The following is a 114553-nucleotide window of genomic DNA, read 5'->3' on the forward strand; positions in this document are numbered from 1 at the left end:
GGTGCACCCCCAGGGACTTGAACCCTGAACCCACTGATTAAGAGTCAGTTGCTCTGCCGATTGAGCTAGAGGTGCATTGATTCGGGGCCGTTTTTCAACAACCGAACCGAGCGTCAACGTTATCAGGTCGATCGCCGCTGCGCCAATCGAGCCCGGCACGGCGTGTTCACCCTCGCCCGATAGCCTGATCGACGTGACCGAACCCGTCGATTCCACCACTCCCGATCTCGCCGCCGACCTCGCGCTCGCGCTCGAACTCGCCGACCTCGCCGACGCCGTCGCGATCGCGAAGTTCCGCGCCGTCGACCTCGACGTGTCGACGAAGCCCGACCGCACGTTCGTGACCGAGGCCGACCTCGCGGTCGAGCGCATCATCCGCGAGCGGCTCGCCGAGGCGCGTCCGTCCGACGGCATCCTCGGCGAGGAGTTCGGCACCTCGGGCGACACGACCCGTCAGTGGATCATCGACCCGATCGACGGCACCTCGAACTTCATGCGCGGCGTACCCGTGTGGGGCGCGCTCATCTCGCTCGCGATCGACGGCGTGCCGGTCGTCGGCGTCGCCTCCTGCCCCGCCATGGGTCGGCGGTGGTGGGCGTCGCGCGGCGCGGGCGCCTTCACGACGGATGCCCCGGGGCAGGCACCTCGCCGCATCGCCGTGTCGGCCGTGTCCGACCTCGCCGACGCCTCGCTCAGCTTCCAGAGCATCGCCCAGTGGCGCGACGCGGGCTACCTCGACCGCCTGCTCGCCCTCGCCGAGCGGGTGTGGCGCGATCGCGCCTACGGCGACCTGTGGTCGTACATGCTGCTCGCCGAGGGGCTCATCGACGTGACCGGCGAGTTCGACGTCAAGCCCTACGACCTCGCGGCGCTCGTACCGATCGTCGAGGAGGCCGGTGGCCGGTTCACGTCGATCGCGGGTGAGCCGGGGCCGTGGCACGGCTCGGCGCTCGCGACGAACGGTGCGCTCCACGACGTCGTGCTCGACGCGCTGCGCGAGCAGGCGTGACGCCGATGGAGTTCGTCGTCTTCACCGAACCCCAGCAGGGCGCGAGCTACGACGAGCAGCTCGCCCAGGCGCGCGCCGCCGAACGTCTCGGCTTCGACGGCTGGTTCCGCTCCGACCACTTCCTGCGCATGGGCGCCGGCGACCCGCTGCCCGGCCCGACCGACGCCTGGGTGACGCTCGCGGGCCTCGCCCGCGAGACCGAGCGCATCCGGCTCGGCACGCTCGTCTCCTCGGCGACGTTCCGGCACCCGTCGCTCCTCGCGATCCAAGTCGCGCAGGTCGATGCGATGTCGGGCGGCCGGGTCGAGCTCGGACTCGGCACCGGCTGGTTCGCTGAGGAGCACACGGCCTACGGCATTCCGTTCCCGCCCAAGCGCTTCGACCTCTTCGAGGAGCAGCTCGAGGTGATCGCCGGGCTCTGGTCGACGCCGGTCGGTTCGACCTTCGACTACACGGGCGAGCACTATGCGCTCGCGGGCGCGCCCGCCCTGCCGAAGCCGGTGCAGGCGCGGATGCCGGTCGTCATCGGCGGCGCCGGAGCCCGGCGCACGCCCGAGCTCGCGGCCCGCTTCGCGACCGAGTTCAACCTCGGCTTCCGCTCGGAGGACGACATCGCCGCCGCCTTCGAACGCGTGCGCCGCGCCTGCGAGGACGTCGGCCGCGACCCCGCGTCGATGCGCACCTCCGTGGCGCTGCCCACCGTCGTCGCCGAGAACGACGCCGACTACCTGCGCCGGCTCGCCGCGATCGACGAGGACCCCGACGAGTTCGCGGAGGTCAACATCGCCGGCACCCCGGCCGCGGCGATCGAGAAGATCGGGCGCCTGCGCGAGCTCGGCGCCGACCGCGTCTACCTCCAGCTCGTCGACGTGCGCGACCTCGACCACCTCGAGCTCATCGGCACCGAGGTGCTTCCGGCCCTCCGCTGACGACGGATGCCTCGTGACCGGCACCGGCCACGAGGCATCCGTTCGCTCACCGGCGTGCCGGACGAGCAGGTCGGCGGCTCCAGGCGACGCCGATGAGGCACAGCGCGCCGCCGATCATGCCGACGACGGTCGGGAGCTCGCCGAGCAGCAGCCAGCCGAGCAGCACGACGATCGCGGGCACCGCGAGCGTCGCCGAGGCGGTGACGCCCGCCGGGCTGCGCTTGAGCACGTAGGCCCAGAGCAGGAACGCGACGGCCGACGGGAAGACGCCGAGGTACACCATCGCCCAGACGGCCGGGGCCGGCGCGGAGCCGACCTCGGCGACCGTCTGGGGCAGGAACGGCAGGAGGGCCGCGGCCCCGATCGCACAGCCCACCCAGGTCGCGCTCAATGCGTCGGTATCGCGCAGCGCCACCTTCTGCACGAGCACGCCGAGCGCGTAGAGCAGTGCGGCGAGGAGCCCGAGCACGATGCCGAGCGCATCGGCGTGATTGCCGACGCCGCCGGTCGCGATGAGCACGACGCCCGCGAAGGCGACGAGCATGCCCACGACGAGCGACCGCGGGAAGCCCTCCTTGAGGAACACGCCGGCCGCGACCGCGACGATGAGTGGTGCGATGTTGACGAGCATCGCCGCCGTGCCGGCGTCGAGATGGCGCTCGGCGAGGTTCAGCACGAGCGTGTAGCCCGCGAACCAGAGCACGCCGTAGAGCGCCACGAGTCCGAGCGAACGGCCGCGCGGCAGTGGCGGCCGACGGATCAGCGCGACCGCGACGAGTGCGACGGTGCCGACGAGCTGCCGGCCGAGCGCGAGCGGCCCGGGTGAGATCGCGTCGCCGACGAAGCGGATCGCGATGAACGCCGACGCCCAGAGGACGAGTACGACGAGCATCGCCGTGAGCACCTTCCATCGAGGGGCGGCGGTCGGAGTCTGGTCGGTCGTGACGGACGGGCTGAGGCTCGGAGCGGCGGTGGGCATGCCACCAGCCTCGGCGATCACGTCCACTGAGCACAAGCGAACGATCCTTGGCATTCGTTAAGCACGACTGTACGATCGTCTCCATGGTCGACCCGCACCGACTCCAGGTCTTCCGCACGGTCGTGCAGACGGGCTCGATCAACCGCGCCGCGACGCGGCTCGGTTACACGGCCTCGGCGGTCAGCCAGCACGTCAGCGCGCTCCAGCGCGAGACCGGGCTGACGCTCGTCGAGCGGCACGGCCGGGGCATCGTGCCGACCTCGGCCGGCGTCGCCGTCGCCGACCGCGCGGCGCGCGTGCTCGACCACCTCGCCGACTTCGACGGCGCGATCGACGACCTCCGCGCCGGTCGCAGCGGCACCCTGCGCATCGGCAGCTTCATGTCGGCGAACCGCGCCTGGATGCCACCGGTCATCGCCGACCTCGTGCGCCACCATCCCGACCTCAGACTCGAGCTCACCATGGTCGAGCGGCGCGGTCAGCATGCCGGTGACCCCGACCTCGAGCTCTACGTCGCCGAGTCGGTGCGCGGCGATCGCGACCCCGCGGTCGCCGAGGGCTCGCCCGAAGGCTACGACCTCGAAGAGCTCAAGGCCGAGGGCTACGTCGTGGTCGTGCCCACCGACCACCCGCTCGCCGCCCGCGACTCGGTGCGCCTCACCGACCTCGAGTTCGAGCCGTGGATCGACAACGACGACGAGCGCGGCCCCTGCCGCGAGATCGTCGTCGCGGCGTGCGCCGCCGTCGGGTTCGCGCCCCAGTTCCGCCTGCGGGCGCCCGACTACGCGAGCGCGTTCGACTACGTCGAGCACGGGGTCGGCATCACCGTGCTGCCCCGGCTCGGCGCGATCGACCTGCCGTCGACGGTGGTGATGCGGCCGATCGCCGACGAGGCGGCCAGACGCCGCATCATGCTGCGCGTCAAGCGATCGATGCGCACGCACCCCGCGGTGCGACGCGCGGTCGAGATGCTCCGCGAGGCGGCGCGGCAGGGCTGAGCCCGCCGCGCCCCGGCCTCACGGACGCAGGTCGGGCAGCGGGCCGCCGCGGCGTGCGTCGGCCCACAGGTCGATGCCGGCATCGCCCGCGAACCGGTCGATCTCGGCGAGCTCGTCGGGCGTGAAGTCGAGCCGGTCGACGGCGGCGACGTTCTCGTCGAGCTGGCGCACGCTCGAGGCGCCGACGACGAGACTCGTCACGCGGTCGTCGCGGAGCGCCCACGCGAGCGCGAGCTGCGCGAGCGACTGGCCGCGACCACGGGCGACGGCGTCGAGGCCCCGGATGCGCTCGAGCGTCTCGTCGGAGAGCATCGAGCGGTCGAGCGAGCCGTCGCTCGCCGCACGCGAGCCCTCGGGGATGCCGCCGAGGTACTTGCCCGTCAAGAGACCCTGGGCGAGCGCCGTGAAGCCGATGACGCCGAAGCCCTCGTCGGCGGCGACGTCGAGCAGTCCCTCGGTCTCGATCCAGCGGTTGAGCATCGAGTACGACGGCTGGTGGATCGTGAGCGGCGTGCCGCGCTCGGCGAGCAGCCGAGCCATCTCGCGACTCTGCTCGGCCGAGTACGACGAGATGCCGACGTAGAGCGCCTTGCCCTGCCGCACGATCTGGTCGAGCGCCGCCGCCGTCTCGGCGAGGGGCGTGCCGGGGTCGGGACGGTGGTGGTAGAAGATGTCGACGTAGTCGAGTCCGAGTGCGGCGAGCGAGCGGTCGAGGCTCGCCAGGAGGTACTTCCGGCTGCCGCCGACCCCGTGCGGCCCGGGCCACATGTCCCACCCGGCCTTCGTCGACACGACGATCTCGTCCCGATACGGCGCGAGGTCGGTCGCGAGGATGCGCCCGAAGTTCTCTTCGGCCGCGCCGTAGGGCGGGCCGTAGTTGTTCGCGAGATCGAAGTGGGTGATGCCCTGGTCGAACGCACGACGCACGATCGCGCGCTGCGCCTCGAGCGGACGATCGTCGCCGAAGTTCTGCCAGAGCCCGAGCGAGAGCAACGGAAGCTGCAGGCCCGATCGGCCGGTGCGGCGGTGGGGCATGCGGTCGTAGCGGGCGGCATCGGCGAGGTACGGCATGAGGCCATGCTAGCCAGCGGCGCCGACCCCGGCAGCGGCATCCGGTCGCCGGCTGTTCGTATGCCGACGCCGGCATGGGGTCCCCATCGACACGGTGGACAATCGGCTCCGAGAACTTCACCGGGGCGGCCATATTGCACACCGGTCGCGGACTGGCATTATCTTCAGTCATCGCGACGCACTCCCCCCACGCGTCCAGTCCCGACGAAGGATCCGATGATGGACGAGCACCAGCCCGAGAACTGGTACTGCCCCGAGCCCGACTGCGATTACTGCGGGGGCGCCTTCACCGACTGACGCGAACCACGAACCCCCATCACGCAGAACGCCCGGCGCTCTTTCGAGTCGCCGGGCGTTCTGCGGTTCCGCAACGTGCGACAACGGCCTCGACCGCCGGAGGCGGTGCCTCGACGGTGCTGTGTGGAGATGGGGGGAATTGAACCCCCGTCCATCGCTGAGATTCCACGTCTTCTCCGGGCGCAGCCTGTGAAAGCGTTCTACTCGGCCCCGACTCTTGCCACAGGCACCTGAGTCGACGGGCCCAGCCTGAAGAAGTCCCGCACGTCGCTCAGGCGACGACGCGCAGCAAGTTCCCTAGATGACGTCAGTGACCGGGGCGGGAACGAACCCGGACTGACGGACTATCGAGCTCGCTTAGGCAGCGAGGGCGAAGTCGGACTGCTTCTTATTGGCAGTTATTTGTTCGCAGGGAGCGTTCACGAGATAACCCTGCATCCTCGGCCCGCTTCTCGTGGGCACACAGGCGATGTCGAAACCGATCATCCCCATGTGACGTCGAACGAGTTCGACGGAGCCGTTGTCGCACGCTGTGGAGTTTCCAAGTGCCGCGCTCGCCACCTGACGGATGACGGTGCGCGGCCTTACAGTCTAGAACAGGCGCCGCCGCTCCGCCATTCCCAGCCGGGCCCACCTCATGAGCGGATGCCTCGTGGAGGACCCATGCCCACCGTCATCGCCGTTCGCGGTACCGCAGAAGAACGCACCGAGCCCGAGCTCGCCGCCGTCACGCTGACCGTCGGGGTCTCCGAGCCCGAGCGCGACACGGCGCTCGCCCGCACCGCCGACGCGCGCGAGCGGGTCATCGCCGAGGTGCGCGACCTCGAGGCGGCGGGCGCGCTCGACACGTGGGCGGCCGGCCAGATGCGCGTCTGGTCGCACCGTCCGTGGAACAACGAGGGTCGGCAGCTGCCGCTCGTGCACCAGACGAGCTCCGAGATCGAGATCGTCTTCAGCGACCTCGACCGGCTCGGCGAGTGGGCCAGCCGGGTCGCCGACACCGACGGCGTCGATCTCAACGGCATCGACTGGCGGCTGACCGAGACGACGCGCCGCCGGGTGCAGGAGCTTGCCCAGCGGGCCGCGGTCGCCGACGCGGTGGCCAAGGCCCGCGTGTACGCGGCCGCGCTCGGGCTCGGGGTGCCGACGCCCGTCGAACTGGCCGACAGCGGGTTGCTCACGGCGCAGCCGGTGCCGCCCGCGCCTCGTGGCATGAAGCTCGCGATGGCCGCGGTCGCGTACGACGGCGGCGGTGCCGGTTCGGGCACCGAGTTCGCGCCCGCAGAGCTCGTCGTCGAGGCATCCGTCGAAGCCAGGTTCCACGCCGAACCGGCGTGAGACTTTCTCCACCGTCTTCGAATATCTCTTCGAATCTCGGCTGTTTCGGGTAGACTCAGACTATGCCCGAGACCGCTGAAATACCCGCCCTGACCGGGGTTTCAGCCGCGCTCGACGGCCTTTCCGAGGCGTGGTCGGGTGCGCTCATCGCGGGCACGCCGGGCTCGGTGCACGCGGCCGGTGACGTGCGGCTGATGAGCGGTGCGGGGCTGGTCCGAGTCACCGAGGCTCTCGGTGAGCTGTTCCGCCAGGTGCAGGCACTCCAAGCCCCCGTCGCGGCCGAACTCGCAGCCCGGTCGAAGCCCGGCACCGATGAGGTCGCGCGCAAGCATGGGTTCGCCTCCGCCGAACGGTTGATCGCGTCCGCGACCGGCGGCCGCTATCAAGAAGCCGTAAAGCTCGTCTCCGTCGGGCAGGCGACCGCACCCCGGGCGGCGTTCACCGGTGAGGTGCTGCCGCCGAAGCATCCGCACCTGGCCGCCGCGGTCGCGACGGGCGCGATCTGTGTCGACGCGGCCGACGTCATCCGCCGGTTCTACGACCGCGTCGCAGCCCGGGCCGACCGGATCGAACTCGGTGATGCCGAACGGTTCCTCGTCGACCGCGCCCCGGTCGTGGGCGTCGACGGGCTGCAGCGGCTCGTGAAACTCCTCGAAGCCCGCCTCGACCCCGGCGGCGTCAAACCCCGCGAAGACGAGTTGCGTGCCGCCCGCGAGTTCCGCATCTGGGAAGACGAACACGGCATGATCCGGTTCACCGGCGCCGCCGACCCGGTCAACGGCGCCCCCATCAAACTCGCGATCGAGACCCTCGTCGGCGCCGAACTCCACCGGGCCCGCGACACGAAACGCCCACGGCCCGCCGCCGCCGCCGCCGGTGCAGCTTCCCATAGTGCCGTTGGTGCTGCCGACGACGCCGTGCTCGCCGACGAACGCACGATCGCACAGATGAACCTCGACGCCCTCGCCGACATCGCCCGCCACTCACTCGGCGCGAACGACGCACCCACGCCGTTGCAGCAGGCGACGATCGTGGTCCGGGCCGATGCCGACGCGGTCGCCACCGGGCGCGGGCACGCCACGATCGACGGCATCGACCAGCCGATCTCGATGCCGTCACTCGAAGAGATCGCGATGTCGGCCGGCATCTCGCTCTTGTACGTCGGCGACAAGCCCGAGAACCTCCGCCTCGATCGATCCCGCCGCCTGTTTACGCACGCCCAGAAACTCGTCCTCGTCGAACGCGACGGCGGCTGCGCCTGGCCCGGCTGCAACCGGCCCCCGTCGCACACCCAGGCCCACCACATCAGATGGTGGAAACGACATCACGGCACGACGAACCTCGACAACGGCATCATGCTGTGCGCGCACCACCACCATCGCATCCACAACGACGGCTGGCTCATCTTCATCGTCGACGGTTTCGTGTGGTTCCTGCCGCCCGCACACCTCGACCCCACTCGCAGGCCCCGCCCCGGCAACCGTCGACGGCTCGATATCCTGCCGCCACCACCCGACATCGCCACCCTGCTCGGCGAATACGCCCACGCAGCCTGACCGCGCGTGCGAGCGCGCCGCCGAGCCGTGAGGTTGTCCTCATGGCTCGCGCCCCTGCGCGAACGTCAGTCGGCGACAATGAGCAGCCGCTCGAGCGCGGCGAGCTCGCCGAGCTCGAGTCCGCCGGCGAGCAGGTACTCGCGCACCGAGCCGTGCGCACGTTCGACGGTGTCGAGCACGCCCTCGATCGCCTCGTGCGGGCTGCCGCTCATGAGCGTGCGCAGTTCGGGGGTATCGGGCACGCCGTACTTCGCCATGACCGCGAGCATGCCCTCGAGCCACTCGCCCGCGAGGTTCGCCTCGGTGCGCGAGTAGTCGTCGACCACCGCGTCGCGGTCGACGCCGACCGCCATGAGTGCGAGGGCGACGACGATGCCGGTGCGGTCCTTGCCGGCGGTGCAGTGCACGATGACCGAACGGTCGCCCGCGCTCGCGATCTCGCGCAGCGCCGACACGACGACCCCCGCGTGCTGGGTGACGATGCGGTCGTAGAGCGCCTCGAGCGAGATGCCGCCCATGCCCTGCGACGCGCCCGAGCCCTCGAACACCGGCAGTCGCAGCACCTCGACGTCGAGCCCGTCGAGGTCATCCGGCATCGCGAGCGCCTCGTTGTCGTCGCGCAGGTCGATCACGATGCCGACGCCCAGGTCGCGAAGCTCGGCCTTGCCGTCGTCGCCGAGGCGGAACAGCCCGTCGGAGCGGTACAGCACGCCGTCGCGGACCGTGCCGTTGCGTGCGGGCAGTCCCCCGACGTCGCGGAAGTTGTAGGTGCCGGGAACCGGGATGCGCATCGACGTCTTCATCGCGAAGAGCCTACTCCGCGCCCCTGATGCGTCCGCTCAGCGGGCGCACAGCCTCACTCGCCCAGGTGCCGTCGGCTCGCCATGGCGCGGTCGGCCTCGCGCTTGTCCTGCCGCTCGCGCAGCGCCTGGCGCTTGTCGTACTCGCGCTTGCCTCGGGCGACCGCGAGCTCGACCTTCGCCCGTCCGTCGCTGAAGTAGATCGACAGCGGGATGAGCGTGTAGCCCCCGTCTTTGATGCGGTGGCTGATCTTCACGATCTCCTGCTTGTGCAGCAGCAGCTTGCGCTTGCGCCGGGGCGCGTGGTTGTTCCACGTCCCCTCGGTGTACTCGGGGATGTGCACCGCGTCGAGCCAGATCTCGCCGCCGTCGATGAACGCGTAGCCGTCGACGAGCGACGCGCGCCCCTCGCGCAGCGACTTCACCTCGGTGCCCTGCAGCACGAGGCCCGCCTCGTAGGTGTCCTCGATGAGGTATTCGTGCCGCGCCTTGCGGTTGGTCGCGACGACCTTCTGTCCGCGTTCCCTGGGCACGGTGATCTCCTTGCGAATCGAGCTGTTGCTGACGGATGCCTCCGGCTGGCGCCGGGCGAGCCGTTCAGTCTATCCGAACTCAGACCCGCAGGTATCGCCTGATCGCGATGCCCGCCGAGACCGCGGCCAGCAGCACCCCCACCACGACGAGCAGCGGCACGACGAGCAGCGCGTCGCCGGCGTCGACGAACGTGAGCGAGAGGTTCTCGGCCAGGTAGCCCTGCACGAAGAAGTACACGATCGCGACGACCGCACCACCCGCGAGCAGTGAGCCGACGAGCCCGGCGAACACGCCCTCGAGCACGAACGGCGTCTGGATGAACCGGTTCGACGCGCCGACGAGCCGCATGATGCCGAGCTCGCGGCGGCGCGAGAACGCCGACAGCCTGATCGTCGTCGCGATGAGCAGCGCGGCCGCGACGAGCATGATCGCGGCGATCGCGATCGCCGTGTAGCTCGCCGCGTTGAGGGCGTCGAAGATCGGGTCGAGGTAGCGGCGCTGGTCGACGACCTGCTCGACGCCCGCCATGCCCGCGAGGCTCTCGACGATCACGTCGGACTGCGACGGGTCGATGAGGTTGACCCAGAACGCCTCGGGAAGCACGTCGGGCGTCACGTAGTCGGCCGACGGCGTGCCCTCGAACTGCTTCTGGAAGTTCTCGTACGCCTGCTCGTGGTCCTCGAAGTAGAACTCGTCGATGAACGGCTTGAGCGTGTCGGACTGCAGCTGCGCCTCGACGGCCGCCTTCTGCTCCTCGTTCGCCTCGCCGTCGGTGCATCCGGCCGCCGTCGACATCGACGTGCACAGGTAGACGGCGACCTGCGCGCGGTCGTACCAGAAGCCCTTCATCTGGGCGATCTGCAGCTGCATGAGCGCGGCCGTGCCGACGAAGGTCAGCGAGATGAACGTGACGAGCACGACGGAGATGACCATCGTGATGTTGCGGCGCAGGCCGTTGCCCGCCTCGCGCAGGACGAGACCGATCCTCACTTCGTCGGCCCCACTTCCTGGTCGCTGTCGCCTTCTCGTGGGCCTCCCGGGGCCCGCAGTCCCAGCCGTTCGGCGAGCGTCAGCGGGGCGGATGCCACGGTGCCGGGCTTCTCCTTCGGCACGAGCTTCTCGGGGTCGACCTCGATCGCCCCCGTCGCGGCCTTCGTGATCTCGGCCGCGGCCTCGGTGACCTCGTCGGTCGCCTCGGGCTCGACGTAGAGGGGTTCGGCGTCGCGCATGACCTCGGCGGTGACCTTGGGCGCCGCCGCGGTCGTGGCGGCCATGGTCGGGGTCGGCGGAGTCGTCGGCGCGGGCTCGGGCGCCCGGGCCTCCTCGGCCGTAGACCCCTTCGCGGCCTTCGTCGTCTTCGCGGACTTCGCCGCCTTCGCCGCGGCCGGCGGCACGGCGGCGGCGACGCGATCGGCGTCGGTCGCCACCTCCTCGGCGGGTTCACCGCCCTGCTCGGGGACGTAGTCGACGTCGCGGACCGTCTGGCCGTCGTACCCGGCGCTGCGCTCGTCGCGCACGATGTCACCGGCCGAGAGCTCGATGACGCGTCGGCGCATCTGGTCGACGATGCCGGCCTCGTGGGTGGCCATGACGACGGTCGTGCCGCCCGCGTTGATGCGCTCGAGCAGGGTCATGATGCCCGCGCTCGTGACGGGGTCGAGGTTGCCCGTCGGCTCGTCGGCGAGCAGGATCTGCGGCTTGTTGACGATCGCCCGCGCGATCGCGACGCGCTGCTGCTCGCCGCCCGAGAGCTCGTGCGGCATGCGCTTGGCCTTGCCGTCGAGCCCCACGAGCTTCAGGGTCTCGGGCACCGCCGACTGGATGAAGCCGCGCGACTTGCCGATGACCCGCAGGGTGAACGCGACGTTCTCGAAGACCGACTTGTTCGGCAGCAGCCGGAAGTCCTGGAACACGACACCGAGGTTGCGCCGGAAGTACGGCACCTTGCGCGTCGAGATCTTGCCCAGGTCTTGACCGAGCACGTGGATCTTGCCCTTCGTGGGCTTCTCCTCTTTCAGGATCAGCCGGAGGAAGCTCGACTTGCCCGAACCGGAGGCGCCGACGAGGAACACGAACTCGCCCCGCAGGATCTCGACCCCGATGTCGTTCAGGGCGGGCCTGGACTGGCCGGGGTAGGACTTGGTGACGGAGTCGAAGCGGATCATCGTGTTCGAGCCTAGGCAGCGTCGGCGGGATTCACGAGAGCGACGCGCACGCCGAGCGTCCCGGAATCCGAATCAGTCGTCGTCCTTGCGCTTGCGCCACTTGATGCCCGCGGCGATGAGGCCGTCGAGGTCGCCGTCGAAGACGACGGCGGGGTTGCCGACCTCGTAGCCGGTGCGCAGGTCTTTCACGAGCTGCTGGCCGTAGAGGAAGTACGAGCGCATCTGGTCGCCCCAGCTCGCCGTGATCGTGCCGGCGAGCTCCTTCTTCTGGGCCGCCTCCTCCTCCTTCTTCAGGAGCAGGAGTCGGGTCTGCAGCACGCGCATGGCCGCGGCGCGGTTCTGGATCTGCGACTTCTCGTTCTGCATCGAGACGACGATGCCGGTCGGGATGTGCGTGATGCGCACGGCGGAGTCGGTCGTGTTGACCGACTGGCCGCCCGGGCCCGACGAGCGGAACACGTCGACGCGGATGTCGTTCTCGGGGACGTCGACCTCGGTCGCCTCCTCCATGACCGGGATGACCTCGACTGCGGCGAAGCTCGTCTGCCGCTTGTCGGCACCGCCGAACGGGCTGATGCGCGCGAGGCGGTGGGTGCCCGCCTCGACCGAGAGCGTGCCGTACGCGTACGGAGCGTCGATCTCGAAGGTCGCCGACTTGATGCCCGCGCCCTCGGCGTACGAGGTGTCGAGCACCTTCACCGGGTAGTCGTGCCGCTCGGCCCAGCGCAGGTACATGCGCATGAGCATCTCGGCGAAGTCGGTCGCGTCGTCGCCGCCGGCGCCCGAGCGGATCGTGACGACCGCGCCGCGTTCGTCGTACTCGCCGTCGAGCAGCGTCTGCACCTCGAGGTCGCCGATCGTCTTCTGGAGGGCGGCGACCTCGCTGCGGGCCTCGGCCGCCGAGTCCTCGTCCTCCATCTCATTGGCGAGGTCGACGAGCACCTCGAGGTCGTCGAGCCGCTGCCCGACCTCGGTGATGCGCTTGAGCTCCGCCTGGCGGTGGCTGAGCGCGCTCGTCACCTTCTGGGCGTTCGCGGTGTCGTCCCACAGGTCGGGCGCGCCCGCCTGCTCGGACAACTCGGCGATCTGCGCCTCGAGCGCGTCGACGTCGATCACGGTACGGATGTCGCCGAAGGTGGCGCGGAGCGCCGAGATCTCCTGCGAGAGGTCAAGTTCCAACATGGCGCCCTCCAGCCTAGTCGGGTGCGGGGCGGATGCCTCGCGCTCGCGCCCCTGCGGCCGTTCGGAGCGACCCCGCCCGCGTGCCGCGCCGCGCCGCGGCATCCGCCCCGCTTCAGACCCAGTCGCGGCGCACGGCCTCGGCGCCGAGCTGCATGCGGGTCGTGACCCCGGCCGTCTCCATGAGCTCGGCGACGCGGCGCTGGAAGGTGCGCAGCGAGATGCCGAGCTGGGACGCGGCGCCGGCATCGGTCGCCCCGAGCAGGAGCAGGCGGATGAGGTCGCGGTCGATGTCGTCGGCGGTCGGCTCTGCGGCGATCGGCAGGAACGCGGTCGCGGTGCGCCAGTACTCCTCGAAGATCGACGTCACGAGGTCGAGCAGGCCGCTCGGGTGGATGAGCAGGGCACCCGAGCCGCGGTCGTCGCCATGCGAGCGCATCGGCACGAGCGCCATCTGGTCGTCGGCGATGAACATGCGCGTCGGCAGGGTCGGCAGCACGCGGATCTCCTCGCCGATCTGCGTCATCGCCCGCGCGGCCGCGAGCCAGCCCGGCCGCTCGAGCACGCCGCTCTCGACGATGACGCGATAGCGCACCCCGCGCTCGAGGGCTCGATCCTCTTCGAGGTTCTCGTCGTTGCCGAGCACGGCGACGTCGCCCAGCACGAACACCCGTACCTGATCGGTCGACGCGGCCTGCAGTTGCTCGACCCGCTGGCGCACGGCGTCGTCGCCGACCACGACGTCGACGACGTCGGCGACGCTGCGCTGGTCGGCCGACCGCCGGTAGAGCTCGCCGAGCTCGGCGAGCGCCTCGTGCGCTCTCGTGAGCCCGCGTTCGCGTTCGAGCAGCAGCGGCCGCAGCGCGATCGCTGGCGGGGACGCCACGAACCGGTCGCTGTTCGACGCCTGCCGGGCGAGCAGTCCCCGTGCTTCGAGCGCGGCGGCGATCGTGCGGACTCGAGGGGCCGTCATGCCGAGGGCCGAGCCGATCTCGGCGGTGGAGGCGGCGGGCTGTTGCAGCACGAACCGGTAGACGGAGGTGTGCGCCTCGTCGAGCCCGATGGCCTCGAGCACGGTGACCTCCTCGTCTCGCGGCAACGCTCCGGCCGTCGTCCCGCGACGTGGCGGATGGTGGCCATGGCGGGACTCCGCCACCACTTTATGCGAGCGGGCGGCGAAGGTGGGGATACCGATTTCCCTACACCGAGAGGCTCGCGCATGTCACGACCCCAGCCCTTCGGTCGCCGCCTGCTTCCGATCGCCGCCGCCACGAGCGGCCTCGCGATCGGCATCGCAGGTGTCGGCCTCGCATCGCTGCCGGCGGCCGCCGATCCTGCAGCCGGCGTTCCCCACGCCGCCGCGGCCGCCGGCGGCTCCAGCACCGTCACGCTGATCACCGGCGATCGCGTCACGGTGACGGACCTGTCCGACGGCACGCACACGGTCTCGGTCGACACCGCCGTCGACGGGGCCGGCGTGCAGACCTACGAGGCGGCGGGCGACCTGCACGTCGTGCCGCAGGCCGCGATGCCGTACCTCGCGTCAGGGGCGCTCGACGGCGATCTCTTCAACGTGACGAAGCTCATCGAGTTCGGCTACGACGACGCTTCGGTCGACGCGACCCCGATCATCGTCGAGCAGTCGGCCCCCACCGCGCGCACCTTCGCCGCGCCGGTGCCCGGCCTCGAGGTGCAGGCGCAGCTCGAGAGCGTCGGCGGTGCCGCCGCCACGCTCGGGCACGCCGACGCGGCGTCGGCCTGGCAGTCGCTCACCGCGGCATCCGGCCCGTCGGCCCTCACCAGGTCTGCCGCGCCGTCGCTCGCCGACGGCATCGAGGCGATCCACCTCGACGGCAAGGTGCAGGCGACGCTCGATTCGAGCGTGCCGTACATCCACGCGCCCGAGGCATGGGCCGACGGCTTCACGGGCGAAGGCGTCACCGTGGCCGTGCTCGACACGGGCTACGACGACACCCACCCCGACCTGGCGGGCCGTGTGCTGCCCGCTTCGAAGAGCTTCGTCCCCGGCGGGGACGTCGCGACCGACGTGCACGGGCACGGCACACACGTCGCGTCGACCATCGCCGGCACCGGCGCCGCGAGCGGCGGCACCCACCGCGGCGTCGCCGACGGCGCCGACCTGCTCGTCGGCAAGGTGCTCGGCGACGACGGCTACGGCCAGGACTCGTGGATCATCGAGGCCATGGAGTGGGCGGGGCAGAACGCCCCCATCGTGTCGATGAGCCTCGGCTCGAGCGAGGCCTCCGACGGCACCGACCTCATGGCCGAGTCGCTCGACACGATCGCGCAGGAGACCGGCGCGCTCTTCGTGGTCGCCGCCGGCAACGCGGGGGCTCCCGAGACGATCGGCGCCCCCGGCTCCGCCGCCGAGGCGTTCACCGTGGGCTCCGTCGTCGACCCGACGGGCGAGCTCTCGTACTTCACGAGCCAGGGCCCGCTGACCCGCTCGGGCACGATGAAGCCCGACGTGTCGGGCCCGGGCAGCGACGTCACCGCGGCGCGCTCGGCCGACAGTGGGGGCGACGGGTCGTACATCACGATGAGCGGCACGTCGATGGCGACGCCGCACATCGCGGGCGCCGCCGCCATCCTGCTCGGCGCGCACCCCGAGTACACGACCGCCCAGCTCAAGGCGGCGCTCGCGAGCACCGCCGTCGACCTCGGGCACACCCCCTACCAGGGCGGCTCGGGCCTCATCGACGTGAAGGCCGCGCTCGACGCACCGGTCATCGCCTCGGGCTCGGGCGACTTCGGCATGCTGGCGTGGGGCGAAGCACCCACGCCCGTCACGCGCACCGTCGAGTACACGAACCGCACCGGTGCCGAGGTGACGATCGCGCTGTCGGCCGGGCTGAACGACACCACCCCCGGTGACGGCGGCGGCGACCCCGGCCCGCTGTCGGCCGGCATCGCGTACGACGCGCTCACGATCGACGCCGAGTCGCTCACGATCCCGGCGGGCGAGACCCGTTCGGTGTCGATGACGGTCGACCCGGCCAAGGTGCCCGCGGGCGCACAGCTCTCGGGCGCGCTCGTCGGCTCGGTCGACGGCACGCCCGTCACGCGCACCGCCCTCGGCACCATCGCCGAGGCCGAGCGCTACGACCTCACGATCACGGCGACCGACTTCGAGGGCGAGCCGACGGCGACCTACGCCTACCTCTGGAACCCCGCGACGCAGTTCGCCGAGCCCGTGTGGGTCGACGGCGAGACGACGCTGCGCCTGCTGAAGGGCGACTACACGCTCATGACCTTCATGGAGCTGCAGCGCACGCCCGACACGCTCGCGAGCGTCATGGTCGGCGAACCGACGATCCACCTCGACGAGGACACCGCGGTCGCGCTCGACGCGCGCACCACGAAGCAGGTCACCCTCGACGTCGGCGACGACGGCCTCGACCCGGTGTTCCGTCGCATGGACATGAAGGTCGACGACTTCCTCGCGAGCGCGATGATGCCGGTCTGGACCGACGAGATGTGGGCGCAGCCGATGACCGTCGACGACGCCGACTTCGACTTCACGACCCGCTGGCGCCTGCAGAAGCCGTTCCTCGCGGTGACCGCCGGCAAGCAGCAGCTCGACGTGATCGTGCCCGGCGGGTCGGCCCTCATCGACGGCTCGATCACGGCCACGGCGGTCGACGCCGGCACCGGCACCCCCGAGGAGCTCGCCGCGGCGGGCGCGGCCGGCAAGGTCGCCGTCGTGACGCGCACCGCCGACCGGTCGGCCTCGCAGCAGGCCGCCGACGCGGTCGCCGCCGGCGTGAAGCTGCTCATCCTCGCGAACGACGCCGACGCCGAGTTCAACGCGTGGGTCGGCTCCGAGACCGACTTCTCCGACGTGTCGATCCCGGTCGCGGCCATCAGCGGCGTCGAGGGGCGCGAACTCGTCGCGCAGCTCGCGAAGAAGAAGGTCACGGTCTCCGCGGTCGGCACGCATTACTCCGACGTCGTGTACGACATCGCCGAGTACGGCGACGGCGAGATCCCGTCGGACCTCGCGTACACGCACACGAAGAAGGACCTCGCCCGCATCGACACCCGGTTCCACGGGCAGCAGGAGGGGCTCGGCGAGTTCCGGTACGACTTCGTGCCGGGCGCGAAGTACGGCAGCGGCTTCCCGATGATCGCCCAGCGCGGCATGGACCGCACCGAATGGGTCAACACCGAGGGACTGCGCTGGAACCAGTGGGTCGCCGTCATGTCGGTGATGTGGGAGATCCGCGACATCCAGCACACGTACGAGCCCGGCGAGCGCACCTCGGCCGAGTACTTCGGCGGCATCGTGCGCCCGTACGTCGCCACCGGGTTCTGGGTGCCCTACCGCGTCTCGGACTACGCGCAGGTCAACGTGCCCAGCTGGGCCGACGGCGGCAGCGCCGACCACACCGGCACGTTCGACACGTGGGTCGAGCCCTCGACCGTGAAGCAGACGACCGACGTGTACCTCGACGGCGAGCTCATCAAGCAGGCCGAGCACCAGGGTGCGAACGTCTTCGAACTGCCCGACGGCGAGCAGCAGTGGCGCGTGGTCAGCACCGCGACCCACGACGGCAGCCACCTCGCGGGCTCGACGAAGACGGTGAGCGACTGGACCTTCACGTCGGAGGGCAAGCTCGGCGACTGGACCAACCGGCTGCTGCCGATGATCCAGGCGTACTACGACCTCGACGTGAACGTCGCGAACCAGGCCGGCGACGGCCGTCGCAAGGGAACCGGCATCGCGCTCGGCCTCGAGCTCGGCCACGTCGCGGGCACGGCGCCCGCGGGCGCCATCACCGAGGCGAAGCTCGAGGCCCGCACCGCCGGCGGCGACTGGGTCGAGGTGGCGCTGAAGCCCGCGAAGACCGACGCCCCCACGGGCGCAGTCGAGGGCGACGGCGACGTCTTCGTCAAGAGCCGCGCCTGGGTGAGCGGCTACGCGACGAAGATCCCGGTGTCCGACAAGGGCGGCTGGGTCGACCTGCGGGTGACGGCGAAGGATGCCGCGGGCAACACCTTCTCGCAGGAGATCGACCGCGCGTTCGAGGCGGCGCCCGCGAAGGGCGTGCGCTGAGCTCACTCCCCCGGTGAGATGAACGAGGGGGCCGGCCGCACGGCCGGGCCCCTCCATCGCGCGGTGGGTCGGGCCGGTCGGCACCGGGCGTTTCGACCCGTGCTGCGGGTGTAGCGTCGAACCGATGATGACCGTCTCCGCCACCCCGTTCTCGTGGCGCGGCATCATCCTCCCGGCCTATCTGCCGACCCTGCTCTTCTCGCTCGGCGAGGGTGCGATCATCCCCGTCATCCCGGTCGTCGCGACCGAGCGGGGCGCCTCGCTCGCCCTCGCGGGGCTCATCGCCGCGATGCTCATGGTCGGCGAGCTCGTCGGCGACCTGCCGGCCGGGTGGGTCGTCGCACGCATCGGCGAGCGCAACGCCATGATCGGCGCCGCCCTGCTCGCGGTCACGGGCGTGCTCGTCGCGCTCGCGTCACCGACGACGATCGCACTCGGCGTCGGCGTGTTCCTGCTCGGCCTCGCGACGGCCGTCTTCGGGCTCGCACGCCATGCGTTCCTCACGAGCTACGTGCCCGAGCGGGTGCGCGCCCGCGCGCTCTCGACGCTCGCGGGCGTCTTCCGCGCGGGCTGGGCGATCGGCCCGTTCATCGCGGCGGCGATCATCGCGGTCGCGGGGTCGTCGGAGCCCGTGTTCTGGGTGCTCGTCGCGAGCTGCTTCGCGGTCGTCGTGGTGCTCGTGCTGCTGCCCGACCCCGAACAGGCGTTCGGGGCCGCGCGGCTCGCGCGCGAGGCATCCGTTCGACCGGCTTCGGGCAGCGTCCCGGGCGATGACGCCGGCCGCACCGCGGGCGAGGCGGCGGCCGCCTCGCACGGGGTGTTGCGCGCGATCGTCGTGCACCGCGAGGTGCTCGCCCGCATCGGCACGGGCATCGGCATCCTCGCGGCGCTGCGCGCCAGCCGCACGATGATCCTGCCGCTGTGGGCGGTGTCGATCGGCATGCCGCCCGAGCAGGCGGCGCTCGTGATCGGCGTCTCGGCGACGATCGACTTCGCGCTCTTCTACGTGAGCGGCCAGGTGATGGACCGGTTCGGCCGCATGTGGAGCGCCATCCCGGGGCTGCTCGGCCTCGCGGTCGGACACCTCGTGCTCGCGTTCACGCACGACGTGCCGGCTGCCGCGGCGTGGTTCACGGCGGTCGCGCTGCTGTTCGGCGTCGCGAACGGGCTGTCGAGCGGGGTGATCCTGACGCTCGGCGCCGACCTCGCGCCGAAGGCGAACCCGGCGCCGTTCCTCGCCGGCTACCGCACGATCGGCGACGCCGGTCAGGCGGTCGCGCCGCTCGTCGTGGCCGGCGTCACGTCGCTCGTGTCGATCATGGCCGCGAGCGCGACGATGGGCGTCGTGGGGTTGATCGGTGCGGGCGTGCTCTGGCGGTACATCCCGAAGTACGTGCCGCGGCGGCTGCGCTGACGCGCGCGTCGCGCCGCCGGCCGCATTCGAGCAAGCATTCCGGGGGTGCTTTTCCGCAAGTTCAGGAGCCCGGGCGGGCCGAAGTTTGCCGAAAAGCACCCCCCGGGACGCACGCGGCGGTAGCCGCGGCGACGGGTCAGCGGCCGTTGACCTTCTCGAGCGCCATGACGAGGATGACGCGGTCGGGGTGGTCGGCGGGCACCGCGGTGTCGGCGTCGCCGTAGCGCTGACCGAGGTGCACGTAGAAGGCGCCCTCGGGGTCGGGGATGACCTCGGCGAGGCGGCCGCGCACCTCGACGTACTTGTGGGCGTTCTCGGGGTCGGTCATCGCGAGCGTCATCGCCGGGTTCTGCTGCAGGTTGCGGAACTTGCCGCGCTTCGTCGTGTGGGTGAAGCGGATCGTCTGCGTGTCGGCGTCGAACTCGAACCACATCGGGTTGACCTGCACCTCGCCGTTCGGGCGCGTCGTGCCGAGGAAGGCGAACACGGGCGCGTGGAGGATGCGGGCGAAGTGGTCTGAGATCTCGATCGTCATACAGGGAGTCAATCAGTTGCCGGCGACGGGCATTCCCCGACTCGACCGCTCAGTGGAATACCGAGCGCGCGGTCGCGGTGACCTCGATGGGCACCGTCACCGGCACGAGGTCGGTCGAGATCGGCGCATGCCAGACGGCGCGCAGCGTGACGGTCGCGGTGCGCCCGTCGGCAGAGGTCGCCTCGACGAGCTCGACCTCGTCGAGCTCGTGCACGGCATCGCCGAGGTACTCGCTCGCCGCCCGTCGCACGCCGGCGGCGTCGAGCTCGACGGCGAGCACTCCCCCGTCGACGCGCACCTCGTCGAGGTTCCAGACCTCGGCGCCCGCGAGTGCCGCTCCGTCGGCCAGCGTGAAGAGGCGCTTGCGGTCGAGGTAGAGCGAGGTCGCCGACGCCACGACGAGCACGAGCGCGAGCCCGAGCGCGCAGAAGAAGATCGTGAGCAGCATCGTCGAGCCGCGCTCGTCGTTCGCGACGATCGCCCGATCACCGGACCCTTCCACCGTCGCGATCGAGTGCGGTCGCGATGACACCCGCGTCACGGCCGGTCCCCCGCGAAGCGCGATATCGTCTGCGTCGCGCTCGCATCGAGCGGAACGCTGCCCACCCGATCGAGGTCGAGCGCGTCTGGCACGAGCGGCAGCCGCACCGTCGCGCGCACCGAGACCCGGATCCTGCTGCCGGGGGCCGCGCAGTCGGCCGCTTGGCAGTCGACGTCGACGGATGCCTCACCCGCCCCGATCCCGTAGTCGGCGAGCGCGACCGCGACCGTACGTTCGACAACCGCCTCCGCGGCACCGCGGCTGCCCGCGTCGACCGCGACCCGCGCGGCCTGACGGGCGGCGCCCTCGACCGCAAGGGCACCACCCTGCACGGCCGCGAGGGCGAGCACGAGGTAGACGAGCGGCACGAGCAGCAGCATCCCGACCGTGAGGAACTCGAGCGAGGCGGAGCCTCGCTCACCGTCATGCCCGGTGACGCGATCAGCGACCGCGAACCGCGACGGCGGAGGCGGAGGCGACGAAGGGGGAGGATCAATCGATGCGCTCGACGGCCGCATGCCCCGTCACCTCCATCGCATGGTCGACGCCGAGCAGTCCGACGACCGGCAGGGTCGTGCGAACGGTGACCGCCACGGCCGGGACGCCGCCGACCGTCGTCGTCGAGGCGCGCACGTCGCCCGCGTAGTCGCTCGAGATGGCCGCAGCGATCAGTTCGCGGGTGCGCGCGACCCCGTCGGCCTCGCTCGACCCGGCGAGCGCGGCGTATCGCGCGCCCTCGGCGGCGGCGTCGAGCACCGTGTTGCGCACGTGCAGCGCGAGCGCCAGCTGCACGACGGCGAGCGCGAGCACCGTCACGAGCACGCCCACGAGCGTGAACTCGGCGACCGCCGACCCGCGCTCGTCGGCGAGGCTCGCCCGCCATCCCTCGCCCGCGCGGCCGGGTCGACGTCGCGCGGCACGCGCGCGACGCGGGGCCGTCAGATCCCCGAGACCTTCGTGATGGCGTTGTCGAACACGTCGCTGAGCGCCGGTCCTGCGAGCCCCCAGATCAGGATGACGAGCCCTGCGGTCATGAGCGTGATGAGCACCCAGCCCGGAACGTCGCCGCGATCGTCGGTGATCCGGCTGCTCAGCCGCGCCGGCAGGAGCCGCGCCGAGGCCATCAGGTCGGTGAAGGACCGCATGTGGATTCCTTTCTTCATCGGGCATCAGAAGCCCGCTTGGAGGACGAGGTAGCCGGGGAACAGCGCGAACGCGATCGTCACCGGGAGGATGAGGAAGATCAGCGGCACGAGCATGGCGATCTCCTTGCGGCCGGCGCTCTCGATGATCTCCCGCTTCGCGGCGTCGCGGGCGTCGCCCGCCTGCGCCCGCAGCACGGCCGCGAGCGGCGCTCCGCGTTCGAGCGCACCGAGCACCTGGTCGAGCGCGCGGGACAGGCCCGCGTGGTCGACGCCGTCGCGCAGGTCGGCGAGCGCGGTCGCGAGCGGTACGCCCGTGCCGACGGTGGCCACGACCCGGCCGAACTCGGTCGGGAGTTCGCCGGTGCCGGCCGACGCGACCCGGCGGAGAGCGTCGAGCATGCCCTCGCCCGCGGTGATGCTCAGGGTCAGGAACTCGAGCACGGTCGCCAGCTCTGACGAGATGCGCGCGAGTCGCCGCTTCGCGCTGCGCTGCAGGACCCAGTCGCGCGCCACCGCGGCGACCGCGGCGGCGATGAACGGAGCCGCGATGCGCACGATCGCCGGCAGGGTCGCGAACCCGGGCGCAGCCCATGCGAGCGCGGCGCCGATCACGAACCCGACGGACGCCCAGGCGAGCTGCTCGCCGCGGAAGCGCTCGACGCTCGCGGCCGATCCCGCCTGCCGCAGTCGCTTGGCGACGAGATCGTTGCCGCCGAGCCAACTCGAGAGCAGCCGTCGCAGCCGCTCGAGCACGGGATCGACGAGCGCCCCGAGCACCGGGCCCGGATCGGCGGGACGTCGAGCGAGCATCGCACGCGCCTCGACCGACAGGTCGGCGACGTAGGGCGCGACGCGTTCGGCGAGCCTCGGGCGGCCGATGCGCGGCACCGCGGAGAGCATGAGCCAGAGGCCGAGGCCGGCGACCACGCCGAGCGCGATGCCGAGGGCCCCTGTAGTCGTCAGTTGAACCATCGGCGCTCCTCGGGAAGCCGGCCGAGGGCGAGCATCGTGCGGTAGGCGACGAACGTCACCCCGAGCCCCGCCACGATGAGGGCCGCGCCCGCAGGGCTGTCGTACGCGACGATCGCCTCGTGCCTCGATGCCAGCACGAGCAGCAGCAGCCACGGCGCCGCGACCCCGAGGCGGGCCGCGTTGCGGATCCACGACTGTCGCGAGACGACCTCGGCGCGCAGCGCCGCATCCTCCCGGAGGTACCCGGCGAGCGCGCGCAGCACTGCCGTGACGTCGGTGCCGCCGACCTCGCGCGCCATGCGCAGCGTCTCGATGATGCGATCGGCGACGGGATCGGCCAGTTCGGCCTTGAGCCCGTCGAGGCAGACCGAGAAGTTCGCGGTGCGTCGATAGTCGCGCTCGAACGACGCGAACGCCGCCCGCGTCGGCGCCGGCCCGAGCTCGGCGAGGGCGCCGAGGCTGTCGGGCAGCGACATCCCTGCCCGCACCGAGGCGACCAGGTGGTCGACGACGTCTGGCCACACGGCCCGGTTCGCAGCGCGGCGCCTCGCCGCACGACCGCGCACCACGATCGGTACGAGTGCTGCGCCGAGCACGGCACCGATGGCGGTGAGGAACGGGATGCCGAAGACGGCCTGGGCGAGCGCGCCGGCGACGACGGCGAGCACGATGCAGACGGCGACGACGACGGGCAACGGCACCCCGCCGAATCCGGCGAGCGCGAGTGCGCCGCGCACGCGGTCGACGGTGTTGCTCGATCGCCGAGCACCGCCGGTGCTCGGCCAGAGCAGCGGCGCGGCGATGAGCAGCACCCCGAGACCGAGCGCTGCACCGAGGACGAGGCTCATGCGGATGCCCCCAGCACGTGCTCGGGGTCGTAGCCGCGATCCGTGAACTTCTCGAGCCGCGCGGGGCGTGCGCCGGTCGCCCGCAGCACGCCCGAGCTCGTCGTGAAGATCGGCTCCGCCACGACGCTCGAACCCGACACCTCCCCGGTCGGAGCGAGGATCTCGGAAACCCGCCGATGACCGTCGCGGTCGAGGGCCAGATGCACGACGACGTCGATGCAGCTCGCGACCGTCGGCACGACGAATGCCGAGTCGATGTTGCGGCCTGCGAGCAGCGGCAGCGTGCACAGCTTCGCGAGCGCGTCGCGTGCGGAGTTCGCATGGATCGTGCACATTCCCGGAAGGCCCGAGTTGAGCGCGATGAGCAGGTCGAGGCTCTCGGCCTCGCGCACCTCGCCGACGATGAGCCGATCGGGTCGCATGCGAAGCGCCTCTTTGATGAGCCGGCGCAGCGTGATCTCACCGCTGCCCTCGAGGTTGGCCTGCCGGCACTGCAGTGCAACGAGGTCGCGCACGTCGAGGTCGAGCTCGAAGGTCTCCTCCACGGTGACGACGCGGTCGCCGAGGCGCGCACTGGACATGAGCGCGTTGAGCATCGTCGTCTTGCCCGTGTGCGTGGCGCCCGAGACCAGGATGTTCGCGCCCGCGAGCACCGACATGCGTAGGAACTCGGAGGCCTGCACCGGCAGCGAGCCGAGCTCGACGAGGGTCGCGAGCGACCGGATGCGTCGCTGGAACTTGCGGATGTTGACCGCCCAGTGCTCGCGCGCGACGTCGGGGATCGCGACGTGCAACCGGGATCCGTCGGGCAGCGAGGCGTCGACGAACGGCGAACTCAGGTCGACGCGACGCCCGGTGTGCGCGAGCATGCGTTCGACGAGCTCGCGAACCTCGCGATCGCCGAGCACGAGGCTCGTGAGCTCTGCAACCCCGCCGCGTGCGATGAACACTCGCGTCGGCCCGTTGATCCAGATCTCCTCGATCGTGTCGTCGTCGAAGAACGGCTGCAGCGCACCGTAGCCGGTGAGCTCGGCGACGACCTCGCGCGCCGTGCCCACCTCGTCGGCGAGCCCGGCGTGCGTCCCGACGAGCGCGCGTTCGCTGTAGCGGCGCACCTCCTCGTCGGCGTATCGAGCGGCGAGGCCCTCGGCTGCCGCGAGGTCGACCCCGTCGCGCAGCACTCGCGTTCGCACGCGCTCGGCGATGGTGCGGACGGCGTCGGACATGGCATCCATATTGCGGGCCGCCGGGAAACGGGCTCCGAAGTTATCCACAGCGGCCGGTCGAACGGGCTCGCGACGCGGGCGACGCCCGCCGCGGCATCCCGTTCGCGAACATCGACGACCATTTCGATGAGGATTTGTTCACATCGGGTACTTGATCTGTTACAGTACTTCACATGATCCAAGATTCAGCGGCATCCGGCGACGCCTTCGCGGCCGACCTGCTGCGCGGGCACACCGACACGATCGTGCTCGGCGTGCTGCGCGAGCACGACAGCTACGGCTTCGAGATCTACAAGCACATCCGCGACGCGACGGGCGGCGGCTACGAGATCAAAGAGGCGACCCTCTACGCCAGCTACCGCCGGCTCGTGCGCGACGGCCTCGCCGAGGCCTACTGGGGCGACGAGTCGCAGGGCGGCCGCCGCAAGTACTACCGCATCACCGACGCGGGCCGAGCAGCCTTCCGCCAGAACGTGGCGAGCTGGGTCGCGACCCGCACCATCATCGACTCCCTGCTCGGCAGCCAGGCGGCGCCGGCGAACACGAAAGGCTCACTGCGATGAACGACCGCAGCCCCCGCACCTCGACCGAGGTGCACCGACTGCTCGACGAGGCCTTCGCGGGCATCGACCCCACCCCCGAGGCGCAAGACCTGAAAGAAGAGATCCGCGACAACCTGCTCTCGCGGGTCGCCGAGCTCGAGGTCGCGGGCGCCTCCCCCGCCGAGGCGGCGCGCCGGGCCGTCGACGAGCTCGGCGACGTGCGCGAGCTCGTCGCGGCTGCGACGGGCGGCGGGGCGGATGCCTCGGCCGACGCCCCTCGCGGCACCCACGGCACTGCGTCGTCGAACAGCGGCCGGGCCGTTTCAGCGAGCGAACTCGCGCTGCGCCACCGGGTGCGGCCGAAGCCCGCGTTCGTCGTGCGCACGGTCGTGCTCTCGATCGTCGCGGCCGGCGCGCTCGTCGCGCTCGTGCTCGGGCTCACCCCGCTCATGCCGCTCGCGGCCGGCGCGCTCATCGCGATCGACGCCGTGCTCGGACTCGCGATCGGCGTGATCACCGCCGATGCGCTCCGCCAGGAGACGACGACGAACTACCCGCTGCCGACCGGCCGCGCGGTCGCGTTCGGCGCCGCGACGGGCGCGCTCGTCGCCTCGCTCGGCTTCGCCGCCGTCGTCGTCTGGCGCCTCGAGCTCGTCTGGCTCGTGCTCGCCGCGGTGCTCGCGGTCGCCGCGATCGCCGTGCTGAGCGCGCTCGGCGCGACGCAGACCAACCGGCACAAGCCGTGGGTCGTCGCGATGCAGCGCGATGCCGTCGAGGTCGGCAACCGATTCGAGAAGGACCCGGCCGCGGCTGCCCGATTCGGCATCTACACGGCCGTCATCTGGCTGACCGCGTTCGCGCTCGTGCCCGTGCTCGGGTTCACCGCCGGCTGGTGGTGGGCGCCGCTGCCGGTCGTCGCGGCGTTCATCGTCATGATGCTCGTGCTCGCGCGCATGCTCTTCGGACACGACGCCCGCTCGTCGCACTGACCCCGACTCGGGCAGCTCTCGCTCAGGGGGTGCTTCTCCGACCGACACGCCGCACTCGAGCGGCGAAAATGTCGGAGAAGCACCCCCTGAGCGGTTGCCGTCGCGGCCCGATTGTGGCCGTCCACAGGGTTCGGCGCGGTGCGGCCGGGCGTTGCTAGGCTCGGCCCGCCCGCCCGGGCGACGAGGAGGCCGCCGACATGACCGGGACACCGCGATCGAAGCACGCCGCCGCCACGGCGGGCGCGACCACCGACGTCGGCACCGTCGCGAGCCGTCCGAGCGACGATGCCCGCGCCGCCGCCCTCGCCTCGCGCGACCTCGTGGTCGACCTCGCCCGGGTCGCCTGCATCCTGCTCGTGGTCGTCATCCACCTGCTGATGATCGGGGTCGGCTACGCGCCTGACGGGGCGCTCGTCGTGTCGCGCCCCCTCGAGGCGCAGCCCTGGTTCGCCGCGGCGACGTGGGTCGGGCAGGTCATGCCACTCTTCTTCGCGGTCGGCGGCTTCACGGCGCTCGCGTCGTGGCGCAGCCTGAGCCGCCGGGGCGGCGACGCGACGGCATTCGTGCGCGGCCGGGTGCTGCGGCTCGGCGGCCCGTCGCTGCCGCTGTTCGCGTTCTTCGCGGTCGTGCTCGGCGCAGCGACCCTCGCCGGCGTCGACCCGGCGCTGCTCGACACCGTGGCGACCGGGGCCGGGTCGCCGCTCTGGTTCCTCGCCGCGTTCCTCATCGCCCAGTGCGCGGTGCCGTGGATGGCTCGCCTGCACGCCTGTGCACCGCGATCGACCCTCGCCGTGCTCGCGGCGGGCGCCGTCGTCGTCGATGCCGTGCGCATCGCGACGGGCGTCACCGAGATCGGCCTGGCGAACCTGCTCTTCGTCTGGCTCTTCGTGCAGCAGCTGGGCTTCTGGTACGCCGACGGCTGGTTCCGGCGTCGGCGCATCGCGACGCTCGTCGGCCTCGCCGCGGCGGCGTACCTCGTGATCTGGCCGCTCGTGGCGGCCGGCTGGTACTCCCCCGACATGCTCGTGAACCTCAACCCGCCGACCGTGCCGCTCCTGCTGCTCGGCATCGCCCAGATCAGCCTGCTGAGCGCGCTGCACCGCCCGCTCGACGCGCTCATGCGGCGACGGCCGGCGCAGGCGGCGGTCTACCTCGTGGGCAGTCGCGCGATGACGGTCTACCTCTGGCACCTGCCCGTCATCATCGCCGTCGAGGGCCTTTCGCTGCTCGTGCCCGGTGCCGCGCCCGAGCCCGGCAGTGCCGCCTGGTGGCTGACGCGGCCGATCATGTTCGTCGTCGTGCTCGCGGTCGTGTTCGCGATCGCGCCGCTCCTCGTGCGCTTCGAGCGAATGCCGACAGTGATCCATGCGGGGTGTTCCGCCCCCTCGCCCGCGATCACGGCTGTCGCGACCACCGTGGCGATCGTGCCGCCGTTCCTCGTGATGCAGTGGTTCCTCGACCTGCAGCTCGCCGTCGTCGGCACCGTGCTCGTCGCGCTCGCGCTGGTGCTCCTCCGGCCGCGCCGAATGCGGGGTGCCCGTGAGGCCGCGTCGACGCCCACCGCCGCGCCGAGCCGCGCTCCCTCGCGCGCATAGACTGAACGGGCACTCGCGGGAGTGGTGAAATCGGCAGACACGCAGGATTTAGGTTCCTGTGCCTTCGGGCGTGAGGGTTCAAGTCCCTCCTTCCGCACGAGCGTCGAACTCGACTCGGTTCGGCCCAACCCGGCTCAACCCGAGCCGGACGGGATCCGAGCGATCGCCCCCTGCATAACGCGCATGGCACGTCAACCCCTCGCCCCCGATCGTGGTTCGTGATGTGCTGAACGAGTCGTAGGGACGACACCCCCGGTGGTTCGGTCACCGGGATCAGGGGATAGCGGCCCGGGCTCTCGAGATCGACGCGAGCCCGGGCCGACTCCGTGTCAACCGTCGATGGCGGGCGGACCGGCGGCCAGCCGATCGCGAGCGTACTGCTCGATGCGCTCGGCGGGCACCGACCAGTCGGTGTCGAGCCACCACGTCGCCCCGGCCTCGGCCCACGGGCGCACGATCGCCGCGTCGGCGGCAGCGTCGACGCCTGCGGTCGTGCCCTCCTGCACCCAGTCGAACGGCCGGTCGGCGAGACCGACGCGCTCGCGCTCGGCACGCAGCCAAGCCATCGCCTCGGCGCCGATCTCGGGGGTGAAGAGCTCGCGCTGGGCGTCGGGCCCGGCCGCGCCGTCGCCCGTCGGGGCGTAGTTCGGCAGCCACCCGTCGAGCCGGGCGACACGGCGCATCGACTTCGGTCGCGGCCAGAGCCCGACCGCCCAGATCGGAATACCCGGGCGCTGCACGGGCGGCAACGGCAGCATGCGGTCTGTGCGGCGCACGGTCGTGAACTCGCCCTCGAACTCGAACGGCTCGCCGCGCCAGAGCATGGGCAGCAACTCGAGCGCCTCGTCGAGCTGTGCCGCGCGCACCCGGCGGCCGGGATCGTGCTCGAAGATCCAGAAGCGATCCTCCGCGTCTTCGGCGACGCCGAGCCCCGCCGAGAGCACGACCCGGCCGCCCGAGAGGCGGTCGACGGTCATCGTCTGCCCGGCGAGCTCCCACACCCGGCGTCTCGGCACCGGGGTGAGCATCGTGCCGAGGCGGAGCGACGAGGTGCGCATCGCCGCCGCGGCGAGTACCGACCACGGGTCGGTCGCCCAGATGCCCTCCCACACGAAGAACCCGTGCCAGCCGTGCCGCTCGGCGAGCTCGGCGAGCTCGACGGCGAGTTCGGGATCGGAACCGGGATAGATGAATCCGTACCGCATGCCCGCGACGCTACGCCTCACGACCGACAGCGAGGCTAGTGCGTCCCAGCATCCACTCGACGTCGCCGCGCTCGTGCGCGCCGCGTCGGCCGACGACCACCGGGCGACCGAGTCGCGCGGGTTCATCACGGCGCTCATGGGCGGCCGGCTCTCGCTCGACGACTACACCCGCTACCACGCCCAGCTCGGGCGTCGTTCCGCATGAACGGCGCGATCTTCGACGAGCTCGCCGCCTGAAGCCGCGGGTCGAGGCCGGCATCGCCCCGACCGACTCACCCCGCGGGGTGACCCGCGAGTCATCCTGCAGTCGGATGCTGCGCTCAGGAGCCGCTCGGTAGACTCGCGTCGTACCCGCCCAACCGGGCGACCCCACCACGCCGCCTGCCGACCCGACCACGTGCCGGGTCCGACGACTGGAGCCTCCGCCAATGGTCCACACCGCCCTCATCCCGTGGCTCGACCCCGAGACGATCATCGCCTCGGCCGGCCCGTGGGCCCTGCTCGTCGTGTGCGCGATCATCTTCGCCGAGACGGGCCTGCTCGTCGGGTTCCTGCTGCCCGGCGACACGCTGCTCGTGATCTCGGGCCTGCTGTCGCACCCGATCGCCGGCTCGCCCGAAGGCGTGTTCGGCATCAGCGTGTGGTGGGTCGCCCTGCTCATCGGGGTCGCCGCGTTCATCGGCGGCGAGGTCGGCTACTACATCGGCCACAAGGCCGGCCCCGCGATCTTCGAACGCAAAGAATCGGGGCTCTTCAGCGTGAAGAACGTCGAGCGCACGAACGCGTTCTTCGAACGGTTCGGCGGGCTCACGATCATCCTCGCCCGGTTCGTGCCGATCGTGCGCACGTTCGCCCCCGTCGCCGCGGGCGTCGGCCACATGAACAAGTGGATGTACACGCTCTACAACTTCATCGGCGCGGTGCTCTGGGGCTTCGGCCTCACGATGTTCGGCTACGCGATCGGGTTCATCCCGCCGATCGCGAACTTCGTGCAGGACTACATCGACCTCATCCTGCTGGCCGCCGTCGGCGGCACGGCGATCGTCACGCTGTGGCACTACCTGCGCGAGCGCTCGAAGGCGAAGAAGGCGGCCGCCGCGGGCGAAGACGTCGTCACCGACGAGACCGAGGCCGCCCGGCTCGTGCTCGACGCCGACGTGTTCGACCGCGGCCCCCACCACGACGAGCACTGAACCGGCGATCACCGGGCGGGATGCCTCCGACGAGGCATCCGCTCGGCCGAACCCCGGCCCGCCGCGTCAGCCGGCGTACCAGCCGCTCGGCGCGACCTCGGTACCCATGCGCGGCACGTACTGGTCGAAGTAGACGCGCGAGATGAGCTCTCGACGGCTGCGCACCCCCGCCTTCTCGAACACCGACTTCAGGTGGTCCTGCACGGTGTAGGCGGAGACGTGCATCGTCGCGGCGATCTCCTTCGTCTCGACGCCCTGCAGCACGAGGCGCGTGACGTCGCGCTCGCGCGGCGTCAGCCCGAAGGCGGCGACGACGAGGGCGACGATCTCGGGCGGGCGCGCCTCCTCGATCGTGATGACCACGTCGCCGGCGGCGCCGTCGGGGCCCGCGAGCGGCGAGGCGTGCAGCACGAGCCACGTGCCCGCCGCGGTGCGCACCCGCGCCCGGGGAATCGGCGAGCCGGGGACGGCGAGCATGCGGCGCGCCGCGCCGACGAGCGCGGTCACGAGGCTCAGCGGGTCGCCGCTGTGCTGCGTGGTCGCGAGCTGGGCGAGCCGCTCCTCGGCGCCGAGGCTGATCTGCGACACCTCGTCGTCGGCGCCCACGATGACGACGGCGGGGCCGCACACCTCCGACTCGGCGACCGGCGAGGCCGAGAGCCGGGTCAGCATGCCGGCGCGGACACCCCGTGCGAACGACTCCGACAGGGTGCCGAGGAAGTCGATCTCGTCGCGCGAGAACTTCGCATCGTCGGACCCGCGGAACATCGCGAGGCACCCCCACACGCCGGCGCCGTCGCGGAAGACGAGTCGGGCCTCGTCGCCGAACCCGTAGATCGGACGCATGAGCCGGTTCGTGCGCTCCGACCGCTCGGCGTCGAGCTCGTCCGACGCATGCATACCGATGGCCCGGGCGTCGGAGCGGGCGAGCGCACGGAAGGAGCTCGGCTCCTCCGCGCCGTACTCGAGCAGGCCGAACAGCATGTCGTGCTCGTTGTTCGCGACGAGCGAGCCGTACTTGCGCGCGCTCGTGAGCATCATCGTCGACGGGTCGTGCGTGCCCACGCAGGCGCCGACCCAGGGCGTCGCCCGGCCGACGGTCTCGGTCGCCTCGGCGATGAAGTCGTCGAGATCGAGGCCCGCGCGCGACAGCACGTCGAGGTCTCCGCGGGCGCGTTCGGCGCGCAACCGGTTGTGCATGCGATCAGTATGCGCCCGCCCCGACCCGCCGCGATATCCCAGATCACTGGGATCCGGAAATACCCCCACAACTGGGATGGCTCGGAACGGTCGCCGCTCGCACGCTGGGATCCGTGACCACCACCATCCACTCCGAGCCGGTCGACGAGCACGGCGACCTCGTGCATGCCGACGACGCCACGGCCCAGCTGTGCCTCGCGTTCGTGCGCCTCGAGCACGACATCGTCGGCCGCGGGCTGCCGCTCACGGCGCTGCGCCGGCTGCTCGTGCACAACGCGTCGGCCGAACCCGCCGACGAGCTCGTGGGCATCCTCGCCGAGCGGCTCGGCGACGCGACCCGCGTCGTCCGCGTCGAGGTCGTCGGCGACGAGAGAGACCGGCCCGCCGGCATGCTCGTGCGCCTCGAGGCGACGGTGGCCGCGCCCGTGCCGACCCATCACGAAGGAAACAGCATGAACCCGGCCCTGACCGGCCTCGCCGCCCTGCGCGAGCTCGACTACGTCCTCCGGCCCGACGATCCCGGCTACGCGGCGGCGTGCCGCCCGTGGAACCTCGCCGTCGAGCAGCGCCCGGCGGCCGTCGCCGTGCCGCGCACGATCGACGAGGTCGTCGCAGCCGTGGCGGCCGCGCGCGCCGACGGACTGCGCATCGCCCCGCAGAGCACCGGCCACGCGGCATCCGCCCTCGTCGGCGCACCGTTCGACGAGGTGCTGCTGCTGCGCCTGCACGAGCTGACCGGCGTCGAGATCGACGCGGCCGCGCGCACGGCGCGCATCACGGGCGGCACCCTGTGGCAGGACGTCGTCGCGGCCGCGGCCCCGCACGGGCTGACGGCGCTGCACGGCAGCGCCGGCGACGTCGCGGTGGCGGGCTACGTGCTCGGCGGCGGCCTCTCGTTCTACGGGCGGGCGCACGGACTCGCCGCGTCGTCGGTGCGGGCGATCGAGCTCGTCACGGCCGACGGACAGCTGATCCGCGCGAGCGCCGACGAGCACGCGGCGCTGTTCTGGGCGCTGCGAGGCGGCGGCGGCGGCTTCGGCGTCGTCGTCGCGATCGAGCTCGAGCTGCTGCCGATCGCCGACGTCGTCGCGGGGATGCTGCTGTGGGACCTCGCCGCAGCGCCGACGGTCGTCGCCGCCTGGACGGAGTGGTCGCGGTCCGCACCCGAATCGGTCACCACGTCGCTGCGCCTCATGCGCTTCCCGCCGCTGCCCGAGCTGCCGCCCTTCCTGAGCGGCCGTGAGCTCGTCGTCATCGACGGAGCCCTGCTCGAGGACGACGGGCGCGCGGCCGAGCTGCTCGCTCCGCTGCGGGCCCTCGCGCCCGAGCTCGACACATTCGCGCGCATCCGTTCCGCAAGCCTCCTCGCAATCCACATGGACCCGCCGGTGCCGACGCCCGGCGTCTCCGCCCACGCGATGCTCGCCGACCTGCCGCAGGCGGCGATCGACGCGCTGCTCGCCGCAGCCGGGCCGGGCGTCGCCACGCCGCTCATGTTCGCCGAGCTCAGGCACCTCGGCGGCGCGCTCGCCCGGCCCGCCGACCAGGCGCTCTCGCACCTCGACGGCGCGTACGCGCTCTTCGCCGTCTCGCCCGCGTTCACCCCCGAGCTCGCCGCGCTCGGCGAGCGGGCGACCGCCGCGGTGGCCGACGCCCTTCGCCCCTGGTCGACCGAACGTGCCTTCCCGAATTTCGCCGAGCGGCCGGCTCGAGCCTCGGAGTTCTTCTCGCCCGGGGTCCGCGAACGGCTCGTGCGCGTACGCGACCTCTACGACCCGCGTCGCATGTGGGTCGCGTCGCACGAGGTCGAGCGCGGCTGAGCGCCGCGAGCCCCGGGAATCCCGGAAGGCTCGTCCGAGCCCGAATCCGAAACCCGAATCCGAAATCCGAAACCCGAAACCCGAAATCCGAAACCCGAGAGAAGGAACCTCCATGCGAACCATCCACCGGACGATCGTCGCGACACTCATCACCGCGGCGGCCGTCACCGTGTCGGCCCTGCCGGCGCAGGCCCACGACGGGGAGGACCACGGGTCCACCGCCACGACGCCCGAGATGCGGCGCGTCGTCGCCGAGGTCCGCGCGGCGACCGCCCGCTTCCACGACGTCGACGCGGCGATCGCCGCCGGCTACGTGCCGGCGGGCGAGTGCGCCGCGAGCCCCGACGGCGCCATGGGCTTCCACTACGTGAACCCCGCGCTCGTTCGTCCCGGCGCTCCGGTCGACCCGGCGGCCCCGCCGATGCTCACCTACGGCCCGTCGCCGTCGGGCGGCCTGCGCCTCTGGAGCGCCGAGTTCTTCGAGCCCGACATGGGCCAGCCCGTGCCGATGCTCGGCTCGCAGCCGTTCGACGGCCCCATGCCCGGGCACGAGCCCGGCATGCCGACGCACTACGACCTGCACGTCTGGGTCGGCGCGCACAACCCGGCCGGCGTCTTCGCGGCGTTCAACCCCGCCGTGAGCTGCTGACCGTCACGCCGAGTGTGCGAACCGCGGTGCCGCCCCTCCCGGGCGGCACCGTGCTGCGCTCTGCGTCAACTCGACGGTGAGCGTCGGGTTATGATTCGTTGCCCCGATGGAACGGACCTCGAATGCCCCGCTCGACGATGCGCGTGCGCCGCGCACTGACCGCCCTGCTCGCCGTCCTCATCGGCATCGTCCTCGTCGCGCCGTCGCCGGCGTTCGCGGGCGGCGGCAGCGCGATCAGCGGCACCCTCGAACTCGCGCCGGCGCCGTCGGCCCCCGAGTCGAGTGCGGGCTCGTTCGAGTGCGTGTACCACGTGATCCGGCTCGACGGCAGCGAGGAGAAGGCGCAACGAGAACTCTGCGGGGATGCCTTCATCATCGACGATCTCGCACCGGGGACCTACCGGCTCCTGGTCGTCCCCCTTCCCGACGCACGCGGATGGGCGCAGACCTGGGCGGGAGACACTCCGTACGAATCCCGGGCCCGGGTCATCAGCGTGCCGTCGAACACGACGGTCTCCGGCATCGCGATCACGCTGCCCCGGGCGGGATCGATCAGCGGACGCGTCCGCACCGACGACGGACGCGCGCCTGCCGGCCCCCTGACGGCGTACGCCTCGATCGTCGACCCCGTGAGCGGCAGGGCGACGTTCGTCTCGCAGGATGAGGCTTCGATCGAGGGCGGCTACACCATCGATCACCTGCCTCCCGCGGACTACGTGGTCGAGTTCGCCGATTCCGCCCGCTACCCGTCCTACGGCGACACGTACTACGGCGGATCGACGCTCGCATCGGCCGACCACGTCATCGTCTCGGCGTCGACCGGGACGAGCGCGATCAACGGCGTGGTGAGCCGCACCATTCCGCGGAACGTCTCGCGACTCGCCGGAGCGGACCGGTACCTGACGGCGGCCGCGATCTCGAAGCGGTTCGCGTCGGGTGTGTCGGTCGTCTACCTGGCGAACGGCACGAACTGGCCGGATGCACTGAGCGCGGGCCCTGCCGCCGCGCATCGGGGTGGGCCGCTGCTGCTCACGGCGCGCGATGCGCTGCCGTCGGCCACCGCGTCGGAGCTCGCGCGGCTGCGCCCGAAGCGCATCGTCGTCGTCGGCGGCGAAGGCGTCATCTCGCGTGGCGTGCTCGCGAAGCTGGGTGCCTACTCGTCGGATGTCGATCGGGTGAGCGGAGCGGACCGATATGCGACCTCGCGTGCCGTCGTGAAGGACGCGTTCGGCGACGGCCTGCGGCGGCACACCTACGTCGCGAGCGGCCGCGGGTTCGCTGACGCACTGTCGGCCGGCGCCGCCGCCGCGGCCGAGTCGCGGCCGCTGCTGCTGCTGGACGGCACGGCGTCGCTCGATGCGGCCGGCCGCGATGCGCTCTGGGCCGTGACGGGCAGTGCCGGTGTCACGGCGGTCGGCGGAGCCGGGGTGATCAGTGCCGACCTGCTGGAAGAACTCGGGCACTTCTCCGAGTCCGGTCGGGCTGAGCGGCTCGGCGGGCCCGATCGCTTCGCAACCAACCGCCTGGTGCTCGATTCGCTCGTGACCGCGCCGTACGATGCGAGCGGCCGCCTCTACCTCGCGAACGGTTACGGCTTCGCCGACGCGCTCACCGGAATCCCGCTCGCCGGCGTGAACCACGCGGGCATCGCGCTCACGCCGCGCAGCTGCGTCCCGGCTGCGACCCTCCGATCGGCGGTGGCGCTCCGTGTGACCGACTGGACCCTGCTCGGCGGCACCGGAGTGCTCGACGGACGGGTCGCGAAGCTCACGAGCTGCTGACCACCGGGCGCCCGGCGCACCGGGCTCAGCAGTGCGACCCCTGCTCCTGCTCCGCCCGCCCCGCCGGCTCGAGCTGGAAGGTCGAGTGCGCGACGTCGAAGTGCTCGCTGAGGCATCCGCCCAGCTCGTCGAGCAGCGCGCCGGTGCGGCCGTCCTCGAAGACCCGCGGCTCGACCTCGACGTGAGCGGTGAAGACCGGCTGGCCCGACGTGATCTGCCAGACGTGGATGTCGTGCACGGCGACCACCCCCGCCGTGCCGAGCAGGTGGTCGCGGATCTCGGCGACATCGGTGTCGGCGGGCGCGCCCTCGCTGAGCACGCGCACGACGTCGCGCAGCAGCGAGAGCGCCCTCGGGACGATGAGCACCGCGATGCCGAGCGACGCGATGGGGTCGGCCGCGTTCCAGCCCGTGAGCAGGATGACGATCGCCGCGATGATGACGAGCGCCGAGCCGATCGTGTCGCCGAGCACCTCGAGGTAGGCGCCGCGCAGGTTGATCGAGTCCTTCGCACCGCCGCGCAGCACGAGCATCGCCGCGATGTTCGCGGCCAGGCCGACGACGGCGATGACGAGCATCATGCCGCCCTGCACCTCATGCGCCTCGCCCTCCGCGCCGGTCACGAGCCGCCCGATCGCACCGATCGTGACGCTCACCGCGACGACGATGAGGATGACGCCGTTGACGAGCGCGCCGAACACCTCGGCCCGTCGGAAGCCGTACGTCTGCCGGTCGGTCGCGGGTCGGGCGGCGACGAACGCCGCGACGAGCGCGACGACGAGGCCGATGAGGTCGCTCGTCATGTGGCCGGCGTCGGCGAGCAGTGCGAGCGAGCCGCTCAACAGGCCGCCGACGACCTGCACGATCACGAACGCGCCGATGATCGCGATCGCGATCCAGAGTCGGGTGCGGTTCGCGGTCGCCGCGTGGTCGTGGGAGTGATCGTGCGCCATGTCCCTTCCAGCGTAGGTCGGGTGCAGGGGCGTTCGGGGCCGTTCGCCCCAATCAGGAATGAGTCGCGTTCTCATCGGCATGGCAGCTGCCCGAGCGGTCCCGCGCGTCCTGGGGTCGTGGGCCGGGGGTCGCGGCGCGCCGTCGATCGGCCATAGGCTGCGGGTCATGCCGTCGCGTCGCCCGCTCGTCATCGCCCTCGCCATCGGATGCCTCGTCGCCGCGCTCTCCGGATGCGCCGCGGGCGGCGGCCAGGACGGCAGGGGCGCCTCGCCGGCGCCATCCGCCCCGGCGACGGCGGAGGCGGCCGCCGCACCGCAGTCGCCGACCGAGCGATGCGGCGACACCGGCGTCGAGTCGAGCGCGATGCTCCTGCCCGTCGGCGAGGCGCAGTTCGACGTCGGCGTCGCCGGCTCGGGCACGACGACCGTCGTCTTCGCCCACCAGCGCAACCAGGACGAGTGCGGCTTCTGGCCGTACGCCTCGCACCTCGCCGAGCAGGGCGTGCGGGTGCTGCTCGTGAACAACTGCGGGTACGGGGCGACCGAGTGCCCGAGCGGTGCGAACCACGTCGTCGACGCCGGCGCCGATGCGATCCTCGCGGCGGCCGAGTGGGCGCGCGAGCACGGTGCCGAGCGCGTCGTCGCGGTCGGCGCCTCGATGGGCGGCACCGCCGCGATCGTCGCGGGCGGGCGCGACGGCGACGGCGGACTGCTCGACGGCGTCGCCGACCTCTCGGGTCCGATCTCGTTCCGCAGCTACGACTCGATGGACGATGCGCCGTCACTCGCCGCACCGCTCTTCCTCGCGGTCGCGCCCGACGACTCGACCGTGACCGTGGACGAGCTGCAGCAGCTCGCCGATGCGACGGCCGCCGACGACGTGACGATCGTCGGCGACGGGGTCGGCCACGGCTGGGCGATGCTCACGACGGGCACCGCCTTCAACGCGTTCGCCGATCGACTGACCGGCTTCGTCACCGGGTGACGCGCGGCCGCCCTACTCGGGCCGGGTGACCCGCGCCGCGACCCGCTCGAGCTCGGGGATGAGCGCCTCGAAGGCGCGCGCCCGGTGGCTGATCGCGTTCTTCTGCTCGGGCAGCAGCTCGGCCGCGGTGACCTCGTGCCCCTCGGGCTCGAACACCGGGTCGTAGCCGAAGCCGTGCGAGCCGCGCGGCTCGTAGGCGAGCGCACCGCGCCACAGGCCCTCGGCGACGAACTCCTCGTCGACCGCGGCCCCGGTGGCGGCATCCGTCGTCGCCGCAGCGATCAGCGGCGCAGGCACGACGACCGCGATCGTGCAGTGGAAGGCCGCGCCGCGGTTCGGCCGGCGCACGTCGCCGAGCTGTGCGAGCAGCAGCCGCACGTTCTCCTCGTCGCCGGCGCGGTGCCCCGCCCAGCGCGCCGAGAAGATTCCGGGCGCGCCGCCCATCACGTCGACCGTGATGCCCGAGTCGTCGGCGAGCGCGATGCGGCCGGTGTGCGCCGCCGCGGCACGCGCCTTGATGAGCGCGTTCTCGGCGAAGGTCGTGCCGTCCTCGACGGGCGACCGCCCGTCGTAGGCGACGACGGTGAGCCCCGGCATCCTGGCGCCGAGGATGCGCTGGAACTCGGCGACCTTGTGCGCGTTGTGGGTGGCGAGCACGACCTCGAGCCCGGTCACGGTCACTCCCCCGCCGCCGCGGCGAGCGCGGCGCGCTGCAGCTCCGCGAGCGTGGCGTTGCCCGCGAGCGCGAGGTCGAGCAGCGAGTCGAGCTCGCGACGGTCGAACGGGGCGCCCTCGGCGGTGCCCTGCACCTCGACGAAGAGTCCGCGACCCGTGGCGACGACGTTCATGTCGGTCTCGGCGCGCACGTCCTCGACGTAGGCGAGGTCGAGCATCGGCGTGCCGTCGATGATGCCGACCGACACGGCCGAGACGGTGTCGATGAGCGGGGTCGAGCGCTGCCCGATGAACTTCTTGCCGCGCGCCCACTCGATCGCGTCGGCGAGCGCGACGTACGCGCCCGTGATCGCGGCCGTGCGGGTGCCGCCGTCGGCCTGCAGCACGTCGCAGTCGATGACGATCGTGTTCTCGCCAAGCGCCTTCGTGTCGATGACGGCGCGCAGGCTGCGACCGATGAGGCGGCTGATCTCGTGCGTGCGGCCGCCGATGCGCCCCTTCACGCTCTCGCGGTCGTTGCGCGTGTTCGTCGAGCGCGGCAGCATCGCGTACTCGGCCGTCACCCAGCCGGTGCCCTTGCCGGTGAGCCAGCGCGGCACGCCGTTCGTGAAGCTCGCGGTGCAGAGCACCTTCGTGCCGCCGAACGAGATGAGCGCGCTGCCCTCGGCGTGGGCGCTCCAGCCGCGCTCGATGGTCACCTCGCGCAGCTGGTCGGCGGCGCGCCCGTCGGCGCGGACGATCGGGGTGGCGGATGCCTCGGTCATGCGTTGTTCTCCTGTCGAAGCCGGGCGCGGTCGGGAAGGGGGATGACGCCCGTCTGCACGAGCTCGACGCTCGGGATCTCGGGGGCGATCAGCCGGTGGGCGAGGTCGAGGAAGGCGCTGGTCGACTGTCCGGTCGCCTCGTAGCGATAGGTCGGCGGGTTCGGGTCGCGGCGCTCCATGCCCGTCGAGACGAGCACGCGGTACACGTCGTTCGCGGTCTCGACGTCGCTCGAGACGAGGGTCACGTCTTCGCCCATGACGTACGAGATGGCGCCCTTGAGGAACGGGTAGTGGGTGCAGCCGAGCACGAGCGTGTCGACGTCGGCGCGACGGAGCGGCGCGAGGTACTCCTCGGCGACGGCGAGCAGCTCGTCGCCCGTCGTGATGCCGGCCTCGACGAACTCGACGAACCGGGGGCACGCCTGCGAGAACAGCTCGAGGTGCGGGGCGGCCGCGAACGCGTCGTCGTACGCGCGCGACGAGATCGTGCCCTGGGTGCCGATCACGCCCACCCGTCCGGTCTTCGTCGTCGCCACCGCACGGCGCACGGCGGGCTGGATCACCTCGACGACGGGCACGTCGTAGCGCTCGCGCGCGTCGCGCAGCATCGCCGACGAGGCTGTGTTGCAGGCGATCACGAGCATCTTCACGCCCTGGGCGACGAGGTCGTCGAGCACGGCGAGCGCGTAGCCGCGCACGTCGGCGATCTTCTTCGGCCCGTAGGGCGAGTGCTCGAGGTCGCCGATGTAGAGGATCGACTCGTTCGGCAGCTGGTCCTTCACCGCGCGGGCGACGGTGAGGCCGCCGACCCCTGAGTCGAAGATCCCGATCGGTGCGTCCGTCACGAGGTTCAAGCTTAGGCGAGCGGGCCGGCCGCGTACGCCTCGCGGATTGCCCTCGCCAGCCTCGTCGTCGCGGGATGCCGCCACGCGCGGTGCCACGCGAGGTGCACCTCGATCGGCGGGGCGTCGACGACTTCGGCGAACACGATGCCCGGCCGCGGGTACTGGTGCGCCGTGGCCGCCGCCGTGACGCCGATGACCTCGCCCGCCGCGATGAGGTCGAGCCAGTCCTCGAAGTCGGTCGTGTCGGTGACCCGGGGCGGTTCGAGCCCGGCGTTCGTCCAGAGCGAGGTCGTCGTCGTGCCCGTGTACCGGTCGACGGCCACGACGAACGGCGTGAGGTCGGCCAGCGCGACCCTCGAACGGTCGGCGAGCTCGTGGTCGACCGGCATGGCGACGCAGCGGCGTTCGTGGCCGACGACCTCGTCGACGAGATCGGGCACGCGCACCGCGCCGCGGATGACGGCGAGGTCGACCCGGCCGTCGGCGAGCCCGGCATCACGGCGGTTGATGCGGCTGAGCCGCAGCGGCTCGTCGGGATGCGCCCGGTTCCATGCCCGCAGCACCTCGGTCGTGTGGGCCCCGAGCGCCGCCCACGAGTAGCCGAGTCGGAGCTGCGAGCGTTCGCCGCGCAGCTCGGCGACGGCGGCGTCGAGCTCGGCCGTCAGCCGGCGCGCCGTGCCGGCGAAGGCGACCCCGGCGACGGTCGGTTCGACGCGACGGGTCGTGCGGTGCACGAGCGGCGTGCCGAGCTCGTGCTCGAGCGCCGCGATCGCTCGCGACACGGCCGCCTGCGAGAGCCCGAGCCGCTCGGCCGCCGCCGTGAACGAGCGCTCCTCGTCGAGCGCCGCGAGCACGCGCAGGTGACGGAGCTCGATATCCATACGGAAACCGTATCAATCGGCGCGGATTGTATTTCACTTCGCGACCAATGCGACCTAGCGTCGAAGCATGGAATCGACACGGGCCGCGAGCCTCGCCATGGTCGGCAGCGCGACGTCGGTCGCCGTCGGCGCCGCGATCGGCGCGACGGTCTTCCCGATCGTCGGCCCCGCCGGCGTCGTCGCCCTGCGCCAGGCGGTCGCCGCGATCGCCACGCTCGCGGTCGCGAGGCCGCGCCTGCGGACGATCGGCTGGCGGCGAATGCGGCCCGCCGTGCTGCTCGGCGCGGTGCTCGTCGTGATGAACCTCTCGCTCTACGCGTCGATCAGCCGCGTGGGGCTCGGCCTCGCGGTCACCCTCGAGTTCCTCGGCCCCCTCGCCGTCGCGCTCGTGGGATCGCGACGACGGCTCGACCTCCTCTGCGCCCTCGGTGCGGGGCTCGGCGTGGTACTGCTCACCGGCACGGTCGGAGGCCTGGACCCGCTCGGCATCGCCTTCGGGTTCGTGGCCGCGGGCGCGTGGGCCGCCTACATCGTCATCGGCCAGGGCGCCGCGCTCGCACTGCCCGGCCTCACCGCGACCGCCGTCGCGAACTCGACCGCGGCGCTCGTCACCTCGCCGCTCCTCGTCGTCGCGCTCCTCGGCGTCGAGCCCGCCGAACTGCCCCGCGCGCTGCTCGCGGGCATCGCCGTGGGCCTGCTCTGCTCCGCACTCCCCTACGCGATCGACATGTGGGCCCTCCGGCGCATCTCGAAGGCCCGGTTCGGCGTGCTGCAGAGCCTCCACCCGGTGGCCGCGACCCTCTTCGGGTTCCTCATCCTCGGCCAGACGCTCACGGTATGGCAGCTGGCGGGCATCGCGCTCGTGATGCTGAGCAACGTCTTCGCGAGCGCGCGTCCGTCCGCGGCATCCCGCCCAGCTGCCGAGCCGTCGCCGACGGCGAGCACCGGCGCTCGCCGGGCCGCCGTTCACGACGGCTCGGCGTGACCGGGTCTCCGACCGCCGCCCTCCCGCTAGGCTCGGGGACGTGACCGGCTCAGCTGCCCTCTTCACCGACCGCTACGAACTGACGATGGTCGACGCCGCACTGCTCGACGGCACCGCCCACCGCGAGAGCCTCTTCGAGGCGTTCGCGCGGCGGCTGCCCGACGGGCGCCGCTACGGTGTCGTGGCCGGCACCGGGCGACTCCTCGAGCTCATCGAGCGGTTCCGCTTCGACGATGCCGAGCTCGAGTGGCTCCGCGAGCACGAGGTCGTGCGGCCCGCGACGCTCGACTGGCTCGCCGACTACCGGTTCACGGGCGACATCTGGGGCTATCGCGAGGGCGAGGCGTACTTCCCCGGCTCACCGCTGATCACCATCCAGGCCTCGTTCGCCGAGGCCGTCATGCTCGAGACCGTCGTGCTCTCGACGCTCAACTACGACTCGTCGGTCGCGAGCGCCGCGGCCCGCATGGTGTCGGTCGCCCTCGGCCGGCCGATCGCCGAGATGGGCTCGCGCCGCACGAGCGAGCGCGCGGCCATCGCCGCCGCCCGCGCGGCCTACATCGCCGGGTTCGACGCGACTTCGAACCTCGAGGCGGGCCGCACCTGGGGCATCCCCACGATGGGCACCGCGGCGCACGCCTTCACGCTGCTGCACGACACCGAGGAGAGCGCGTTCCGGGCGCAGGTCGAGGCCTTCGGCCCCAAGACCACGCTGCTCGTCGACACGTACGACATCCACCGCGGCGTCGAGCTCGCGGTCGAGGTCGCCGGGCCCGAGCTCGGCGCCGTGCGCATCGACTCGGGCGACCTGCCGACCGTCGTCGCCGCCGTGCGCGAACAGCTCGACGCGCTCGGCGCCGTCGACACGAAGATCACCGTCACGAGCGACCTCGACGAGTTCACGATCGCCGGGCTCTCGGGGGCTCCCGTCGACTCGTACGGCGTCGGCACCGCGGTCGTGACCGGGTCGGGCTTCCCCGCCGCCGGCATGGTCTACAAGCTCGTCGCCCGCAAGGACGACGCGGGTGAATGGGTGCCGGTCGCGAAGGCGTCGAGCCAGAAGGCGAGCGTCGGCGGTCGCAAGAACGCCGCCCGGCGACTCGACTCGACCCGCACCGCGCGCGAGGAGCTCGTCTTCGTCGGCGACGGCCCCGACGGCGAGGCCGAGTTCGAGGCGGGCGACCGGCTGCGCCCGCTCATGGTGCAGCTCGTGTCGCAGGGCCGGGCCGACCCCGCCCACCTGGGTGCGGCCGGCACCGCCGCAGCGCGCGCGCACCGGGCCGACGTGATGCAGGAGCTGCCGATCGAGGCCTTCCGCCTCGGGCGCGGCGAACCGGTGATCCCGACGAGCTATCGCTGAGTCGAACGCCTACCCGCGGCGCATCTTCTCGTAGATCTCCTTGCAGGTCGGGCAGACCGGGAACTTCTCGGGGTCGCGCCCCGGGGTCCACTTCTTGCCGCAGAGCGCCTTGACCGGCTTGCCCGTCATCGCCGACTCGAGGATCTTCTCCTTCTGCACGTAGTGCGAGAAGCGCTCGTGGTCGCCGGGCTCGATCGCCTCTTCGTTGAGGAGCTTCTCGAGCTCGCGGTCGAGGACGTCGGTGCCGCCGCCCGGCTGCCCGGGGTCGGCGATGCTGGCGCGCACGGTGTGGATCATGACGACGAGTCTACGCGCGGCTCGGCTCGTCGCACCCGCCGACCGGGAGCCGACTGCGCGCGCGGGGCGCGGCTCAGGCGCGGATCGCCGCGGCGAGCGTCTCGGGGCCGCGGGCATCGAACACGCGGCCGCCCCACCACACGCCGAGCACGATCGCGATGAGCCCGAGGCCGACGCCCGACGCCAGTGCTGCCGCGTGCCAGGCGGGGTCGACGAGCACGCCCATGGCACCGAAGATGAGCGCCGGCGCCGCGATGAGCAGCGAGGCGAGCATCGTGAGCGACTGCACGAGCGCCGTGAGCGCGCCGGTCGCCTGCGGCTGCTGGAACGGGCTGTCGCCCGGCTTCACCGCCGGATACGGGAACCGGGCCGACACGACGGAGCCCACGCCGAGCCCCGCGAGCAGCAGTGCCGTGCTCACGCCGAGCAGCGTCGGCAGCAGCCGCCAGTCGTCGAGCGCGAACACCGTGACCGCGCTGCCGAGGCCGATGACGAGCACGCCCGCGAGGAGCACGGGCACGAGTCGGCCGAGCCGGTCGGACACGCCGCGCACCCCGGAGACGACGTGCAGCCAGATGGCCGTCGAGTCGTAGGCGGTGTCGTTGTGCAGGCTCCACCCGAGGAAGAGGCACATGAGCGGCACCGGGATGAGGCCCAGGTACTGGGCCGGCACCCCGGCGACGCCGAGCGGCACCATGACGAGCACGGGCACGATCGGGATCATGACGACCGAGACCCAGTAGCGCGCGTCGCGGAACCAGTAGGTGAAGCTGCGCGCGGCGACCGCGCCGGTGGCGCCGTGCGGCATGCGGTCGAACCAGCCGAGCCCGCGGTAGCTCTTCGCCGAGGCCTCGCGACCGGGGGTCACGAGCATCTTCGCGACGAGCGCCTGCCAGGCGAGCCAGATGGCGCCGAGCGTCGCCACCGCGATGATGAGCTCGAGGATCGCGGGCCCCCACGCCCCTGACGCGGCATCCCCGGGCACCGCGAACGCGGCCCCGAACGGGGTCCAGCCGAGCAGCCCGCCGAGCGCGGAGAGGATGCTCTCGCCCGAGTTCGCCCAGTCGGCCGTGGCGATGAGCACGATGATCGGCGAGAGCATGACGATGAGCAGCAGGCCGATGACGCCGAGCAGCTCGCGCGCCCGGCGCGTCGAGAGCAGGAACGACGCGAGCGCGGTGGTCACCCGGGCGAGCAGCAGGCAGCTCGCGAACGCGAGTGCCGCCGAGATGAGCGCGAGCAGCGTCTCGGCAACGCCGCGCGACCAGGTCACGACCGTGCCGAGCAGCACGATGCCGAGCACGAGCGCCGGGATGCCGACGAGGCCGGCCACCGCGAGGCTCAGGGCGAGCGCGCGGTCGGGCAGGCCGAAGAGCGCGAACTTGCGCGGGTCCATCGTGTCGTCGGTGCCGAACACGAGCGGGAAGACGATGAAGCCGACCATCGTCGCCGCGCCGGCGATGACGAGGGCGTTGCGGATCGTCTCGACGTCACCGACGACGCGCAGGGCGACGAGCGAGAGGAAGAGCAGGATCGCGAGCCCCAGCCCGTAGACGAGGCCGATCACGATGCCGACCACCTGCCAGGTGCTCCGTTTGAAGATGTTCGCCAGCAGGCGCAGTTTCAGTCTGAGAAACTGTGCAACCATTCCATGCCTTCCGCAGCCTTGCGCCCGCCCGCGAGCTCGACGAATCGGTCTTCGAGGGTCTGGCCGGCGCGCACCTCGTCGAGGGTGCCGGCCGCGAGCACGCGGCCCGAGACGATGATCGCGGCCGAGTCGCACACGCGCTCGATGAGGTCCATGCCGTGGCTCGACAGCACGACGGTGCCGCCGCCCGCGACGTACCGTTCGAGGATCTCGGTGAGGTTCGCCGCCGAGACCGGGTCGACGGACTCGAACGGCTCGTCGAGCACGAGCAGCCGCGGCGAGTGGATGAGGGCGCACGCGAGCGCGATCTTCTTGGTCATGCCCGCCGAGTAGTCGGCGACGAGCCGGTCGACCGCATCGTCGAGGCCGAAGGCCGCGATGAGATCGGCGCTGCGCTCGCGCACGGTGCGGTTGTCGAGCCCGCGCAGCACGCCGGAGTAGTAGAGCAGCTGGCTGCCGGTGAGCCGGTCGAACAGCCGCAGCCGGTCGGGCAGCACGCCCGTCACGCGCTTGGCGGCCCGCGGGTCGGCCCACGCGTCGATGCCGTGCACGCGCACGGTGCCGGCGTCGGGGCGCAGCAGGCCCGTCACCATCGAGAGGGTCGTCGTCTTGCCGGCGCCGTTGGGGCCGACGATGCCGAAGAACGACCCCGCGCGCACCGACAGGCTGATGCCGTCGACGGCCGTGTTCTCGGCGTAGCGCTTGACGAGGCCCGACACCTCGAGCACGCGCGGCGCGTCGGCCGGCGGCGCCGGGCGGGCGACGCGGAGGGTGCGCTTCTTGCGCGGCGTCGGCGCCTTCTTCGCGGGGATCACCGTGACCGCCTGGGCGGCGATGGTCGGGGCGGATGCCTCGGCCGGCGGTGCGCCCTCGACCGCGGTCTCGCCGACCGGCGTCTCGGGGGTGGTCTCGGAGTCGGGCTCGGCAAGGGGCTCGGTCGCGGCCGGCTCGGCGCCGGCGGACTCGGCGCCGGCGGACTCGGCGCCGGCGTCGGCGGCCTCGGGCCCGGTGGACTCGATCGCCGAATCGGTATCGACGCTGCCGTCGGCGGGATCGTCGACGGCGGGGTCGGCGGTCGCTCCGGCCGCAGCGTAGATCGCGGCGGCCGACGGGAGGGCGCCCGCGCGCCGCTCGGTCGTCGCCTCGAGGTCGAACTCGTCGTCGACCGGCGCATCGGCCGCGCCGAAGGTCGACGACCCGGTCGGCTTGCGGGGCCCGCGCTCGGCCGCGGTCGTCTCGGTCGTGAGCGAGGCGGCGACGCGCTGCGACTGGCGGTGGGCGGACGCGCTGGCGGCCGCGCGGCTGCGCGCCTCGGCGGTGGTCGCGGCGCTCGACGCACGCGCTGCGCCGGTCGAGCGCGCCGCCGCGTTGCGCGCGGAGCTCGCCGAGGACGAGGCGGCACGCGACGCGCCGCTGCGCTTCGACCCGGTGGCTTCGGGCGTGGATGCCGCCGGCTCGGCGCCCCCGGGGGCCGCCGTCGCGGCGGCCGCCGCAGCGGCCTTGTTGGCCTTGCGCGTCGCGGCCGCCTTCTTCGCGGCGGCCGAGCGCGCCGCGGAGCGCTCTGCGGGAGTCATGGCCGCCGTCTTGGACTTCGACGTCGACTTCGGCTTCGCGTTCGGCTTCGCGCCCGAGGCGGAGCTCGACTTCGCGCTCGACGAACGAGCGCCGGCCGATGCGGCGCCCTCGTCGCGGCCGCCGCTCGCCCCGGTCTCGGCACCACCCTGCTCGGGTGCCCCCGCACCGGTGCCTTCGGCAGCTTCGTCGTCGTGGTCGGAACGCGAAACGGAAGTCACCAAGCCAACCTACCAATGACCGCCCGCCGAGCGCGCCCCCGTGGACGGGCGCGCTTTCTGTGCATCACCTGTGCGTCAGATCACGATCCCGCTACGACCCTCCGGGCGGATTGGCCCGCCGGAAGGTCGCCCCGGTACGCTGGAAAGAACGGCATAACGGCGTGTCCATATGTGAACTTCCGGATGAACTCCGGGCGAACACCTCGAATCGAGGCCGCCCGGCGGGGGCATCCGACCACCGAAGGAGATGCAGTGACCACCCAGATCGTGATTCTCGCAGCCGGCATGGGGAGCCGGCTCGGGCGATCCCTCCCCAAGCCGCTGACCGAACTCAGCGACGGCCGCACCATCATGCGCCAGCAGTTCGACAACGTCGAGCACGCGTTCGGCGGCACCGCCGACGTGACGATCGTCGTCGGCTACAAGCTCGAGCACATCATCGAGGCGTTCCCGCAGGCGTCGTTCGTCTACAACGAGGAGTACGACCAGACGAACACCTCGAAGTCGCTCATGCGCGCGCTCGCGGCCTCGCAGTCGGGCGGCGTGCTGTGGATGAACGGCGACGTCGTCTTCGACCCGGCGATCCTCGAACGGGCGCTGCCGCTGATCGCGCGCGACCAGTCGTTCGTCACCGTGAACACGGCCAAGGTCTCCGACGAAGAGGTGAAGTACACCACGAGCGCCGAGGGCTACATCCGCGAGCTCTCGAAGACCGTCAAGGGCGGCCTCGGCGAGGCCGTGGGCATCAACTACATCTCGAGCCGTGACAAGGCGGTCTTCCTCGCGCACCTGCAGCGCGTCGGCGACCAGGACTACTTCGAGCGCGGGCTCGAGCTCGCGATCGAGCAGAACGGCCTCCTCGTCGAGCCGATGGACGTCTCCGACCTCTACGCGGTCGAGATCGACTTCGCCGAAGACCTGGAGCGCGCCAACCACTTCGTGTGACCTGCAGCACACAGCGCAACAGCGAAGAGCGGATGCCCCGAGGCATCCGCTCTTCGTCGTTCAGGGGCCCGTCGACCGGTGAGCCCGCCCGCGCGGGCTCCGCGCACCGGGCTCAGGTCAGGGTGCGCGCGACGCCCGCGCGCGACAGCGATCGCGCGATGACCCGGCCGAGCCAGGTGAACACGACGGGGCTGAGCGCGAACATCGCGAGGTAGAGCACCCAGAACCAGGGCGCGTAGTGCTCGGGCCCGAGCGCGATGAACGTGCCGACGGCGAGCACGAGCCCCGAGCCGCCGGCGGCGGCGTAGAAGAGCCACGGCGACCACGTGCGGTACCGGGTGATGAAGAAGGGGAGCTCGAGCAGGGCGCCGACGAGCAGGCCCGTCATGAGGAAGCGCCAGATCCACTGCGGGGCGAAGGCGGCGCCGACGAGGCCGGCGATGAACCCGGTGAGGATGCCGACGCCCGGCCGCTTCAGCAGTGCGAGGGCGACCGCGCTCGGCAGGAAGTGCGAGCCGATCGTGATGCCGTAGAGCATGGGCGCGATGCCCGCGACGAGTCCGGCGAAGTAGCCGGCTCCCGCGGCGAACAGGCCGCCGCCGACGCCGATCGCGGCGCAGCTCAGGATGACACGGGTGCTGGTGCGGTGCACGGGTGCACGACTCCTCTCGACCGGGCTCGGCAGGTCGCCACCCGTCGGCATCAAATCTACCCCGACGCTCCATCTACGATGAGATGCGTGACGAGCACCGCACCGGTCGCGTACGGCGACGCCCATCCGCTGCAGCGGACCCCGTGGGCGCGGTACCGCCATGCGCTCTGGCTGCTCACCACCCGCGACCTCAAGGTGCGCTACTCGACGTCGGCGCTCGGCTACGTGTGGTCGGTGCTCGACCCGCTGCTCATGGCGGGCATCTACTACTTCGTGTTCACGGTCGTGTTCCAGCGGCTCACCGGCACCGAGCCGTACATCGTCTTCCTGCTCTCGGCGCTCCTGCCCTGGATGTGGTTCAACGGCGCCGTGTCGGACTCGACGCGCGCGTTCCTGAAGGACGCGAAGCTCGTGCGCTCGACGATGATCCCCCGCACCATCTGGGTGAACCGCATCGTGCTCGCGAAGGGCATCGAGTTCGTGCTCGCGATCCCCGTGCTCGCGCTCTTCGCGATCGTGTTCCAGGCCGCGGTGTCGTGGCAGCTCGTGCTGTTCCCGCTCGCGATCGCCCTGCAGGCGCTGCTCACCGTCGCGGTGTGCCTCATCGTCGCGCCGCTCGTCGTGTTCTTCCGCGACCTCGAGCGCGCCGTGAAGCTCATCCTGCGCTTCCTCTTCTACGCCTCCCCCATCGTCTACGGCGTCTCGAACCTGCCGAGCGAGCTGCACGTCTGGGCGGCGTTCAACCCGCTCACGGGCATCTTCAGCCTGTACCGCGCCGGATTCTTCCCCGACGAGCTCGACTGGTTCGCCGTCGGCGTCTCGGCGGCCATGTCGCTCGCGCTGCTCGTGCTGGGGCTCTGGGTGTTCCGTTCGTGCGAACGCCAGGTGCTGAAGGAGATCTGATGACGGAAGCGACGACCGCCGTCCCCTCCGGTGCCGCCCCGGCCCAGGAGCCGACCGCGATCCGCACGGAGGGCCTCGGCATCCGGTTCCGCCGCAACCGGCGCGGTCGGCGCTCGTTCAAGGACCTGTTCGCCGGCAAGCGGCGTCGCACGCGTCCCGGCGAGTTCTGGGCGCTGCGCGACGTCTCGATCGAGGTGCGGCCCGGCGAGGCGATCGGCGTCGTCGGCCGCAACGGCCAGGGCAAGTCGACGCTGCTGAAGCTCGTCGCCGGCGTCATGCTGCCCGACGAGGGCTCCGTCGAGATCACGGGCGGCGTGGCGCCGCTCATCGAGATCACCGGCGGGTTCGTCGGCGAGCTCACCGTGCGCGACAACGTGTACCTCACGGCGGGCTTGCACGGCATGACCCGTGCGCAGATCGATGCGAAGTTCGACGAGGTCATCGAGTTCGCCGAGATCGGCGACTTCCTCGAGACCCCGTACAAGCACCTGTCGAGCGGCATGAAGGTGCGCATCGCATTCGCCGTGATCTCGCAGCTCGAGGAGCCGATCCTGCTCGTCGACGAGGTGCTCGCCGTCGGCGACGCGGCGTTCCGCGAGAAGTGCTACCGACGCATCGACGAGCTGCTCGCGGGCGGCCGCACCCTGTTCTTCGTCTCGCACAACGAGCGCGACCTGCGCCGGTTCTGCACGCGCGGGCTCTACCTCGACAAGGGCCGCCTGGCGCTCGACGCTCCGATCGACGAGGTGCTCGCGCGCTACAACGCCGACTACGGCGTCAAGAAGTAGCCCGTACGCACTGCGCTGCAGCATCCCTCCCGCCGCCCGCCGGCCCGCCGGCTCTCCCGCGTGCACGCTTTCGCGAGAGAACCATGTTCGGTCGTGGGAACCATGTTCGAATGCGGTTCCCACGACCGGAGGTGGTTCCCACGGCGCGAGCGCGCGGCGCGGGAGCGGCGGACGCGGGCGGCGCGAGTGCGACCGTCGGTCGGGTACGACCCGTCAGGCCAGCGCGTCGCGCTCGATGATCGCGCGGATCCCGGCCGCGTCGTTCGCCGCCTCGGTGACGACCTGCGGCGCCTCGAGCAGCTCGCGCAGGTGCTCGGGCACCTCGGGCTCGCGGCCGATCGCCTCTGCGACGATCTCGGGGAACTTGGCGGGCTTCGCGGTCTCGAGCACGAGCATCGGGACGCCCCGCTCGAGATGGCGCCGGGCGACGGCGAGCCCGTCGGCCGTGTGCGGGTCGACGACGACGCCGTAGCGCTCGTGGCTGTCGCGGATCGTCGCGACCCGGTCGGCGTGGGTGCTCGACCCGCTCACGAAGCCGAACTCGTCGGCGAAGCGCTCGCGCTCGGCCGAGAGGTCGAGCACGCCGTCGCGCTCGAGCCCCGCCCATGCGTCGCGCAGCCGCTCGGGATCGCGGCCGAGCACCTCGAACACGAATCGCTCGAAGTTCGAGGCGCGCGAGATGTCCATCGAGGGGCTCGACGTCGCGAGTGCCTCGACGCCCGCGCGCGGCCGGTAGACGCCCGTGCGGAAGAACTCGTCGAGCACGTTGTTCTCGTTCGTGGCGAGCACGAGCCGGCGGATCGGCACGCCCATGCGGCGCGCGAGGTAGCCCGAGAAGATGTTGCCGAAGTTGCCCGAGGGCACGGTGACGTCGATCTGCCGCCCGGCGCGCTCCGCCTCGGGCAGCGCGTCGGTCACGCGCAGCCACGCCCAGAAGTAGTAGACGATCTGCGCGCACACGCGGGCGAAGTTGATCGAGTTGACCGCGCCGATGCGGTACCGGCGCTTGAAGTCGGCGTCGCCCGCGATCTGCTTCACGAGGTGCTGGCAGTCGTCGAAGTCGCCCGCGACCGCGATGTTGTGGATGTTCGGGTCGGTGAGCGAATACATCTGCGCACGCTGGAACCGGCTCATGCGGCCCTGCGGCGAGAGCATGAAGACGGCGATGCCGCGCTTGCCGCGCAGTGCGTACTCGGCCGCCGACCCGGTGTCGCCAGAGGTCGCACCGAGGATGTTGAGGGTCGAGCCGTCGTGGGCGAGCGCGTACTCGAGCGCCTGGCCGAGGAACTGCATCGCCATGTCCTTGAAGGCGAGCGTCGGCCCCTCACTGAGCCCGACGAGCGCCAACTCGTCGTCGAGGCGAGTGACCGGCACGATCTCGTCGCGGTCGAAGACCTCGGGGGCGTAGGCGGCGCGGCAGAGCCGCTCGAGGTCGTCGCGCGGCACGCCGTCGGCGTAGCGCCCGATCACCTCGATCGCGAGCCCCGCGTAGTCGAGCCCCCGCCACGCCTCGAGCTGCGCCGCCGACACGTGCGGCACCGTCTCGGGCACCACGAGCCCGCCGTCGGGCGCGAGGCCCTCGACCAGGATCTCGGCGAACGGCGACGGCTGCATGCCGCCGCGGGTCGAGACGTACTTCACGGCGCTCCTCGAGGATCGGTGCGGGGGTGAGCTTCGATGGTATCGAGGTTCCGCCGTGTGCGACGGCGGGTGACGTGGATGCCCCGGGCGTCCCCAGCCCGGGGCATCCATGCCGCTCGTGCCGACCGGCGGCGCACGCGCCGTCAGTCGGTGTCGCAGATGAAGTTCTCGAAGTGCCCGGGCGTCGACGAGAACGCCTTGCCCGAGTTGTTCTTGAGGTCCTTCGTGTAGACGATCGCCGCCTCGCGGGCGGCCGAGCCGCCGGCCGCCTGGACGTCCTGCAGCGTCGGCGCACCGTCGAAGTCGGTCCGGGCGCCGGTGACGTAGGCGAGCTTCTCGAGTCCGAGCAGGTTGTTCGGGTCGAGCTTGCGCACGTCGTTCCAGCCGCCGTAGGCCGCGTTGCACGCGGTGTAGAGGTTGTAGGCGCCGTTCCAGTCGAGCAGCTTGTCGCCGTCGTTCGGGCCGTTCGCCGAGACATCCGCCTGCAGCACGTCGCGGTCCCATCCGCCGTAGAGCCAGTCGGTGCCGTGGTGGTGCTGGCGGGACTCGGAACCCGTGTTCTCGGGAGCCGTGTCGGCGTACGCGGCGACCATCGTCTGCCAGACGGGCGAGTCGATGCCCGGGCGAGGCTGGTAGTCGAGGATGTCGGCACCCGCCTCGCTCGCGCTCGCGCCGTAGCCGCCGAAGAGCACGTCGAGCCACTCGCCGTTCGCGCCGGGCGCATTGCGGCCGGGCAGGGCGGGCGTGCCGACCGTCGGGTCGCCGCGACCGCCCCACATGACGTCGGCGCCGTCGTCGCCGTAGGCGTAGTCGCCGCCGGAGTCGCCGTTCATGAGGTCGGCGCCCTCGCCGCCGTGCATCGAGTCGTGCCCGGGACCGCCGCGCATGCGGTCGGCGCCGCCGGCGTCGTGCCCGTTCTTCTCCAGCACCGACCCGTCGCGGTCGTGCGTGAGCGACGTGCCGCGGTACAGCGGGTGCGCCTCGAAGGGATGCAGCACCGCGTCCTGCGCGCCCGCGTCCGGTCCGCCGAGGTTGATGCCCGGAGGGCCCTGGCTCGTGTGCGTCAGGATGTCGGGATCGTCCGCGTCGCTGCCGTCGACCTCGACGAAGCGCGTCTGCACGCCGCCGCGGTCGCCGACCATCGCGTCCTCGCCGGCGCCGCCCCACATCACGTCGTCGCCGAGCTCGCCGTACTGGTCGTCGGCGCCGTCCTCGCCGAACAGCTTGTCGTCGCCGTCCTGGCCCCACTGGCTGTCGTCGCCGTCGCCCGCGCCCTGCGAGATGAGCGGGTTCGTGCCGTTGCCGCCGAAGATCAGGTCGGCGCCCCAGACGCCCGCCGCCGCCGGCGCCCCGACGTCGTAGCGGGTGACGTCGCGCTCGATGACCGCCGAGCCGTCGTCGGGCGGCTCGTTGCCGGGGTACCGCTCCTCGGAGACGGCGTAGGCGGCGTCGTCGCCCTCACCCTCGACGGTGCGGTCGATCTCGCCGTTGTCGCCGAGCTGGAAGTCGGCCGCACCGTCGCCGAAGAGCCAGTCGCCCGTGTCGCGGTGCGCCGCGAGGTTCGATCCGCCGAACTGGTCGTCCTGTCCGTCGGCCTCGGCCGGTCCGACCAGGAAGGCCCCGGTGCTCGCCGCACCCGGGAGTCCGCCGGGGACCGCCGGGAGCGCGGGCAGCGCTCCCCCGACCTCGGGCGGGAGCTGGATGCTCGCGTAGTCGGTGACCGGCCGGTCGCCCACCACGATGTCGGCGTCGCCGTTGCCGTGCTGGAAGTCGGCGCCGCCGTCGCCGAACAGCGCGTCACCGCCGTCCTGGCCGAACTCGGCGTCGACGCCCGAGCCGCCGTTCAGCGTGTCGCGGCCGAACTCGCTCGCGAGCGGCCCGTCGAGGTCGTGGTAGACGAGTCCGCGCCGCGTCTCGACGCCGAGCTGGCTCGTCACGTAGTGGAACTCATCGGGTGCGGGGTCGTCGAGCGCCGGGCACGAGCTCGGGTCGAACTCGATGCCGGGCACGTCGCGCACGATGCACGCGTTGTCGCCCGCGAGCACGTCGGCGCCGCCGCCGCCCCACAGCACGTCGCCCGAGTCGGGCAGGTCGGGGAAGGACGAGCCGCCGATCACGTCGTCCTCCTGGGCGTTGCCCTCGAGCCAGTCGCCGTCCTGGTTGCCCTCGACGAGGTCGTCCTGGGCGTTGCCCTTGACCCGGTCGTTGCCGCCCTCGCCGAACATGCGGTCGTTGTCGTGGTTGCCCTCCATGTAGTCGCCGCCCGACACGTCGTCGAGGTCGGCGCCGGTCTTCTCGGTGTCGAGGAGCGTCACCTCGCGGAACACGCCGCCCGTCACCGGGTCGGTCCGCCAGGCGTCGGGGTCGTCGGGATCGGCGTGACGGGTGAGCACCGCGTTGTCGCCGGTCATGACGTCGTCGAGGTCGTTGCCCTCCATCTCGACCTCGCCCTCGTCGAGCGCGTGGTTGAACCCGGGGTCGCGCTTGGCGAGCGGGTTCACCGGCGACGATCCGCCGATCAGGTCGTCGGCGCCGTCGGTCGAGTCGTCGGCGGTGTGGTCGCTCTCCTCGTCGAAGCCGAAGATGCGGTCCTGCCCGCCGTTGCCCTCGAGGTGGTCGTCGTGCGCGCCGCCGCGCAGGGTGTCGGTGCCGTGACCGCCGTACCCTCGGTCGTCGCCGCCCGTCGGCCACGGGGCATCCGCCGTGTCGAAGTCGCCCCAGATGAGGTCGTCGCCACCGACCGTGGGCGCCACGAGCTCGATCGCCACGTCGGGCGAACCGTTCGGGGTGCCGGGCTCCCAACCGCCCGCGGGCGGCACGACCTCGCGAGCAGGCGGAGCCATCGTGCCCTGGTCGCCGACCAGGTCGTCGGGGTCCGCGCCGCCGACGAGGTGGTCGCCCGCGAGTTCGCCGAAGAGCTGGTCGTAGTCGTCGGAACCGTACAGCCGGTCGGCGGCGTCCTGGCCGTGCAGCTCGTCGAGGCCGGTGCCGCCGTCGCCGATGTCGTCGCCGTAGGTGCCGACGACGAGCGACGGTGCGAACGTCACGTCGTCGAGCGAGTCGAGCCCGGGATCGAACGCACCGTTGAACCCGCCGTCGAGGTCGATCGTGACGTCGTCTCCGAAGGCGCGGTCGTCGTCGGGTCCGCCGTACATGGTGTCGCCCGCGTCGGCTCCGTCTGCGTCGTTGTGCCCGCCGACGATGAGGTCGACGCCCTCCTGCCCGTGCAGCTGGTCGCTGCCGGCGTTGCCGAAGACGACGTCGCCGCCGGGGCCGCCGTAGCCGAAGTCGTCGTCGCCGTCGCCCCAGACCTCGTCGTCGCCGGTCTCGCCGAAGACGTGGTCGGCACCGCCGTTGCCGTGCACGAGGTCGCGGCCCGCACCGCCGTAGGCCTGGTCGGCGCCGCCCTCGCCGTACACCCGGTCGTCGTCGCCGCCGCCCGAGAGCGACGGGTCGCCCACGCCGACGGTCTCGCTCGGGTGGGCGACCCGTGCGCCCGGAGGACCGTCGATCGTGCCGTCGTCGCCGAGCACGATGTCCATGCCGTCACCGCCGTCGGCCGTGTCGCCGCCCCGCGTGGCATCGGTCGCGCCGTCGCCGTCGCCGACGAGCTCGTCGGCGCCGGCCTCGCCGTTCATCGTGTCGGCGCCGGGCCCGCCCCACAGCCGGTCGGCATCGGGTCCGCCGTTGAGCGCCGGGTCGGCGTCGGACTGCCCGTGCACCTCGTCGGCTCCGGCCTCGCCGTTGATCGTGTCGCCTCCGCGTCCGCCGTAGAGCAGGTCGGCGCCGTTCGAACCCCACAACGTGTCGGCGCCGTCGCCGCCCTGGATCTGGTCGGCCGAGTCGTCGGTGCCGCTCGCGACGAGCCGGAACCCGCCGAACAGCTCGTCGGGGGCGCCGCCGCCGAAGATCACGTCGGCACCCGCCTCGCCCTCGATGCGGTCGACGCCGTCGGTGCCCGGGGCCGCAGCGCCTTCCGCGTCGACGGTGTCGTCCTCGGGTGTCGCGTCGGGGGTGTCGTCGCCGAAGAGGCGATCGCCGCCGCTGCCGCCGAGCAGCGTGTCGGCGTCGGCGCCGCCGATGATGAGGTCTCCGGCGTCGATCTTGTTGGGCTTGTCCTCGGGCGGCGTCTGGCCCGGCGGCACCGACAGCTTGTCCTTGCCGCCGCGGAGCGTGTCGTTGCCGCCGTCGCCGCGCAGGACGTCTGCGGCGAGCCCGCCGTCGATGTTGTCGTTGTCGCCGCCGCCGCGCAGGGTGTCGACGCCCTCGCCGCCGGTGATCGTGTCCCGGCCGCTGCCCGACCCGTCGGGGTTGTCGCCCGATGCGGTGTTGGTGCCGTCGCCCAGGTTGATCGTGTCGGCCCCGTCGCCGCCGTTGACCGCGTCGTCGCCCGCACCGGTGATGATGCGGTCGTCTCCGCCGCCGAGCGTCTGCGCGTCGACGGGCGCGCTGAACGGCCACTCGCCGGTCGCGGGCGGATCGTTCGTCTCGGGGTTCAGGTCACCGGGCTTCGCCCCGGCGCCCGACCCGTTGAAGAGGAACGAGTCGTTGCCGCCCAGGGCGTCGACGATTCGCACGCCGATGCCCTTCTCGGTCTCGGTGTAGCCGAACGCGCTGATGCTGAACTCGTACTCGCCGCCCTGCGGTTCGGCGCTCAGCTGGTGCACCGTGAACGACTCGCTCTCGACCTCCTGGAAGGCCCCGCGCGTGTCGGCGCGGCTGCCGACGTTGAGCACGACCCAGCCGCCCTCGGCGCTCGCGAGGTTCGGCGTCTGGTCGTCGCACGACGACGAGAACTCGAACAGCGTCACCTCGGCGAGCCGCCAGCTGTCGGAGTAGCAGAACGGGCACGGCCCGAACTCGGCGTACACCTCGAGGAACGCGACGAGCTTGCCCTCGATGTCGAAGAGGCAGATCGGCGTCTTGAACTTCGCGACGATCTCGTCGATGTGCATGCGGCCGTCGGCCTCGGGGGTGTCGTTGAGGTTGAGCCCGAAGGTCGCCGTGATGCCGCCCTTCACGCCCGCCTCGGCGATGAAGATGTCGAGCTTCGCGCCGGCGGTGATCGTGCCCGAGATCTCGAACTCGGGGATGTCCTTGCCCTCGGCGTCGAGGTCGGTCAGGTAGAGGCTCTGCAGGAACGCGCTGCCGGCCTTGGCGGCCGCGTCGAGCGGGCTGTCGACCTCGCCGCCGATGATCGACTCGGCGAGCATCCGCACGCCGCGCGTCGAGACGCCGCCGCCGACCTGTGCCTTGGCGTCGAGCGCGCCGCCGATCGTGATGTACAGCACGCCGAAGAACGGCCCGAAGCTCTGCGTGTACTCCATGTGCACGGCGAGCGGGTCGGGACGCCATTCGACGACCGAGCAGTCCTTGCCGAGCAGCAGGCCGACGAGGCACGTCGGGTCGTCGAACATCGGGAAGGAGAAGTCCGACTCCGTGCTCGGCGCGCCCTTCTGCCGCAGCTTGTCGAAGTCGTCGGAGGAGCCGCCGAGCGCGGTGCCGACCTGCGCTTCGGGGTTGCCCGTCATCGCGGCGGACCCCTGCACGGCCTTCAGCTTCTGATCCTGCGTGAGCGGGGCGCCGCGGGCGGTCTCGGGCGAGAGCTCCAGCTCGTCGACGAGGATGAACGGCGACCCGTCGGCGAGGCCCTCGATCATCTCGAGGAAGTCGAACAGCTGGTCGATGTCCTCGAGGAGCGACACGTCGACGACGCCGAGCGCCTTCGCGAGCGTGACCATCGTCACGGGGTCGCCGCCGAAGTACTCCGACAGGTCGCTGATCACCGGGATCGGTGAGAACAGGAACTCGCGCACGGGCTTCGTCGGCGCGAGGATCGGGTCGAGCGTGCGCAGCACCTCGCCGAACAACTTGGTGAACATCTCGCCCGGAGCGACGCCGATGTTGCGCAGTTCGAGCTCGAGGTCGCCCGCACCGCTGCCGTCGAACTCCCACGTGAGCCCGAACTCCGCGGTGAACGTCGGCAGGGTCGTGTTGACGTTGCCGCCGTCGGCGATGCCCGTGTCGATGTCGAGGTCGAGGTGGATGCCGCCCTCGATGCGCGGCTCGGTGAGCAGGTCGCCGACGTCGCCCGAGAGGAAGGAGCCGATCGGGATGACGCTCGTGCAGTGCGCGCCCGTGACGCCGTCGCCGTACGTCGCCGGGTCGAGGTTCTCGCATCCCGGTGCGTCGAGCCCGAGCTGGGCGCTCAGCCGTGCCCCGCTCGGCGCATTCGGATCGGTGCTGCGGTCCTCGGCCTTCATGCCGATGAACCCGATGCGGCCGGCGATCGGCACCCCGGCGGCGAGGTTCGCCCCCACGTTCACGCGGATCTCCTCGAGGCCGCCCGCCCCCTCGGGATCGGCGGCGCCGGTGCCCGGAACCGGGTTGTCGAGCAGGTAGAAGCCGTCGTCCCGCGAGACGCCGAAGCCGAGCTCGACGGTCCACCCGGCGCTCGCGGTCACGGTGCCGGTGAGCGAGAGCGGCAGGCCCGGCAGCCCGAGGTCGAGCGGGATGTCGGTGACGCCCGGGCACGCGGCGGCGTCGCCGACGGGGCATCCGCCCGACAGGTCGCGGGCGCCCTGGCCGAGCTCGAGCTCGAACCTGAGGTCGACGAGGGAGGTCAGCGACTCGGTGCCGTCGCAGAGCGCCTCGGTTCCGCCGTCGTCGCAGATCGCGACGACGCGGAGGTCGGTGGCGCTCGGCACCGTGTCGGCGTCGCCCGGGAACGTCCCGACCGCCTGGTAGTCGCTGTCGCGGAGCACGCCGGCGGCGATGAGCTTCTGCGCGAGCACGTCGCGGATGCCGCCCGCGCCGTACACCGCGGCGTTCACGTCGGAATCGGGCAGACCGGGGATCTGCGGGTCGTCGAGGAACGCCTTGACGTCGCCGAGGCCGTCGGCGAGCTCGGTCAGGTCGTCGCCGACGACCGGGAGGTCGCCGCCCGCCTTGCTCGCCTCGATCGCGATGCCGAGCATCTTGCTGATCGACTTCAGGCCGTCGCCGAAGCTGTCGAAGCTGAAGCTCGCCGCGTCGAGCACGTTCGCGAGCGCCGCCGGGGCGCTCACGTCGGGCGCGGCCGAGAGGTCGTCGTACGAGATCGTGAGGTAGTCGTCGGCGGTCGGCGCGGTCGCGGGCGCCCCGCTCGGCAGTGCCGGTCCCGATCCGAGGTCGACGAGCACCGGCAGCGCGGCGCACGCGAACGTGCCCTCGACGGGCGCCTGGCCCGGTGCCGCGCACGAGTACTTGCCGCCGTCGGCGGGCGAGGTCGCGTCGGCCGTGAAGTCGCCGTCGAAGAAGTCGGCCAGCTCGAGCGGCGTCTCGGCCGGGTCGCCCGGCTGGGGCGCTCCCGTGCGCTCGAGCGCGAACCGCACGCCGACCGCGATGCGACCGGTCTTGTTCGTCGCGTCGCCGAGCTGCGCCGAGAACGGGCCGAGGTGCACGCCGAGCTGCACCGACCCCGGCGGCTGCTCGGTGACCTCGGCGGTCACGCTCACGCGGCTCGAGTCGAGCAGGCGCGGCGCCGACGCCGCGTCGTCGGCGTCGAGGCCCACGACGAGGCCGAGGTCCAGCTGGGCGGTGAGGGCGGCATGCAGCAGCCCTTCGCCCTCCGTGCCGGCGATCGCGGGCAGCTCGGCATTCACGAACGACATCGGCACGTCGGCCTGCGCGGCACGGGTGCCGTCGAATGCGGCGACGAGCGCGGGCTCGACGGCGCCGCCGTCGTCGAGGTCGCGCAGGCGGAACGTCACGCCGAGCTCGAGCGCCGTCTCGAGACCGCTCTCGAGCTTGCCGAGGTCGGTCGGCAGCAGGCCGCCGCGGAACTCGTTGTAGCGATCGCGCAGGCCCGTCACCTCCCGCAGGATGCTGCCGACGCCGCGGTTGAGGAACGGCACCGCCTCGCCGCCGACGAGGCTGTCGACGTCGTCGAGCCGGTCGACGACTGCACCGATGCCGTCGAGCGCGCGGCCGAGCAGCCGATCGGGTTCGGAGGTGTCGATATCGAGCGCCCGCAGGAGCGTCATCTCGTCGTTGCCGAACGCCACCGCATAGGTCTCGTGGTCGAATCCGGTGCCGTCGACCGTGAAGGTTCCGGGCGCCTCGGTGAGATGCTGGGCGGGGTCGGCGCCGTGCCCGTCGACCGTGTAGTCGGCGTCGACGACGGCGTGCCGCTGGGCATCGCCGACCGGATACGTCGGCGGCTGGCCGTCGCGCTCGTAGAGCCCGGCCAGCATGTCGACGAGTCGCGGGGTGGCCGTCTTGCCGGCAGCGGGCGTCACGTCGGCCTCGGTCGTCGACTCGGTGCCGTCCTGCCCGAGCTTCCAGGTGCCGCCGATGGTGGCCGGGACGAAGCCGAGCTGCCCCTCCGCGTGCACGTCGGCCGCCGCCTCCTGCGTGATGCTGACCTCGGTGCCGTCGACGAGTTCGGTGCCGAACCGCTCGTACACCATCGGCGACTCGAACTCGACGACCGCCGTGTCGGCGTCGTCGGCGGCCGGTGCGGCCTCGGCGAGGTCGATCAGGATGGGCAGGTCGATGTCGACGGCGACGTCGGTCTCGACGGTCACGGGCGTGCCGGAGGCGGCGACCCCGCGCAGCCCCGTGTCGTCGAGCAGCTGGTCGCCGAAGGCCGCCTGCCCCGGGGGCGGCGTGTCGTCGTCGGGCTGGTCCTCGAGCACGGGCGGAACGTCGGGCTCACCGTCGAGCCCCGTGTGGATGGTGAAGTCGAGCCGGACCTCGGCCGCATCCCGGTCGTAGACGGGCGTGATGGTGCCGGGTGCGCCGGGGATGTCGCTCTCGATGCGATCGGCGAGGTCGCCGACCGTCGAGATGCCGACGTCGATCACCGGCTGCGGGTCGGCCGGGTCGGGATCGGGGTCGGGCTGGACGTCGATGAGGTCCTCGGCGAGCTTCGAGAACTCGGCGCCGAGGTCGTAGAGCTCGCTCAGCATGCCGCTGGCCAGCGGCAGCGAGGCATCCACGTTCGGATGCCGCTGCAGCGCCCGCAGCAGGGTGCCGTACTGGATGACACCCGACACGAGGTCGACCGGCCCGAGCCGCGTGAACGCCTCGAACGCGTCGAGGTCGGCGTCGGTCGCGACGAGGTCGGCGAGCGGTTCGGGTACGAGCGCGAGGTCGGCGTCCAGGCTCAGCGACGGTGCCGGGCTCGACGAGAGGCCGAGCAGGTCGGACCCGAAGCGGACGTCGGCGGTCGCCGTGCCGGCGAGCTCGAAGGTCGTGAGCTGGTCGGCGGGCACGGTGAGCTCGCCGGGCGTCTGCTCGCCGCCCTCGAATGCCGGCGGCTCGAACATCGCGAGGCGGCCGTCGCCGTTGACGTCGTCGATCGTGCCCGACCACTCGGCGTCGACGTCGACCGTGCTGCCGTCGAGGATCTCGACGTCGCCGACGCCGATCGCCGCAGCTCCACCGGGGAATGCGAACGCGGCGTCGCCCGCGAGCGCTGCGGTGAAGGTGACCTCGGGCTCACCCCCGGTCGTGTCGAGCCAGAAGCGCACGCCCTGCGGATCGGTGCGCACCCTGCCGGTGAACTCGAAGGCGAGGTCGTACGGGGCGGGATCGGCCTCCGCGGTGACGAGCCGCAGCGGCTCCCCGCCCGGGCCGTCGGGGTCGACGATCGCGAGGGGCGAGTCGACCGTCCGCGAGGCGCGGATCGCGAGGTCGAACCCGCGCGTGTCGCCGGAATCGACGAGGTTCGACGTGGTCAGGTCGAGCTGTGTGCCCGCGATCTCGGCATCGAGCCCGTCGACGCCCGCCATGAAGTCGGCGGTCGTCGCCTGCTGCTCGAGGCCCAGCAGCGCGGTCTTCACGCCCGCCTCGAACGTGCTCGCGAGGTGCATCGCGGAGCCGGGGTGGACGACGGCGACCCCCGGCGCGGTGTCGGCGAGCGGCAGCGCCGCAGCGAGCGGGCCGACGCTCTCGTAGTCGCCGAGGGCGACCTCGGCGAAGGCGGCGATGCCGGCCCTCAGCTGGGCGACGTCCGCCGAGTCGGTGACGGGGTCGGCGTACGCGACCTGCGCACCGGTCAGCGCGAGGGCCCAGGCGCCGACGACGGCGACGGCGCGGAACGCCCATCGTCGCCCGTCGGGCGGACGGCGCCGTCGGCCAGCCCCTCCGGTCTGCGAGTTCGAACGGTTCGGGTCGTTCAGTGCGCGCATGACGTCCCCCCAAGTCGATGCCAGCGCGGCGCACATCCCCCAGCGTGTGTGCACCCGCCGCCCGTTCTACTCCTCCGCCGTTCCGACTGACAAGAGAAACCCTCACTTTGGGGGGCAAAACTCGTCCGAAACGGGGGACGTCTCCAGCATGGCGATCTATGATCGACCGCATGGCCGAGCCGGTGCACACGATCACGACGATGGGGTCGGATGCCCCGCGCGAGGGCACCGCGCAACCGAACGCCGACCAGGGCCGCGCCCACGGCGTCGAGCACGCGATCGACCGCGCGCTCGCGATCCAGCGGCCCGTCGTCGTCGCCCACCTGCGCAGCATCCGCCGGCGGGCACCGGGCGCGACGCCCGACCAGCTCGTGCGCATCCTCGAACGCCGTTATCTCACGGCGGTGACGACGGGCGGCGCCGCCGTCGGGGCGACCGCGGTGATCCCCGGCATCAGCACCGGCATCACGCTGGCGCTCTCCGGCGTCGAGACCGCCGGGTTCCTCGAGGCGACGGCGCTGTTCGCGCAGTCGGTCACCGAGGTGCACGGCATCCCGCTCGAGAGCCCCGAGCGTGCGCGCGCGCTCGTCATGACGCTCATGCTCGGCAACGAGGGCAGCGACCTCGTGCGGCAGTTCGCCGGCCAGGCGACGGGGTCGGGCATCGCGCGGAGCGCCTACTGGGGCGAGCTCATCACGAACAGCCTGCCGAAGGCGATGGTCGGCACGGTCGCCGACCAGCTGCGCCGCACCTTCGTGAAGCAGTTCGCCGTGCGCGGCGGCGCGGGCATCATCGGCAAGGCGATCCCCTTCGGCATCGGCGCCGCGATCGGCGGGGTCGGCAACCACGTGCTCGGCCGCCGGGTGCTCGCCCAGTCGCGGCTCGCGTTCGGGCAGGCGCCCGCGGTGCTGCCCGCGGAGCTCGAGCCGGTCGGCGACGAGACGGTGCTCACCTCGACCGGCAAGCGGGTCGCGCGTGCGGCCGGCACCCTCGGACGGGCGGCGAAGCGGCCGTTCGAGCGATTGGGTTCACTGCGGGCGACCCCGGGGGCGGGCGATGACGCTGCGGGCTCCGGCGACGCCGAGCCCCAGCTCCGCGACGGTCGCGACAGCGGCTGACCCGTCGCAACGACGTCGAGCCGGGCACGCCCGGCGCCCGAGCCCCGCTACCCGCCGAGCAGCGCCTCGATCAGGCCCGGAAAACGGCGATCGAGCTCAGACCGCCGAAGCTGGATCTCGTGCGTTCGCCCGCTCACGATCGTGCGGGTGAGCCCCGCCTCTCGGAGGGTGCGGAAGTGGTGCGACAGCGTCGACTTCTGAATGTCGAGGCCCCACACGTCGGGGGTCTTCGCGTGCGGCTCGCCGTCGGCGAGCACACGCACGATGGCCAGTCGAGCCGGGTCGGCGACGGCGCGCAGCACGTCGACCAGTTCGACGCCGTCGAGGTCCGGCACGGGGTACGGGTCCGCCTCCGATGGCATGACGATCCTCCAGAATCTGTTTGACAGTCATCGAACAAACGCCTACCGTGAACCGTATGACGACGATCAAACAATCATACGGCGCAACCCTGCCTCGACTCATCGTCCTGGCGGGTGCCCTGTTCATGGTCGGCACCAATGCGTTCGTCATCGCGGGCCTGCTCCCCCGCATAGCGGCCGCGTTCGACGCGACCTCGGCCGAGGTCAGCTACACGATCACGGCGTACTCGCTGGTCGTCGCCGTCGCCGCGCCGGTGATCGCGATCCTCCTGCCACGGGTGCCGCAACGCGTGCTGATGGCGAGCGGGGCGGTCCTGTTCGCTGCGGGCGCGGCGACCACCGCGGCCGCCGAGACGCTCGGGTGGTTCGCCGCCGGGCGCGTGATCGCCGCGCTCGGCGGCGCCGCCCTCGTTCCCGTCGCGACGGCGGTCGGCGCGCAACTCGGGCCCGCAGCGCACCGAGGTCGGTCGCTCGCGATCGTCGGCGCCGGGTTCACCCTCGCCACCGCCGTCGGCGCACCGCTCGGCACGCTCGTCGGAACGTCTGCGGGCTGGCGTGCACCGTTGTGGATCCTCGCCGTCGCGGGCCTCGCGGTCGCGCTTCCGCTGCTGGCCATGTTCCGCCTGCCCGCACGCACCGGCGTCGCGACCGTGGGGGCGCGCCTCGCACCGCTCGCCGACCGTCGTATCGTCATCACGCTCGTCGCGGTCACGATGACGGTCGCCGCGTTCAACGTCGTCTACATCTTCAGCGCTGCCGTCACGTCGGCGGCGACCGGCGGGTCCGGCGGCCTGCTCGCGACGCTGCTGCTCGTGTACGGTGCAGCGGGCGTCGTCGGTAACGCCGTGGCCGGCACGCTCACCGATCGCCTCGGCAGCCGAACGGCGGCAATCTGCGCGCTGGCCGTCCAACTGGTCTGCCTCCTGGCGATCTCACCGCTCGAAGGGTCCTACCCGGCCCTCGTCGCGGTCTTCGCCGTGTGGGGCGCCGCGGCGTTCGCGATCACGATTCCGATGCAGCACCGCCTCGTCTCGCTCGCACCCGGATCGGCCGCGTTCACGATGTCGTGGTTCTCCACCGCGATGTACCTCGGCATCGCGATCGCACCCCCGCTCGGCAACGCCGCCGACGCCGTCGGCGGCATCGCCATGATCCCGATCGCCGGCGCCGTCGCGACCGGCGCGTCGATCCTGCTCTTCCTCGTGGGCAACCAGCGCGGCAGCGGCGGCTACCCCAGCTCCACCCCGAGCAGGCCGGCCAGCTCGCGCGTCTCGACGTCGAGCACGTCCTCGGGCTTGCCCGCGTCGCGCCGCACGCGGTAGCGACCGGCCAGGGCGGTGATGCGGTCGTCGACGTCGTGCTCGGGGTCGCGCTCGACGCGGTGCAGCGTGATGACGAACCAGCGTTCGGCGAGCTCGAACTCGTCGTTCATCTCGAACACCTCGGCGACCGACAGCAGGTGCCACCAGTTGTCGACCCGCTCGGCGCGCAGGCGGTCGGTCTCGGCGAGCGCCTCATCGCGCCGGCCGAGGTCGAGCAGCAGGGCGACGAGCGTTCCCCCGGCTTCACCCGGCTCGACGTCGGATGCCGCGACCGCCCGCTGCGCGACCGCCAGCGCCCGATCGAGCTCACCCGCGGCCTCGAGGTGCTCGGCCGCGATGAACAGCAGCTGCGCCCGGCGCACGCCGTCGGCGAGTGCGAATCCGTCGCCCTCGCTCGCCCACCGCTCGAGCTCCTCCGCCTGCGCGAGGTGGTGCCCCGGCCCGTCGGAGACCCGGAGTTCGAGCTGGTCGAGGTCGGCTTCGGTGATGAGCTGCGGCATGCCGTCAGTGTAAGTCGTCGGATGCGCCGAGGGCGGGGTTTCGAGACGCGTGCTCCGCCGTCGCGCGCTCCTCGACCAGCGGAGATCCGCGTCAGCCGAGGTCGGACTCGTCGCCCGCGCCGGCCTCGGCCCGCTCGCCCTCGACGTCGTGGTCGTCGAGCTCGCCGTCTGCGGCGTGCAGGGCGGCGAAGCGCTCCCACTCGGCCATGAGGTGGTCGATCGCCGCGTGGAACCGGGCCGTCGTCACCCCGGGCGTCGTGTCGCCGAAGTAGCGTTCGACCCAGTACTTCAGTCGCTCGAGCGCCGACGCGTCGTGCGCGACCTCGTCGACGCGGGCGACGAGCGCCGGGGCATCCGCCGCGTCGAGCCACTCGCACGCCTGCAGGTAGCCGCTCGTGTCGACCTGCGCGGCCGGGTTCACCGGGCGGGTGATGAGCAGCGGCTTGCCGGCGGCGAGGCGGTCGTAGACCATCGCCGAGATGTCGACGATCGCGACGTCGGCCGCCGCGAGCTGCCAGCCGAGCCTGGGCCCGTCGTCGTAGACGTGCTGGGCCGTCGGGTCGGCGGCGTTGGCCTGCTCGAGCGCGGCGATGATGCGCTTGTTCGCGGCGGCGTACGCCTCGTCGAGCACGCCCGAACGAGGGTGCGGCCGGTAGATGACCCGATGCCGACCCGTCGCGAGCAGCCCCTCGACGAGGGCGACGCCGTGCGACGCGATCGACCCGTAGGCCGCGGCCGCGCGGTCGCCCTCCCACGTGGGTGCGTAGAGCACGACCTCGCGCTCGTCGGGCGTGTACGGCAGCGGCGAGCCGTCGAGGTAGTGGTCGGCCTGCGGGCGCCCGATGGGGATCGCCCGCTTGTCGAAGTCGTAGTCCCACAGCACCTTGTCGAGCCGCGCCCTCGCCGCGTCGCCCGCGATCAGCGCGTAGTCGTACGCCTTGAACTGGTTCGTGGTCATGTACATCTTGTCGGACTCGCCGTGGTTGATGAACACGTGCCAGCGGCGCCCGTAGCGCATCATCTGGAAGTTCTTCGCGTTCTGGTTCACGTAGAGGATGACGTGCAGGTCTTGTTCATGGATGACCCGCTCGAGGTCGGCCACCCGGCGCACGTAGGCGACCGGCAGCGGCGACTCGTCGAGGAGCTTCAGCGCCGCGCCCGACGCCCGGCTCAGGATGAGCACGGGGTGCGTCTCGGCGAGCTCGGCGAGCGGTGCGTACCACTGGCGCAGCTGGTAGAGGTTGACCTTGCCGTCGGCGAAGTACACGCCGATGCGGTAGCGGTGCGGCTCGAGCGCCGGCCGGCCGGCGAGCTTCGACGTGAGCGCGCGCTGCGCCCGGCGCGACCACATGATGTCCTTGGCGAGCTTCACCGCGCGACGCGCATCTTTCCTCAATCCCACCGTCCAAGGGTAGCGAGCCGCGGCGGTGCGGATGCCTCGTGGCCGCCGTGCGACGCCGACCGAGAGCCGATCGTTACGGCGGGGTGACGGGCGTCAGACGACCGGCGGACGCCCCGCCCGCGTCATCCGCCAGACGGTGCGCCAGCTGATCGGGCGGCGTTCGCCGGGAGATTCGCGCCAGCCCGCGCGCCAGCCGCCGAACCAGGCCCTGAGCGCGGCAGGCTGCCGTGCCCAGCGCAGCACCTGGATCGCGGTCCACGAGCCCACGTAGAACGGCACGAGCACGGCGGGCAGGTTGCGCCGGGCGAGCCAGACCCGATTGCGTGCGTTGAGCCGGTAGTAGTACGCGTGCCGCGCCGGGTCGATGACGGGGTGCGCCGCTTCGAGGTCGCCCGCGTACCAGGCGATGCGTCCCGCATCCCACACGCGCCACGCGAGTTCGATGCCCTCGTGCGCGTAGAAGAACGGGTCGGCCCACCCGCCGGTCGCGTCGAGCACGGTGCGCGGCATGAGCACCGCGCCCTCCCAGCAGGAGAAGACCGGGCTCGAGTGCGCCGGGTCGCCCTTCCGGATGCGCGGGATCCAGCGCCGAGGCGAGGTGAGGCCCGTCGGGTCGACGACGCGCGGCTGGATGAGGCCGATCTCGGGTCGGGCGGCGAGCATCTCGCAGCCGGCCGCGAGGAAGGCGGCGCTCGGCAGGAACGCGTCGTCGTCGAGGAAGAACAGCACGTCGCCCGAGACGTCGGGCACGCCCGCGTTGCGGCCGGCGGGGATGCCGAGGTTCTCGGGCAGGTGGCGGGTCTTCACGCCGGCCGGGAGCGCCGGCTCGGCGGTCGCCGGATCCCAGCCGTTGCCGACGACGACGACGTCGACCGCGACACCCCGCTGGTCGAGCACGCTTCGGATGCCGAGGGCGAGGTCGTCGGGCCGCTTGCCCATCGTGAGCACGACGACGCCGACGCGCGGCACCGGCGCCGCGCCGGCGGCTGCGGTCGCGTCGAGTCGGGCGGAGCCGTCAGGACCGGACACGACGGCTCGCCATGATCGCGACGAAGTGGCCGATCACCGCGAGCACCGACAACGGCAGCAGCACCGCGACGACGACCCGGTCGGTGATCGGCTGCCCGGCGAAGAGCCCGATGACCGCGGCGGCGAACGCGATGAGGGTCAGCTCGACCGAGTGGTAGAGCCGGTGGAACGGCACGAAGCGGGCGGCCTTGCGCAGCTTCGCGACGAGGCCGCCGCGGGGCGCCGTCTCGCCGTGGGTGTCGGCGAGCTTCGGCAGGCCCGCGTTCGCACGGGCGACGTGCACCATGTCGTTGAGCGCCTTGTTGAGCACGATCACGAGGGCGAGCATCGTGCCGATCGTCGTCCAGAGGAAGTCCTCGGGGAACTCGAGCGGGTAGGCCGCCGCGCGGATGCCGAGCGCGATCGGGATGAGCGCCTCGGTCGTGTAGTGCCCGACCTTGTCGAGGAAGACGCCCGCGGGCGACGAGGTGCGGCGCCAGCGCGCCACCTCGCCGTCGCAGCAGTCGACGAGCATCTGCAGCTGCCCGAGCACGACGGCGAGCAGGGCTCCCCAGACGCCGGGGATGAGCAGCGCGGCAGCCGTCGACCAGCCCACGAGGATCATGAGCCCGGTCACGCCGTTCGCCGAGATCTTCGTCTTGAGCAGCGCCCAGGTCAGGTAGATCGAGAACCGCCGCAGGTACAGTGATGCCGTCCAGTGCTCGGCGTTGCGGCGGCCGCGCACCTCGGGCGGCTGCGCGACGGCGCGCAGCTCGGCGATGTTCGCCGGCCTGGCCGTCACCGGTCGGGCGTCAGACATCGGTGCTTCACCTTCCCGTGTGGCGTGCGATGTTGCTCGTCAGCGAGAGATAGCCGAGCACGAAGCCGATGCCCCACGTGACGTGTATGCACGGCAACACTACGAGAAACCGGCTCGCCGTGCCCGCACCGCGACCGCGCGCTTCGACGATCGTCGCGGCCACGACGAAGACGAGGTAGACGAGCGGTGCGACGAAGCCGACGAGCAGCCACGGAGTCGCCCCGACCGCGAGCTGCACGAGCCCGCCGATGCCGAGCAGCAGGCCGAGCGTCACGCCGACCACCATCGCCGGCGGCACGAAGTAGCGCAGGCCGTTGGCGGCCGGGAAGCGGCGCGCGAGCTCGCCGCGCCAGAGCCCCGTCGAGAACATCTGCCGCGCGAGCCGGTCGAGGCTCGACCGCGGCCGGTAGGTCACGGCGAGCTCGGGGGTGAACCAGACGGTGCCGCCCGTCTCGCGCAGGCGTCGGTTGAGCTCCCAGTCCTGCCCGCGCTTGATGGTCTCGTCGAAGAGCCCGACCCGCTCGAGTGCCGACCGGCGGAACACGCCGAGGTACACCGTCTCGGCCGGGCCCTCGTCGCCGCCGACGTGGAAGGCTGAGCCGCCGAGTCCGACCCTGGTCGTGTAGGCGAGGGCCACCGCCCGCTCGAAGGGGGTTTCGCCCGTGGCGTCCATGATGCCGCCGACGTTGTCGGCGCCGGTGCGCTCGAGCGTCTCGACCGCGATGCGCGCGTAGTCGACGGGCAGCATCGAATGCGAGTCGACCCGAACGACGACCGGGTACTGCGCGGCCCTGATGCCGATGTTGAGCCCCGCGGGGGTCGAGCCGACGGCGTTCTCGAGCACCCGCACACGGGAGTCGCGGGCAGCGAGGTCGCCGACCAGCTCAGCCGTGCCGTCGATCGACGGGCCCAGCGCGATGAGCACCTCGACGGGGCCCGCATAGTCTTGCGCGAGGATGGACTCGACCGCCGCGCGCACGTGCGTGGCGTCGTTCAGCACGGGCATGACGTACGACACGCCGACGAGCGACGACGGGGTCGTCTCGGGGTGGTGCTCGGGCATGTTCCTCATTCGCGCTCGGGTCGATCGAGCCTAACAGGCGGGGTGCTGCAGGGCGCATCCCCGGAAGACGGCGAACGGGGCCGGATCGTCTCCGATCCGGCCCCGTTCGGCCTCGCGCCGAGGCATCCGTGCCGTCTGGCTCAGCCCTCGAAGGTGTCGAGGGTGACCGTGACGGTCTTGGTGTCGCCGTCGCGGATGACGGTGAGCTCGGCCTTCTCGCCGCCGGCCAGCGCCCGCACCTGCGCGGTGAGGTCGGTCTGGTCGGTGATCGGCAGTCCGTTGAACCCGGTGACGACGTCGCCCTGCTGCAGGCCCGCCTTCTCGGCCGCGCCGCCCGCCGACACGTCGGTGATGAGCGCGCCGACGGTGTCGCTCTGCTCGTCGGCCTGGGCCGAGGTGACCGTCGCGCCGAGCAGGCCGTGCGTGGCCGAGCCGTTCTCGATGATCTCCTTCGCGATGCGCTCGGCGAGGTTCGACGGCACGGCGAATCCGACGCCGATGTTGCCGGCCTGGCCGCCCGACGAGTCGCCGGTGCCGAGGATCGCGACGTTCACGCCGATGAGCTTGCCCTCGTCGTCGACGAGTGCGCCGCCCGAGTTGCCCGGGTTGATCGCGGCGTCGGTCTGGATGACCGGCAGCGCCACCTGGCCCGCGCCCGCGGCCTGCTGCTGCTGCGGCGCCTGCTCGGGCGACTGGCCGCCCTCGTCGGGGATGTCGAAGAAGAAGTCGAACGGGCTGCCGCCGTTCTGGCCGCCGTCGCCCTGACCCGAGTCGCCCTGGCCGCTGTCGCCCTGGGTGCTGTCGTCGGGGGTCGACGGAGCCGCCGACGAGGCGACGTCGATCGAGCGGTTGAGCGCCGACACGATGCCGTTCGTCACGGTGCCGGAGAGGCCGAGCGGCGCGCCGATCGCGATCGCGGTGTCGCCGACGTTGAGCTTCGACGAGTCGGCGAACTCGAGCGGCGTGAGCCCCGAGGCGTCGACGAGCTTGATGACCGCGAGGTCGCTGAGCGGGTCGGTGCCGATGAGCTCGGCCGAGTAGAGGTGGCCGTCGTTCGTCTTGACCTGGATGGTCGGGTCGGCGGTCGCGCCGTCGAGGGTCACCACGTGCGTGTTGGTGAGCACGTAGCCGTCCTTCGAGAGGATGATGCCCGAGCCGGTGCCCGCGCCGTCGTTGCTCGAGACCGAGATGGTCACGACGCTCGGGCTCGCCTTCGCGGCCACGGCCGAGATCTGGTTCACCGAGTCGGGGTTGTTGACGACGATGTTCTGCGCGGCGTTCTCGGCCGAGGTCTGGCTCGCGGGCTGGTTCGCGGCGACGAGCGCGGTGATGCCGGCGCCCGACGCACCGCCGATGAGTGCGGCGGCCACGATGGCGGCGGCCACGCCGAGGCCGACCTTGCGCTGCTTCGGCTCCTTCGGCGCGCCGGCGACCGGCGCCGTCGGCTGCGGGCCGCCGAAGGCGGGCGGAACCTGGCCGGCGACGGGCGTGGTGGGCGCCGTCGCCGTGGCGGGGGCCGCCGTCTGCTTGGCGTACTGGGGGGCGTGGTACGGCTGCGGCGCCTGGCCGGGCTCGTAGACCGTGCCGGTCGCGGGGGCCGGCGCGGCGGGCTGCGCCGCGGCGGGAGTCGCCGGAGCCGTCTGCGCCGCGGCGGGTGCCTGCGGGGCGGCGGCCGCGGGAGCGGCCGGTGCCGGAGCGGGCGCCTCGGTCTTCGCGACGGTCGGGACGGCGGTCGTCTCGACCGCGGCCTCGGGCGTGGTGGTCACGGCGGTGGTCTCGACGGCGGCGTCGGGAGTGGTCTGGTGGGCCTCGGCGGCGCCGGCGGCCTCGGTCGCGGCCGAAACGGCGGCAGCGTCGGTGGTGCTGGTCACGGGCGTGGTCTGCTCCGCGGGGACGTCGGCCTCGCGGGGCTCCCCCGTGGCGCCGTTGGTCGTGTCGGTCATGTCTGCTCCTTCCAAAGCGATGCCAGCATCCCGCGGCAGTCTGTGCGAGGGATTGGCGGACTCTATGACTCGCCTATCAGCGAGCAGTGATTCGTCCGAACGCCCTCGAGCATGCTTCGAGGCCCGGGCGCCAGCGTACCGGCACGACCCTCGCGTACGGTGTGAAGATGAGCGACTTCTCCCCCGCCGCCGGCCTCGATCCCTGGCAGCGCACGGCCGCGGGCGCGAGCCTGCTCGGCGCCGACGGCGCGATCGCCGCGACGATCTTCGCCGAGATGAGCGCCCTCGCCGCCCGCACCGGGGCGATCAACCTCGGCCAGGGATTCCCCGACGAGGACGGACCGTCCGAGGTGCTCGAGGCCGCCCGCGCGGCGATCGCCGACGGCGTCAACCAGTACCCGCCCGGCATGGGCCAGCCGGTGCTGCGCGAAGCGGTCGCCCGGCACCAGGCCCGGTTCTACGGGATCGAGCTCGACGCGGCATCCGAGGTGCTCGTGACCGCCGGCGCGACCGAGGCGCTCGCGGCGACCATCCTCGCGTTCGTCGACACGGGCGACGAGGTCGTGACCTTCGAGCCCTACTACGACGCCTACGCCGCGCTCATCGCACGCGCGGGCGGCGTGCACCGCACGGTGCCGCTCGCCTGGTCCGTCGACGGGCGACGGGCCGACTGGCGGCCCGACCTCGACGCCCTCGGCCGCGCGGTCACCGACCGCACGCGCATGATCATCGTCAACTCGCCGCACAATCCGACGGGAGCGGTCTTCGACGACGAGGTGCTCGCCGAGATCGTGCGCCTCGCCGAGCGCCACGACGCACTGATCGTCACCGACGAGGTGTACGAGCACCTCGTCTTCGACGGCCCGAACCGGCCGATCGCGACGCTGCCCGGCGCACGCGAGCGCACGATCTCGATCTCGTCGGGCGGCAAGACGTTCTCGACGACCGGGTGGAAGATCGGCTGGCTCACCGCACCGGCCCACCTCGTCGCCGCCGTGCTCGCGGTCAAGCAGTTCCTCACCTACGTCAACGGCGCGCCCTTCCAGCCCGCGATCGCCACGGGGCTCGACCTGCCCGACGGGTTCTTCCGCTCTGCGGCGGCGACGCTGCGCGACAAGCGCGACGTGCTCGCGGCCGGACTCGAGGCGGCGGGCTTCACGGTGTCGCTGCCGCGGGCCGGCTACTTCGTCGTCGCGGATGCCTCGCCGCTGGGTCACCCCGACGCGGCGCGCCTCTGCCGTGAGCTGCCCGAGCGGGCGGGTGTCGTCGGCGTGCCGGTCTCGGCGTTCGTGCACCCCGATCGCCACGACGCGTATCGCAGCCTCGTGCGCTTCGCGTTCTGCAAGCGCATGCCCGTGCTCGAAGCGGCGTCGGCCCGGCTCGCGGCGCTCTGACGCGGGCAGGCGACGCGAGCGCGCCCCGACGTCAGCGCGGCACGACCGCGTAGCGGCGCAGCGCGAGTGCCGGGTTGGTGCGGCGCACGGCGGCGAGCCGCTCGCGCGAGATCCAGGCCACCGCCACGTCGGGCTGCTCGCCGAGGGTCGCGAGCTCGACCCCCATCGGGTCGACGATGAGGCTCCGTCCGACCGCGACGGGCGGGGTCTGGTCGGCCGCTGCGAGATAGACGGTGTTCTCGATCGCCCGAGCGAGGGCGAGCGTGCGCCAGTGGTGCTCCTTGAGGGGGCCGCGCACCCATTCGGCGGGCACGAGCACGAGGTCGGCGCCGGCGTCGACGATCGTGCGGGTCACCTCGGGGAAGCGCAGGTCGTAGCAGGTCTGCAGGCCCACGGGCACGGCGTCGACCGTGAAGATCTCGGGCTCGTCGAGCCCGCCGGCGACGACCCGGTCGGACTCGCGCTGGCCGAAGGCGTCGTAGAGGTGCTGCTTGCGGTACCGGGCGACGAGTCGGCCGCCGTCGTCGAGTGCGACGAGCGTGTTCGAGAACCGAGCCGGGTCGTCCGCCCGCTCGAGCATGCCGGCGACGACGTGCACGCCGAGGTCACCGGCGAGCGCGCCGAGCGCGCGCACGAAGGCGCCGTCGAGCGGCTCGGCGGCGTCGGCCATCTCCTGTCCGAGCTCGGGCGTGAAGAACATCGAGTACTCGGGGAAGACGACGAGCCGCGCGCCCCGGTCGACCGCCGTGCGGGCGAGGCGTTCGATCGCGTCGAGGTTCGCCGCGACATCCGCGACGGGTGCGAACTGCGCGACCGCGATGCCGAGCCCGCCGTCGGATGCCTCGTCGCCCTGTTCGCCCGCCGTGTCGACCGCTCCGTCTGCCATGCCTCCAGCGTAGGCCGGGCGCGGGCGCGCCGCGCAGCGGTTCAGTCGAACCGCGCGGCGATCGCCTCGACCGCCCAGGCGTAGTGCCCGCCGAGGCATTCGTGGGCGGGCCCGGCGAGCGCGCCGTCGAGCCAGTCGAACCGTGCCGGGTCGAAGAGCACCTCGTCGCCGAGGGCCGACACCCGGCCGAGCGCGGTGGCGTGGCTCGCCTGCAGGCGCGCGTACGCGCGGGAGACCCCCCGCACGCGGTACTTGTCGCGCAGCGACAGGTTCAGGGCATCGAGCCGCCCCCAGTCGTAGCCCTCCGCCGGGTAGGCGGGAGTCGTGCCCGCCTCGATCGCGTCGAGCCAGCGGAGCAGCAGCTCGTGCCACGCGTGCAGGTGGTTGAGCACGTCCTGCAGGTCTCGGTCGCGTGCGGCGCCGGCGATCCCGGATGCCGCGGCCGAGGTCGCGGCCACCGGGAACGGCCGGTCGCGCACCTTCGGCGGGATGACATCGATCACGTCCTCGAGCGTGCGGAAGCCGCGCATGGCGGCGGCCTGCAGGGCGACGGCGGAGTCGGGTGTCGGCATGGGGCCATCGTAGGGCGAGCGGGCCGGCCGGCGGCGCGAACCCCGGCGCCGATCGCGCGGCTTCTCGCTCATCTCTTCGCCGAGCGCAAGCCCCTTCCGCACGAATCTCCGGCGTGTTCGACTGTCCGGGTTCACTCGGGGGCGCGACGATGCGGCCTCCGAACCGATCGGTCCCGCGCGACGAAGGGCAGACCGCCAGGGCTCGGCGGGTCCATGAGAGATGGGACAACCGCCGTGCTCCGAGCACCATCCAGGGCGGTCGGCGCCGCCACGAGCATCGCCGTCGCCGCCGCGGCCTTCGTCGCGGCATCCGCCATGCCGGCCCAGGCCGACGACCACCTGAACCTGCCGGGTGAACCGACGATCACGCTGCCGATCAACGACAGCGAGGCCGGCGGCACCTACGACCAGGACTTCACGAGGGTGTACGCGGGCACGACGCCCGACGGAACCCCCGTGTACATCTACGTCCCCGCCGGCACGCCGCTCGACGGCAGCACCCCGACCGGTGTCGAGAGCCTCGACCCGGCGTTCGACCCCACCCCCGACGACGAGTTCGTGCCGTGCGCCGACGCGGACGTCGCGGACTACACGCTCACGCAGGCGCAGATCGACTACATGGGCTCCGAGCTCTCGAACCAGATCGTCGCCGTCGACGAGGAGCACTTCGGGCCGATGGATGCGGCCGACCCCGACGAGCCCGCGAGCGACTCGCTCGTCATGGTCGTCTACAACGTGCAGGACGCGCAGTACTACGACTGCGACGAGACGACGTACACGGCCGGCTACTTCGCGCCCGAGTTCATCGACTCATCGGGCATGAACGCGATCGTCGTCGACGCGTACGACTGGGCGAACCGCGTCGGTCCCGCCGATTCCGAGTGGAACGACGACGACCCCGACAACGACCAGCCGACCCTGTACGAGGGCGTGATCGCGCACGAGCTCGAGCACCTGCTCCACAACTACAGCGACCCCGGCGAGCTGTCGTGGGTCGACGAGGGGCTCGCCGACTTCGCCGTGTTCCTCAACGGCTACGACGTCGGCGGCTCGCACCTCACCTACCACCAGGTGTTCTACGCCGAGACGTCGCTCACCCGATGGGGCGGCGGACTCGAGAACTACGGTGCGTCGTACACCTTCTTCCAGTACCTGTGGGAGCAGGCGGGCGGCAACGGGGACGGGACCTACGAACCCGACCTCGAGTACGACGGCGCCGGAGGCGACCTGCTGATCAGGCGGATCTTCGAGAACCCGGCCGACGGCATGGAGGGCGTGCAGGCCGCGATCGACGCCTTCAACGACGAGACCGGTGGCGACCTCCGCAGCGCGAAGGAGCTGTACCAGGACTGGGCCGTCTCGGTGTACCTCGACGATGAGGCATCCGATCGCTTCGACATCAAGGCGGTCGACTTCGGCGACCCGGCGTTCACCTCGTGGACGTTCGACATCGCGGACGACCAGTTCTGGGGCGGCCGGGGCTCGAACCAGGGTGCGCAGCCCGAGGCCAAGTGGCTGCGTCGGGCGAACCCGTCGAGCGACGTGGCGCTGCCGTACGGCATCCAGGTCGAGCGGTTCCGCAACCCCGGGCCGACCGTCACGGTCGCGCTCGACGGCGAGGACACCACGCGCATCGCGCCGCACACCGGTGAGACGCACTGGTACGCCGGCTACGAGAGCCAGTCGGAGAACGTGCTCGACGTCGACACGACCGGCACCGTGACCTCGCTCGACTTCTGGACGTGGCACTTCATCGAGGAGGGCTGGGACTACGGCTTCGTCGAGGCGCTGGTCGGGGGCGAGTGGGTCACCGTGCCGCTCGTCGACGACTCGGGCACGGTCGTGACGAACGACGACGACCCGCACGGCAACAACCCGACGGGCAACGGCCTCACCGGGACGTCCGGCGGCGAGTACTTCGTCGACGACCCCGTGTACGTGCACTACACGGCGCAGCTGCCGGCCGGTACGACCGACGTGCAGTTCCGCTACTCGACCGACGCGGCGTACCTCGACACCGGCTGGTTCGTCGACGACGTCATGGTGAACGGCACCGCGGCGACGCTGTCGTCCGACGAGGGCGAGTGGTTCGAGACGACGGGGCTCCAGGACGACAACTGGACGCTGCAGATCGTCTCGACCTGCGACCTCACGCCGGGCGTCGACTCGCCGTTCGAGATCACCGACGGCGCGGGCAACTACGTCTACCGCCTCGAGGGCGACGCGATCTCGCAGGCCGGCTTCGTCACGAAGTGCGCGAGCGGCAACAACCGCGACTTCGCGACGCTCGTCTCCAACCTCCCGACGGGCGACCTGACGTACCTCGACGCCGGGTACACGCTCACGGTGACCAACACGGGCAACCGCAAGAGCGGCTGACCGCCGACGGCCGGCACGACCGGCAGGCCCGGGCCCGTCACGGTCCCGGGCCTCTCGTCGTGCTCCATCACGTCGTGCGTCCGCCCGCGCACGGCGACGGGCGCGGCATCCGCTCCGGATGCCGCGCCCGTGGTCTCGCGCGAGGGCCCCGATCAGGAACCGAACGGCTCGGGCGGCATCGTGGACGCTCCGGACGACGACGGCCGCTGCGCCGGCGCGACACTCGGCGTCGTGCCCGGCGCCGCCGTCGCCGGCTCGGGCGCCGTGTCCGCCGACGTGTGTCGCTCGGCGGTGTGCTTCGCCTCGCTGCCCACCTCGGTCGCGGCTGCCTCGCCCTCCTGACGAACGGTCTCGACCGCCTCCGCAGCTCGTTCCTTGACGGCGTCCGCGGCCTCCCTCGCCGGCTCGCGGAGGTGGTCCGCGGCCTCGGCCGCGATCTCCTTCACCTCGTCGACGAGCGGCGCCGCGGCATCCTTCGCCTGGTCGGCGACCTGTCGCTCGACCTTCGAGGCCGGCACGAGCGACGCGACGAGCCAGCCGATGCCGAAGGCGATCAGGCCGACGGCGATCGGGTTACCTCGGGTGCCCGACGCGACCTTCCGCGGTGCGTCGGCGACCGCATCCCCCACGTGCTCGACCGCATCGTGCGCGGTCTCGCCGACATCGGAGGCGACGCCCATGACGTGGTCCTTGACCGAGGTCATGGCGCGTCGCATCCGCCGCGACTGGCGCTCGGCGATCTTCGACGGTGTCACCTTGTCGGCGAGCGCATCGACATCCTGTCCGAGCTCGGCGCGCGTGCGCTCGATGTCGGCACGGATCTCATCCGGGTTGCTCATCGGTTCTCCTCATTCCTCTTCAACGCCTCGGGGATCTCCTTCACGGTCTCGACCGTGCGCGGGACCCCGCGGATCTCCTCGATCTGCTTCTTGCCGGTCAGTGCGAGCACGAGGGCGACGACGCCCCAGAGCACGGCGACGACCACGGCCGACCACGCGTTGCCCATCACGTAGCCGAGGCCCCACCAGAGCGCGACCGACAGGAACGCCAGCGCGAGCATCCCGGCCGCCCCCGCACCGCCGAGGAGCCCGGCGCCGCGCCCCGCCCGCTTCGCGGACTCGCGGACCTCGGCCTTCGCGAGCTCGACCTCCTGTCGCATGAGCGTCGACACGTCGCGCGAGACCTCCGAGAGGAGATCGCCGAGCGAACTCGACTCCGCCTGTCGTTCGGACGGGGTCAGCGGCGCCTCGTGGGCATGACGTGCATCACCCATCAGACCCCCCTCTCGGACGCGCCGGAGGACGCACCGTCGTCGGAGCCGGCTCCGGTGCCGGTTCCGGGCGCCCCACCGCTTCGGTGGACACGGTCGATCCGGTCGACCCGGTGGACACGGTCGATCCGGTCGACCCGGTCGATCCGGTGCCGACCGTCCTCGCCGTCGGCGGCGCGACCTCGCGAAGCGGCGGGGCCTCCTGCACCGAGGCGTCGTCGCCCGTCGTGACCTGTCTCCCGGTCCTCGAAGCGGGGTCCTCGGGCGGCGTGGCCATCGCACGCGTCAGGCGGCCGGCGAGGATGCCGGCGCCCACGGCGATCGCGATGAAGACGCCCGGGCGACGTCGCGCGAAGCCCTTCGCCTCTTCGAGCACCGAACGGGGATCGCGCTGCTCGAGCCAGCGGGCGGCCGCGTCGGCTCGGCGTCCCGCGCCGCGCACGAGTTCGGAGGCGTAGCCCGAACGCGTCGAGCCGTTGGCCATCTCAGAGAACTCGGTGCCCGCGGAGTGCAGGCCACCGGCGAGGCGCGCCTGCTGCACCGACGCCTGGTTCTGCAACTCGTCGCCGACCTGGCCGAGGAATCGTCGCGCCTGGTCCTTGGTCTCCGACGCGACCGAACGGGTCTCGTCCTTCGCGACGTCGACGACGTGGCGGCCGGCGTCGCCGGCGTCCGAGGCGAGCGCGGAGACGTCCTCGCGGAGGTCGCCGCTCCGGGTCGGCGCCGACTGCATGCGGGTCGCGGCGGGGTCGCCGGCACCGCCGCCTCGGGTGTTCGACAGGGAACTGCTGTTCATCGTCTGCCTTCTTCCTGCATCGTGCCGACGGGCTCGATGCCGCCGTGGAGCCGTGGCAGCCCGTCGGTCGGGTGAGAACACGGTACGTAGGCGTCGACACCGCATGAAGGCCCTTGCGATCGCGCACGACGGCGCGTATAACCGCGCGCAGGCTCGACGAGCAGGGGGCGACGGCGAGTCCTGCCACGACTCCTGCCGCGCCGACGCGCGCAATGCAACCCCGTTCCCCGTTCACGGCGCGCGTGCTGGACTGATCGGAACTCGACGCCGGCCGACCCGGCGCCGGAGGAGGCACGCGATGACCGACACCCGACGTCGAGAGGAGCGCCCCGGCCTCGATCCGACAGGGTCGACCACGTCGTCGCTGCGCGCCGTCCTGGTGACGCCCGACCTCGAACCGCTCGACGAGCCGGCGCCTGCCGACCTCCCGCGCATCATCGCAACGGCGCGGCGCGGGCAGGGCTTCGTCTGGCTGTCGATGCTCGATCCCGACGACGCGGCCATCGACGAGGTGAAGACCGCGCTCGGCATCCATCCGACCGCCGCAGCAGACGTCGTCTCCGGCCGGCAGCAGCCCAAGATCCAGCAGTTCGAGGGGCACCTGTTCGTCCTGCTGTGGGCAGTCCTGCGAACCCGGCAGAGCGGCATCGTGCTCGGGCAGACGTTCCTGTACATCGGCGACAGCTGGTTGCTCACCGTACAGCGCAGCGTCGACGGTGAGGCGACCGACCTCCAGCGGCTCCTCGACCGCACCCCCGAGAACCTCCGCGACACGACGCTGAAGGCCGCCCACACGATCATGGCCGACCTCGTCGACGGATACGCGAAGGCCGCCGCCGACGTCGAGACCGACCTCGAGGCGCTCGAGGAACAGGTCTTCTCCGAGGGCGCGACCGAGGACCATCGCCGCATCTACGAGATCCGCAAGGACATCGGCCGCATCGATCGGGCGGTGTCGAGCATCGAGGCCGCGCTCCGCGAGAGCACGAGCCACCTCGAGTCGGCGACGGTTGGCCGCGAGGCGATCACGCCGCACCTGCACGACCTCCTCGACGACGCTGCCGGCACGGCCGCGCTCATCAACAACCAGAGTCGGGCGCTCGACGCCCTGCTCTCGAGCCACGAGAACAACGTCGCCGCTCGTCAGAACAAGGACATGCGCACGATCTCCGCCTTCGCTGCGCTGCTCGCCCTCCCGACGCTGATCGCAGGCGTGTACGGAATGAACTTCAAGAACATCCCGCTCGTGCAGTGGCAGTACGGCTGGGTCGCCATCGGAGGCGCGATCGTCGTGATCGACATCGTGATCTACGTGATGTTCAAGCGGCGTCACTGGCTGTGACCCGACGGCGTTTCGACGCGCCCGGAGAAGATGCACCGCCAGGAGAAAATGCACACCGGCAAAGCAGAAGGCCCGGAATCTCAGCGATTCCGGGCCTTCGTCCGTTGCGGGGGCAGGATTTGAACCTACGACCTCTGGGTTATGAGCCCAGCGAGCTACCGAGCTGCTCCACCCCGCGGCACAAGAGAAAACACTAGCACGAGAAATCGCACTCGTCCAATCGACGGCCGCCCGCACCTTCCACGCCGCCCCTGGGTGTGCACCATGTGCACTCCCGGCCGATTCCGTTGGAGGTCTCCACAGCCGGCGCGCAGCATCGTTCGCGGCATCCCCGAACCTTTGTGAAGAGTCTTAACTTACGGCTCGCGTCTTGGTAGCGTCACCGCAACCGCCGCACCCGCGGCGTCCGGCAGACCACGATCGATGAGGATTCCATGTCACCACGCCCCCTGCTGCGCGGCGCAGCCATCGCCGCAGCGACCACCGCGCTCATCGCCGCCTCGGCGGCCGCCCCGGCGGTCGCGAAGGGCCACGGCCAGCCCGAAGGTCCCAGCGACATCAACGGCTACCGCAGCGTCGGCTACCTCATGGCCGACACCCCCGTCACGCGCGACTTCCAGATCGAGGACCTGCTCACCACGGGCGCGATCGAAGACGTCACGCACATCAACTACGCGTTCGGCAACGTCACGACGAACCTCACGTGCGAGATCACGGATGCTCCGGGCGAGGGCGACGCGTACAACGACTACCTGCGGCTCGTGTCGCCGCAGGACTCGGTCGACGGCAAGCGCGACCTGCCCAACAAGCACCAGCGACTCGCCGGCAACTTCAACCAGTTGCAGAAGCTCAAGGCCGTGAGTCCCGACACGAAGGTGCTCATCTCGCTCGGCGGGTGGACCTGGTCGGACAACTTCTCGGCCGCCGCGGCCACGCCCGAGAGCCGCGAGCGGCTCGTCTCCTCGTGCATCGACCTCTACCTGAAGGGCGACCTGCCGAAGGTCGGGCACCTCGGCGGCGACGGGGCCGCGGCCGGCGTCTTCGACGGCATCGACGTCGACTGGGAGTGGCCGGTGAACGGCGGCGAGACCGCCAACGCCTCCCCCGCCGACCGCGAGAACTTCCTCGCGCTCATGGAGGAGTTCCGCCGCCAGCTCGACGCCTACGGTGCGGAGACCGGCGAGGACTACCTGCTCACCGCGTTCGCCCCGGCAGGCGGCTGGAACACGAACGCCGGCGGCTGGACCGACCCGCGCCTCTTCGACGTCGTCGACTGGCTCAACATCCAGGGGTACGACTACGCGGGCGGCTGGACGGGCAACACCGGCCACCAGGGCAACCTGCACCCCGACGGCACGAACAACTGGGGTCTCGCGCTCGACAACGCCGTCGGCCTCTACACGGCGGCGGGTGCGCGTCCCGACCAGCTCAACATCGGAATCCCCGCCTACGGCCAGGGCTGGACGGGCGTGGCCGTCGGCGACCGCGCCGTCTGGACGCCCGACCCCGCGGTCAGCTCGCTCGGCACGAAGCCGTACTACGCAATCCGCTCGATCGGCGAGGCGTACTACGACGCCGCGATCGGCGCCTCATGGCGCTACGACGCGGCGACCGGCCAGTGGTGGAGCCTCGACGACCCGAAGTCGGTCGCGCAGAAGGCGGCATGGCTCGCCGAGCAGGGCTTCGGCGGCGCGATGTGGTGGGACCTCTCGGGCGACTACCGCAACGAGCTCGGCGGCGCGCTCGGCGACACGCTCCGCGCGGCCGAGGAGGGCCCGCTCGGCTGACCTCCCTGTGCACGACCGGATGCCTCGGGGCCGGCGCAGCCCCGAGGCATCCACGTGCTCAGCCCGACTGCCCGGAGTGGCGCGCCACGATCTCGTACGACAGCGGCAGCCAGCGCTCGGCCGGCCAGCCGTACATGCCCTCGCCCTGGTCGACCGTCGCGGGGAAGATCTGCCATGGCACGGAGTAGTGCTCGTCGAACACCTCGATCGCGAGGCCCGCGTCGCGGAGCGCCCCGAGCACCTCGCCGAGCGGGTGCACCCACTCCCAGTTGCGGGCGTTGACGAGGCGCGCCTCGGGGTCGGCGTAGTCGCTCGGGTCGTCGAGCACGTCGGGCTCGCCGCCGTTGTCGTAGGCGTACCGGATCGACGGCAGCCCGTTCGGGCCGTCGTCGCCGTCGAGCACCATCGCGGCCGGATGCCCCTCGGCGAAGTAGAGCCGCCCGCCGGGCTTCAGGAACCAGGCGACGATGCGAGCCCACTCGGCGACGTCGGGCAGCCAGTTGATCGTGCCCCACGTGACGAACACGAGGTCGAACGACTCGGGCTCGGGCAGCAGGTGGCGCGCGTCGTAGACGTTCGCCTCGATGAACCGGGCGCGGTCCTCGACGCCGAGCTCGGTGGCCATGCGCCGCGCCTCGGCGACGGCGGCGGGCGCGAAGTCGATGCCGACGACGGTGGCACCCCGGTTCACGAGCGAGAGCGAGTCGGAGCCGAAGTGGCACTGCAGGTGCAGCACTCGCACGCCGTCGAGCCCGTCGGGGAACAGCCGGCCGATGCCCGCCGCCGCGATCGGGTCGAGCACTCCCCCACCGTCGCGCAGCGGCGCCTGGTCGTAGAAGTCGCTCGCGAGGTGCACGCCGACGCGTTCGTCCCAGTTGGCTCGGTTGTCGTCGAGCCACTCGCCGTCGCGCAGGTCGAACGACACGGTCACTGGCCCGAGTCGCTCGAGCCGTCGCCGCCCGAACCGTCGGTCGAGCCCGTCGAGCCGCCGCTCTTCTCCGCGTCGGTCAGCGCGATCATCTTCGAGATCGTGTCGGCGAGCTTGGCATCGGCGGCGCCGTAGGCGACCCAGTCGCCCTCGGCGAGCGCGGCCTGCTTGTCTTTCAGCGCCTGGGCGGCCTGGTTGAGCAGGGCCTGCATCTCGTCGCTCGGCGTCTCGGGCGTCGTCGGCGTCGAACCGCCGTTCTCACCCTCGCCCTCGCCCGTGCCGGGCTCGACGTTCTCATCGCCCGTCGTGGCTCCCGAGTCGCCGCCGAACAGCACGTTGAGCGCCTGGTCGAGGGTGTCCTGGAAGGCGATCTGGTCGCCGAACGCGACGAGCACCTTCTGCAGGAGCGGGTAGCTCGTGTTGCCCGTCGACTTCACGTAGACCGGCTGCACGTACAGCAGGCCGCCGCCGACCGGCACCGTGAGCAGGTTGCCGTTGATGACGTCGGACTGGCCCTGCTTCAGCAGGTTGAGCGACTGCGACACGCTCGGGTCGGAGTTGAACTTCGCCTGCACCTGGCCGGGGCCGGGCACGTTGTCGTCCTCGGGCAGGGTCAGCAGCCGCAGCTTGCCGTAGCCCTCGGCCCGTTTGCCGTCTTCGGCGCCCGCGTCGGAGTCGACCGCGAGGTAGCCGCGCAGCACGTTGCGGCTCTGATCGCCACGCGCCTCGGGGATGAAGGTCGAGTAGAGCGAGTACGCCGGGGTGTCCTGCCCGGGCATCTGCATCGTCAGGTAGTACGGCGGCTGCAGCAGCTGCGAGGTCGCACCGGCGGTCGGTTCCTTCGGCGTCGTCCAGGCGTCTTCGCGCGAGTAGAAGGGGCTCGCATCGGTCACGTGGTAGCGGCCGAGCACGGCGCGCTGCACCTTGAACAGGTCGGACGGGTAGCGCACGTGGCTCATGAGATCGCCCGACATCTTGCTCATCGACTCGACCGTCGACGGGAAGACCTTCTGCCAGGTCTTCAGCACCGGGTCCTCGGTGTCCCACGCGTACAGCTTCACCGTGCCGTCGTAGGCGTCGACGGTGGCCTTCACCGAGTTGCGGATGTAGTTGATCTCGTCGAACGCGAGCGCAGGCGTGAGGCCCTCGCTGTCGGCGATCGCCTCCGACATGCTCACTTTGTTCGAGTACGGGTACTGGTCGGAGAGCGTGTAGCCGTCGACGACCCACACGATGCGCCCGTCGACGATCGTCGGGTAGGTGTCGGAGTCGAGCGTCAGGTACGGCGCGACCTTCTGCACGCGCTGGATCGGGTCGCGGTCGTACAGGATCTGCGACGAGGTCGTGACCTCGTCTGAGAGGAAGATCTGCTCGGACTGGAACTTCAGCGCGTAGACGAGCTTCGTGAAGATGTTGTCGAGCTTCGGCCCGCCGTCGCCGGCGAACGTCGTCTGCGTCTGCTCCTCGTTGTCGCCGCCGGCCGGGTAGTCGAGCTCGATCGGGTTGCTGCCCTTCGGACCGCCCACGATCGAGTACTGCGGGGAGCCCTCGCCGAAGTACACGCGCGGCTCGAAGTCGCCGAGCGACCCCGACTGCGGGATGCCGGACTGGAGGAACACGGGCTGCCCGTCGACCGAGCGCTGGTTGCCCGCGGCCGCGACGAGGCCGTACCCGTGCGTGTAGACGAGGTGCGAGTTGAACCAGGTCTCGGCGTCGCCGAGGCCCGAGACGCGCACGTCGCGGACCGCGACCACCGTGTCCTGCGTCTCGCCGTCGATGTCGTAGCGGTCGACGTCGAGCTGCTTCGGGAACTGGTAGTACTGGCGGAACTGCTCGAGCTGCTCGAACGCCGGCGAGATGACGAGCGGGTCCATCAGTCGGATGTTCGCGGTCGTCTCGGCGTCGGAGCGGAGCGCGCCCGGCTCGGCGTCGGTCTTCGCCTCGAACGGGATCTCCTCGACGTCGGCCACGCCGTAGGCGTCGCGGGTGAGGTCGATGTTGCGCTGGATGTACGGCGCCTCGAGCGACTTCGCGCTCGGGTCGACCTGGAAGCGCTGGATCACCCACGGGTAGAGGGTGCCGATGATGAGGCTCGTCACGATGAGCAGCACGGTACCGATGAGCGGCAGTCGCCAACGGCCCATGATGGCCGTCACGAAGAAGAGGATGGCCACGACGACGGCGATGCCGGCGAGGATGCCGCGGCCGGGGATCACCGCGTTGACGTCGGTGTACGCGGCGCCCGTGATGAGCGACCCCGACTCGGTGACCGTCGCGTACTGGTCGAGCCAGATGCTGATGCCCTGCAGGAGCAGGTAGATGCCGGCGGTCACGGCGATCTGGATGCGCGCCGACTTCGAGATGACGACCTCGCGGCCCGAGACCCGGATGGCGCCGTAGAGGTAGTTGGTCGCGATGACGAGCAGCACCGAGAGCAGCACGACCGCCGACGCGAAGCCGACGACGCTGCGGTAGAACGGCAGCTCGAACACGTAGAACCCGACGTCGAGGCCGAACTGCGGATCGGTCTCGCCGAACGGGGTGCGGTTGAGCCACGCGAGCGTGACCTCCCAGCGGCTCGAGGCCGAGACGCCCGCGAACACGCCGAGCACGATCGGGATGCCGTACATCGCGAGTCGACGCAGCGGCTCGAAGACCTCTTGGTAGCGGTCGAGCTGGGAGTTGAGCTTCGCGTAGACCGGTCGGGTGCGGTAGGCGATCTGGATCGAGCCCCACACGGGCAGCGCCATCGCGAGGAAGCCGATCACGAAGAGCGAGACCCGTGCGATCCACTCGGTCGTGAGCACCGAGAGGAACCCGAGCTGCTGGTACCAGAGCACGTCGGCGTAGAGACCGGTGAACACGAAGAACGCGATGACGAGCGCCAACACCACGCCGATCGTGATCACGATCGGCGCGCGACGGCGCGGGATCCTCGGTTCTTGCGGCTGTGCTGACACTCTCGGCCTCATGTTCGGTCGGGATGGGATCGGGACTCCATCCTAGAGTCGCGATGCTTGGAATCTGCTGGTCAGGAGGCGTCGCACGACGGGTAGTCGCCGGCGATCTCGCCGTCGGCGAGGTCCTCGACGATCGTGCGGGCCTGGTCGAGCGTCGACACGGCGAACACGTTCATGCCGTCGGGGACATGTCCGACCACCTCGTCGCAGTTCGCCTCGGGCGCGAGGAACCAGTCGGCGCCTGCGCCCTCGGCCCCCCAGAGCTTCTGTCGGATGCCGCCGATCGGTCCGACCACGCCCGCCGAATCGATCGTGCCGGTGCCCGCGACGATCTCGCCGCCCGTCATCGCGCCCGGCGTGAGCTCGTCGACGATGCCGAGCGCGAACATCATTCCGGCGCTCGGGCCGCCGACGTTGTCGAGCTGCAGCTCGACGTCGACCGGGAACTCGTAGTGCATGCGGACGCCGACGCCGAGCACCGGCGTGCCGCCGTTGTCGACCGGGGTCACCTCGACCGTCTGGCGCTCGCCGTCGCGTTCGATCACGATCTCGGCCGGAGCATCCGTGCCGTGCTCGCCGACCGCCTGCTGCAGCTCGCCGATCGAGTTCACCGGGGTGCCGTCGAGCGAGACGATGACGTCGTCGGGCTCGATGACGCCCGCGGCGGGCGACCCGTCGAGCAGCGACACGACGGTCACGTCGCGCGGGAACTCGTATCCGAGCTCGACGAGGGCCGCGGCGATCGCGTCCTGCTGGGAGTCGACCATCGCGGCCGCGTTCTGGGCGTCCCGGTCGGAGTTCGAGACCCCGGGCGGGAAGATCGCCTCGACGGGCACGACCGAACGGGTGCGATCGAACCAGGCCGCCATGACCTCGATCCAGGTCGGCGTGCTGCCCGGCTTGCCGAACACCGAGACGGTGAGCAGGTTCAGCTCGCCGTCGGTCGGAAACGTCTGCTCGTCGGGGATGTGGATGAGCGGCACCTCGTCGCCGTCGCCGTTCTCCGCCGTGCCGAGCGTGTCGTACACCGGTCCGGGTGCCTCGATCACGTACGGCGACGGCATGACCGCGAACACGAGTCCGATCACGATCGCCACCGCGACGGCGCCCCAGCCGACGCGCTCGCGCAGCGACCTCTCGTGCGGGTGATGCGCCGAGGAGTCGTCGGAGAAGAGGGCCATCGGGCATCCTTTCGCGCCGATCGCGATGAGGTATCGGGGGTTCCGGGGCGGCCGCGCCGGTGCTGTTCGCGACGGGCGGACACCCGAAGAGCCAGCCTAGGCCATTTCCCGGTCATCACCCGGGATCCCCGCGTTACGGTGGAGACGACGAGACGTGGAGGTGGCGCACGTGGCCGATCAGCAGGGTGAACCCGGCGACCGGAGCCCGGAGGACGAGTTCCGCGAGATGCTGCGCGAGCTGCTCTCGGGCGCGGGCGGCATCGACCCGTCGAAGCTCGCCGGCGCGGCCGGCCTGCCCGACGACCCGGCGAGCGTCGCGGCGCTCTTCGGGCAGCTGCAGCAGGCGATGAACCGTTCGGGCGACGGCATCGACTGGTCGATCGCGACCCGCCAGGGCGAGGAGCGGGCGGCCGCCGGCCAGCAGCAGATCTCCGACGCCGAGCGGGCCCGTTTCGACCAGGCGTTCCAGGTCGCCTCGCTCTGGCTCGACGAGGCGGTCGACTTCTCCTCCCTGCCGCAGACCCCCGAGCTCCTGACCCGCCGCGCGTGGGTCGCCGCCACGATGCCCATCTGGACCCAGCTCGCCGAGCCGGTCGCCCTCTCCATCTCCGACGCCCTCACGCGCGTCATGCTCGAGCAGGCGCCGGAAGAGATGCGCGGCATGATCGAGAACGCGAGCCGGATGCTGCGCGGCATCGGCGGCACGCTCTTCGCGATGCAGCTCGGGCAGGTCGTCGGGCAGCTCTCGACCGAGGTGGTCTCGGGCGGCGACGTCGGCCTGCCGCTGCTCGAGGACTCCCGCGCGGCGATCCTGCCGCAGAACGCCGCCGAGTTCGGCGACGGGCTCGACATCCCCGCCGACCAGGTCGAGCTCTACCTCGCCGTGCGCGAGCTCGCGCACGCCCGGCTCTTCCGGCACGCGCGCTGGCTGCGGCTGCACTTCATCACCGCGATCACGGCGTTCGCCAAGGGCATCGACATCGACACCGAGCGGCTCGAGCAGCTCGCCGAGGGCTTCGACCCGTCGAACACCGACGAGCTCCGCCAGGCCGTCTCGTCGGGTGCGCTGATCCGGCCGAAGAGCGAGGCCCAGCAGGCCGCGCTCGGCCGGCTCGAGACGATGCTCGCCCTCGTCGAGGGCTGGGTCGACGCGGTGACCGCCGATGCGACCGGCCGGCTCCCCCGCACCGACGCGATCGCCGAGACGATCCGCCGCCGGCGAGCCTCGGGCGGCCCCGCGGAGTCGGCGTTCGCCACGCTCGTCGGGCTCGAGCTCCGGCCGCGCCGCCTGCGCGAGGCGACCGCGATGTGGCGCGCCGTGACCGACGCCGTCGGCGTCGAGGCGCGCGACGCGCTGTGGGCGCATCCCGACCTGCTGCCGACCGCCGACGACCTCGACGACCCGAGCGGGCTGATCGCCCGCCTGACGGGAGCCGACGCCGCCGAGAACGAGGCCGACGACGAGTTCGACCAGGCGCTCGAGCAGCTCTTGCGCGGCGAAACGCCGGCCGGCCCCGGCGAAGACGGCGAGACGCCCGAGTCGTAGGGCGCATCGGGCCTCGCTCACCGGCCCGTGGTCTCGGGCCTTGCGACCTGTGGAAGGATTCCCGCGCGCGCACGGCCGCTGGGGCATGCTCTCGGCATGGCTCCGCGAATCGATCCGGCTCTTCCGCTCGTCTGGCGATCGCCCGCAGCACTGCAGCTCGGCGGCGAGACGCCGCGCGTGATCGTCGACGACCCCGGTCAGCTCGAGACCGGGCTCATCAGCCTCCTGCGGCACGGCGCGAACCTCTCGACGGTGCACACGATCGGCGCCGGACTCGGCGGTTCCCCCGAGCAGGTCGACCGGGTGCTCCGCCTGCTCGCCCCCGCGTTCGATGCGGAGCACGCCGACGGCGCGATGGATCCGCCCGATCCGCCCGATCCGCCCGAACCGCGCGTCGCCGCGTCTCGTCCACGGGGCTCGGCGTCCGGGCGTCCCGGGGTTCCTGCGGTTCCTGCGGTTCCGCGGACGCCCTCGCTCGTGATCGTCGATGCGCCGGCACCCTTCGCACGACGCGCGTCCGAACTCCTCGCGCAACTCGGTCACGCGACGGCGAGCCCGGCCGAATTCGACTCCGCCGCCACGCCTGACCGAGCCGTGCCCGCCCTCGCGCTCATCGTGTCGCACTGGGTCGTCTCCCCGTCGCGGCACCTGCGCTGGCTGCGCGCCGACGTGCCGCATCTCGCGGTGGTCGACGACGAAGCGGGGTGGCGGGTCGGACCGCTCGTCGAACCCGGACGCGGGCCGTGCCTGCGGTGCCTCGACCTCGACCGGCGCGACCGCGACCCGGCCTGGCCCGTGATCGCCGCGCAGCTCGCCGATGCGCCGGCGCCGCTTCGGCCAGGAGGCATCCGCGCCCTGTTCGACGCCGCCGTGGCGGCCGCCGGGGCCGTCGACGACCGGCTCCGGTCGAGTGCCGGGTCGCTCGTCGCGACGAGCTTCAGGCCTGGTGCGACCGATGCGTCGCCGACGCGGTACCGGATGCACCCCGAGTGCGGATGCCGAGCTCCTGCAGGAATCGCGACGGTTCCCGCTCCCCTCGCTGGGCGTCGGCCTGCCGGGCCCAGCTCAGCTGGAGGCGCCGCCGTGCCCGCGTGATGCCGACGTAGAGCAGGCGGCGCTCCTCGTCGATGGCGTCGAACCCCTTCGCGTACGCGATCGGCAGCATGCCCTCGTTGAGTCCGACGACGAACACCTCGTCCCATTCGAGGCCCTTGGCCGAGTGCAGCGTCGCGAGCGTCACCACGGCGAGCGCGGGCTCGTGCTGGGCCTCGGCGCGCGCGCGGAGATCGTCGGCGAACTGCCGGAACGTCGTGCCGTCGGGCGCGTCGTCGACGAGACGGGCGATCGCGTTGAGCGACTCCCAGCGCGCGCGCACGGCGCCCGGCCCGTCGGGCGCCTGCACGCTCCAGCCGAGCGACCGCAGCACGTCGCTCACCGACTTGAACAGGGGCTCGCCGGTGATCGTGAGCGCGGCCGCGCGCAGCGCGTGCACCGCCTCGCGCACCTCGGGCTGGTCGAAGAACCGGGCGGCGCCGCGCACGCGCGAGCCGACGCCGACCTCGTCGAGCGCGTGCTCGAGGATCGCCGACTGCGAGTTGACGCGCATGAGCACGGCGATGCGGTCGGGTGCGACACCGGCGTCGACGCGATCGCGGATCCGGGTCGCCACACCGCGCGCCTCGGCGAGGTCGTTCGCGTACTCGACGACCGCCGGTTCTGCGGCATCCGCCCCCTGACCGGTGACCGCCTCGAGCCGCAACGCGCCCTCACGACCGCGCATGAGCCGGTTCGCGGTGTCGACGATCGGCGGCGTCGACCGGTAGTTGCGCTCGAGCCGCACGATCGTCGCGTCGTCGTAGCGACGCTCGAACCCGAGCAGGAATTCGCTGCTCGCGCCCGCGAACGAGTAGATCGTCTGGCTCGCGTCGCCGACGACGCACAGCTCGGCGCGGTCGCCGAGCCAGAGCTCGAGCAGGTGCTGCTGCGCCGGCGAGACGTCCTGGTACTCGTCGACGATGAAGTGGCGGTAGCTCTCGCGAACCTGCATGGCCACGGATGCCTCGGACTCGATCATTCCCGCGGTCGCGAGCAGCACGTCCTCGAAGTCGATCATGCGGCGCTCGTCCTTCACCTGCTCGTACGCCTCGACGAGCTCGACGAACTGCTCGATCGTGAGGCGCCCCGGCGCGCCGCGTCGCTCGAGCCTCGCCCGGTGGGCGTCGGCACCGGCGAGGCCCACCTTGCGCCACTCGATCTCGGCCGCGACGTCGCGGAGCGTCGGGGTGTCGACCTTGAGCTTCGCCCGCTCCGCCGCCTGGCCGAGCGCGCGGCCCTTGTACTCGAGCACGCGCGGGGCGGGACCGCCCACGACGATCGGCCAGAAGTGGTTGAGCTGCGCGAGTGCGGCGGCGTGGAAGGTGCGGGCCCGCACCGCGCCGGCGCCGAGGGTCGCGAGGCGGCCCCGGAGTTCGGCGGCGGCCCGGGCGGTGAAGGTGAGCGCCATGACGCGCGCCGGGTCGTACGAGCCCGAGGCGACCCCGTATGCGATGCGATGGGTGATCGCCCGCGTCTTGCCGGTGCCCGCTCCCGCGAGCACGCAGACCGGCCCGTGCAGGGCCTCGGCCACGATGCGCTGCTCGTCGTCGAGGCCGTCGAGCAGCGGGTCGCCCGTGACGACGGCGCCCGGATCGGTCACGTGCCCGACCGGTCGGCGATCAGCGGAGCGCGCTCGGACGACGGCGGGCGTTCGTCGGACGCCGGGCGCGCCGTCGATGCCGGGCGTCCGCTCACCGTCGACGCCGGGTCGGCGGGTGCGACGGGGCCGCCGTACCACTGCTCGATCAACCATCGCGCGATCGACGTCGACCCGGGCAGGAGCACTCCGCCCCACGCCTCGGCGAGCTCGTCGCGCGTGAACCAGCGCAGTTCGAGGATCTCTTCGCCGTCGGGCGTCGCAGTCGCGGGGTCGGCCCCGGGGGCGACGCGGGCGGCGAAGCCGAGCATGAGGCTCGCGGGGAACGGCCACGGCTGCGAGGCGCGGTACTCCACGCGGTCGACCGCGAGGCCGGCCTCCTCGGCGATCTCGCGGACGACGGCCTCCTCGAGCGACTCGCCGGGCTCGACGAATCCGGCGAGCAGCGAGAAGCGCCGCTGCTCCCAGAGCGCGTTCGAGCCCAGCAGGAGCCGGTCGTCGTCATCGGTCACGAGCATGATCACGGCGGGATCGGTGCGCGGGAAGAGCAGCGAGTCGTCGCGATCGCAGCGGCGGACCCAACCGCCCTGGCCGGGTGAGGTCGTGGCGCCGCAGCGCGGGCAGAACCCGTGCGCGGCATGCCAATGGGCGAGCGCGAGCGCCTCGACGAAGAGCCCGGCGTCGAGCGCGTCGACGGCTGCGGCGACGTCGCGCAGGCCCTGCCAGCGAGCGGCCTCGGGCTCGAGCGCGTCGGCGGTCTCATCGTCGAGGATGCGCGCCTCGTACGCGAACGCGGGGGTCGCTCGACCGTTCGTGCGACCGAGGTAGATGCGCAGGTCGGCCGCGGGCGCATCGGCCGGGTGCCGCAGCTCGAGCGCGGGCGCCGAGCCGTCGATCCGCTCGGCGAGCAGCACGCGATCGCCGTGCACGAACAGCACCCGGGAGACGGGGTCGGCGTCGAAGTCGTCGAACAGCCCGGGTGCCGTGCGGCGCTCGGCATCGCGATCGATCACGGCCCGCGCGAACGGCGGCAGCGGGTCGAGCTCGGTCACTGCGCCCCTCTCACTGCGGTTGCGGAAGTCTTCGCCGCGCTTGCGGAGTCGCCGGGAAGGTGTGGCGGTCGCCCCTCGCCCGATGATGCCTGCTTAAGCTGAATGCCATGGCCAGACCTCCTCTCACTCTAGCCGCGTTGGCCACGGCGGCGGTGCCCGGACTCGAGGTCAACGCCGCTCGCGCGCACACCCGGCGCGCCCACGGGGCGTTCGACGCCGTCGAGTTCCGCACCACCGACGGCCGCCACCTGATCATCCGCGTCCCGCGATCCCAGTCCGCCGAATCGGAGCAGTCGGCCGACCTCGTCGCACTGCGCGCCCTCACCCCCGGCATCCGAAGCCTGCTGCCGTTCTCGGTGCCGACCTTCGTGGGCCAGGCGCCCATCGACGGCACCCGCGCGGTCGTCACCGACTTCATCGAGGGCGGCGTCTCGACCGCCGACGAACTCACCTCGCACGATCGCCTGGCCGAATCGGTCGGGCTCGCGATCGCGGCCGTCCACACGCTCCCCACCGGATTCATCGGCGAGGCCGGCCTCCCCCGGCAGACCGCCGATGCCGCACGCGAGTCGGTCGTCGCGCTCGTCGGTCGTGCGTCCGACACCGGGCACCTCCCGGCGGCGCTGCTCCGGCGATGGGAGGAGGCGACCGACGACGACACGCTGTGGCGCTTCCGCCCCACCGTGGTGCACGGCGGCCTCGCCGCCGACGTCATCCTCAACGACGGCGAGACGGTCACCGGTGTGCTCGGCTGGTCGGGGCTCGCCGAGGGCGACCCCGCCCGGGATCTGCACTGGCTGCTCACGTCTCGCGGCGCCGCGGCCGAGCGCGCGCTCGGCGCCTACATCGCGGCCCGGCAGGGCGGCGCCGATGCGCATCTGCCCCAGCGCGCCCTGCTCTACGGCGAGCTCGAGCTCGCCCGCTGGCTGCTGCACGGGGTCGACGAGCGCGACCAGGCCGTCGTCGACGACGCCATCGGCCTGCTCGACGGCCTCGTCGAAAGCGTGCACGACCGCTCGAGCGAGCCGCTCTCGCCCGAGACGGGTCCGATCCTCGCGGTGGGCGACGTGGAGCGCATGCTCGACGAGACTCCGCACGACCGGCTGCCGGCCGATCGCGGCGGGCAGATGCTGACCGACAGCTACGACTTCTCCGCCCTGCGAGCGTCGGACGACGCGCCGATGGACGCCACCGCGCCGATTCCGCTCGACCTCAGCGACTGGGGCGATGCCGCGCCCGGCGGCGCCTCCGCGAGCGCGGCGGGCGACGGGTCGGCCGCCGATGACGACGACTCCGCCGACGGTGCCGCTCAGGCGCGTGCGGCCTCGGGCGACGACGCCGAGGCCCAGGCGCGTCGCAACGCGGCCTCGTCGTAGATCGCGTCGGGCCGGATCACCCGGTCGTCCTCGACGAAGTAGAAGACGGCGTCGACCGTCGACGGATCGATGCCCGCCCATTTCGCGTAGGCGAGCCGGTACAGCGCGAGCTGGGTCTGCTTGAGCTCGAGGTCGCGCGCGTCGCGCGGGGCCTTGCCCGTCTTCCAGTCGACGACCTGCACCGCGATGCCGCGGCTGCCGAGCTCCGACGCAGGATCGACGTCGTAGACGGCGTCGAGCTTGCAGACGAAGACGTGCTCGCCGAGCGGCAGGTGGAGCTCGAGCTCGACGGCGGCGGGCCTGCGGTCGCCCCATTCGGACGCCGCGAATCGCGCCTGCAGCGCGCGGAGCCGATCGGTGCCCGCCCCGGTCTGCGCGACCTCGACGAGCTCGGAGCCCGACGGGTCGTCGTCGAGTTCGAGGAGCAGTGCGTCGAGCTCGTCGAACCCGGACGCGACGAAGCCGTCTGCCTCTTCGGTCGACCGCCGCTCGACCCACTCGTGGAACAGGGTGCCGATACGGGTCGCGCGGAACGGTCGCTGCGGCATCGGCCGCCGCAGTGCGGCGGCCACGGCGAGCGGATCGTCGACGTAGTCCTTGAACCGCGATGCGGGCACTCGCACGGGGATGTCGGGTGCCGCCTCGGGTTCGTGCCGGCGCCGGCGCTCTTCGAGCAGCAGCCGGAGCTCGTCGGCCAGGCGCGGCCCGATGCCCTGCCCGCTCGGACGTGTCGCAGCGAGCCGCACGGAGTCGGCGGCGGCCTCGACGGAGGCGCGCCGATGGGCGAGCCCGTCGAGCGGCCAGCGGAGGCGTTCGGCCGTGCCGGTACGAGGATTCTCGTCGTCGGCGGGAGCGGCCGGCAGCGCGTCGGCCGGAATCACGCCGGCGACGGCGAGCTCGCGCAGGAACGGGCTCGGATGGCGCGGCGTCTTCTGCGTCGACCACCACGACCCCGTGAGCAGCAGTTCGGACTTCGCCCGGGTCACGGCGACGTAGGCGAGGCGGCGCTCCTCTTCGGCGTGGCGCTCGCGGTTCTCGGCGGCGAACGCGGTGACCGCTTCGTCGAACTCCGCCTGGCTCTGCACGCCGCGCCACTGCAGTTCGGGCAGCTCGTCGTGGTCGCCCTTGAACTCGTCGGGCAGCTCGCCGAACGACAGCCACCCCTTCGTGGAGCGCGGCTTCGACGGGACCTCGGCGTCGACCATGCGCGGGATCGCCACGAGGTCCCACTCGAGGCCCTTCGATCCGTGGATGGACAGCACCTGGACGGCGCCGGGCTCGGGCTCGTCCTGCCGCGGTGAGAGCCGGTCGCGCTGCTCGGCCTCGGTCAGCCAGGCGAGGAACGCCCCGAGCGTCGCATGCTCAGCCATCTCGACGAAGCCGATGAGCAGCTCGTCGAAGGCCTCGAGACTCGGTGCGCCGAGCGGCTGCGCCGCGTTGGCCGCGACCTCGACGTCGAGCAGGAGCTCCTGCTGCACGAGGCTCACGAAGTCGATGAGCCCGAGGCCCGCGCGCCGCCGCAGCGCCTGCAGTTGCGCACCCGCGCGTCGCATGCGTGCGAGCCCGACCGCGCTGAATGCGCGCAGCGCCGAGTGCTCGTCGGGCGCCGTGAGCGTGAAGTCGAGCGCGTCGACGATCGACGGCGACTCGTCGACGGCGATCGACGAGCGGAGCCCGCGGCGCACGTCGTCGTCGAGTCGCCGCATGGCGAGGTCGCGGTCGGCGAGCCACTTGGCGAGCCCCCGCAGGGCGTCGAGGTCGGCGGCGCCGATGTTCCACCGCGCACCGCCGAGCACGCGCACGAGCTCGGACCCGGCCGACGGATCGTGCAGCACGCGCAGCACGCACACGAGGTCGGCGATGACCGGCTGGTCGAGGAGCCCGGCCATGCCGAGCACGTGCACCGGCACACCGCGCGCACGGAGCGCCTCGGTGAAGACGTCGGCGTTCGCGAAGGTGCGGCAGAGCAGCGCTCCGCTCGGCCGCTCACCGGTTCGACCGAGCCTGGCCGAGAACCACTCGGCGACCCGCGCGGCCTCGGCATCGATGGTCTCGGCCCACGCGACCTCGAGCCGGCCGGGGCCGGCGAAGGGCGAGGCGGCGAGCGGCGCCTTCGGGATCCCGGCGTCGAGCGGGGCGATGAGCACATTCGCGGCGTCGAGCACGATGCGCGGGTTGCGCCAGCTCGTGGAGAGGTCGTAGACGGCGGCGGACCCGCTGCGGGCGAAGTCGCGGCCGAACCGCGCGAGGTTCGCGGCACTCGCACCGCGCCAGCCGTAGATCGACTGGTCGGGGTCGCCGACGGCCATGACCGGGTGATCGGCGAAGAGCGCCGAGAGCAGCCGGGTCTGCACGACGCTCGTGTCCTGGTACTCGTCGAGCAGCACGGTGCGGTAGCGCTCGCGGTGCGCCGAGGCCACCTCGGGGTGCCGTTCGCAGATCGCGAGCGCGAGCGAGACCTGGTCGGAGAACTCCACGAACCCGCGCTGCTGCTTGGCCACGGCGTAGGCGTCGGCGAGCTCGAGCAGCGGCGGGAGCGCCCCGACGACGCCGAGCGCGTCGACGAACGACGCGAAGTCGGTGCGCTTGCGCGGCGCCTCGATCGGCAGACCTTCCATCTGCAGGAAGTCGCGCACCATGACCCGGACGTCGCGGCTGTCGGCCACGTTCTCGGCGAGCGCCCGGCTCAGGCCGAGCACGGCGCCGGTCACCCGGTCGAGCGAGGCGTCGAGCTCGACGAGTCGCGGATCGGCCGACGCCTGCGCCACCGACCGCGCCAGCTGCCACGCGGCGGCCTCGCCGAGCACCGAGGCGTCGGGTTCGCGGCCGATGAGCATCGCGTGCTCGCGGTAGATCGCGCTCGCGAACGCGTTGTAGGTGCCGACGGCGGCGGACTCGAGCGGATCGAGTTCGACCTCGGCGATGCCCTCGTCGACGAGCTGTGCGACCCGGTCGCGCACGCGCTCGGCGAGCTCGCCGGCCGCCTTGCGGGTGAACGTGAGGCCGAGGACCTCGGGCACCTGCACGTGGCCGTTGGCGAGCAGCCAGACGACGCGGTTCGCCATGGTCTCGGTCTTGCCGCTGCCTGCGCCGGCGACGACGAGGCTCTGCCCCGTGGGGTCGGCCTCGATGACCGCACGCTGCTCGGGCGTCGGTGCGTGCAGCCCGAGCCGCGACGCGATCTCGAGCGCACTGAGCGCGCCGCCCGCCGAGGACTCGCCGCTCACGCCGACACCGCCGGGATCAGGTGCACCCGGTACTGCCAGGCACCGAACCTCGACCCGAAGCCGAGCTCGGCCGGGCCGTCGAAGCCGGCCGCCGCCATCGTGCGCGCGACGTCGGCGAGCCGCTCGCGGAAGCCCGCCTCGGCCTCGTCGTCGAACGGCTGCTGCGCCCGTTCGGTGTACCCGCGACCGTACGCGGGCTTCGCCACGTAGACGAGCTTCGCGCCGCCGAGCACGCCGCCGCCGGGCACCGCCCCCGACCTGGCTGCGAGTTGGTACGCGGCGAGCTGGGGGTGCGCGGCGGTCTGCGCGGCGGTCGGCGGCGTGCGGCCCGTCTTCAGGTCGACGATGACCGTCGTGCCGTCGGGCGACACCTCGACCCGGTCGATCGTGCCCGTGATGCGCACCCGGTCGACCTCGAGGGTGAACCGGCCTTCGGCCTCGAGCAGCACCTTGCCGTCATCGGCGAAGTGCGCGAGGTAGTCGGCGGCGCCCTCGGTCATCTTGCGCGCGCCCCGGCGTTCGCGCTCGGCGACCCAGCCCGCCTCGAAGCGGAGCTCGTCGAGCCGCGCCGAGACGCCCGCCCACAGGGTCTCGACACCCGTTTCGCCGTCGGGGCGAGCGCCCGCCTCTTCGACGACGGCGTGCACGATCGTGCCGATCGAGGCGGCGATTCCGGACGGCGGAGATGCCACGTGGTCGATGAACCAGCCGAGGGGCGACTCCTCGACGCGGTCGATCTGCGACGGCGAGACGGCGACGACGGCCTCGGGGTCGCCGTCGAGGTCGACGAGCGGCGCCGACGTCGACGGCTCGGCGAGCCCGTACCAGTCGTCGGGGTGCGCACCGGGGACGCCGGCCTCGGCGAGCAGGGCGAGCGCGGCGGGGGCCTCGCCCGAGGGCGACGCGACGGCCTCGCGGCGCAGTGCCCCGACGAGTCCGCGCAGGTGCAGCGGACGGGCCCGCGGGGCGCGCACCCGGTCGGTGGCGTAGCCCATGAGCATCGAGGGCTGCTCGTCGTCGTTCGCGGTGCAGCTGAGCACGAGCTGCCGCTCGGCGCGCGATGCCGCCAGCGCGAACAGGCGCAGCTCGTCGCTGCGCACCGACGTGCGGGCCTCGGCGACGGTCTCGACCGACGGCAGCGGCTGGCCCGACCGCAGCGCCGCCGCGGTGCGTGCGAGCAGCCCGGCGTGCAGCAGCGTGCCGCGCGGCCGCAGGTTCGGCCACACGCCGTCTTGGAGCCCGGCGACGACGACCACGTCGAACGATCGGCCGATGAGTGCGGGCGGCGTCGTCACGACGACCGATTCTGCGGACCGCTGCGGGGCGAGCGAGTCCTCGGGCAGCTCGCTCGCGAGCACCTCGTCGACGAACCGCACCGCTGGGGCCTCGGGCTCGCGCTCGACGAAGCGCTGCGCCGCGGCGAACAGCGCCACGGCCGCGTCGAGCGACCGGTTCGCCTCGTCGGCGAGCACACCCGTGCCCCGCGCCTGGGCCCCCCACTCGGCGGCGAGCGCGCTCGCCTCCCACACCGACCAGAGCAGCTCTTCGATGGTGCGCCCGCGCGCGGCCTCGGCCCTCGCGGCCGCGAGCAGCCTCGCGAGCCGGGCGGCGCGACGGGCGGGGGCCGCATCGATCGAGTCGAAGCCGCCCGGCGCGGAGAGCGCCTCGACGAGCAGCTCGTCACCGGTGCGGTCGCCGCCGTTCGCGAGCTCCTCGTGGCGGAGCGCGAGCCGCAGCCGGCGGAGCCCGACCGCGTCGAGGCGACCGATCGGCCCGGTCAGCAGGGCGACGGCGAGGTCGGCGGTGAGCGGCTCGCGATCGAGCACGAGCGAGGCCGCCGACAGCAGCGCCGCCGCCGCCGGCGCATCGCGCAGGGCCGTGCGGGCCGCACCGCCCGCGGTCGGCACGTCGGCGAGCGCGAGTCCGCGCTCGAAGGCGGGCACGTCGCCGCCCGACCGCAGCACGACGGCCATCTTCGACCACGGCACCCCGTCGAGCAGGTGCCGCTCGCGCAGCAGTGCGGACACCGCCCGGCACTCGGCCGCGTGCGACGGCGCCTCGAGCCCGATCACGGGCACGAGGTCGGGCCGCCCGTGCGCGGGGACGGATGCGCCCGCCGCGTCCTCCTGCAGCACGACGGGCGCCGCACGGTGCGCTCCGCCGAGCGCGGTGCCGATGTGCCCCGTCACCGACTGCACGACGGCCCGCAGCTCGGCCCCGCCGCGATGCACGACGGGCAGCGCGTGGCGTTCGACGGCGGCACCGTCGAGCACCCCCGAGAGCGCGCCCAGCAGCTCGGGCCGCCCGCCGCGGAACCCGTTGCTCGCGACGTCGGGGTCGCCGATCGCGACGACCTGCACGCCCCGGGCCGCGAACGCGCCGAGGAGCGCCGCCGTGGCCTCGGTCGCCTCCTGCGCGTCGTCGACGACGACGAGCCGCAGCGCCGCCAGGCGGCCGAGCGCTTCGGCGGCCTCGACGTCGACGGTGCTGCGCCGCACGATCGCGGCGGCGAACGCGGCGAGCTCGGCCGAGTCGTACTGCGTGGGGCGCACCTGCGCCTTCACCTCGTCGTACTCCGCGAGGAACGCGGCTGCGGCGACCCACTCGGGTCGCTCGCAGCGCTCGCCGAGCCGCGCGAGCGTCTCGGCGTCGACGCCGTGCTCGACGGCGCGCATCATGAGGTCGCGGAGCTCGGTGCGGAACCCCCGCAGGGCCCGCACCTCGGCGGAGAGCGGCTCGGGCCAGTCGGGGCCGAAGCCGTCGCGCACGCCGCCCTCGAGCAGCTCGCCGATGATGTGGTCGTGCTCGGCACCCGTGAGGAGGGTCACCGCGCGCCCGGTGTAGGCGCGCACGAGCTCGAACGCGATCGAGTTCGCCGTCCTCGCGAGCGGGCCGCGGGTCGTGATGCCGAGCCGCACCGCGAGCGCGTCGCGCAGCGCGGTCGCCGCCGTGCGGGTCGCGGAGACCACGAGCACCTCGTCGGCCGTGCCGCCCTCGCGCTCGACCCGGTCGGCGACGAGCTCGATCGCGAGCGTCGTCTTGCCGCTGCCGGGGGCGCCGAACACCGCCGCGTGCCCGCCCTCGCCGAGCCGTCGGACGAGCTCGGGAGCCGTTCGGGTGACCTGCATGTCGGCAACGTTAACGGGTTCCGCCGACAGTGAACGCGAGCGGCTCGCGCGCCCCCGATGTGTAGGGTTTCAGCAAGAGCAGAAAGGCGCACCGTGGACGTTCGCATCGGCATCCAGAACTCCCCCCGTGAACTCGGGTTCGAGACCTCGCAGTCGGCCGCAGAGGTCGAGCAGGCGGTCGCCGCGGCGCTCGCCGGGCAGTCCGCGCTCCTGAAGCTCGCCGACGACAAGGGCACGGTCTACGTCGTGCCCGCCGCCGCGCTCGCCTACGTCGAGATCGGCTCGGAGGAGTCGCGTCGCGTCGGATTCGTCGCCTGACGATGGAGCTCCTCTTCGTCACGCTCGGCGGCGCCATCCTCGGCGTCGCCGCGCACTTCCTCTTCCCGCTGCGCAAGCTGCGCGGGGTCGTGCTCGTGCCCGCGATCGGCGCGGGCGTCGCCGCGGTGGTCTGGGTCGCGCTCACGTGGCTCGGCTGGGCGTGGGACGGCGGCTGGATCTGGGTCGCCTCGCTCGGCGCATCGGCGATCGCCTCGGCGGCCGCGGCGTGGCTCATCGGTCCGGGCCGCCAGAAGGCCGACGACGCGCGCTTCGAGCGGCTCTCCCGCCACGGCCTCGGCCGGGCCTGATCCGACTCCCGAGCAGCGCGGTCCGAGGCATCCCGTCGATCGCGCCGTGGCGGAGCCGTGCGCGGTGCCGCTCTGCGCGGCCCGCCGTGCGCGGCCGTCATCGGGACCTGCCGAGCGGCCGCGGCCGACCCGTCAGGCCGTGAGGCCGAGCGCGTCCATGCGCCTCGTGTGCTCGGCGATGAGCTCGGTGAACACCGGCTCCACGCGGTCGCCCGCGCGGTCGGCCGGTTCGGATCCGCGCTGGGCCGAACGCGCGATGAGGAGCGTGTCGCCGACGATGCTGCGCCCCCACAGGGCGAGCCGGTCGGCGAGCCCCGGTTCGGCCTCGATCGCGGCGCGCAGCTCGCTGTCGAGCACCTCGCCGATGCCGCCGGCCGTGAGGATCGATCGCACCCGGGTGCGGAGGTCGGCCGGCAGCCCCTCGGCGAGGCGCGTGAAGTAGTCGTCGAGCATCCCCGACGTCACGTGGATGCCGAGCATGAGCTCGTACTGGTCGGCGCCCGCAGTGGTCTGCCCGAGACGGTCGGTCGCGGGCGCGAAGGGCGCCATCACCTCATCGGGTTCGACGCCGAGCCGGCGCAGTTCGGCGATGAGGTCGTGGTGCTTGCGCAGCGCGACGCCGGCCGCGGCGCTCAGCCGCTCTTTCGAGTGCATGGTCGTCGCGCCGACGACGGCCTGCGACAGGCTCTCGAAGAACTCGAGCTGGATGTACGCCGCCTGGCCGAGGAACGGCACCGGATCGGGCGCGAGCTCGGTGAAGTCGACCTTCGTGTATTCCGTCGGCGCGACCCGCGGACGCAGCCGCGGCAACTCTTGGCGCACGCCGCGCCGCTTGGACCAGAACACCACGCACACAGCCTATCCGAGGCTCACAGGCAGTCTCCGATAGGGTGGAAGGGCATGCGGACGCTGGATCCGCGGCCGTGCGCCCGGGGATGAGTCGAGGCGCACCTCACGACCTTCACTCTCGAAGCACGACCGACAGGCAGATCTTTGACCACTTTCACCGACCTCGGCATCGCGTCCGACATCGTCGACGCGCTCGCGGGCAAGGGCATCGTCGATGCCTTCCCCATCCAGGAGCAGACCATCCCCCTCGCCCTCACCGGGCAGGACATCATCGGCCAGGCCAAGACGGGCACGGGCAAGACCTTCGGCTTCGGCCTGCCGCTCGTGCAGCGCCTCGGCGACGACCCCGAGCACGGCGTGAAGGCGCTCGTCGTGGTGCCGACCCGTGAGCTCGCGGTGCAGGTGACCGAAGACCTCGAGCTCGCCACCTCGAACCGCCCCACGAAGGTCGTGTCGATCTACGGCGGCAAGGCGTACGAGGGGCAGATCGAGCAGCTCAAGGCCGGAGCGCAGATCGTCGTCGGCACGCCTGGCCGCCTCATCGACCTCGCGAACCAGCGCATCCTCTCCCTCGCCGACGTCCGCGAGGTCGTGCTCGACGAGGCCGACAAGATGCTCGACCTCGGCTTCCTCGCCGACATCGAGAAGATCTTCTCGAAGGTGCCCGCGGTCCGCCACACGATGCTCTTCTCGGCGACCATGCCCGGCCCGATCGTCGCGCTCGCGCGCCGGTTCATGTCGAAGCCGATCCACATCCGCGCGAACGACCCCGACGAGGGCCTCACGCAGGCGAACATCAAGCACGTCATCTACCGTGCGCACTCGCTCGACAAGGACGAGGTGATCGCGCGCATCCTGCAGGCCGAGGGCCGCGGCAAGACCGTGATCTTCACCCGCACGAAGCGCGCCGCCGCGAAGCTCGTCGAGGAGCTCAACGACCGCGGCTTCAACGCGGCCGCGGTGCACGGCGACCTCAACCAGGACCAGCGCGAACGCGCGATGGCCTCGTTCAAGGCGGGCAAGAAGGACGTGCTCATCGCGACCGACGTCGCCGCGCGCGGCATCGACGTCGACGACGTGACGCACGTCATCAACCACACGATCCCCGACGACGAGAAGACCTACCTGCACCGCGCAGGCCGCACCGGCCGCGCGGGAAAGACCGGCATCGCCGTCACCTTCGTCGACTGGGACGACCTGCACAAGTGGGCGCTCATCAACCGAGCCCTCGAGTTCGGCCAGCCCGAGCCGACCGAGACCTACTCGTCGAGCCCGCACCTCTACACCGATCTCGACATCCCCGCCGGCACCAAGGGCCGCCTGAAGCCCGCCGCACCCGCGGCGAGCGCCACGCGTTCGAGCACGGCCGGCCGCACCGAGGGCGACGCCGAGCGCGCCCCCCGCAGCCGCAACCGCCGTCGCACCCGAAACGGCAAGCCGGCTGGTTCGGATGCCGCGACCGGCGCCTCCGGCGGAGACGCGTCGAGCGACGGAGGGTCGGCCGCGGAGCCGCAGAAGGCGCCCGGCACGGGCACCCACGACGGCAAGGGTCACGAGCACCACGACGGCAAGCCGGCCCCGCGCCGTCGCCGCCGCCGTCGCGGCGGAGCCTCGGGCGGCGGTCAGGCCGCCGCGCCGGCCGCGCCGCAGGGCTGACCGCCGCGGCATCCCGTCGACCGGTCGTCGCCCGCACCCGCGAAGCTTCACGGCCCCGCGGCTGTCGCGTCGGAACCACATTCCGGCGTCGGAACCACGTCCGTGCGTGGTTCCCCCGCCGGAACGTGGTTCCCACGTGCTGGTCGGCGCGCTACTCCGGCGGCAGCACCGGCGCCGCGCCGCGGCCCTCGGCGACGAGGCGCGCGACGACGTCGGCCGGCGTGCGGCACTCCCCCAGCCGGTTCGGCTTGCCCGACCCGTGGTAGTCGCTCGAGCCGGTGATCTCGAGCCCGAACTCGGCGGCGAGCTGCCGCAACCGCGGCTTCGCGTCGGGGCGGTTCTCGGGGTGGTCGATCTCGAGGCCGAAGAGCCCCGCGTCGACGAGCTTCGCGAGCCGCTCGGGCGGCACGACGTGCTCGGCACCGCGGGCGCCGGGGTGGGCGAGCACCGGCACGCCGCCGGCGGCGCGGATCAGCCGGACGCCGGTCAGCGGGTCGGGTGCGTAGTGCGGCTGGGCGTACCCGGCACGCGGGTGCAGGATGCCGTCGAACGCGGCCGAGCGCGTCGGGGCGTGTCCGCGGGCGACGAGCGCGTCGGCGATGTGCGGCCGGCCGATCGTCGCGCCCTCCGCGGTCTGTGCGAGCACGTCGGCCCAGCTGAGGTCGTAGTCGCGCGCGATGCGCCGCACGATCTGCTCCGCGCGCGTGAGCCGCGACTCGCGGATGCGAGCGGTCTCGGCGAGCAGCGGCTCGTCGAGCGGGTCCACGAGGTAGCCGAGCAGGTGCACGCTCGTGAACCCCTCGCGGGTGGACAGCTCCATGCCGGGGATGAGCGCGACCCCCGTCTCCGGCACGGCGGCGGCGGCCTCGGCCCAGCCGCTCGTCGAGTCGTGGTCGGTGAGCGCGACGGCGGCCAGCCCGACCGACGCGGCCTGCCGCATGAGCTCGGCGGGCGACTCGGTGCCGTCGGACACCACGGAGTGGGTGTGCAGATCGGCCTCGCCGATCGCGGCGGAAGCACGCGGCATCCCACCATCGTATCGACGGCTCCGTTCACGGTGGCCTCCCAGAACCGGCGAGCGCCGGGCCCGTAGGGTGGGTGGAATGCTCCCCCGCATCGTCGGCTGGACCGTCGTCATCGGCACGGCCGCCCTCGCAGCCGTGCTCGTCTGGCCGCAGGCGTTCGGCCTGCAGAACCAGTGGATCGCGGCGCACGTCGTCGCGCTCCGCGGCGTCGGCGCCGCCGGCGGCGCGCTCGCGGCGGTGCTGTTCGTGCTCCTCGCGATCCCGCGCCGGACCCGTCGGTTCGCGACCGCGATGGCGGTCGTGTTCGCCCTGTTCGCGGCCGGCAACGTCGCGGTGCTCGCGGTGCGCGGCACCGGCGGCGGGTCGGATGCCGCGAGCCCCGAGGCATCCGTGACCGTGCTCTCGTGGAACACGCTCGGCGAGGTTCCCGACGCGGCGACCATCGCGGGTCTCGCGCTCGACGAGGGCGCCGACGTCGTCGTGCTGCCCGAGACGACCGAACCGCTCGGCGAGGAGGTCGCGATCGCGATGCGCGAGGGCGGTTCGCCCATGTGGGTGCACACGCAGGCGTACGACGACATCGCGAAGGCGCGGTCGACGACCCTGCTCATCAGTCCCGACCTCGGCGACTACGAGGTCGTCTCGGCCGACTATCCCGGCCCGCCCGGCAACACGAACACGCTGCCGAGCGTCGTGGCCGACCCGGTCGCGGGCGACGGGCCGCGGATCGTCGCGGTGCACGCCGTCGCGCCCATCCGCTGGGAGCTGCGCAATTGGCGCAGCGACCTCGACTGGCTGGCCGGGCAGTGCGACGGCGACAACACGATCATGGCGGGCGACTTCAACGCGACGGTCGACCACTTCGCGTGGCGCGGCGTCGACGGCGGTGACCTCGGGCGCTGCCGGGATGCCGCGGCCGCGGCCCGGTCGGCGGCGCTCGGCACCTGGCCGACCGACGTGCCGCCGCTCCTCGGCAGCCCGATCGACCACGTGCTGGCCACCCCGGGGTGGACGGTCGAGGGCTTCCGCGTCATCGAGTCGCTCGACGGCGCCGGCAGCGACCATCGCCCCGTCGTCGCGACGCTCGTGCGCGCCGGCTGACGGCGGGCGCTCGATCCGTGCGCGACCGGCGCCGGTGCGAGAATGGGGGGCATGGCGAACTCGAGCGACACCTCCACGACTGAGACCGCGGCTGCGGCGAACCCCTCCGGCGACGAGGCCGGCCGCAACGCGAACCGATCGACGACGCCGGGCTCGGAGGGCTTCAAGTCGTTCATCTTCAGCGGCTGGGCCGACCGCGAGGAGGCGCTGCCCGCCGCACGGGAGCAGGCCGCCTTCGCGGCCGCGCGCCGCGCGAAGGTGTCGACCGCGTTCCCCGGCCAGCGTCTCATCATCCCCGCGGGCGACATGAAGCAGCGGGCGAACGACACCGACTACCCGTACCGCGCGCACTCGGCGTTCGCGCACCTCACCGGCTGGGGCTCCGACTCCGAGCCGGGTGCGGTGCTCGTGCTCGAGCCGACGGGCGACGCCGGCCACGAGGCGACCGTCTACTTCCGCGAGCGCGCGGGCCGCGACTCCGAGGAGTTCTACGCGAACGCGGCGATCGGCGAGTTCTGGATCGGGCCGCGCCCCTCGCTCGAGCACGTCGCCGCCGATCTCGCCGTCGCGACCCGCGACCTGGGCGCGTTCGACGCCGTGATCGACGCGGTCGACACCGCGACGCTCGTCGTGCGCGAGGCCGACGCCGCGCTCACCGAGCGCGTCGACCACGCCCGCATCCGCTACGCCGCCGAGCGCGTGCTCAGCGAGAACGCGCAGGACGCCGCGTTCTCGCTCGAGGTCGGCGACGAGCACGAGCCCGACGGCGAGCTCGCGCGCGTCGTCAGCGAGCTGCGCCTCGTGAAGGACGACTTCGAGGTCGGCGAGATGCGCGCCGCGATCGCGGCCACCGAGCGCGGCTTCGGCGAGGTGCTCGCCGAGCTGCCGCGCATCACGTCCGAGGTGCGCGGCGAGCGCGTCATCGAGGGCGTCTTCGCCACCCGCGCCCGCCTCGACGGCAACGACGTCGGCTACGGCTCGATCGCCGCCGCCGGTCCGCACGCGACGATCCTGCACTGGACCCGCAACGACGGCCCCGTCGTGCCCGGCGACCTCGTGCTGCTCGACGCCGGCGTCGAGATGGACACCTACTACACGGCCGACATCACCCGCACCTTCCCCGTGAACGGCACCTTCTCTCCGGTGCAGCGCCAGGTGTACGAGGCGGTGCTCGAGGCGGCCGACGCCGCGTTCGCGATCGTGAAGCCCGGCATCGTGTTCCGCGAGGTGCACGCGGCGGCGATGCAGGTGATCGCGCGCAAGACCGCCGAGTGGGGCTTCCTCCCCGTCTCGGCCGAGGAGTCGCTCGAGCCCGACAACCAGTTCCACCGCCGCTACATGGTGCACGGCACGAGCCATCACCTCGGGCTCGACGTGCACGACTGCGCGCAGGCGCGCCGAGAGCTCTACATGGACGGCGTCGTCGAGGCGGGCATGATCTTCACGATCGAGCCGGGCCTCTACTTCCAGCCCGACGACCTGACGGTGCCCGAGGAGTTCCGCGGCATCGGCGTGCGCATCGAGGACGACATCCTGGTCACCGCCGACGGCGCCGAGAACCTCTCGGTGCGCATCCCGCGCACCGCCGACGACGTCGAGGCATGGGTGCGCGGCGCGGGCCGCTGAGCACCCCGATCACCACGGCCGGGCGTGCACTCGTCGCCCCTGGAGCGGGCCGCGAGTGCACGTTCGACGCGACGGCTCAGGCGCGCTCGGCCGCCGCGGCCCGTCGCGCCCGCCACCAGGCCCAGAACCGGGCGAGCTGACGCTTGGTGAACGCCGCGAGGCGCTTCGCCCACGCGAACTCGGTACCGAGGATCGCGAGGCCGAGGAACACGACGAGCCAGCCGGGCCCGGGCAGCGGTACGAGCAGCAGCCCGCCGATCGCGATCACGCCGCCGAGCACGGCCACGAGCACGCGGTAGGCCCGGAGCACCGCGGGACGGCGTCCGATCGCCCGGCGCAGCCGGCCCAGGACGCGTCGCACGGGTCGGTCGGGCCGCTCGGCCTCGGCGATCTCGTCGGTGATCTCGAGCTCGAGGGCGGGCCGCTCGGCGTCGCGTCGGGTGCTCATGCGCGTCACGATATATCGCGAGTCTGGGAGCCGGCCGGGTCTGGCGGGTCGCGATCGGGCAGGGCTAGGGTCGGGACGAACCCGATCGCATCCGCATGCAGGAGGACCCATGTCGCACCGTCGCAACGCCCTCGCCGTCCTCGGCGCGACCGGCCTCGCCGTCGCCGTCGCCTCGGCTCCCGTCGTCGCCTCGGCCGCACCGGGGCAGCCCGGCCAACCGCGCTACAGCGCGGGCGTCGACGGCGCCGGCGACCCGTACTTCCCCCTCGCGGGCAACGGCGGCATCGACCTCGTGCACATCGGCCTCGACCTCGACTACACCCCGCCCGAGGCCGCTCCCGCGCCGCTCGAGGGACACCTCGACGGCGTCGCGACGATCGACCTGCTCGCTACGCAGGACCTCGACCGCTTCGACCTCGATCTTCGCGGGCTCACGGCGCATCGGGTCACGGTCGGCGGCAGGCCCGCCGCCTTCACGCAGTCCGAGAACGAGCTCGTGATCACCCCACGGCCCAAGCTCAAGGCCGGTCACGACGCCCGCGTGGTCGTCGAGTACGGCGGCACGACGACGCAGCCCCGCGACATCGAGGACGCACTCTACGGCTGGGTGACCACGCGCGACGGCGCGGTGGTCGTCTCCGAGCCCGACGGGGCGGCGACCTGGTTCCCCGTCAGCGACCACCCGACCGACAAGGCGACGTACGACTTCGCGATCACCGTCCCCGAGGGGTTGGTCGCCGTCGCGAACGGCACCCTCACGGGATCCGCGACGGCCGGCGGACGGACGACCTGGAACTGGCACGCGCCCGACCCGATGGCGGCGTACCTCGCGACCGCGAGCGTCGGCGACTACGTGCTCGACCGGTACACGACCGACGACGGCCTCGAGATCATCGACGCGGTCGATCCGGCGCGTCCGCCCGAGGCATCGGCGGCACTCGCCCTCACGCCGCAGATGATCGACTTCTTCGAGGATCGCTTCGGGCCGTATCCGTTCGTCTCGTACGGCGCGATCGTCGACGACGACTCCGTCGGCTACGCGCTCGAGACGCAGACCCGATCCTTCCTCGGCCGCAACGCCGGCGAGGGCACCGTCGCCCACGAGCTCGCCCACCAGTGGATGGGCGACCACGTGAGCCCCGACCGCTGGGCCGACATCTGGCTCAACGAGGGGTGGGCGAGCTACGCCTCGTGGATGTGGAGCGAGGAGCAGGGCCGCGACACGGCGGCGGAGAGCTTCGACGAGGTGATGTCGATTCCCGCCGACGACGAGTTCTGGGCGCTCCGGATCGCCGAGCCCGGCCCGTTCGGGCTCTTCGCCGATCCCGTCTACGGCCGCGGCGCGGCGACCCTGCATGCGCTCCGCGTGGAGATCGGCGACGACGCCTTCTTCGAGCTCGCACACGAGTGGGTCGAGCGCTTCGGCGGCGGCACGGCGACGACGGCCGACTTCATCTCGCTCGCCGAAGAGGTCTCGGGCAGTGAGCTCGGCACGTTCTTCGACGTGTGGCTGTACACGCCCGGCAAGCCGACCAGCTGGTAGTGCGCGCGGGTCAGGCGCCGTCGTCCTCCGACGCGCGACGCCGGGCCGCCTCCGCCTCGCGGGCAGCGCGGCGCGCGGCATCCTGCGCTTCGCCGTAGGTGAGCCCGCGCGGCTCGTCGCCCGCACCGGCCGGAGCGGATGCCTCGTGGCCCGCGTCGTCGGGCGACGCGTCGTCGCGCGACGGGGCGACGGGCGCCTCGGGCGCAGGCGGTTCGGCGGCGGGTGCCGGCGGGGCGGACGGGCGCGTGGCCGGAGCCGCCGCCCCCGCCGTGCCGAGCACGTTGCGGGCGCGGGCGATGTGCGACGGGTCGGTGATGATGATCGCGTAGTGGGTCGCGAGCACCTGGATGTTCGAGGTGAAGTCGCGGCGGCGGCGGTTCACCGAGTACGACACGACGCTGAAGATCATGCCGAAGCCGGCGCCGATGAGCACGGCGGCGCCGAGGATGCCGAACGACGCCCCGCTCGGCGCGAAGATGAAGAACAGCAGGCCGAGGAAGAGTCCGAACCAGGCGCCCGAGATCGCTCCGGCGCCCGCGGCCCGGCTCCACGTCAGCTTGCCCGTGATGCGTTCGACCGTCGTCAGGTCGGTGCCGATGATCGCGAGCTCCTTCACGGGGAACTCGGCCTTCGACAGTCGGTCGACGGCGGCCTGCGCCTCGGCGTACGTCTCGAAGCTCGCGACCGTCTCGCCCTTCGGCATGGTCGGCAGCTCGCGGCCCGCGCGGCCGCCGAACGGGCTCTGGTTCGTCACCCGGACATCATCCCACGATGCGACGTCGGGCGTCCGGATGGCGCCCGCCCCGGGGCATCCGGGGGCTAAGTTTGTAGCGTGAGCGCCACGAGAGTCTTCGTCGCCCGACTCGCCGGGTGCGCCGTCTTCGACCCCAATGGCGATCGAGTGGGCAAGGTGCGCGACGTCCTCGTCGTGTACCGCAAGAGCGACCCTCCGCGCGTGGTCGGGCTCATCGTCGAGATCCCCGGCAAGCGCCGCGTGTTCGTCTCGATCGGGCGCGTGACCTCCATCGGCGGCGGCCAGATCATCACGACGGGCCTCATCAACCTGCGCCGCTTCGAGCAGCGCGGCGGCGAGGTGCGCGTGATCGCCGAGATGCTCGGCCGCAAGGTCAGCTTCAACGACGGCTCGGGCACGGCGACCATCGAAGACGTCGCGATCGAGGAGCAGGAGCCCGGCGAGTGGGAGGTCGACCAGCTCTTCGTGCGGCGGCCGAAGGGCGCGTCGCCGTTCTCGAAGGGCCAATCGGCCTACGTCACGTGGCGCGAGGTGCGCGAGCAGATCGCCAAGGGCGAGGCCCAGTCGGCCGAGCAGCTCATCGCCACCTACTCCGAGCTGAAGCCCGCCGACCTCGCGTCGACCCTGCTCGACCTGCCCGCCCAGCGCCGCCAGGAGGTCGCCGAGGAGCTGCCCGACGACCGGCTCGCCGACGTGCTGGAGGAGATGCCCGAGTCCGACCAGGTCGACATCCTCGCCGGTCTCGGCGACGACCGCGCGGCCGACGTGCTCGACCACATGCAGCCCGACGACGCAGCCGACCTCATCGCGCAGCTGCCCGAGGAGCGCGGCGAGCACCTGCTCGAGCTCATGGAGCCCGAAGAGGCCGAGGACGTGCGGTTCCTGCTGTCGTACGGCCCCGACACGGCCGGCGGACTCATGACCACCGAGCCGATCATCGTGTCGGCCGACGCGACCGTCGCCGAGGGTCTCGCGCTCATCCGCCGTCACGACCTGCCGCCCGCGCTCGGCGCGGCGGTGTGCGTCACACTGCCCCCCTACGAGCCGCCGACCGGCCGGTTCCTCGGCATCGTGCACTTCCAGCGCATGCTGCGCTACCCGCCGCACGAGCGGCTGGGCACCCTCATCGACCAGGGCCTCGAGCCCGTGACCGCCGACACCTCCGCCGCCGAGGTCAGCCGCATCCTCGCGAGCTACGACCTCGTCTCGGTGCCGGTGGTCGACGAGAAGCATCGACTCGTCGGGGTGGTGACGATTGACGACGTGCTCGACTACCTGCTGCCCGATGACTGGCGAAGTCACCCCGATGAACAGGAGCTGGCCAAGCGCACCACTGCGCGGGCCCAGCTGACCACGGGGAGCATCCCCATCCCGTACGGAAGGAGGGGCGCAGATGGCACGCGCTGAGTCGGAAGACCGTCGATTCGACACACCGAAGGGCATCCGCCGCACCGCCCCCTTCCGCGGTTCGGGCGACAACGACCGGTTCGGCCGGTTCACCGAGTGGGTCGCGCGCGCCATGGGCACGCCCGGGTTCCTCGTCGGGCTGTCGGTGTTCGCGATCGGCTGGATGCTGTGGAACACGTTCGCCCCCGAGAACCTGCAGTTCGACTCGATCGCGATCGGCTTCACGGCGCTCACCCTCGTGCTCTCGCTGCAGGCGTCGTACGCGGCACCGCTCATCCTGCTCGCGCAGAACCGGCAGGACGACCGCGACCGGGTGCAGATCGAGCAGGACCGGCAGCGCGCCGAGCGCAACCTCGCCGACACGGAGTACCTCGCCCGCGAGGTCGTCGCGCTGCGGCTCGCCGTGAAGGACCTGGCCTCGAAGGAGTTCATCCGCGCCGAGCTGCGCGCGATGCTCGAGGAGCTCGACCGGCGCGACGACGAGGAGGCCGAGCGTGCCGGCTGACGCGCCCGTCGACGCCGCGAGCGCGCCCGCGCCCGCGTCGCCGCTCGAGGCCGCCGTGCGGCGCGCGCTCGAGTCGGTCATCGATCCCGAGATCCGCAAGCCCATCACCGAGCTCGACATGGTCGACCGGGTGGTCGAGGTCGACGGCGGCCGCGTCGAGGTCGGCATCCGCCTCACGATCGTCGGATGCCCCGCCTCCGACCGCATCGAACGCGACGTGCGACAGGCCGCCGAGTCGGTCGTCGGCCCCGGCAACGCCGCCGTCGAGCTCTCGGTCATGACGCCCGACCAGCGGGCCGCCCTCACCGAGCGGCTCCGCGGCGGTCGTGCCGCCCGCGGCAACCCCTTCGGCCCGGGCACCCTCACGAAGGTCATCGCGGTCACGAGCGGCAAGGGCGGGGTCGGCAAGTCGACCGTCACGGCCAACCTCGCGGTCGCCCTCGCGGCGCGCGGACTCTCGGTCGGCCTCATCGACGCCGACGTGCACGGCTTCTCGATCCCCGGGCTCCTCGGCCTCGTCGACGAGGAGGGGCTGGCGGCGCGGCCGACCCGGGTCGACGAGATGATCCTGCCGCCCGTCGCCCACGGCGTGAAGGTCATCTCGATCGGCATGTTCATCGAGCCGACCGAGCCCGGCGGTCGCGCCTCGTCGACGGCCGTCGCGTGGCGCGGGCCGATGCTCCACCGCACGCTCTCGCAGTTCCTCACCGACGTCTACTTCGGCGACCTCGACGTGCTGCTCGTCGACCTGCCGCCGGGCACCGGCGACATCGCGATCTCGCTCGGCCAACTGCTGCCGAACGCCGAGGTCGTCGTGGTCACGACCCCGCAGGCCGCTGCGGCCGACGTCGCCGAGCGGTCGGGCGTCGTCGCCCGGCAGACCGGCCAGCGCATCGTCGGCGTCATCGAGAACATGGCCGGGCTCGTGCAGCCCGACGGGCAGGTGCTCGACCTGTTCGGCTCGGGCGGCGGCGCGCTCGTCGCCGAGCGGCTCTCGACCGGTCAGCCCGAGCCCGTGCCGCTCCTCGCGAGCGTGCCGCTCAGCATGGCGTTGCGACAGGGCGGCGACGACGGGGTGCCCGTGGTGGTCTCGGCGCCCGACGACCCCGCGGCGCGCGCGATCGAGGCGGTCGCGGCACGCCTGGCCGGGATGCCGCGCGACCTCGCCGGCCGTCGGCTCGACGTCTCGGTGCGCTGAGCGCGCCCGCCGGTCGAGGCGCGCCGACGCGGAGCGGCGACGCGTCTCGAAACCCCGTGAGCCGCTCTCGAGACCCGGTCATCAGGTTTCGAGACGCGTGCTCCTTCGTCGCGCGCTCCTCAACCAGCGGGAGGGGACGGCTCCACGACGCGGGCGAGCAGTTCGATGAGGAGCCGCTCGGTGAGCCGGCCGGGCAGCGCCTCGACGAGGGCGAGCACCGGAGCGAGCTGGTCGGGCAGCGCGCCCTCCCCGCCGAGCAGGCCCGCTGCCGCGAGCACGCCCGCGGCCGCATCGGAGTCGAGCGATGCCGCGAGCGCGTCGATCCCGTCGGCGCCGCCGTCGGCGAGCGCTCCGGCGAGCTCGCCCGGCACTGCCGCGACGAGTCCGGCGAGCACGACTCGTCCGTCGATCTGCGGGATCCCGCGCACCTCGTCGGCCGCCGCGACGAGCGCCGGCACGAGTTCGGGCAGCACGCGTTCGGTCACGGGCGTCACGGTCAGGTGGGTCGTGTGCGGCAATCGCGTGCCGTCGGCCTGCACGAGCCCGGGCTGCAGCTGCAGCTGCCAGCCGGCCGATCGCGCGGCATCGGCCCAGTGGTGCGGGTCGACCCGCGCGGTCACGGGCGCCTCGTCGTCGGTCGCCACGGCGAGCAGCGGGCCCGTCGGTTCGCCGACGACGCGCAGTCCCTCGATGCCGTCGATCGCGGCGCGCAACCCGGCGGTCGCGCGCGCGGACTGCGCGGTCAGGTCGCGGAAGCCCGGCTCGCCGAGCGCCTGGATGATCGCCCACGCCGCGGCGAGCGGGCCGGCGGGCTTCGAGCCCGTCATGGTGGGGTTGACGACCGGGTAGCCCGGCCATCCCGTCGTCGCGAAGTACTGGTGGCGCTGCCGGTCGCGGCCGCGCACGAGCAGCACCGACGCGCCCTTCGGCGAGTAGCCGTACTTGTGCAGATCGGCCGAGATGCTCGTGACGCCGGGTACCGACAGGTCCCACGCGGGCAGCTGCCCGGGCCAGAACGCGAGCGCGAACCCGCCGATGCAGGCGTCGACGTGGAGTGCGATGCCGCGCGGGGCGGTCACGGCGGCGACGTCGGCGACGGGGTCGAGGCTCGCGAACGGATACGAGGGCGCGCTCACGACGACGAGGGCGACGTCGTCGCCGAGGCGCTCCTCGATCGCCGACGGGGCGAGGGAGCCGGTCGCCGGATCCACGGGAACGAGGTCGAGCTCGAGCCCGAAGTAGTGGGCGGCCTTGTGGAACGCGGCGTGCACCGTCACGGGCGCGACGATCCGCGGCACGCGCGGCGTGCCGACCCGCGCGGCGCGCCAGGCGTCGCGCGCGGTCTTCACCGCGAGCAGGCAGCTCTCGGTGCCGCCCGACGTCACCGAGCCGACGACGACCTCGTCGCCGGAGCCGCTGCCGTCGCCGCCCCCGAGCACGCGCCGTGCGAAGCCGACGACGTCGCGCTCCATCGCGGCGACCGACCCGAACGTCGTCGGGTCGAGCCCGTTCACGGGCTGCACGCGTCGGGCCGCCCGGCCGGCGAGCTCGTCGAGCTCGTCGATCCCGCTGTCGTACACGTACGACAGCACGCGCCCGCCGTGGGTGGGCGCGTCTGCGGCGCGCAGCCCATCGAGCTCGCGCAGGATCTCGGATGCCTCGCGGCGGAACCCGATCATCGGGTGCTCCCTTCGGTGGTGCCCGGGGCACCGGTCGTTCCGTCGGCGCCGGTGGAACCGGACGAGTGGGCGATGCCGGGGCCGCCGGCGACGACGGCGTCGACGTTCACGTCGCCCCGGCGCAGCGGGTAGCCGCGCAGCACGACGACGCTGATCGCGACGAGCACGGCGGGGACGAGGCTGAACGACAACGCGATCCCGGCGAT

The 114553-nt window shown here is 72.3% G+C and carries 93 protein-coding genes, 3 tRNA genes and 1 other RNA gene (1 of these 97 cut by a window edge); 40 read left to right on the forward strand and 57 right to left on the reverse strand.

Features of this window, described 5'->3' with window-relative positions; all coding sequences use genetic code 11:
* Positions 1 to 2: 2 nt before the first annotated feature.
* Positions 3 to 75: transfer RNA gene (locus AC3RJ6_RS17225), tRNA-Lys, on the reverse strand.
* Positions 76 to 193: 118 nt separating this feature from the next.
* On the opposite strand from AC3RJ6_RS17225, the gene AC3RJ6_RS17230 reads away from it, so the two are divergent.
* A complete protein-coding gene (locus tag AC3RJ6_RS17230) occupies positions 194 to 1009 on the forward strand; it encodes an inositol monophosphatase family protein (protein ID WP_491428356.1) in 816 nt (271 codons plus the stop codon).
* 5 nt (positions 1010 to 1014) lie between these two features.
* Positions 1015 to 1938 (forward strand): LLM class F420-dependent oxidoreductase, encoded by a 924-nt coding sequence (locus AC3RJ6_RS17235; RefSeq protein ID WP_491428357.1) that lies wholly within the window; start codon positions 1015 to 1017, stop codon positions 1936 to 1938.
* A gap of 46 nt (positions 1939 to 1984) precedes the next feature.
* Here the strand turns inward: AC3RJ6_RS17235 and AC3RJ6_RS17240 are convergent, their stop codons facing one another.
* Complete coding sequence (locus tag AC3RJ6_RS17240; RefSeq protein WP_491428358.1) at positions 1985 to 2917, reverse strand: DMT family transporter; 933 nt, start codon at positions 2915 to 2917, stop codon at positions 1985 to 1987.
* A gap of 83 nt (positions 2918 to 3000) precedes the next feature.
* Between AC3RJ6_RS17240 and AC3RJ6_RS17245 the strand changes: the two genes are divergently transcribed.
* On the forward strand, positions 3001 to 3915 hold the full coding sequence (locus AC3RJ6_RS17245) for a LysR family transcriptional regulator (protein ID WP_491428359.1): 915 nt from the start codon (positions 3001 to 3003) through the stop codon (positions 3913 to 3915).
* An 18-nt stretch (positions 3916 to 3933) separates the two neighbouring features.
* Here AC3RJ6_RS17245 and mgrA read toward each other — a convergent pair whose 3' ends face one another.
* Both mgrA and ssrA read right to left on the reverse strand, forming a co-directional pair.
* A complete protein-coding gene (mgrA, locus tag AC3RJ6_RS17250; RefSeq protein WP_491428360.1) occupies positions 3934 to 4986 on the reverse strand; it encodes an L-glyceraldehyde 3-phosphate reductase in 1053 nt (350 codons plus the stop codon).
* 418 nt (positions 4987 to 5404) lie between these two features.
* Positions 5405 to 5773: a transfer-messenger RNA gene (gene ssrA / locus AC3RJ6_RS17255) on the reverse strand.
* A 173-nt stretch (positions 5774 to 5946) separates the two neighbouring features.
* Between ssrA and AC3RJ6_RS17260 the strand changes: the two genes are divergently transcribed.
* Entirely contained in the window at positions 5947 to 6621 is a 675-nt protein-coding gene (locus AC3RJ6_RS17260; protein WP_491428361.1) for an SIMPL domain-containing protein, read from the forward strand.
* Positions 6622 to 6683: 62 nt separating this feature from the next.
* A complete protein-coding gene (locus AC3RJ6_RS17265) occupies positions 6684 to 8177 on the forward strand; it encodes an HNH endonuclease signature motif containing protein (RefSeq protein WP_491428362.1) in 1494 nt (497 codons plus the stop codon).
* A 65-nt stretch (positions 8178 to 8242) separates the two neighbouring features.
* Here AC3RJ6_RS17265 and AC3RJ6_RS17270 read toward each other — a convergent pair whose 3' ends face one another.
* From AC3RJ6_RS17270 to AC3RJ6_RS17295, 6 genes are all read right to left on the reverse strand, one after another.
* Positions 8243 to 8980, reverse strand: coding sequence for a tyrosine-protein phosphatase (locus tag AC3RJ6_RS17270; RefSeq protein WP_491428363.1), 738 nt, complete (start codon positions 8978 to 8980; stop codon positions 8243 to 8245).
* Positions 8981 to 9033: 53 nt separating this feature from the next.
* Complete coding sequence (smpB, locus tag AC3RJ6_RS17275) at positions 9034 to 9510, reverse strand: SsrA-binding protein SmpB (protein ID WP_491428364.1); 477 nt, start codon at positions 9508 to 9510, stop codon at positions 9034 to 9036.
* 79 nt (positions 9511 to 9589) lie between these two features.
* Positions 9590 to 10501 (reverse strand): permease-like cell division protein FtsX, encoded by a 912-nt coding sequence (gene ftsX / locus AC3RJ6_RS17280; protein ID WP_491428365.1) that lies wholly within the window; start codon positions 10499 to 10501, stop codon positions 9590 to 9592.
* On the reverse strand, positions 10498 to 11676 hold the full coding sequence (gene ftsE / locus AC3RJ6_RS17285; protein ID WP_491428366.1) for a cell division ATP-binding protein FtsE: 1179 nt from the start codon (positions 11674 to 11676) through the stop codon (positions 10498 to 10500). Before ftsE ends, ftsX begins: the two co-directional genes overlap by 4 nt.
* A 72-nt stretch (positions 11677 to 11748) precedes the next feature.
* Entirely contained in the window at positions 11749 to 12858 is a 1110-nt protein-coding gene (prfB, locus tag AC3RJ6_RS17290) for a peptide chain release factor 2 (protein ID WP_491428367.1), read from the reverse strand.
* Between the two features lie 112 nt (positions 12859 to 12970).
* Positions 12971 to 13930: a TrmB family transcriptional regulator gene (locus AC3RJ6_RS17295; RefSeq protein WP_491428368.1), complete on the reverse strand. Its 960-nt coding sequence runs from the start codon at positions 13928 to 13930 to the stop codon at positions 12971 to 12973.
* A gap of 144 nt (positions 13931 to 14074) precedes the next feature.
* Here AC3RJ6_RS17295 and AC3RJ6_RS17300 point away from each other — a divergent pair, with 144 nt between their 5' ends.
* Complete coding sequence (locus tag AC3RJ6_RS17300; protein ID WP_491428369.1) at positions 14075 to 17932, forward strand: S8 family serine peptidase; 3858 nt, start codon at positions 14075 to 14077, stop codon at positions 17930 to 17932.
* Positions 17933 to 18056: 124 nt separating this feature from the next.
* A complete protein-coding gene (locus AC3RJ6_RS17305; RefSeq protein ID WP_491428370.1) occupies positions 18057 to 19346 on the forward strand; it encodes an MFS transporter in 1290 nt (429 codons plus the stop codon).
* 136 nt (positions 19347 to 19482) lie between these two features.
* Here the strand turns inward: AC3RJ6_RS17305 and AC3RJ6_RS17310 are convergent, their stop codons facing one another.
* The 8 genes from AC3RJ6_RS17310 to AC3RJ6_RS17345 form a co-directional block, all read right to left on the reverse strand.
* Positions 19483 to 19881: a TIGR03618 family F420-dependent PPOX class oxidoreductase gene (locus tag AC3RJ6_RS17310; RefSeq protein ID WP_491428371.1), complete on the reverse strand. Its 399-nt coding sequence runs from the start codon at positions 19879 to 19881 to the stop codon at positions 19483 to 19485.
* A gap of 49 nt (positions 19882 to 19930) precedes the next feature.
* A complete protein-coding gene (locus tag AC3RJ6_RS17315) occupies positions 19931 to 20383 on the reverse strand; it encodes a pilus assembly protein TadG-related protein (RefSeq protein WP_491428373.1) in 453 nt (150 codons plus the stop codon).
* A 35-nt stretch (positions 20384 to 20418) separates the two neighbouring features.
* Complete coding sequence (locus tag AC3RJ6_RS17320) at positions 20419 to 20802, reverse strand: hypothetical protein (RefSeq protein WP_491428374.1); 384 nt, start codon at positions 20800 to 20802, stop codon at positions 20419 to 20421.
* Between the two features lie 112 nt (positions 20803 to 20914).
* A complete protein-coding gene (locus AC3RJ6_RS17325; protein WP_491428655.1) occupies positions 20915 to 21364 on the reverse strand; it encodes a TadE/TadG family type IV pilus assembly protein in 450 nt (149 codons plus the stop codon).
* Positions 21361 to 21546 carry a hypothetical protein gene (locus AC3RJ6_RS17330; RefSeq protein ID WP_491428656.1) on the reverse strand — a complete coding sequence of 62 codons (186 nt, stop codon included), beginning with the start codon at positions 21544 to 21546 and terminating at the stop codon, positions 21361 to 21363. The genes AC3RJ6_RS17325 and AC3RJ6_RS17330 overlap by 4 nt, the downstream gene beginning before the upstream one ends.
* Positions 21547 to 21591: 45 nt before the next feature.
* Entirely contained in the window at positions 21592 to 22539 is a 948-nt protein-coding gene (locus tag AC3RJ6_RS17335) for a type II secretion system F family protein (RefSeq protein ID WP_491428375.1), read from the reverse strand.
* Positions 22527 to 23387, reverse strand: coding sequence for a type II secretion system F family protein (locus tag AC3RJ6_RS17340; RefSeq protein ID WP_491428376.1), 861 nt, complete (start codon positions 23385 to 23387; stop codon positions 22527 to 22529). The genes AC3RJ6_RS17335 and AC3RJ6_RS17340 overlap by 13 nt, the downstream gene beginning before the upstream one ends.
* A complete protein-coding gene (locus AC3RJ6_RS17345) occupies positions 23384 to 24613 on the reverse strand; it encodes a TadA family conjugal transfer-associated ATPase (RefSeq protein WP_491428377.1) in 1230 nt (409 codons plus the stop codon). The genes AC3RJ6_RS17340 and AC3RJ6_RS17345 overlap by 4 nt, the downstream gene beginning before the upstream one ends.
* Before the next feature lie 173 nt (positions 24614 to 24786).
* On the opposite strand from AC3RJ6_RS17345, the gene AC3RJ6_RS17350 reads away from it, so the two are divergent.
* The 4 genes from AC3RJ6_RS17350 (at position 24787) to AC3RJ6_RS17365 (ending at position 27836) form a co-directional block, all read left to right on the forward strand.
* Positions 24787 to 25176, forward strand: a complete 390-nt coding sequence (locus AC3RJ6_RS17350) for a PadR family transcriptional regulator (protein ID WP_491428378.1) — start codon at positions 24787 to 24789, stop codon at positions 25174 to 25176.
* Complete coding sequence (locus AC3RJ6_RS17355; protein ID WP_491428379.1) at positions 25173 to 26144, forward strand: permease prefix domain 1-containing protein; 972 nt, start codon at positions 25173 to 25175, stop codon at positions 26142 to 26144. Before AC3RJ6_RS17350 ends, AC3RJ6_RS17355 begins: the two co-directional genes overlap by 4 nt.
* Before the next feature lie 197 nt (positions 26145 to 26341).
* Entirely contained in the window at positions 26342 to 27739 is a 1398-nt protein-coding gene (locus AC3RJ6_RS17360; RefSeq protein ID WP_491428380.1) for an acyltransferase family protein, read from the forward strand.
* A 15-nt stretch (positions 27740 to 27754) separates the two neighbouring features.
* Positions 27755 to 27836: transfer RNA gene (locus tag AC3RJ6_RS17365), tRNA-Leu, on the forward strand.
* 232 nt (positions 27837 to 28068) lie between these two features.
* Here AC3RJ6_RS17365 and AC3RJ6_RS17370 read toward each other — a convergent pair.
* Entirely contained in the window at positions 28069 to 28944 is an 876-nt protein-coding gene (locus AC3RJ6_RS17370) for an LLM class flavin-dependent oxidoreductase (RefSeq protein WP_491428381.1), read from the reverse strand.
* Between AC3RJ6_RS17370 and AC3RJ6_RS17375 the strand changes: the two genes are divergently transcribed.
* Together AC3RJ6_RS17375 and AC3RJ6_RS17380 are read left to right on the forward strand one after the other, a co-directional pair.
* On the forward strand, positions 28943 to 29149 hold the full coding sequence (locus tag AC3RJ6_RS17375; protein ID WP_491428382.1) for a hypothetical protein: 207 nt from the start codon (positions 28943 to 28945) through the stop codon (positions 29147 to 29149). The genes AC3RJ6_RS17370 and AC3RJ6_RS17375 overlap by 2 nt on opposite strands.
* Before the next feature lie 223 nt (positions 29150 to 29372).
* Entirely contained in the window at positions 29373 to 30137 is a 765-nt protein-coding gene (locus AC3RJ6_RS17380) for a DedA family protein (protein ID WP_491428383.1), read from the forward strand.
* 66 nt (positions 30138 to 30203) lie between these two features.
* Here AC3RJ6_RS17380 and AC3RJ6_RS17385 read toward each other — a convergent pair whose 3' ends face one another.
* Positions 30204 to 31337: a response regulator transcription factor gene (locus tag AC3RJ6_RS17385; RefSeq protein ID WP_491428384.1), complete on the reverse strand. Its 1134-nt coding sequence runs from the start codon at positions 31335 to 31337 to the stop codon at positions 30204 to 30206.
* 113 nt (positions 31338 to 31450) lie between these two features.
* Between AC3RJ6_RS17385 and AC3RJ6_RS17390 the strand changes: the two genes are divergently transcribed.
* The 3 genes from AC3RJ6_RS17390 to AC3RJ6_RS17400 all read left to right on the forward strand — a co-directional run bounded on the left by AC3RJ6_RS17390 (position 31451) and on the right by AC3RJ6_RS17400 (position 35587).
* Complete coding sequence (locus AC3RJ6_RS17390) at positions 31451 to 33157, forward strand: FAD-binding oxidoreductase (RefSeq protein WP_491428385.1); 1707 nt, start codon at positions 31451 to 31453, stop codon at positions 33155 to 33157.
* A 112-nt stretch (positions 33158 to 33269) separates the two neighbouring features.
* Positions 33270 to 33806: a hypothetical protein gene (locus AC3RJ6_RS17395; RefSeq protein WP_491428386.1), complete on the forward strand. Its 537-nt coding sequence runs from the start codon at positions 33270 to 33272 to the stop codon at positions 33804 to 33806.
* A 122-nt stretch (positions 33807 to 33928) separates the two neighbouring features.
* Positions 33929 to 35587, forward strand: a complete 1659-nt coding sequence (locus tag AC3RJ6_RS17400; RefSeq protein WP_491428387.1) for a cell wall-binding repeat-containing protein — start codon at positions 33929 to 33931, stop codon at positions 35585 to 35587.
* A 25-nt stretch (positions 35588 to 35612) separates the two neighbouring features.
* Here AC3RJ6_RS17400 and AC3RJ6_RS17405 read toward each other — a convergent pair whose 3' ends face one another.
* Complete coding sequence (locus AC3RJ6_RS17405) at positions 35613 to 36539, reverse strand: cation diffusion facilitator family transporter (RefSeq protein WP_491428388.1); 927 nt, start codon at positions 36537 to 36539, stop codon at positions 35613 to 35615.
* A 166-nt stretch (positions 36540 to 36705) separates the two neighbouring features.
* Between AC3RJ6_RS17405 and AC3RJ6_RS17410 the strand changes: the two genes are divergently transcribed.
* The gene (locus tag AC3RJ6_RS17410) at positions 36706 to 37524 is read left to right on the forward strand and encodes an alpha/beta hydrolase family protein (RefSeq protein ID WP_491428389.1); all 819 of its coding nucleotides are present in this window, start codon (positions 36706 to 36708) and stop codon (positions 37522 to 37524) included.
* A gap of 12 nt (positions 37525 to 37536) precedes the next feature.
* Here the strand turns inward: AC3RJ6_RS17410 and rdgB are convergent, their stop codons facing one another.
* From rdgB to AC3RJ6_RS17430, 4 genes are read right to left on the reverse strand one after another with little or no spacing between them, the layout of a single operon-like run.
* Complete coding sequence (gene rdgB / locus AC3RJ6_RS17415; protein ID WP_491428390.1) at positions 37537 to 38199, reverse strand: RdgB/HAM1 family non-canonical purine NTP pyrophosphatase; 663 nt, start codon at positions 38197 to 38199, stop codon at positions 37537 to 37539.
* A 2-nt stretch (positions 38200 to 38201) separates the two neighbouring features.
* On the reverse strand, positions 38202 to 38963 hold the full coding sequence (gene rph, locus AC3RJ6_RS17420; protein WP_491428391.1) for a ribonuclease PH: 762 nt from the start codon (positions 38961 to 38963) through the stop codon (positions 38202 to 38204).
* Complete coding sequence (gene murI / locus AC3RJ6_RS17425; protein WP_491428392.1) at positions 38960 to 39808, reverse strand: glutamate racemase; 849 nt, start codon at positions 39806 to 39808, stop codon at positions 38960 to 38962. The genes rph and murI overlap by 4 nt, the downstream gene beginning before the upstream one ends.
* Before the next feature lie 11 nt (positions 39809 to 39819).
* A complete protein-coding gene (locus tag AC3RJ6_RS17430) occupies positions 39820 to 40689 on the reverse strand; it encodes a LysR family transcriptional regulator (protein WP_491428393.1) in 870 nt (289 codons plus the stop codon).
* A 67-nt stretch (positions 40690 to 40756) separates the two neighbouring features.
* On the opposite strand from AC3RJ6_RS17430, the gene AC3RJ6_RS17435 reads away from it, so the two are divergent.
* Together AC3RJ6_RS17435 and AC3RJ6_RS17440 are read left to right on the forward strand one after the other, a co-directional pair.
* Complete coding sequence (locus AC3RJ6_RS17435; protein ID WP_491428394.1) at positions 40757 to 41674, forward strand: EamA family transporter; 918 nt, start codon at positions 40757 to 40759, stop codon at positions 41672 to 41674.
* Between the two features lie 40 nt (positions 41675 to 41714).
* Complete coding sequence (locus AC3RJ6_RS17440; protein WP_491428395.1) at positions 41715 to 43034, forward strand: nicotinate phosphoribosyltransferase; 1320 nt, start codon at positions 41715 to 41717, stop codon at positions 43032 to 43034.
* 9 nt (positions 43035 to 43043) lie between these two features.
* On the opposite strand, the gene AC3RJ6_RS17445 is transcribed toward AC3RJ6_RS17440, so the two are convergent.
* The 3 genes from AC3RJ6_RS17445 to AC3RJ6_RS17455 all read right to left on the reverse strand — a co-directional run bounded on the left by AC3RJ6_RS17445 (position 43044) and on the right by AC3RJ6_RS17455 (position 46553).
* Positions 43044 to 43331, reverse strand: coding sequence for a DUF3039 domain-containing protein (locus tag AC3RJ6_RS17445; protein WP_491428396.1), 288 nt, complete (start codon positions 43329 to 43331; stop codon positions 43044 to 43046).
* Positions 43332 to 43404: 73 nt separating this feature from the next.
* The gene (locus tag AC3RJ6_RS17450) at positions 43405 to 44979 is read right to left on the reverse strand and encodes a hypothetical protein (protein WP_491428397.1); all 1575 of its coding nucleotides are present in this window, start codon (positions 44977 to 44979) and stop codon (positions 43405 to 43407) included.
* Positions 44955 to 46553 (reverse strand): ABC transporter ATP-binding protein, encoded by a 1599-nt coding sequence (locus tag AC3RJ6_RS17455; protein ID WP_491428398.1) that lies wholly within the window; start codon positions 46551 to 46553, stop codon positions 44955 to 44957. Before AC3RJ6_RS17455 ends, AC3RJ6_RS17450 begins: the two co-directional genes overlap by 25 nt.
* On the opposite strand from AC3RJ6_RS17455, the gene AC3RJ6_RS17460 reads away from it, so the two are divergent.
* Both AC3RJ6_RS17460 and AC3RJ6_RS17465 read left to right on the forward strand, forming a co-directional pair.
* A complete protein-coding gene (locus AC3RJ6_RS17460; RefSeq protein WP_491428399.1) occupies positions 46552 to 46791 on the forward strand; it encodes a hypothetical protein in 240 nt (79 codons plus the stop codon). The two genes, AC3RJ6_RS17455 and AC3RJ6_RS17460, sit on opposite strands and share 2 nt — an antisense overlap.
* A gap of 233 nt (positions 46792 to 47024) precedes the next feature.
* On the forward strand, positions 47025 to 47717 hold the full coding sequence (locus AC3RJ6_RS17465; RefSeq protein ID WP_491428400.1) for a phosphocholine cytidylyltransferase family protein: 693 nt from the start codon (positions 47025 to 47027) through the stop codon (positions 47715 to 47717).
* Between the two features lie 112 nt (positions 47718 to 47829).
* Here the strand turns inward: AC3RJ6_RS17465 and AC3RJ6_RS17470 are convergent, their stop codons facing one another.
* Positions 47830 to 48369, reverse strand: a complete 540-nt coding sequence (locus tag AC3RJ6_RS17470) for an ECF transporter S component (protein WP_491428401.1) — start codon at positions 48367 to 48369, stop codon at positions 47830 to 47832.
* Positions 48370 to 48456: 87 nt separating this feature from the next.
* On the opposite strand from AC3RJ6_RS17470, the gene AC3RJ6_RS17475 reads away from it, so the two are divergent.
* Together AC3RJ6_RS17475 and AC3RJ6_RS17480 are read left to right on the forward strand one after the other, a co-directional pair.
* Complete coding sequence (locus AC3RJ6_RS17475) at positions 48457 to 49272, forward strand: ABC transporter permease (RefSeq protein WP_491428402.1); 816 nt, start codon at positions 48457 to 48459, stop codon at positions 49270 to 49272.
* Complete coding sequence (locus AC3RJ6_RS17480) at positions 49272 to 50060, forward strand: ABC transporter ATP-binding protein (protein WP_491428403.1); 789 nt, start codon at positions 49272 to 49274, stop codon at positions 50058 to 50060. Before AC3RJ6_RS17475 ends, AC3RJ6_RS17480 begins: the two co-directional genes overlap by 1 nt.
* 213 nt (positions 50061 to 50273) lie before the next feature.
* Here AC3RJ6_RS17480 and thrC read toward each other — a convergent pair whose 3' ends face one another.
* On the reverse strand, positions 50274 to 51701 hold the full coding sequence (thrC, locus tag AC3RJ6_RS17485; RefSeq protein WP_491428404.1) for a threonine synthase: 1428 nt from the start codon (positions 51699 to 51701) through the stop codon (positions 50274 to 50276).
* A gap of 143 nt (positions 51702 to 51844) precedes the next feature.
* Positions 51845 to 61876 (reverse strand): calcium-binding protein, encoded by a 10032-nt coding sequence (locus tag AC3RJ6_RS17490; RefSeq protein WP_491428405.1) that lies wholly within the window; start codon positions 61874 to 61876, stop codon positions 51845 to 51847.
* A 170-nt stretch (positions 61877 to 62046) separates the two neighbouring features.
* Here AC3RJ6_RS17490 and AC3RJ6_RS17495 point away from each other — a divergent pair, with 170 nt between their 5' ends.
* Complete coding sequence (locus tag AC3RJ6_RS17495) at positions 62047 to 62994, forward strand: hypothetical protein (protein WP_491428406.1); 948 nt, start codon at positions 62047 to 62049, stop codon at positions 62992 to 62994.
* Positions 62995 to 63041: 47 nt separating this feature from the next.
* Here the strand turns inward: AC3RJ6_RS17495 and AC3RJ6_RS17500 are convergent, their stop codons facing one another.
* Positions 63042 to 63356, reverse strand: coding sequence for an ArsR/SmtB family transcription factor (locus tag AC3RJ6_RS17500; protein WP_491428407.1), 315 nt, complete (start codon positions 63354 to 63356; stop codon positions 63042 to 63044).
* Between the two features lie 56 nt (positions 63357 to 63412).
* On the opposite strand from AC3RJ6_RS17500, the gene AC3RJ6_RS17505 reads away from it, so the two are divergent.
* The gene (locus tag AC3RJ6_RS17505) at positions 63413 to 64678 is read left to right on the forward strand and encodes an MFS transporter (RefSeq protein ID WP_491428408.1); all 1266 of its coding nucleotides are present in this window, start codon (positions 63413 to 63415) and stop codon (positions 64676 to 64678) included.
* On the opposite strand, the gene AC3RJ6_RS17510 is transcribed toward AC3RJ6_RS17505, so the two are convergent.
* The 6 genes from AC3RJ6_RS17510 to AC3RJ6_RS17535 all read right to left on the reverse strand — a co-directional run bounded on the left by AC3RJ6_RS17510 (position 64585) and on the right by AC3RJ6_RS17535 (position 71414).
* Positions 64585 to 65178, reverse strand: a complete 594-nt coding sequence (locus AC3RJ6_RS17510) for a hypothetical protein (RefSeq protein WP_491428409.1) — start codon at positions 65176 to 65178, stop codon at positions 64585 to 64587. The genes AC3RJ6_RS17505 and AC3RJ6_RS17510 overlap by 94 nt on opposite strands.
* A 91-nt stretch (positions 65179 to 65269) precedes the next feature.
* The gene (locus AC3RJ6_RS17515) at positions 65270 to 66580 is read right to left on the reverse strand and encodes a hypothetical protein (RefSeq protein ID WP_491428410.1); all 1311 of its coding nucleotides are present in this window, start codon (positions 66578 to 66580) and stop codon (positions 65270 to 65272) included.
* 93 nt (positions 66581 to 66673) lie between these two features.
* The gene (locus tag AC3RJ6_RS17520) at positions 66674 to 67519 is read right to left on the reverse strand and encodes a glycosyltransferase family 2 protein (RefSeq protein ID WP_491428657.1); all 846 of its coding nucleotides are present in this window, start codon (positions 67517 to 67519) and stop codon (positions 66674 to 66676) included.
* Between the two features lie 76 nt (positions 67520 to 67595).
* A complete protein-coding gene (locus tag AC3RJ6_RS17525) occupies positions 67596 to 68408 on the reverse strand; it encodes a CDP-alcohol phosphatidyltransferase family protein (protein ID WP_491428411.1) in 813 nt (270 codons plus the stop codon).
* A 7-nt stretch (positions 68409 to 68415) separates the two neighbouring features.
* Complete coding sequence (locus AC3RJ6_RS17530) at positions 68416 to 69471, reverse strand: glycosyltransferase family 2 protein (RefSeq protein ID WP_491428412.1); 1056 nt, start codon at positions 69469 to 69471, stop codon at positions 68416 to 68418.
* A gap of 140 nt (positions 69472 to 69611) precedes the next feature.
* Positions 69612 to 71414 (reverse strand): S1C family serine protease, encoded by a 1803-nt coding sequence (locus AC3RJ6_RS17535; protein WP_491428413.1) that lies wholly within the window; start codon positions 71412 to 71414, stop codon positions 69612 to 69614.
* A gap of 167 nt (positions 71415 to 71581) precedes the next feature.
* Here AC3RJ6_RS17535 and AC3RJ6_RS17540 point away from each other — a divergent pair, with 167 nt between their 5' ends.
* A complete protein-coding gene (locus tag AC3RJ6_RS17540) occupies positions 71582 to 72808 on the forward strand; it encodes an aminotransferase class I/II-fold pyridoxal phosphate-dependent enzyme (RefSeq protein WP_491428415.1) in 1227 nt (408 codons plus the stop codon).
* A gap of 31 nt (positions 72809 to 72839) precedes the next feature.
* Here AC3RJ6_RS17540 and AC3RJ6_RS17545 read toward each other — a convergent pair whose 3' ends face one another.
* Both AC3RJ6_RS17545 and AC3RJ6_RS17550 read right to left on the reverse strand, forming a co-directional pair.
* Positions 72840 to 73694 carry a carbon-nitrogen hydrolase family protein gene (locus AC3RJ6_RS17545; RefSeq protein ID WP_491428416.1) on the reverse strand — a complete coding sequence of 285 codons (855 nt, stop codon included), beginning with the start codon at positions 73692 to 73694 and terminating at the stop codon, positions 72840 to 72842.
* Positions 73695 to 73735: 41 nt separating this feature from the next.
* Entirely contained in the window at positions 73736 to 74266 is a 531-nt protein-coding gene (locus AC3RJ6_RS17550; protein WP_491428417.1) for a ClbS/DfsB family four-helix bundle protein, read from the reverse strand.
* Between the two features lie 234 nt (positions 74267 to 74500).
* Between AC3RJ6_RS17550 and AC3RJ6_RS17555 the strand changes: the two genes are divergently transcribed.
* On the forward strand, positions 74501 to 76645 hold the full coding sequence (locus tag AC3RJ6_RS17555) for a hypothetical protein (protein WP_491428418.1): 2145 nt from the start codon (positions 74501 to 74503) through the stop codon (positions 76643 to 76645).
* Between the two features lie 152 nt (positions 76646 to 76797).
* Here the strand turns inward: AC3RJ6_RS17555 and AC3RJ6_RS17560 are convergent, their stop codons facing one another.
* Genes AC3RJ6_RS17560 through AC3RJ6_RS17570 form a run of 3 tightly spaced genes read right to left on the reverse strand, consistent with a single transcriptional unit; the run spans position 76798 to position 78711 of the window.
* On the reverse strand, positions 76798 to 77484 hold the full coding sequence (locus AC3RJ6_RS17560) for a DUF3618 domain-containing protein (RefSeq protein WP_491428419.1): 687 nt from the start codon (positions 77482 to 77484) through the stop codon (positions 76798 to 76800).
* The gene (locus AC3RJ6_RS17565; RefSeq protein WP_491428420.1) at positions 77481 to 77918 is read right to left on the reverse strand and encodes a phage holin family protein; all 438 of its coding nucleotides are present in this window, start codon (positions 77916 to 77918) and stop codon (positions 77481 to 77483) included. Before AC3RJ6_RS17565 ends, AC3RJ6_RS17560 begins: the two co-directional genes overlap by 4 nt.
* Positions 77911 to 78711, reverse strand: coding sequence for a hypothetical protein (locus AC3RJ6_RS17570; RefSeq protein WP_491428421.1), 801 nt, complete (start codon positions 78709 to 78711; stop codon positions 77911 to 77913). The genes AC3RJ6_RS17565 and AC3RJ6_RS17570 overlap by 8 nt, the downstream gene beginning before the upstream one ends.
* A 298-nt stretch (positions 78712 to 79009) precedes the next feature.
* On the opposite strand from AC3RJ6_RS17570, the gene AC3RJ6_RS17575 reads away from it, so the two are divergent.
* Entirely contained in the window at positions 79010 to 80053 is a 1044-nt protein-coding gene (locus tag AC3RJ6_RS17575) for a CorA family divalent cation transporter (RefSeq protein WP_491428422.1), read from the forward strand.
* Between the two features lie 104 nt (positions 80054 to 80157).
* Here the strand turns inward: AC3RJ6_RS17575 and AC3RJ6_RS17580 are convergent.
* A tRNA-Met gene (locus AC3RJ6_RS17580) sits at positions 80158 to 80231 on the reverse strand.
* A 256-nt stretch (positions 80232 to 80487) separates the two neighbouring features.
* On the opposite strand from AC3RJ6_RS17580, the gene AC3RJ6_RS17585 reads away from it, so the two are divergent.
* Positions 80488 to 81840 carry a glycoside hydrolase family 18 protein gene (locus AC3RJ6_RS17585; RefSeq protein ID WP_491428423.1) on the forward strand — a complete coding sequence of 451 codons (1353 nt, stop codon included), beginning with the start codon at positions 80488 to 80490 and terminating at the stop codon, positions 81838 to 81840.
* A 58-nt stretch (positions 81841 to 81898) separates the two neighbouring features.
* Here AC3RJ6_RS17585 and AC3RJ6_RS17590 read toward each other — a convergent pair whose 3' ends face one another.
* The 3 genes from AC3RJ6_RS17590 to AC3RJ6_RS17600 are packed head-to-tail and all read right to left on the reverse strand — an operon-like array spanning position 81899 to position 86909.
* Entirely contained in the window at positions 81899 to 82771 is an 873-nt protein-coding gene (locus AC3RJ6_RS17590; protein ID WP_491428424.1) for a class I SAM-dependent methyltransferase, read from the reverse strand.
* Positions 82768 to 85740: a UPF0182 family membrane protein gene (locus tag AC3RJ6_RS17595; protein WP_491428425.1), complete on the reverse strand. Its 2973-nt coding sequence runs from the start codon at positions 85738 to 85740 to the stop codon at positions 82768 to 82770. The genes AC3RJ6_RS17590 and AC3RJ6_RS17595 overlap by 4 nt, the downstream gene beginning before the upstream one ends.
* Positions 85741 to 85799: 59 nt before the next feature.
* Complete coding sequence (locus AC3RJ6_RS17600; RefSeq protein WP_491428426.1) at positions 85800 to 86909, reverse strand: YlbL family protein; 1110 nt, start codon at positions 86907 to 86909, stop codon at positions 85800 to 85802.
* A 169-nt stretch (positions 86910 to 87078) separates the two neighbouring features.
* Between AC3RJ6_RS17600 and AC3RJ6_RS17605 the strand changes: the two genes are divergently transcribed.
* Complete coding sequence (locus tag AC3RJ6_RS17605) at positions 87079 to 88455, forward strand: zinc-dependent metalloprotease (protein ID WP_491428427.1); 1377 nt, start codon at positions 87079 to 87081, stop codon at positions 88453 to 88455.
* Positions 88456 to 89392: 937 nt separating this feature from the next.
* Here the strand turns inward: AC3RJ6_RS17605 and AC3RJ6_RS17610 are convergent.
* A complete protein-coding gene (locus AC3RJ6_RS17610; RefSeq protein ID WP_491428428.1) occupies positions 89393 to 91150 on the reverse strand; it encodes an ATP-dependent helicase in 1758 nt (585 codons plus the stop codon).
* Positions 91147 to 92199 carry an NAD(+) diphosphatase gene (nudC, locus tag AC3RJ6_RS17615; RefSeq protein WP_491428429.1) on the reverse strand — a complete coding sequence of 351 codons (1053 nt, stop codon included), beginning with the start codon at positions 92197 to 92199 and terminating at the stop codon, positions 91147 to 91149. Before nudC ends, AC3RJ6_RS17610 begins: the two co-directional genes overlap by 4 nt.
* Positions 92200 to 92306: 107 nt before the next feature.
* Between nudC and AC3RJ6_RS17620 the strand changes: the two genes are divergently transcribed.
* Positions 92307 to 93575, forward strand: coding sequence for a phosphotransferase (locus tag AC3RJ6_RS17620; RefSeq protein WP_491428430.1), 1269 nt, complete (start codon positions 92307 to 92309; stop codon positions 93573 to 93575).
* Here AC3RJ6_RS17620 and AC3RJ6_RS17625 read toward each other — a convergent pair.
* Both AC3RJ6_RS17625 and AC3RJ6_RS17630 read right to left on the reverse strand, forming a co-directional pair.
* On the reverse strand, positions 93509 to 96802 hold the full coding sequence (locus tag AC3RJ6_RS17625; RefSeq protein ID WP_491428431.1) for an ATP-dependent helicase: 3294 nt from the start codon (positions 96800 to 96802) through the stop codon (positions 93509 to 93511). The two genes, AC3RJ6_RS17620 and AC3RJ6_RS17625, sit on opposite strands and share 67 nt — an antisense overlap.
* Positions 96799 to 99930: a PD-(D/E)XK nuclease family protein gene (locus AC3RJ6_RS17630; protein WP_491428432.1), complete on the reverse strand. Its 3132-nt coding sequence runs from the start codon at positions 99928 to 99930 to the stop codon at positions 96799 to 96801. The genes AC3RJ6_RS17625 and AC3RJ6_RS17630 overlap by 4 nt, the downstream gene beginning before the upstream one ends.
* A gap of 93 nt (positions 99931 to 100023) precedes the next feature.
* Here AC3RJ6_RS17630 and AC3RJ6_RS17635 point away from each other — a divergent pair, with 93 nt between their 5' ends.
* On the forward strand, positions 100024 to 100248 hold the full coding sequence (locus tag AC3RJ6_RS17635) for a DUF3107 domain-containing protein (RefSeq protein ID WP_244853400.1): 225 nt from the start codon (positions 100024 to 100026) through the stop codon (positions 100246 to 100248).
* A gap of 2 nt (positions 100249 to 100250) precedes the next feature.
* Positions 100251 to 100556 carry a hypothetical protein gene (locus tag AC3RJ6_RS17640; RefSeq protein ID WP_491428433.1) on the forward strand — a complete coding sequence of 102 codons (306 nt, stop codon included), beginning with the start codon at positions 100251 to 100253 and terminating at the stop codon, positions 100554 to 100556.
* Positions 100557 to 100688: 132 nt separating this feature from the next.
* Here the strand turns inward: AC3RJ6_RS17640 and AC3RJ6_RS17645 are convergent, their stop codons facing one another.
* Positions 100689 to 101405 carry a ferritin-like fold-containing protein gene (locus AC3RJ6_RS17645; RefSeq protein WP_491428434.1) on the reverse strand — a complete coding sequence of 239 codons (717 nt, stop codon included), beginning with the start codon at positions 101403 to 101405 and terminating at the stop codon, positions 100689 to 100691.
* Between the two features lie 144 nt (positions 101406 to 101549).
* Between AC3RJ6_RS17645 and AC3RJ6_RS17650 the strand changes: the two genes are divergently transcribed.
* Positions 101550 to 103061, forward strand: a complete 1512-nt coding sequence (locus AC3RJ6_RS17650) for a DEAD/DEAH box helicase (RefSeq protein ID WP_491428435.1) — start codon at positions 101550 to 101552, stop codon at positions 103059 to 103061.
* A 151-nt stretch (positions 103062 to 103212) separates the two neighbouring features.
* On the opposite strand, the gene AC3RJ6_RS17655 is transcribed toward AC3RJ6_RS17650, so the two are convergent.
* A complete protein-coding gene (locus tag AC3RJ6_RS17655) occupies positions 103213 to 104088 on the reverse strand; it encodes a PHP domain-containing protein (protein ID WP_491428436.1) in 876 nt (291 codons plus the stop codon).
* A gap of 76 nt (positions 104089 to 104164) precedes the next feature.
* Here AC3RJ6_RS17655 and AC3RJ6_RS17660 point away from each other — a divergent pair, with 76 nt between their 5' ends.
* On the forward strand, positions 104165 to 105187 hold the full coding sequence (locus tag AC3RJ6_RS17660) for an endonuclease/exonuclease/phosphatase family protein (RefSeq protein ID WP_491428437.1): 1023 nt from the start codon (positions 104165 to 104167) through the stop codon (positions 105185 to 105187).
* Between the two features lie 51 nt (positions 105188 to 105238).
* Positions 105239 to 106813 carry an aminopeptidase P family protein gene (locus AC3RJ6_RS17665; protein WP_491428438.1) on the forward strand — a complete coding sequence of 525 codons (1575 nt, stop codon included), beginning with the start codon at positions 105239 to 105241 and terminating at the stop codon, positions 106811 to 106813.
* A 76-nt stretch (positions 106814 to 106889) separates the two neighbouring features.
* Here the strand turns inward: AC3RJ6_RS17665 and AC3RJ6_RS17670 are convergent, their stop codons facing one another.
* Complete coding sequence (locus tag AC3RJ6_RS17670; protein WP_491428439.1) at positions 106890 to 107261, reverse strand: TIGR02611 family protein; 372 nt, start codon at positions 107259 to 107261, stop codon at positions 106890 to 106892.
* A gap of 109 nt (positions 107262 to 107370) precedes the next feature.
* Here AC3RJ6_RS17670 and AC3RJ6_RS17675 point away from each other — a divergent pair, with 109 nt between their 5' ends.
* Positions 107371 to 108804: a M1 family metallopeptidase gene (locus AC3RJ6_RS17675; RefSeq protein ID WP_491428440.1), complete on the forward strand. Its 1434-nt coding sequence runs from the start codon at positions 107371 to 107373 to the stop codon at positions 108802 to 108804.
* A gap of 10 nt (positions 108805 to 108814) precedes the next feature.
* On the opposite strand, the gene AC3RJ6_RS17680 is transcribed toward AC3RJ6_RS17675, so the two are convergent.
* Complete coding sequence (locus AC3RJ6_RS17680; RefSeq protein ID WP_491428441.1) at positions 108815 to 109558, reverse strand: YflT domain-containing protein; 744 nt, start codon at positions 109556 to 109558, stop codon at positions 108815 to 108817.
* A gap of 78 nt (positions 109559 to 109636) precedes the next feature.
* Between AC3RJ6_RS17680 and AC3RJ6_RS17685 the strand changes: the two genes are divergently transcribed.
* From AC3RJ6_RS17685 to AC3RJ6_RS17695, 3 genes are read left to right on the forward strand one after another with little or no spacing between them, the layout of a single operon-like run.
* Positions 109637 to 110965 carry a magnesium transporter MgtE N-terminal domain-containing protein gene (locus AC3RJ6_RS17685; protein ID WP_491428442.1) on the forward strand — a complete coding sequence of 443 codons (1329 nt, stop codon included), beginning with the start codon at positions 109637 to 109639 and terminating at the stop codon, positions 110963 to 110965.
* On the forward strand, positions 110952 to 111470 hold the full coding sequence (locus AC3RJ6_RS17690; protein ID WP_491428444.1) for a DUF1003 domain-containing protein: 519 nt from the start codon (positions 110952 to 110954) through the stop codon (positions 111468 to 111470). Before AC3RJ6_RS17685 ends, AC3RJ6_RS17690 begins: the two co-directional genes overlap by 14 nt.
* Positions 111460 to 112668: an Mrp/NBP35 family ATP-binding protein gene (locus AC3RJ6_RS17695; RefSeq protein WP_491428446.1), complete on the forward strand. Its 1209-nt coding sequence runs from the start codon at positions 111460 to 111462 to the stop codon at positions 112666 to 112668. Before AC3RJ6_RS17690 ends, AC3RJ6_RS17695 begins: the two co-directional genes overlap by 11 nt.
* A 119-nt stretch (positions 112669 to 112787) precedes the next feature.
* Here the strand turns inward: AC3RJ6_RS17695 and AC3RJ6_RS17700 are convergent, their stop codons facing one another.
* Positions 112788 to 114347 carry a pyridoxal phosphate-dependent decarboxylase family protein gene (locus tag AC3RJ6_RS17700; protein ID WP_491428447.1) on the reverse strand — a complete coding sequence of 520 codons (1560 nt, stop codon included), beginning with the start codon at positions 114345 to 114347 and terminating at the stop codon, positions 112788 to 112790.
* Positions 114344 to 114553, reverse strand: the end of a protein-coding gene (locus tag AC3RJ6_RS17705; protein ID WP_491428448.1) for an MFS transporter. Its footprint extends 1308 nt past the window's final position; the window shows 210 of its 1518 coding nt (coding positions 1309-1518); the start codon falls outside the window, past its right edge — the gene reads right to left on this strand; it ends in the stop codon at positions 114344 to 114346. Before AC3RJ6_RS17705 ends, AC3RJ6_RS17700 begins: the two co-directional genes overlap by 4 nt.

It is taken from the genome of Agromyces cucurbitae, from assembly GCF_058349945.1.

Bases quoted from the DNA above. Each gene is read 5' to 3' on its own strand.
- AC3RJ6_RS17345 (WP_491428377.1), bottom strand. From the start codon at position 24,613: ATGTCCGACGCCGTCCGCACCATCGCCGAGCGCGTGCGAACGCGAGTG.
- AC3RJ6_RS17595 (WP_491428425.1), bottom strand. From the start codon at position 85,740: ATGAGGCCGAGAGTGTCAGCACAGCCGCAAGAACCGAGGATCCCGCGC.
- prfB (WP_491428367.1), bottom strand. From the start codon at position 12,858: ATGTTGGAACTTGACCTCTCGCAGGAGATCTCGGCGCTCCGCGCCACC.
- AC3RJ6_RS17455 (WP_491428398.1), bottom strand. From the start codon at position 46,553: ATGACTCCCGCAGAGCGCTCCGCGGCGCGCTCGGCCGCCGCGAAGAAG.
- AC3RJ6_RS17300 (WP_491428369.1), top strand. From the start codon at position 14,075: ATGTCACGACCCCAGCCCTTCGGTCGCCGCCTGCTTCCGATCGCCGCC.
- AC3RJ6_RS17535 (WP_491428413.1), bottom strand. From the start codon at position 71,414: ATGACCGACACGACCAACGGCGCCACGGGGGAGCCCCGCGAGGCCGAC.
- AC3RJ6_RS17370 (WP_491428381.1), bottom strand. From the start codon at position 28,944: ATGCGGTACGGATTCATCTATCCCGGTTCCGATCCCGAACTCGCCGTC.
- AC3RJ6_RS17560 (WP_491428419.1), bottom strand. From the start codon at position 77,484: ATGAGCAACCCGGATGAGATCCGTGCCGACATCGAGCGCACGCGCGCC.
- AC3RJ6_RS17410 (WP_491428389.1), top strand. From the start codon at position 36,706: ATGCCGTCGCGTCGCCCGCTCGTCATCGCCCTCGCCATCGGATGCCTC.
- AC3RJ6_RS17490 (WP_491428405.1), bottom strand. From the start codon at position 61,876: ATGCGCGCACTGAACGACCCGAACCGTTCGAACTCGCAGACCGGAGGG.
- ftsE (WP_491428366.1), bottom strand. From the start codon at position 11,676: ATGATCCGCTTCGACTCCGTCACCAAGTCCTACCCCGGCCAGTCCAGG.
- AC3RJ6_RS17350 (WP_491428378.1), top strand. From the start codon at position 24,787: ATGATCCAAGATTCAGCGGCATCCGGCGACGCCTTCGCGGCCGACCTG.
- AC3RJ6_RS17265 (WP_491428362.1), top strand. From the start codon at position 6,684: ATGCCCGAGACCGCTGAAATACCCGCCCTGACCGGGGTTTCAGCCGCG.
- AC3RJ6_RS17320 (WP_491428374.1), bottom strand. From the start codon at position 20,802: ATGCTGCTGCTCGTGCCGCTCGTCTACCTCGTGCTCGCCCTCGCGGCC.
- AC3RJ6_RS17330 (WP_491428656.1), bottom strand. From the start codon at position 21,546: ATGGCCTCGGCGCGGCTCCTGCCGGCGCGGCTGAGCAGCCGGATCACC.
- AC3RJ6_RS17500 (WP_491428407.1), bottom strand. From the start codon at position 63,356: ATGCCATCGGAGGCGGACCCGTACCCCGTGCCGGACCTCGACGGCGTC.
- AC3RJ6_RS17335 (WP_491428375.1), bottom strand. From the start codon at position 22,539: ATGGTTCAACTGACGACTACAGGGGCCCTCGGCATCGCGCTCGGCGTG.
- AC3RJ6_RS17550 (WP_491428417.1), bottom strand. From the start codon at position 74,266: ATGCCGACACCCGACTCCGCCGTCGCCCTGCAGGCCGCCGCCATGCGC.
- AC3RJ6_RS17630 (WP_491428432.1), bottom strand. From the start codon at position 99,930: ATGCAGGTCACCCGAACGGCTCCCGAGCTCGTCCGACGGCTCGGCGAG.
- AC3RJ6_RS17495 (WP_491428406.1), top strand. From the start codon at position 62,047: ATGGCCGAGCCGGTGCACACGATCACGACGATGGGGTCGGATGCCCCG.
- AC3RJ6_RS17460 (WP_491428399.1), top strand. From the start codon at position 46,552: ATGGCCGCCGTCTTGGACTTCGACGTCGACTTCGGCTTCGCGTTCGGC.
- AC3RJ6_RS17670 (WP_491428439.1), bottom strand. From the start codon at position 107,261: ATGAGCACCCGACGCGACGCCGAGCGGCCCGCCCTCGAGCTCGAGATC.
- AC3RJ6_RS17430 (WP_491428393.1), bottom strand. From the start codon at position 40,689: ATGGATATCGAGCTCCGTCACCTGCGCGTGCTCGCGGCGCTCGACGAG.
- AC3RJ6_RS17405 (WP_491428388.1), bottom strand. From the start codon at position 36,539: ATGGCGCACGATCACTCCCACGACCACGCGGCGACCGCGAACCGCACC.
- AC3RJ6_RS17570 (WP_491428421.1), bottom strand. From the start codon at position 78,711: ATGAACAGCAGTTCCCTGTCGAACACCCGAGGCGGCGGTGCCGGCGAC.
- AC3RJ6_RS17310 (WP_491428371.1), bottom strand. From the start codon at position 19,881: ATGACGATCGAGATCTCAGACCACTTCGCCCGCATCCTCCACGCGCCC.
- AC3RJ6_RS17450 (WP_491428397.1), bottom strand. From the start codon at position 44,979: ATGGTTGCACAGTTTCTCAGACTGAAACTGCGCCTGCTGGCGAACATC.
- AC3RJ6_RS17585 (WP_491428423.1), top strand. From the start codon at position 80,488: ATGTCACCACGCCCCCTGCTGCGCGGCGCAGCCATCGCCGCAGCGACC.
- AC3RJ6_RS17525 (WP_491428411.1), bottom strand. From the start codon at position 68,408: ATGTCTGACGCCCGACCGGTGACGGCCAGGCCGGCGAACATCGCCGAG.
- AC3RJ6_RS17355 (WP_491428379.1), top strand. From the start codon at position 25,173: ATGAACGACCGCAGCCCCCGCACCTCGACCGAGGTGCACCGACTGCTC.
- mgrA (WP_491428360.1), bottom strand. From the start codon at position 4,986: ATGCCGTACCTCGCCGATGCCGCCCGCTACGACCGCATGCCCCACCGC.
- AC3RJ6_RS17240 (WP_491428358.1), bottom strand. From the start codon at position 2,917: ATGCCCACCGCCGCTCCGAGCCTCAGCCCGTCCGTCACGACCGACCAG.
- AC3RJ6_RS17435 (WP_491428394.1), top strand. From the start codon at position 40,757: ATGGAATCGACACGGGCCGCGAGCCTCGCCATGGTCGGCAGCGCGACG.
- AC3RJ6_RS17360 (WP_491428380.1), top strand. From the start codon at position 26,342: ATGACCGGGACACCGCGATCGAAGCACGCCGCCGCCACGGCGGGCGCG.
- AC3RJ6_RS17520 (WP_491428657.1), bottom strand. From the start codon at position 67,519: ATGGGCAAGCGGCCCGACGACCTCGCCCTCGGCATCCGAAGCGTGCTC.
- AC3RJ6_RS17340 (WP_491428376.1), bottom strand. From the start codon at position 23,387: ATGAGCCTCGTCCTCGGTGCAGCGCTCGGTCTCGGGGTGCTGCTCATC.
- AC3RJ6_RS17510 (WP_491428409.1), bottom strand. From the start codon at position 65,178: ATGCCGCAGCTCATCACCGAAGCCGACCTCGACCAGCTCGAACTCCGG.
- AC3RJ6_RS17540 (WP_491428415.1), top strand. From the start codon at position 71,582: ATGAGCGACTTCTCCCCCGCCGCCGGCCTCGATCCCTGGCAGCGCACG.
- AC3RJ6_RS17655 (WP_491428436.1), bottom strand. From the start codon at position 104,088: ATGCCGCGTGCTTCCGCCGCGATCGGCGAGGCCGATCTGCACACCCAC.
- AC3RJ6_RS17445 (WP_491428396.1), bottom strand. From the start codon at position 43,331: ATGATCCACACCGTGCGCGCCAGCATCGCCGACCCCGGGCAGCCGGGC.
- rph (WP_491428391.1), bottom strand. From the start codon at position 38,963: ATGACCGAGGCATCCGCCACCCCGATCGTCCGCGCCGACGGGCGCGCC.
- AC3RJ6_RS17545 (WP_491428416.1), bottom strand. From the start codon at position 73,694: ATGGCAGACGGAGCGGTCGACACGGCGGGCGAACAGGGCGACGAGGCA.
- AC3RJ6_RS17385 (WP_491428384.1), bottom strand. From the start codon at position 31,337: ATGCACAACCGGTTGCGCGCCGAACGCGCCCGCGGAGACCTCGACGTG.
- AC3RJ6_RS17660 (WP_491428437.1), top strand. From the start codon at position 104,165: ATGCTCCCCCGCATCGTCGGCTGGACCGTCGTCATCGGCACGGCCGCC.
- AC3RJ6_RS17480 (WP_491428403.1), top strand. From the start codon at position 49,272: ATGACGGAAGCGACGACCGCCGTCCCCTCCGGTGCCGCCCCGGCCCAG.
- AC3RJ6_RS17235 (WP_491428357.1), top strand. From the start codon at position 1,015: ATGGAGTTCGTCGTCTTCACCGAACCCCAGCAGGGCGCGAGCTACGAC.
- AC3RJ6_RS17690 (WP_491428444.1), top strand. From the start codon at position 110,952: ATGGCACGCGCTGAGTCGGAAGACCGTCGATTCGACACACCGAAGGGC.
- AC3RJ6_RS17395 (WP_491428386.1), top strand. From the start codon at position 33,270: ATGCGAACCATCCACCGGACGATCGTCGCGACACTCATCACCGCGGCG.
- AC3RJ6_RS17675 (WP_491428440.1), top strand. From the start codon at position 107,371: ATGTCGCACCGTCGCAACGCCCTCGCCGTCCTCGGCGCGACCGGCCTC.
- AC3RJ6_RS17700 (WP_491428447.1), bottom strand. From the start codon at position 114,347: ATGATCGGGTTCCGCCGCGAGGCATCCGAGATCCTGCGCGAGCTCGAT.
- AC3RJ6_RS17565 (WP_491428420.1), bottom strand. From the start codon at position 77,918: ATGGGTGATGCACGTCATGCCCACGAGGCGCCGCTGACCCCGTCCGAA.
- AC3RJ6_RS17400 (WP_491428387.1), top strand. From the start codon at position 33,929: ATGCCCCGCTCGACGATGCGCGTGCGCCGCGCACTGACCGCCCTGCTC.
- AC3RJ6_RS17270 (WP_491428363.1), bottom strand. From the start codon at position 8,980: ATGAAGACGTCGATGCGCATCCCGGTTCCCGGCACCTACAACTTCCGC.
- AC3RJ6_RS17505 (WP_491428408.1), top strand. From the start codon at position 63,413: ATGACGACGATCAAACAATCATACGGCGCAACCCTGCCTCGACTCATC.
- AC3RJ6_RS17665 (WP_491428438.1), top strand. From the start codon at position 105,239: ATGGCGAACTCGAGCGACACCTCCACGACTGAGACCGCGGCTGCGGCG.
- AC3RJ6_RS17620 (WP_491428430.1), top strand. From the start codon at position 92,307: ATGGCCAGACCTCCTCTCACTCTAGCCGCGTTGGCCACGGCGGCGGTG.
- AC3RJ6_RS17380 (WP_491428383.1), top strand. From the start codon at position 29,373: ATGGTCCACACCGCCCTCATCCCGTGGCTCGACCCCGAGACGATCATC.
- AC3RJ6_RS17640 (WP_491428433.1), top strand. From the start codon at position 100,251: ATGGAGCTCCTCTTCGTCACGCTCGGCGGCGCCATCCTCGGCGTCGCC.
- AC3RJ6_RS17600 (WP_491428426.1), bottom strand. From the start codon at position 86,909: ATGGCCCTCTTCTCCGACGACTCCTCGGCGCATCACCCGCACGAGAGG.
- AC3RJ6_RS17530 (WP_491428412.1), bottom strand. From the start codon at position 69,471: ATGCCCGAGCACCACCCCGAGACGACCCCGTCGTCGCTCGTCGGCGTG.
- AC3RJ6_RS17260 (WP_491428361.1), top strand. From the start codon at position 5,947: ATGCCCACCGTCATCGCCGTTCGCGGTACCGCAGAAGAACGCACCGAG.
- AC3RJ6_RS17305 (WP_491428370.1), top strand. From the start codon at position 18,057: ATGATGACCGTCTCCGCCACCCCGTTCTCGTGGCGCGGCATCATCCTC.
- AC3RJ6_RS17375 (WP_491428382.1), top strand. From the start codon at position 28,943: ATGCCCGCGACGCTACGCCTCACGACCGACAGCGAGGCTAGTGCGTCC.
- AC3RJ6_RS17245 (WP_491428359.1), top strand. From the start codon at position 3,001: ATGGTCGACCCGCACCGACTCCAGGTCTTCCGCACGGTCGTGCAGACG.
- AC3RJ6_RS17575 (WP_491428422.1), top strand. From the start codon at position 79,010: ATGACCGACACCCGACGTCGAGAGGAGCGCCCCGGCCTCGATCCGACA.